Source organism: Nonomuraea sp. NPDC050202 (assembly GCF_040656115.1).
Taxonomy (GTDB): Bacteria; Actinomycetota; Actinomycetes; order Streptosporangiales; family Streptosporangiaceae; genus Nonomuraea.
This window is the reverse complement of sequence record NZ_JBFALF010000014.1, coordinates 167,522-270,684: the sequence shown is the minus strand read 5'-3', so window position 1 is coordinate 270,684 and position 103,163 is coordinate 167,522. Positions and strand designations below refer to the sequence as shown.

Below are 103,163 nucleotides of genomic sequence, written 5' to 3'. Positions count from 1 at the left end.
ACGGCGGTCTTGCCGACGCCGGGCTCGCCGATGAGAACGGGGTTGTTCTTGGTCCTGCGGGACAGGACCTGCATGACCCGCTCGATCTCCTTCTCACGGCCGATCACCGGATCCAGCTTGCCCTCGCGGGCTGCCTGGGTCAGGTTACGGCCGAACTGGTCGAGCACCAGGGAGGTCGACGGGGCCGACTCCTGCGGACCGCCCGCCGCGGCCGGCTCCTTGCCCTGGTAACCGTGGAGCAACTGGATGACCTGCTGCCGGACACGGTTGAGATCAGCTCCAAGCTTGACCAGCACCTGGGCCGCCACACCCTCACCCTCGCGGATGAGCCCGAGCAGGATGTGCTCGGTGCCGATGTAGTTGTGACCCAGCTGCAAAGCCTCACGGAGCGACAGCTCGAGGACCTTCTTGGCCCGCGGGGTGAACGGAATGTGCCCCGACGGAGCCGACTGGCCCTGGCCGATGATCTCCTCGACCTGCTGGCGCACACCCTCAAGGCTGATGCCGAGGCTCTCCAGAGCCTTGGCGGCCACGCCCTCACCTTCATGGATCAAACCAAGAAGAATGTGCTCAGTGCCGATGTAGTTGTGGTTGAGCATCCTGGCCTCTTCTTGGGCCAGGACGACAACACGCCTCGCTCGGTCGGTGAACCTCTCGAACATCTCGTCGCTCCTCACAGAGCGGTCAGTCAGGCCGGTAAATCCGGTCCCGTCCTCCCGCATGCTAGCCCTGGCTCGGCGAACCGTGCCCACTGCCGCTGACACGCTCTATAACAGAGACGTTCCCCGAGAGCAGGGCGTTCACCCTCCATCCAACTACTGTTCGGGGGTGACGTGTTCCCGATACGCCGCAAGCGAACGATGTTTAGGACGCTCACGAAAGCGGCGGTGAATGGCCGCCCGCGACGCATGCGGACCCACACGGATCGTCCATCGGACGCCTGGCGCGGAGCCGGCGCGGGGACGCCGTTTCCGCCCCTGCATCTGGAGATGCCGCGTCCGTATCTATTACGCAATCATCTTATGTCGCGGCTCGATACAAGACCAAGCGGGCCCGCTACGCCCTGAGCACAACGCGGCACACACCGCTCAAGGGCCGGGACCCGGCACTTTCCCCGGTCCGCGGCGGAGATCCGGCGCTTCCCCACGCTCGGGCGCCGGGACCCGGGACGTCGCTGCGCTCAGGCGCGAGGGGCCCGGTACTTCTCGAGGAGTGCGTCCACGGCCTGACGGACCCCGTCGGGGTCGGCGCCGAGCTTGACCAGCGCCTGGACCGCCGTGCCCGTACCCTCGCGGACGAGCCCGAGCAGCAGGTGCTCGGTGCCGATGTAGTCGAGACCCCGGTCCGCGGATTCCTGGCCGGCCAGTTGCAGGGCCCGGCCCGCCCGCGCCGTGAACGGCAGGTGCCCCTGCGCGGCCGACTCGCCGCGGCCGACGAGCTCCACGACCTGCCGGCGCGCACCCTCCAGGCCGATGCCGAAGCCCTCCAGGGCCTTGGCGGCCACGGCCTCGCCCTCGCGGATCATGCCGAGCAGCAGGTGCTCGGTGCCGATGTGGTGGTGGTCGAGCGCCCTGGCCTCTTCCTGGGACAGGACGAGGATCTTCCGCGCCCGGTCGGTGAACCTCTCGAACAACTCGCCGCTCCTCACATTGCAGTCGGACAGACCGGTCAATGCGCTCCATCCTTCCGCACGCCGGTGATCGGGCGACAATTCACGATCTTGACGGCGTAGGGCCCCTGTCGGCCTCGGGCACGCATCCCGCACAGACGGTAATCACTAATCCGCCATCCGGTCAGCCCGGTTACCGGACGGTATCCGCGCCATAGCCGCCCTTCCCCCGCATGACAGCCGAGCCGCGGGCATTCCCGCTACTCTCTCCCACACTCGCGGGTACGCGGAATCCGAATCCCGTACCCGCGCAGGATGGCGGCATTGCGGGGGTGGATGACGACCAGATGCGGCATTGTGTGAGGGATGCTCGCACTTGCCGCTTATGCCCGGCTCGCCGCAGCGGGCTTGCCGGTAATCCGGAGCACGCCACATCCGCGCAGGGACAAGGTTTTCGGCGGCGGCGGGCCTGCTGGAGCCCGGCTTAAGCGTTACAGCGAGTGAAGAGCGAGCGCCACGGCTTTTTCACGTGGCCCGTTCCATGAGGGCGGCATGCGAAGCGCTCGATGCGACGCGCTACAACCTCCGCGCGAACCTCAATGCCCGCCGCACAAGCCAATGTGGGCGGCCGCCGCCCAGTTCGTACGCGCCCGGCGTACGTCGAATGAGGCATGGCCGCCCCACACGGCATTCGCGCCCGCCGCCATCACTTATGCCGGCACCGCCGGTCAAACGGTGCCGCGGACGGGGCCGGAACGCGTGCGCCCAAAACGCCCACATATGGGCGCCTCAGGAGATCATCTTCCGGAACGTCCCGCATTCGGGAGCGCCACGGAAACGATCATGCGCTTATGGCGGCCGCCGGGGTCCGAGGCGAGCATCATAAGCGCATGGTCGGGAGCCGGCACCTCAGTGGGCGGCTTCGTACTTCTCCACGACGGTGGAGGCGATGCGGCCGCGCTCGCTGACCGGCAGGCCGTGAGCCTTGGCCCACTGCCGGATCTCGGAGCTCTTCTCGCGGCTCATCGCACGGTTGCCGCCCCGGCCACGCCGGCGCGTGGACACGGCGCCCGCCCTGCGCGCATGCTGCACGAAAGGCGTCAGAGCGTCCCTCAGCTTCTTCGCGTTAAGGTCGCTGAGGTCAATCTCATAGGTGGAGCCGTCAATAGCGAAGCTGACCGTCTCATTGGCCTCGCCCCCATCGAGGTCATCGATGAGAATCTCCTGGATCTGCTTGGCCATGTACGCAATCCTTTCGCGGAGCATTGTTTCATTCGCCTGCCCAAACATATACCCGGAAAGGCGTGGAGACAATTCAGCGCTACGGGGATTCGGCTGACTAGCCGATCAGTTCTGGCTCTCGGGCTGATCCTCGCGGTTTCGCCGGCCTCCCAGCGCCTCGGACCGGACCAGCTTCACTACGCCAAAGATGAAGGCGCCACCCACCACGACCGGGGGGATGAGCGCTGACAATACGTCTGTTAGGGCTTCCATTCGTCCTCGCCTCCACGGCTTGCGGGGTTTCGGGGGCGCATTAAGCGCTGGGAGCGTGACCACGGGGAGCCTGGCCCCCTCATGCACACCCAGGGCGGCAACCACCCGCAACCGACCATAGCGCCACACAGATACCCTGCGTGCCGCAGGGGCGCCAACATCCGGCAACCCGGACGCCCCATAGCCTAATGCCAGTCTCTCCAGGCTCCTTACCGGATCAACCGAAAATTTTGCGAAAAGGCATCGCCCCAGGTACGGGTAGCTCAGCGAAGATCTTTTACCACCCTCGTTCCCGCTGCCCGGTCATGCGGGCCCCGCTCCAGGGGCTTGTCCATCAGGATGAGCAGCCCCACCCCGAACAGCAGCATTCCGGCCACGAGATTGACGACCGGAATGCCCATGAGCATGATCGGGGCGGGATAGACCAGGGTCCGCCTGAGCAGAACCCGGGACGGCAGCCCCTCCGGGGACAGGCGAATCCTCATGATCGCCTTACCGAAGGTCCGCCCGCGCCGGGAATGCGCCCACCAGTCGTAGCCCGCATAAGCCAGGCCGGCCACCAGCCACGCGAAGACTCCCGGCAGCCGGCCGCCGAAGACCTCGGCCATCCCGACAGTCCGGAAGATGCCCCACAGCGCGATGAACAGAATGTAATAGAAGACCCCGAAGACGAGTGCTTCAATCAGCCGGGCGCCGAGGCGTTCCCACCATTCGGCGGGCAGCACGTCCGTCCGCGGCGCCGTCCCGGCCATAACTGCCACCTCGCGTCGTCGGGGGCTCGGGTCGCCAACTAATTCTGGTACAGGTCCACCCACAAAACATAGGGGCCGGCGAGGCCGGCCCCTATGTCGCGTCTCCGGAAGACTACTTGATCTTCACCACCACCGTCTTCGCGAACTTGTCCGCGAAGGTCTGCTGCAGCGGCTTGTCCCACAGTTGCGAGGCACCGTTCAGCCCGTACGCGACGGCGGAGAGCAGGGGGCCGACCAGGGGGACCCAGTAGACGATGTAGCCGCCCACCGTGACGAGCGCCCGCTTGAGCGAGACGTCGTTGGGCAGGCCCTCCGGCGGGACGGGGCCGCCGACCTGGGCGACCTTGATGCCCATGACCATCTTGCCGACCGTCTGGCCCTTCAGCTTGACCAGGAGGAAGTCGTAGGCCACGTAGATCAGGGTCACGACGATCGCGACGGCGAGGTAGTACAGCAACCCGAACGTCAGCCCGGACGTGAGCCCGGTGATCGAGCTGTAGGACGGGTACAGCGGGGTGAGGGCGAGCGACACCACCCACATCACGACGCCGAAGATCACACCGTCGATGATCCTCGCCACCAGGCGCTGCCACCACTCGGCCAGCGGCGCCGGCGCCCCGGGAGGCTGCACGCCGACCGGCTGGCCGTAGGGCTGCCCGTAGCCGGGCTGCTGGCCGTAGCCGCCCTGCCCGTACTGCTGCGGCTGCTGCCCGTAGCCCTGCTGGCCGTACTGCTGCTGGTCGCCGTACTGCTGCTGGCCGTAACCGGGCTGGGCGTAGCCGGGCTGGGCGTAGCCGGGCTGGGACTGCTGCTGCTGTCCATATCCCTGCTGGCCGTAGCCCTGCTGCTGACCGTACTGGCCCTGCTGGCCGTAGTCGGGCTGCGACTGCGGCTGCTGGCCGTAGGCGGCCTGCTGACCATAGTCCGGCTGGGACTGATGCTGCTGGCCATAAGCGGCCTGCTGCCCGTAGTCCGGCTGCGACTGGGCCTGCTGCCCGTACTGCGCCTGCTGGCCGTAGTCGGGCTGCGACTGCGGCTGCTGGCCGTAGGCGGCCTGCTGACCGTAGTCCGGCTGGGACTGATGCTGCTGGCCATAAGCGGCCTGCTGCCCGTAGCCGGGCTGCGACGGGGGCTGCTGGGCGTAGCCGGGCTGCTGGCCCGACTGCGGCTGCTGGCCGTAGCCGGGCTGCTGGCCGTAGCCCTGCTGGTCGCCGTACTGCTGCTGGCCGTAACCCGGCTGGGACTGCTGCTGCTGTCCGTAGCCCTGCTGCTGGCCGTATTGGGGCTGCTGACCCGACTGGGGTTGCTGGCCGTAGCCGTACTGCTGCTGCTGCTGGCCGTAGTCGGGCTGGGACTGCTGTTGCTGCCCGTAGCCCTGCTGCTGACCGTACTGCTGCTGGTCGTATTGCTGTCCGTAGCCCTGCTGGCCGTAGCCCTGCTGCTGGCCGTGCTGGGGTTGGCCGTAGCCCTGCTGCTGGCCGTAACCCTGCTGGCCGTAGCCCTGCTGCTGGCCGTACTGGGGTTGCTGGCCGTAGGCGTCGTCCGCCCGGTAGCCGACCACAGTCACGTCCGGGTCGGGCTCGCCAGGGTGGCGGCCCGTGTTCTGCTGCCCGTAAGGGGTGCCGGGCGCGGAATTCTCGCCGGATTCGTCCCGCGGATACGGCGGCTGTCCGGTGCTCACCGTGTCACCTCGCTTCGAGTGCGCATGTGGCACGTGTCAGGACACATGCCTGTGCTGCCCAACGTATCGACATAGGTATCAACAATCACCTTTCCATCTGGTCAAGGTCTGCGTCACCCGATGTCAGATGGAGCAGCATGCGGGTGTTGCCCAGGGTGTTCGGTTTGACGTGTTCCAGGTCGAGGAACTCCGCCACACCCTCGTCGTACGAGGCCAGCAGCTCGGCGTAGACCTCGGGAGAGACCGGCGTGCCCTGAATCGGGCGAAAGCCGTGCCTCGCGAAGAAGTCCACCTCAAAAGTCAGACAGAATACACGTCGCAGACCCAGATCCTTCGCGTGCTGTATCAGCGCCGAGACGATCCGATGGCCGACGCCCATGCCGCGGCACTCCGGATCCACCGCCACGGTGCGGACCTCCGCGAGATCCTCCCACAGCACGTGGAGCGCACCGCAGCCGACGACCTGCCCGCCCCGCTCGGCCACCCAGAACTCCTGTACGTCCTCGTACAGGGTGACCGTGGCCTTCTCCAGGAGCCGGGGACCTGCGCCCGCGTAGGTGTCGACCAGCCGCCTGACCGTCCGGACGTCGGGCGTGCGGGCACGCCGGACCACCACCGCGGTCTCGGGCCCGGTCTCGGACGTTGCCAGTTCGGCCACCTGCTCCATGGCCCTCCAGAGTACAGATGTCATTACGGCTCAGACTTAACTCCCATCTCTGGGCCCATCCTGTTACATGTGGTGGCCATATGAGCACGCTCCCCACATCCGGCTGAAGCGGCAACGAAGGGGACATAAAGTCCGATCAGCACAGTCAGGCACGAGATCACCTTGTGACCCTTCGGTTGTGAAACCTCTATGAACTCGGCAGTTCCGGTTGAGCACGAACTCGGAGTGCATTAGTGTCCAGCGACGATGTTCCCCGCGTGTCGCGCGCGAGGAACACGCCCAATCCCCGCGAGGGGAGCCGGGGACCCACCGGCGGCGACCCCCATCGCCCGCCGCCAGGGGTGAATCCGAGTCGTTCGGTAGGGCTGCTCCGGCCCGAACCCGTCAGCTAACCCGGTAGGCGTCGAGGAAGGGAGCTTGGTTGGTGAAGCGCACGCGCAACGGCGGGGAGAAGACGGCGGGCAAGCACGCGCGCCCTCAGGAACGGCTCCGGCGATCACGCCGCCTCGGCGGTGTGGTGAGTCTCACAGTCGCGGCGCTCTTGATCGCCATTCCCGTCGGCTCGGCGTCCGCGGACCCCAAGCCTTCACTCCAGGACCTGGCCAAGCAGGTCGAGAAGATGCACAACGAGATCGAGACGCTGACCGAGGAGTACAACGGCCAGCGCGAGAAGCTCAAGACCGCCAAGAAGGCCGCCGACGCCGCGCGGAAGACGCTGGCGACCAGTGAGGCCGAGCTCGAGGCCAAGCGTACGGAGGTCGCGCTGCTGGCCCAGAACGCGTACATGACCGGCGGGCTGAACCGGATGCTGGCGTTCGCCACCGCCGGCGACCCCGACTCCTTCCTCGACCGCGCCGCCACCATGGACGTGCTGGAGCAGCAGCAGGGCGCGGAGGTCAACCAGGTCACCCAGGCCAGGGAGGCCGCCGAGCGCGCCAGGGCCGGCGCCCAGGCACGCATCGACGAGGTCCAGGAGATCGTCTCCGAGCTCGACACCAAGCGCGACAAGATCACCAAGCTGGTCACCAAGGTCGAGAGCAACCTGTTCAGGCGGGCGCTGGGCGAGGCCGGCCGTCCCGGCACGCGGGCGCAGCGCGTCAACCTGCCGATCGTCGGCAGCGGCAAGGCCGCCCAGGCCGCGCGGTGGGCGCTCACGCAGCAGCTCAAGCCGTACGTCTGGGGCGCCGAGGGCCCCAGCTCCTACGACTGCTCGGGACTGGTCATGGCCGCCTACCAGAAGGTCGGCATCTCCCTGCCGCACTACACCGGCAGCCAGTGGACCGCCGGCAGGCACATCTCACGCGAGGAGATGCGCCCCGGCGACCTGGTGTTCTTCTACAGCGACCTGCACCACGTGGGCATCTACCTGGGCGGCGGCATGATGGTGCACGCGCCGCAGACCGGTGACGTCGTACGGATCGCCTCGATCGCCAACAGGCCGTTCGCCGGCGCGGTACGCATCGCCGACTGACCCCGGACCCCCTTCCCCTGGCCGCTCGCCGCTAGATCAGCTGGCGGCGGGCCGCCCATGCCACGGCCTCGATCGCCGTGGCGACACCGATGCGGTCGCAGATGCCACGTAGTCTCCTGCGCACTGTGCGCCCGCTGATGTCCAGCCGTCTGCCCACCCGGTCGACCGTGACCCCCTTGGCCAGCTCCGCGAGCAAAGCAAGATCCGCATGGCTCAGCTCAACACCTTCAGTGAGCACATCCATCGGGAGCCCTCCCCCCCAACAGCTGACTTGGGCCTCTTCACCGGGCCGAAGTCGCTCCTCGCAGACGGTAAACGCATCCTGGAAAGGTCGTCAAGCATTACAATCGCCGCGCTTGACTAGCACTATTGACATGATCCGAAATATGTGACCTACTCGCGATATGTCGGCACCGATCAGTCCAGGATGAGCGATCTCATGGAGCCTTCCGGTACTCCGGACCCGGCGGCTCTGAGCCCGGCTGACGTCCTGGGTTTTGATCCGTTCGATCGGGGATTTCTGCATGATCCTTACTCCCGCTATCGGGAGCTGAGCGCGCGTGGCGCCCTCTTCCGCACGCGCGGGGGTCTGCTCGTCGCCACCACGCACGAGCTGTGCACGACCCTGCTCCGCGACCCGCGCTTCGGCCGCGGCTCCGGCAGGCAGAACGGCGCCGACCCAGGTCAGCCCGTTGCATCGTTCCTCTGGCTGGATCCACCGGACCACACGAGGCTGCGTGCCCTGGTGAGCAGGGCGTTCACCCCGCGCATGATCGAACGGCTCCGCCCGCGCGTCGAGGAGATCGCCGCGTCGCTGATCCGCGCGCTGCCCGACGAGGCCGACCTCGTGTCGGGGCTCGCCTACCCGCTGCCGGTCATGGTGATCAGCGAGATGCTCGGGGTGCCTCCAGAGGACCACGAACGCTTTCGCGGCTGGAGCGAGAAGCTTGCCCGCGGCCTTGACCCGATGCTTACAGAAGGCCTCTTATCGGAAACCGGACGGGCCAGAAGGGAGTTCGGCGACTACTTCCGCGAGCTCGCCGCGATCAGGCGGGCGCGGCCCGGTGACGACCTCCTGAGCGCGCTGACAGGCGTGCGGGAGCTCACCGAGGCCGAGCTGCTGGCCACCTGCGTGCTCCTGCTCGTGGCCGGCCACGAGACGACCGTCAACCTCATCGCCAACGGCGTCCTGGCCCTGCTCCGGCACGGGCTGCTGGCGCAGGCGGCGCGGCGGCCCAGGGAGGTGGTGGAGGAGGTGCTCCGGTACGACCCGCCGGTGCAGCTCACCGTCAGGGTCGCGCTGGAGGACGTGTCGCTGGGCGGGACGCCGGTGCCGAAGGGCACGCCGGTGATGGCCGTGATAGGCGCGGCCAATCGCGACCCGGCGGTCTTTCCCGATCCCGGCCGCTTCGACGTGACCCGCTCGCCGGAGCGGCACCTCGCCTTCGGGCTGGGGATCCACTTCTGCCTCGGGGCCACGCTGGCGCGGATGGAGGGCGAGATCGCGCTGTCGGCCCTCGCCTCGGCGGCGCCCCGGCTGGAGCTGGCCGAGCCCGCGCCGCCGTACAAGGAGAACGTGGTGCTGCGCGGGCTCGCCTCGCTGCCGGTGCGGCTGCGGCGCTCCTGACCGGCCTACTGGGTGGGCTTGACGAGCGGGAACAGGATGGTCTCGCGGATGTTCCTGCCGGTGAAGGCCATGATCAGCCGGTCGATGCCCGCGCCCATGCCTCCCGTGGGCGGCATGGCGTACTCCAGCGCCTGGAGGAAGTCCTCGTCGAGCTGCATGGCCTCCGGGTCGCCCCCGGCGGCCAGCATGGACTGCTCCACCAGGCGGCGGCGCTGGTCGATCGGGTCGTTGAGCTCCGAGAAGGCGGTGCCCAGCTCGGTGCCGAAGCCGATCAGGTCCCACTTCTCGGTCAGCAGCGGGTTGTCGCGGTGCACGCGGGCCAGCGGGGAGGTCTCCAGCGGGTAGTCCATGACGAACGTGGGCTGGATCAGCGTGTGCTCCACCAGCTCCTCGAACAGCTCCTGGACGAGCTTGCCCGGGCCCCACTTCGGATCCCAGTGGATCTCGCGCCGGTCGGCGATCTTGCGCAGCTCCTCCAGGCTGGTGGAGGTGGTGATCTCCTCGCCCACCGCCTCGGAGACCAGGTGGTAGAGCGGGATGCGGGGCCACTGCGCGCCGCCGAGGTCGACCTCCGCGCCGTCGTGCACGACCACCGTGCCGTCCAGCGCGGCCAGGGCGGCACGCTGGATCATCCGCTGGGTCAGGTCGGCCATGTCGTGGTAATCGAGGTACGTCCCGTAGGCCTCGATCATCGTGAACTCGGGGTTGTGCGTGGAGTCGGCGCCCTCGTTGCGGAAGGTCCGGCTGATCTCGAAGACCTTCTCGATGCCGCCCACCACGAGCCGCTTGAGGTAGAGCTCGATCGCGATGCGAAGGTAGAGCTCCATGTCGTAGGCGTTGATGTGGGTCTTGAACGGCCGGGCCGCGGCGCCGCCGTGGATCGGCTGCAACATCGGCGTCTCGACCTCGAGGTAACCCTCCTCGTGCCAGAAGTCGCGCACCGCGCGCACCGTGGCGCTGCGCAGCCGGGCCATCTTCCTGGCCTCGTCGTTGACGATGAGGTCGACGTAACGCTGGCGGACCCGCGCCTCGGGGTCGGTGAGGCCGATGTGCTTCTCCGGCAGCGGGCGCAGGCACTTGGCGGTGATCTGCCAGCTGTCGGCGAGGATGGACAGCTCGCCGCGGCGGGAGGTGATCACCTCGCCGATCACGCCGACGTGGTCGCCCAGGTCGACGTCGCGCTTCCAGCTCGCCAGCGACTCCTCGCCCACCTTGTCGAGCGAGATCATCACCTGCAGATCGGCGCCGCCGTCGCGGATCGTGGCGAAGCAGAGCTTGCCGCCCACGCGGTTGAGCATGACGCGCCCGACCACGGCGACCTGGTCGCCGGTCGCGGTGTCGGGCTCCAGGCCCTGGTATTTCTCCCTGACCTCGGCGTTGGTCGCCGTGCGTGGGAAATTCACCGGGTAAGGATCGACGCCCTCGCTGCGAAGGCGGTCGAGCTTCTCCCTCCGGATGCGCATCTGCTCGGGAAGTTCGTCGCTCACAACAACAAAGAGTAGGGGATATGGCGAACTGCAAGGGCTCGTCGGCCCCCTGCAGGGTCGCTGAAGGAGCGCTGCAAGAGCCCCGGTTTACAACTTCCTTACGAGCTCGGGGGGGAGCCGGTAGGGAACCGGCCCATGGGGAGCTCGAGGAGACAAAGATGTTCAAGAAGATCGCGACCGGTCTCGCCGCTGTCGCCGCGACCACCGCTGTGGCTCTGTCGCTGCCGGCTTCGGCCCAGGCGAGCTCGTACGACTACTCCGAGGACTGGGGCCCCGCCTACGCCAAGCACGGCCTGGCCAAGGCGCAGGGCTGGGTCGGCGTCGACTGGGACCACCACGGCGACTCGAACGTGGTCAAGGTCAGGGGCAAGCTGTTCGACCTGGACGACCGCAGCTACGAAGAGGGCGGCAAGTGCGCGTACGTCCAGTTCCAGGCCAGCGACTTCGACCACGAATGGTCCCCGGTCTACGCCAAGAAGTACTGCGGCTACCCCGGCTACAAGAAGTTCGGCTTCCAGGAGCACGACGTCTACAGCCTGCGGGCGAAGGTCTGCCAGATCAGCCCGCACGGGGGTTACCCAAAGAAGTGCGGTCCCTGGGAGTACCTCTACACCGCCGAGAGCGAGTGACCTAGAAAAGGGAACGGCCCCCGCGTCGCGCGGGGGCCGTTTCCTTTCTCATGAGGCGTTGCGGTGGTAGATCAGCCGGAGCCCGATGAGGGTGAGCCACGGCTCGTGCACGTCGATCGAGCGCGACTCGCCCACCACCAGGGCGGCGTGCCCGCCGGTGGCCACGACGGTGACCTCGTCGGGATCGTCGGCCAGCTCCGCCGCCATGCGCTCGACGATGCCGTCCACCTGGCCGGCGAAACCGTAGATGATGCCCGCCTGCAGCGCCTCGACGGTGTTCTTGGCGATCACCGAACGCGGCCTGACCAGCTCGACCTTGTGGAGCTGCGCGCCGGCGGCGGCCAGCGCGTCCACGGAGATCTCGATGCCGGGGGCGGTGACGGCGCCGACGTACTCGCCCTTGGCCGAGACCGCGTCGAAGGAGGTCGCGGTGCCGAAGTCGACGATGACGCAGGGGCCGCCGTACTGGTCGATGGCGGCCAGCGCGTTCACGATGCGGTCGCTGCCGACCTCCTTGGGGTTGTCCATGCGTACGGGCACCCCGGTGCGGATGCCCGGCTCCACGATCACCGCGGTCACGTCGCCGTAGTAACGGCGGCACATCTCGCGCATCTCGTTCAGCACGCTCGGCACGGTGGAGCAGATGGCGATGCCGTCAACGTCGGCCCCCTTGAGCAGCGGCGACTGGGCCAGCAAACCCTGGAGCACGACAGCGATCTCGTCGGCGGTGCGGCGGGCGTCGGTGGCCAGCCTCCAGTGCTCGATGACGTCCTCGCCCTCGAACAGGCCCAGCACCGTGTGCGTGTTGCCGACGTCGATCGTGAGCAGCATCAATTACCCCCGCAGATCCAGTGCGATGTCAAGGGCCGGCGCTGAGTGCGTTAGCGCTCCCACCGCAAGGTAGTCGACGCCAGTTTCCGCCACATCACGGGCCGATTCCAAGGTCAATCCCCCACTCGCTTCAAGCGCAACCCTATTTTTCGCCCGATTTTTCACGAAATGTACGGCACGAGCTGTGTCCTCGACCGTGAAGTTGTCCAGCAGGATCAGCTCGGCGCCCTCGTCCAGAACCGGGTCGAGCTGGTCGAGCCGGTCGATCTCCACCTCGATCGGCAGATCCGGATACCGCTCCCTGACCGCCCGGAACGCCTCGGCCACGCCCCCGGCGGCCACCACGTGATTGTCCTTGATCAGCGCGGCGTCCGACAGGGACATCCGGTGGTTGACTCCGCCCCCGCAGCGGACCGCGTACTTCTCCAGGGCCCGCAACCCCGGCAGCGTCTTGCGGCTGTCGCGCACGCGGGCCGCGGTGCCGCTGATCGCCTCGACCCAGCGGCCGGTCAGCGTGGCCACCCCGGACAGGTGCGTGAGCAGGTTGAGCGCGGTGCGCTCGGCCGTCAGCAGGGCCCGCACCGGGCCCTCGACGGTCATCAGCACGTCGCCCGCCCTCACCTGCTCGCCGTCCTTGGCCACACGCTCGGCGCGGGCCGCGCCCAGCCGCACGAACACCGCCTCGGCCACCGCCAGCCCGGCCACCACGCCGTCCTTGCGGGCCACCACGTCGGCCACCGAGCGCTGGCCGGCCGGGATGGTGGCCAGGCTCGTGACGTCGCCCGCCTCCTGCAGGTCCTCGGCGAGCGCCCGGTCGATCAGCGCGTCCACCTCGGCCGGGTCCAGCCCGGCGGCGGTCAGCTCGTGCGCCAGGCGCGGCGGCATCGCATCGCCGTGCGGTGTGTACGTCATGCGCGGGCCCTCCTCCGTCAGGGTCACGTCCAGGTGACCCAGCCATTCGTTGTCGTCTCGGGTGTCGTGATCCTCGCGCCAGTGCGAACCGCGCGTCTCCAGCCGGGCCGCCGCCGCGCCGGTGAGGACGGTGGCGACGGTGAGCAGGTTCGTGGCCTCCCAGGACTCGGTGCACGCGGGCACCTGGACCGGGGTCCAGCGGGCGTCGCGCAGCGCCCTGGCCGTGGTGATCAGCGACTCGCGGCTGCGCAGCACGCTCGCCCCGGTGCTCATGTGGGCCTGGATCCTGGGCCTGACCCTCGGGTCCACCAGCCCCTCCGAGGCGCTGCCCGGCACCGGCTCCCCCGGTGCGGGCCGTACGGCGTGAATGTCCTCGGCGATGCGCTCGGCGAAGACCAGCCCTTCGAGCAGGGAGTTGGAGGCCAGCCGGTTCGCGCCGTGCACGCCCGTGCAGGCGACCTCGCCGCAGGCGTACAGGCCGTCGATGGAGGTGCGGCCGTGCAGGTCCGTACGGACGCCGCCGCTGGCGTAGTGGGCGGCCGGCGAGACCGGGATCGGCTGCGTGGCCGGGTCGATGCCGTGCTCGCGGCAGACCGCGTAGATCGTCGGGAAGCGGGACTCCCACTTGTCGCGGCCGAAGTGCCGGCCGTCCAGGTACACGTGGTCGCGCCCCGTCTCGCGCATCACCCGCAGGATGGCCTTGGCCACGACGTCGCGCGGCGCCAGGTCGGCCAGTTCGTGCACCTGCGCCATGAACCGGTTGCCCTCGTGGTCGGTCAGGAAGGCCCCCTCGCCCCTGACCGCCTCCGAGATCAGCGGCTGCTGGCCCTTCGAGCCCTCGCCGAGCCACAACACGGTGGGGTGGAACTGCACGAACTCGATGTCCCGCACCACGGCCCCGGCCCGCAGGGCCAGCGCCACGCCGTCGCCCGTGGAGACGGTGGGGTTGGTGGTGGCCGCGTAGACCTGGCCCATCCCGCCGGTGGCGAGCACCACCGCCCGGGCGCGCACCGCGCCCACGCCGTCACGCGCGCCCTCGCCCATGACGTGCAGCGTCACGCCCCTGGCCCGGCCTCTGGCGTCCTTGAGCAGGTCGAGCACCAGCGCGTGCTCGATCACCTCGATCCGGCTCGCCCTGACCGCCTCGACGAGCGCCCGCTGCACCTCGGCGCCCGTGGCGTCGCCGCCGGCGTGCACGATCCGGTGCCGCCGGTGCCCGCCTTCCCTGGTGAGCTGGAGCTCCCCCTCGGGCGTCCGGTCGAAGCGGGCGCCCCGCGCCATGAGCCGCCGCACCGCGCCGGGCCCCTCGGTCACGAGCGTGCGCACCGCCCGCGCGTCGCACAGGCCCACCCCGGCGATCAGGGTGTCGTTCAGGTGCTCGTCAGGGGTGTCGTGCGGGTCGAGCACGGCCGCGATGCCGCCCTGGGCCCAGCGGGTGGAGCCGGCCGACAGCACGTCCTTGGTGACGACCAGGACCTTGGCCGCCGGCTCCAGCTCCGCGTAGCGCAGGGCCACGGTCAGTCCCGCGACGCCGGAGCCCACGACGACCACGTCAGCCTCGACGGTCCAGCCGGGCTCCGGCGCGGTCAGACGCAGGGGAATCACCGGTGCGCTCATGGGGGTCTCCTCACTGAGGCAATCTCGTCAGCATGACGATAATCCCTGGAGTGGTGATTTCGTCAACATGACGATAACGCCTGGGGTGACGTGAACATGCCCCGGGGTGCTCAGTGACTCCCGCTCTTCCTGATGAACGCCTCGTACTCGGCGAACGGCTCCAGCCCCACGGCCCTGCGCCGCTCGTCCAGCAGCTCCAGATCCTCGATCGGCATGGGCTCCAGGCCGTCCGCGCCGTCGTGGAACTGGGTGCCGTAGAGCTGGGGACGGCCGGAGCGCACGCGTACGCGGTCCACCAGGTACGCGAAGTCGCGCGGCGAGGCCTCGTCCGACTCCACGGCGTCGGCCATCAGCTCGCGGAACAGCCGCTGCACGTCACGGGAGGTCGCGTGCTGCGCGAGCAGCCAGGCCGCCCGCGCCGCCCGCTCCCCCACCTGGGAGATCAGCGGCCAGCCGCGGGTGGCGACGACGGAGTAGAGCCAGGCCGTGTTGCCCTCGTCGAGCCGCTGCAGGCGCGCGAGCCTCTTGTCGCCGGGAGAGCCCTTGGCCGGGTCGCGCATGGCCTGGTCCATCTCCATGCGCCGGATCAGCTCGTCCCTCAGCTCCTCATCCGTCATGCTCCCGACGGTAATCCGCCTCAGGCGGGATTCAAGGTGATGGTGACGTTGTCGATCAGCCGCGTGGAGCCGACCGTGGCCGCCACCGCGAGCACGGCCATGCCCTCGAAGCTCTCGTCCACCTCGGTGAACGTGGCCGGATCGACCAGGGCCAGGTAGTCGACGTCGAGCTCGGGGCCGGCCTCGTCGAGCACCGCGCGCGCGGTCCGCCGGACCTCGGCCGGGGTGAGCTGGGCCGCGCCCGCCCGCAGGGCCCGCGACAGCGCCAGCGCCACCCGCCGGTCGTCGCCGGACAGGTAGCGGTTGCGGCTGGACAGGGCCAGGCCGTCGGACTCGCGCACGGTCGGCGAGCCCAGGATCTCGATCGGCAGGTCGAGGTCGGCGACCATGCGGCGGATCAGGGCGAGCTGCTGGGCGTCCTTCTGGCCGAACACCGCCAGGTCGGGCTGCACCAGGTTGAACAGCTTCAGCACGACCGTGAGCACGCCGTCGAAGTGCCCCGGCCTGAAGGCCCCCTCGACGATGCGGCCCATCTCGCCGGCGGAGACGCTCACCTGTCGGTCGGGCGGGTACATGTCCTCGGCCGCCGGGTGGAAGACGACGTCCACGTCCTCGGCCCGGCACACATCAAGATCGGCATCAAATGTACGTGGATATCGCGAAAAATCCTCATTAGGACCGAATTGGAGAGGATTGACGAAGATGCTGACCACGACCTGATCGGCCCGCACCCGAGCCTGCCTGATCAGCGACCGGTGGCCCTCGTGGAGCGCGCCCATGGTCGGCACCAGCGCCACCGTGCCTCCACGGCGCGCCTTGACCAGGTCTTCCCGGCCCCTGGCGACGATCAGCTCCATAACAGCCCTCCCAACGCGACGGTCAGGTCCATATATTGCCCCCCAGCGCGTCGAGCAGCCGCTCCGCCTCCTCCGGTTTGAGCAACCCCGCAGCCAGCGCCCGGTCCGCGGTGAGCCTGGCCAGCGCGACGTAGGCGTCGGCCGCCTCCGGAGCGGCCAGGATCAGCGCGTCGACGTGCTTGCGCACGGTGCCCGCGTCGCCGCGGACGACGGGGCCGGTCAGCCCGGCGATGCCCAGCCGCAGCACGTTGTCGAGGGCCGCGCCCAGCAGCGGGCCCAGCATGCGGCCCGGATGATCGACCCCGATGCCCCGCAGCAGGTCGGAGGACTCGGCGATGAGCGTGACCATGTGGTTGGCCGCGTTGGCCAGGGCCGCGTGGTAGAGCGGGCGGTCGGCGTCGGCGATCCACACCGGCTCCCCGCCCATCTCGATCACCAGGGCCTCGGCGACGGGCCGCAGCACCTCGGGGGCGGTGACGCCGTACGAGATGCCGGTCAGCTTGTTGAGGTCGTCGTCCCTGCCGGTGAACGTCATCACCGGGTGCAGCGCGAGCGGCAGCGCCCCGGCCTCGGCGGCCGGATCGAGCACGGACAGCCCGTACGCCCCGCTGGTGTGCACCAGCATCTTGCCCCGGAGGTCGGCACCGGTGCCGGCCAGCCCGCTGACGAGGTGCGGCAGCGCGTCGTCGGGCACGGTGAGCAGGACGAGCTGGGCCGCCGCCACCACCTCTTCGGGCCGGGACGGCGTGACGCCGAGGCGCTCGGCCGCCCATCGCTGCGAGTTGTCGGACACGCCGCTGGCGGCCACGACCCTGTGCCCGGCCTGCGCCAACGCGGCGCCGAGAGCGGAGCCGACCTTGCCCGCCCCGAGCACGCCGACGGTCAGCCGTGCCGGGCGATCCCCTGCGTCCATGACGTCTCACCCCTGTCGACCGTGATGGCACTGCCGACCAGCGTAACGGCCTCTCCGAGTGACGAGCGTGACCGGTGTTTTGCCGCGCGTTGAGTTATTCGCAAATGCGACAAGGGCATACAAAACGTGCACCCCCTGTCGGAAGAGATGAGGAGAGGGGTTCATCGCATGGCAGCGGGCGCCGAGTCCCGGATCGAGGCCCGACGCCCGCGCGATGCGACCTCTTGGAGGTGCGCCGGCCGGTCATCCGCCGACTGACCGGCCGGGGACGAGCCCGGGCCGACCTGCGTCGGCCCGGGCTCTTTCCCATCAGTAGTGGTGAGGCGCGTGCACGCCGGCGCCGCCCTTGCAACCGGCGACCGCGACGCCGATGACGGCCACGGCGTTGCCGCAGATGTTGATCGGGGCGGTGATCGGGGCGACCACCTGGTTGCCGGAGAGCACACCGCCGCCGCCGTCGGTGATGATGTCGGCGTGCGCCGGGACGGCCAGCGACATCATGGCGACGGCTCCGGTGACGACCAGGACCTTCTTCAGCATGAGGGCTCCTCTCGGTTTCGCGGCACGGAGCCGCGGGTGCATGTTCGGGAGCGATCGGGATTCGGCCAATTGGGGGTTGGCCGAACGCGACCACTCGGTGACAATGGGTAAACGCTACCGCAAGCTCACGACCTTGAGTAGTCAAACGATGACGGTGCGTGTCTGTCGCGAGTCATGAGATAGTCCAGGACATGTGGCTCACCTGGCGCGTCGCAACGGAGCGCGCGCTGTACGGCGAGGAGGGTTTCTACCTCCGCGAACGCCCGTCGGGCCATTTCCGCACCTCGGTCAGCGCCTCGGCGGCCTTCGCCGACGCCGTGCTGGGGCTGCTCGCGGAGGTGGACGCGGAGCTGGGCGAACCAGACGTGCTCGATCTGGTCGACATCGGCGCGGGCGAGGGCGTGCTGGTCACGCAGGTGCTGGAGGCGGCCGGGCCACGGCTGCGCGATCGGCTGCGCGTCACGGCCGTGGATCTCTCACCCAGACCGGCGGGGCTGCCCGAGCGGATCGAGTGGTCGCCGAGCCTGCCGACGGAGATCACCGGGCTGGCCATCGCCAACGAGTGGCTGGACAACGTGCCGCTCGACGTGGCCGAGCAGACCCCTGAGGGGCCGCGGCTGGTCATGGTCGACGTGCACACGGGCGAGGAGCGCATCGGCGGCCCCCTGCGGCCGGCTGACCGGAGCTGGCTGGAGCGGTGGTGGCCGCTCGATCGGGTGGGCTCGCGGGCGGAGATCGGGCGTCCCCGCGACGAGGCGTGGGCCTCGGTTCTCGTGCGCCTCACCAGGGGCCGGGCGATCGCCATCGATTATGCACACCCTGTGGACAACCGGCCGCTGCACGGCACGCTGACCGGGTACCGCGACGGGGCGGTCGTCACCCCCGTACCCGACGGGACCTGCGACATCACCGCGCACGTCGCGCTCGACGCGTGCGCGGAGGCCGGGCGGCGGGCCGGTGCGATATCCACAACCTTGTCCACACAGCGGGAGGCGCTGCGGAAGCTGGGGCTCACCGGTGAGCGGCCGCCGCTGGAGCTGGCCCGCACCGATCCGCGCGGCTACCTCCGGGCCCTCGCCAGGGCCTCGGAGGAGGGCGAGCTGATCGACGCGTCGGGGCTCGGCGGCTTCGGCTGGCTCAGCCAGTCGCGGTGAGCTCCAGCGCGTGCAAGCCGCGGATCACGTAGCCCGGCTTCCAGGTGGGCTCCTGCCGCAGCTCCAGCGTGGCCGCCCGGTCGAGCAGCGCGCCGAACGACTCCATCAGCTCGATCCTGGCCAGCGGCGCGCCCAGGCAGAAGTGGATCCCGGCGCCGAAGGAGATGTGCGGGTTGTCGGCGCGGCCCACGTCGAGCCGGTCCGGGTCCTCGAACACGGCCGGGTCCCTGTTCGCCGAGCCGAACAGCAGCGCCACCTCCGAGCCGCGCGGGATCTTCACCCCGTGCACCTCGATGTCCTCCAGCACCCAGCGCTCGAACATCTGCAGCGGCGTGTCCCAGCGCATCAGCTCCTCGACGGCCGTGGGCAGCAGGGAGCGGTCGGCGCGCAGCCTGGCCAGCTCGCCGGGGTTCCTGAACAGGGACCACCAGCCGTTGCCCGTCACGTTCACGGTGGCCTCGTGGCCGGCGTTGAGCAGCAGGACGCAGGTGCCGACCAGCTCGTCCTCGGTCAGCTCGTCGATCTGGGCGAGCGCGCTGACGAGGTCGTCGCCGGGGCTCCTGCGGCGCTGGGCGGCCAGGTCCTTGAGGTAGCCGGCGAACTCCGAGGCCGCGCGGACCGCGGTGTGCTGGGCCTCGGGCGACGGGTTGAGCTCGTACATGCCGCAGATGTCGGCGGACCAGGGGCGCAGCAGGTGGCGGTCCTGGTCGGGGATGCCGAGCATCTCCGCGATCACGGTGACCGGGAGCGGCTCGGCGACCTCGGCGATCAGGTCACCGCCACCCTTGTCCACGTACGCGTCCACCAGGCTCCCGGCCATGGCCCGGACGCGGGGGCGCAGCGACTCGACCATGCGGGGCGTGAACGCCCTGGAGACCAGCCGGCGCAACCTGGTGTGCACCGGCGGCTCCACGTCCAGCATGCCCGCCCTGATCACGCGCCAGAACGGCTCCTGGAACTCCGGCTCCGCCGGCCTGCCGAACTCCTCGTGGGTGGCCACGTGCAGGTAGGAGCGGCCCAGCCGGCGGTCTCTGAGCAGCGCGTTCACGTCGGCGTGCCGCGCGATGAGCCACTGGCCCGTCGGCTCGAAGTAGCTGACGGGCGCCTGGCGCCTCAGCTCGTCGTAGACCCGGTACGGGTATGCCACGAAATCCGGATTCCAAGGATCAAAGCCCACTATTTCATCTTAGGAGTGGCATCCTCCTGCTTGGTGTGCCTGCCACGCATCCGGATGTTGAGCAGCTCCACGATGACCGAGAACGCCATCGCGAAGTAGATGTAGCCCTTCGGGATGTGCTGGTCGAGGCCCTCGGCGACGAGCACCACGCCGATCAGCACCAGGAACGCCAGCGCCAGCATCTTGATCGTCGGGTGCTGGTCCACGAACCTGCTGATCGGCCCGGAGGCGAACAGCATCACCGCCACCGCCACCACGACGGCCGCGACCATCACGCCGAGCTCGTCCACCATGCCGACGGCCGTGATGACGGAGTCCAGCGAGAACACGATGTCCAGCACCATGATCTGCGCGATCACCGAGGCGAACGAGGCCGCGGCGGCCTGCTTGCCGTCCTTGCCGGAGGGGCCCTCCATGCTGTGGTGGATCTCCGTGACGCTCTTGCCCAGCAGGAACAGGCCGCCGAGCAGCAGGATCAGGTCCCGTCCCGATATCTCGTGGCCGAGGACGGAGAACAGCGGCTCGGTGAGCTGGACCACCCACGACAGGCCGAGCAGCAGGAGCAGCCGGCTGATGAGAGCCGCGGCCAGACCGAGCACCCGGGCCCGGTCCCGCTGTTCAGGGGGTAGCTTGCCTGCCAGGATGGAGATGAAGATGATGTTGTCGATCCCGAGCACGATCTCCAGGGCGACAAGGGTGAAGAAGCCGATCCAGATGTTCGGGTCGGTCACCCAATCCAACATCTGCTCACCTCCATGACTCAGGGGGACTTGACGGGGGTTTCCCGGTAGCAACGAGTCATGGGCGGCAATAGTTCGCGGTCTTGCGTTTCCTCCCCGGCTGTCGGTTATAGTTCCGGACGTAGGTCATGAGTGCCAGCGACAAGCCCCGGCTAGCTGGCCGGCAACCCTCGCGTCCGCGGCGGGGTGCCCCGGGTGAGGACCTGGTCCGCCACGAGGTGTGGCGGGCAAGCGCGGGCTCCGTGGCTGCTCCCAGGGGTCCGATGACCCTGCAGGAGGCATGCCGTGTCCACGCTGACGATCTTCAACTCCGCCCGTGACGCCGCCACGACCGCTCCGGACGCCTCGGCGGGCCGGCCGATCCCCGCCGTGCTCGGCGCCGATCTGGAGGTGCCTGTCAAGGGCGGCCGGCTCGTGGGGTACGCCAACCTGGACTACGCCGCCAGCGCACCCTGTCTGGAGCCGGTCAGCGCCGCCGTCGCCGCCGCGCTCCCGGCCTACTCCAGCGTCCACCGCGGCGCCGGCTACGCCTCGCAGCTCACCACCGCCAGGTACGAGCAGGCCCGCCACACGGTCAGGGCGTTCGTCGGCGCCCGCCCCGACGATGCCGTGATCTTCACCCGCAACACCACAGACGCCACGAACCTGCTGGCCGGCTGCCTGCCGGAAGGCACCACCACCGTGGTCTTCGACACCGAGCACCACGCCTCGCTGCTGCCCTGGCCCGAGGCCGTACGGCTGGCGCCGCCCGCCTTCCCCGGCGAGGCCGTGCGCGCCGCCGACGAGGCGCTGGCCGGGATCGACGGGCCGAAGCTGCTCGTGGTCACCGCCGCCTCCAACGTGACCGGCGAGCTGTGGCCGATCGCCGCCCTGGCCCACATCGCGCACCGGCACGGGGCCCGCATCCTGGTGGACGCGGCGCAGCTCGTACCGCACCGCAAGCTCAACCTGACCGCGCTCGACCTGGACTACGTGGCCTTCTCCGGGCACAAGCTGTACGCGCCGTTCGGCGCGGGGGTGCTGGTCGGGCGCCGGGACTGGCTGGCCGAGGGGGAGCCGTACCTCAAGGGCGGGGGCGCGGTGCGCGCGGTCGGGGACGACGTCGAGTGGCACGACGACCCCGAGCCGCGGCACGAGGCGGGCACCCCGAACGTGCTGGGCGCCATCGCCCTGGCCGCCGCCTGCGACGCGCTGACCGCCACCGGGTGGACGGAGCTGGTGCGCGAGGAGGAGCGGCTGATCGCCCGGCTGCGGGCCGGGCTCGCCTCGATCACGGGGGTGCGGGAGCTGTCGCTGTGGGGGGACGATCACCCGCGGGTCGGCATCGTGTCGTTCACCGTGGCCGGGTACTCGGCTCGCGAGGTCGCCGAGGCGCTGTCCGGCGAGTACGGCATCGGGGTGCGTGACGGCAAGTTCTGCGCGCACCCGTTCGTGCGGCATCTCCTGGGCACCGCCGACGGCGGGTGCGAGGACGGCACCGCGTCGGCGGTGCGGGCCTCGATCGGGATCGGCACCACGCAGGAGCACGTGGACCGGCTGGTCGAGGCCGTGCGCGACCTCGTCGCCCGCCTCTAGGTTTCTACCCGTTCGGCGGCTTGCGGTGCTGGGGCGGCTCGTCGGAGACGAGCGCGTCGATCTCCCGCATGTCCTCGTCGTTGAGCCTGCCCGAGCTGGGCGCGGCCGGCTGCCGGGGCACCTCGGGCGTCTCGCCGGGCGCGGGTGTGGGCGTCGTGGGGCCGCCGGCGGTCGTCGTGCCCGCCACCCCGCCTGCCATCGTGCCCGCGGTGGTCGCCCTGCCGCCCGGCCCGTACGCCGTCAGCTCCTCCTCAGCCGCGCGCCGGTCGGCACGCCTGCGGAACATCGCGCCGAAGATGGCGTCCAGGCCGATCCGGCCGCCGCCCAGCGCCAGGAACAGCAGGCTGAGCGCGGCGAGGGCACCCGCCAGCTCCCAGCCGCCCTCACCGACCATCACGCCCTTGGTGCCGTGCACGAACGCGATCGCACCGAGCATGTTGATCAGCAACAGCAGCGCCACCGGGCGTACCAGCAGGCCGAGGATCAGGAAGATGCCGCCTACGGTCTCGACGACGGTCGCGAACCCGGCGGCCAGCTCGGGCATCGGGATCCCCATCTCCCTGAAACCCTGTGTGGTGGCGCCGAGCCCGCTCTGCCACTTCTGCCAGCCGTGCGCCACGAAGATCACGCCGGTCGCGACGCGCGCGATCAGTGCCGCGACATCAAAGAGAACTCTCTTCATGGTGTTTTCTCCCCCCGTTCCCGGTATTCCTCCCCATGTCCGGCTTCACGATGCGTTTCCATACCATGTCTTGACTGTCCCCCCCGCTGGATCATCCCCAGGCCGAGTGGCAGCATGGCCCGTATGACGGAACGTGTGGTCGGAATCGGCGCGGGCGCGAAAGAGCTGGCCACGGAGGACATGATCCTCAACATCGGCCCCCAGCACCCGTCCACCCACGGCGTGCTCAGGCTCCGGCTGACGCTCGACGGCGAGCGCATCGCCACCGCCGAGCCGATCATCGGCTACATGCACCGGGGCGCGGAGAAGCTGTTCGAGGTGCGCGACTACCGTCAGATCATCATGCTGGCCAACCGGCACGACTGGCTGTCGGGCTTCGCCAACGAGCTGGGCGTGGTGATCGCCGCCGAGCGCATGCTGGGCATGGAGCCGCCGGTGCGGGCCGTGTGGGCGCGTACGCTGCTGGCCGAGCTCAACCGGGCGCTCAACCACCTGATGTTCCTCGGCTCCTACCCCCTCGAACTGGGCGCGATGACGCCGCTGTTCTACTCCTTCAACGAGCGCGAGCGCATCCAGGCCGTGATGGAGGAGATCTCCGGCGGGCGCATGCACTACATGTTCAACCGGGTCGGCGGGCTGAAGGAGGACCTGCCGTACGGCTGGCTCGACCGCGTCTCCGCCACCGTCGCGCAGACCCGCAGCCGGGTCCCCGACATCGAGAACCTCATCCTGCACAACGAGATCTTCATCGCCCGCACCAAGGGCGTGGGGGTGCTGACCCGCGAGCAGATCATGCAGTACGGCGTCAGCGGCCCCATCGCCCGCGCCTCCGGGATGGACCTCGACCTGCGGCGCGACGATCCGTACCTGGCCTATCCCGAGCTGCCCGTCAAGGTCGTCACCCGCGGCGCCGGCGACTGCCACGCCCGCTTCGAGGTGCTGCTCGAACAGCTCAAGGTCTCGCTCGACCTGGCCGACGCGTGCGTCGACCGGCTGCGCTCGCTGCCGCCCGGGCCGATCAACCAGCGGCTGCCGAAGGTGCTCAAGGTGCCCGAGGGCCACACGTACGCGTGGACGGAGAACCCGCTCGGCATCAACGGCTACTACCTGGTCTCCAAGGGCGACAAGACGCCGTGGCGGCTCAAGCTGCGCTCGGCCTCCTACAGCAACCTCCAGGTGCTGCGCGAGATGCTCCCCGGGCATCTCGTGGCCGACATGGTGGCGATCCTCGGCTCCATGTTCTTCGTGGTGGGTGACATCGATAAGTGAACGCCCAGGAACGCGACAAGTACGTCGATTGGCTGCGGGCGCTCAGCCTGATCGTCGTGGTGGTCTGGCACTGGGCCTTCACGATCCTCGACTGGAAGCCGCACGGGCCCGAGCCCACCAGCCCGCTGGGCTTCACCAGCGGGTTGTGGATCCTCACCTGGCTGCTGCAGGTGCTGCCGCTCTTCTTCTACGTCGGCGGCCACGTGCACCTGCTGTCCTGGCACCGGGCCAGGGCGCGCGGCACCGGCATCGGCGCGTTCGTCTGGCGGCGCATCCGCGCGCTGGCCTTACCCGCGCTGTTCCTGTCCGGGGTGTGGATCGTCATCGGGGCGGTGGTGACGTACACCTTCGAGGTGGACTGGATGTGGCGGGTAGTGCTGCTGGTGCTCAGCCCGCTGTGGTTCCTCGGCGTCTACCTCGTGCTCATCGCGCTGCTGCCCCTCGCGCTCTGGCTGCACCAGCGCTACGACGTGCTGACCCTCATCTGGCTCGGCGGCGCGGCACTGGTGGTGGACGTGCTGCGCTTCCGGTACGGGATCGAGTGGGCGGCCTGGCTCAACATGATCATCGTCTGGGGGCTGGCGCACCAGGCGGGCTTCTTCTACGACCGCGTCGTGGCGCTACCCAGGCGCTACGACATCGCGCTGCTGTGGACCGGGCTGTTCGCCCTGTTCGGGCTGGTCTACTCGGGCATCTACCCGGGCTCGATGGTCGGGGTCCCCGGCGACAAGTTCTCCAACATGGCGCCGCCCACGTTCGTGATCGTGGCGCTGCTGCTGTTCCAGATCGGGCTGGTCGAGGTGCTCCGGCCGGCCATGGAACGGGTGCTGGAACGGCCACGCTGGCGGCGGCTGAACGGCTTCATCAACCGGTACTCGCTGCCGCTGTTCCTGTTCCACACCACCGGGATGGCGATCTCCCTGGGGCTGTCGTGGTGGTTGTTCGGCACGCTGGAGGACCGGATCCCGCCGGACTCGGTGTGGTGGCTGGAGCGGCCGATCGCCATCATCGGGCCGCTCATCTGCACCGCCCCGGTCATCTACCTCTTCGGCCGGCAGCGGGCCCCCGTCAGGCGAACGCAGGACACGGATGTCAGCGGATCCATGAGCTCTGACCATGGCTGACATCGCCTTCCGGGCCAACGCCGAAGACGAGCGGATCATTCGGAGCGCGCTGCGGGAAGGTGAGCGGCCGAGCGACGTCCTGCGCCGCGCGCTGCGCCTGCTGCAGCGCGAGATGTGGCACGACCGCCTGCTCATCGGCAGTTTCCGCCCCGCCGAGGGCCTGCCGGACGAGCACTAGTCGCGAGGACGGTCCTCCGGCTCCTTGGGGATGCGGCAGGCGTGCTCCAGGTAGAGCGCGGCGCAGACCAGCACCACGCACGACACGAACGAGCCCGTCGCGACGAAGAACTCGCCGCGTGGCGTCTCCCGATCGAGGATCTGCACGGTGTGCAGGGCGAACCCGGCGAACACCCCGCCGAACACCGCCCCCGCGTACGCCGAGGCCTTCGCCAGCGCCGCCAGCCTGGCCACCGCCAGCGGCTCCACCGGCTTGGTGCCCGGCTTCCTGGCGATCCTGGACTTGGTCGCCCAGCCGCTGTAGGCCTCGCCGAGAGCAAGCAGCAGCACCGTGGGGATCGCCGTCCAGGGCATGAGCGGCAGGTCGGAGTAGATCGGCCTGATCACGACCCAGGTGAGCAGGGCCATGACGACGACGATGCCGACCAGGGGGCCGGGGTGGGTGGGCTTCAATCGGGCCTCTGCAGCTTCAGGTCCTCGCGCAGGCGTACGCCCTGCTCGTCGAGCTCCTGGAGGAGATCAGCCACCCGGCCGCGGCCGGGCACCTCGCCCTCCGGGTCGGCCTTCGACCAGGGCACCAGCACGAACGCGCGCTCGTGCGCCCGCGGGTGCGGCAACGTGAGGTCGGGGTCGTCGCAGACGGTCTCGCCCACCACGATCAGGTCGATGTCGAGCGTGCGCGGCCCCCAGCGCTCCACGCGCTCGCGGCCGAAGGCGTTCTCGACGCTCTGCGCCCGCTCCAGCAGCGTGCGCGGGGCGAGCGTGGTCTCGGCGACCACGATCGCGTTGAGGTACGGCCGCTGCCCGCCGGGCCCGCCGACCGGGTCGGTCTCGTAGACCGGGGACGCCGTGACGAACTCCAGCTCCGGCGCGTCGAACAGCGTGTCCACGGCACCCTGCAACGTCTGGAACCGGCGTCCCAGGTTGCTGCCGAGAGAGAGCACCACCTTCATGCGCGGCTCCGCTCGATCGTGACGACCACGTCGTCGAAGGGCAGCGGGATCGGCGCCGCCGGCTTGTGCACGCTCACCTCGGCCTTGCGCACCAGCTCGCTGGCCAGGCACACGTCGGCCAGCCGCTGCGCGAGCGTCTCGATCAGCTCGACCGGCTCGCCCTCCACCACCTCGACCAGCGCCTGCGCCAGCTCCCCGTAGTGGACGGTCTTGGTCAGGTCGTCGCCGGCCGCGGCCGGCGCGGTGTCGAGGAACAGGGTCGCGTCCACCACGAACTCCTGCCCGAGCTCCCGCTCGGCAGCGAGCACGCCGTGCCTGCCCCGGGCCCGCAGGCCCTTGAGAGCGATGCGATCAAGGCTCAAGCTCGCCTTCCTCCTCCTCGTCGTCGTCGCCCTGGAGGACCGGGGAGCCGTGGTGCATCCACAGCCGCCAGCCCTGCGAGGTACGGATGTAGACGTTGCTGGCCACCACCTTGCCCGCGGCGAAGCTGGCCTCGCCCTCCTCGCCCGCGGTCAGGATGTTCTCCACGCAGGTCAGGACGGCCACGTCACCCAGCACGGTCGTGTTGACGTCGGTCAGCACGAACTGGATGTAGGTGGTGTTCGCCATGATCAGGGCCCAGGAGCGCAGCACCTCCTGGCGGCCCGCCAGCAGGGTCCAGCCCGGGTGCACGCAGCTCACCTGGTCGTCAGTGGTGTCCTCGGCCCAGATCTCGGTCATCTTGTCCAGGTCCGCGCTCTCTATCGCGGCGTAGAACTCCTGGTTGACCGTCTCGATCGCGGCGGTGTCGACGCTCATGTGCCTGCTCCGGCTCTCTTCCATGCGGCCGCCACGCGCACGGCATCGGCGTTGGGACCTACCTCGTGCACGCGTACGCACCAGGCGCCGGCGTGCGCCGCCAGCGCGGTGACCGCCAGTGTGGCGTCGTCGCTGCGGCTGAACGGCCGTGGCGTGCCGTCGGGATCGGCCAGCAGCCGCCCCAGGAAACGTTTGCGCGATGCCCCGATGAGCAGCGGGAAGCCCAGCTCGGCCAGGCGCGGGATGCCCGCGAGCACGGCCCAGTTGTGCTCGGCGTTCTTGGCGAAGCCGAGGCCGGGGTCGAGCACGACCTGCTCCGGCGTGACCCCTTCGGCCAGCACCAGGTCCACCCGCTTGCTCAGCTCCTCGCGCACCTCCGTCACCACGTCGGCGTAGACGGCGCGCGAGTACATGTCGTGGCTGTGGCCGCGCCAGTGCATCACGACGTACGTGACCCCGGTCGCGGCGACCACGCGCGGCATCTCCGGGTCGGCCAGGCCGCCGCTCACGTCGTTGACGATCCGCGCGCCCGCCTCCACCGCGGCCTTGGCGACCTCGGCGCGCATCGTGTCGACGCTGACCACCACCCCCTCGGCGGACAGCGCCCTGATCACCGGGACGACCCGGGCCAGCTCCTCGTCCATGGACACCCTGGCCGCGCCCGGGCGGGTGGACTCGCCGCCCACGTCGACGATGTCGGCGCCCTCGCGCACCAGCTCAAAGCCGTGCTGGATGGCGGCCGCCTCGTCGAACCACATGCCGCCGTCGCTGAACGAATCGGGCGTCACGTTGACCACACCCATGACGAGGCACCGCTCCGCACCTCCCGGCACGCTGATGGGCACGCTAGTCATGGGCCAAGCCTAGGCGCTTGCCCACACCTGGTGACATCGTGGGTACCCCGTTCGGTCTCCAGCGGCTCTTCAGCGCCCCAGGATCAGCGCCATGGCCTCGGATCGGGTCTTGTCGCTGGTGCGGAAGTCGCCGCGGACGGCCGAGGTGACGGTCTTGGCGCCCGGCTTGCGTACGCCGCGCATCGTCATGCACAGGTGCTCGCACTCCACGACCACGATGACACCGCGCGGCTCCAGCACCCGCATGAGCGCGTCGGCGATCTGGGAGGTCATGCGCTCCTGCACCTGGGGGCGGCGGGCGAACACGTCCACCAGGCGCGCGAGCTTCGACAGGCCGGTGACCTGGCCCCGCTCGTTGGGGATGTAACCCACGTGGGCCAGGCCGTGGAACGGGACGAGGTGGTGCTCGCAGGTCGAGTAGACCTCGATGTCCCGGACGAGCACCATCTCGTCGTGGTCGACGTCGAAGACCTTGTTCAGCACGTCTTCGGGCGTCTGGCCGAGCCCCGAATACTGCTCGGCCATGGCTCTGGCGACCCGGGCAGGCGTCTCGATCAGGCCGTCACGGTCGGGATCCTCGCCGATGGCGTAGAGGATCTCGCGTACGGCCTTCTCGATCCGCCCGAGGTCGACGTCGTGCTGAGTCACGCACTGTCCCCGGAAGGCAGCGCGTCCTGGCGGCCCGTGGTGAGCGAGCCGTTGGCCGACTGCTCCTTCGGGGTCAGGATCGGCGGGCGGTCGGACGGGAGCCGCTTGCCGTAACCCGCGTACGACGGGCGGTGCTCCTTGACGACCACCGGGGCGAAGATCTGCAGCACCTGGTCGCGGGAGAGGGTCTCCTTCTCCATGAGCTCCAGCACCAGGTTGTCGAGCACGTCGCGGTACTCGACCAGGATGTCCCACGCCTGGTCGTGCGCCGACTCGATCATCCGGCGGACCTCCTCGTCGATCGTGGAGGCGATCTTTTCGGAGTAGTCGCGCTCGTGGCCCATCTCGCGGCCCAGGAAGACCTCCGCCTGGCCGGTGCCGAACTTACGGGCGCCGAGCTGCTCGCTCATGCCGTACTCGGTCACCATGCGGCGGGCGACGGCCGTGGCCTTCTCGATGTCGTTGGAGGCGCCGGTGGTGGGCTCGTGGAAGACGAGCTCCTCCGCCGCGCGGCCGCCGAGCAGCATCGCGAGCTGGTCCATCATCTCGGACCTGGTGGCCAGGAACTTGTCCTCCATCGGCAGCGTCATCGTGTAACCGAGGGCGCGGCCGCGGGACAGGATCGTGATCTTGTGGACCGGGTCGGAGTTCGGCAGCGCGTGCGCCACCAGCGCGTGACCGCCCTCGTGGTAGGCGATCATCTTCTTCTCCTTGTCGGACATGACCCGCGTCTTGCGCTCGGGCCCTGCCATGACACGGTCGATCGACTCCTCCAGGACGTCCATCGTGATCAGCTTCTGGTCGGCCCGCGCGGTGAGCAGGGCCGCCTCGTTGATCACGTTGGCCAGGTCGGCGCCGGTGAACCCGGGCGTGCGGCGCGCGATGACGTCGAGATCGACGTCGGGCGCGAACGGCTTGCCGCGGCCGTGCACCTTGAGGATGCCCTTGCGGCCCTCGAGGTCGGGACGGTCGACGGTGACCTGACGGTCGAAGCGGCCGGGACGCAGCAGCGCCGGGTCGAGGATGTCGGGCCGGTTCGTCGCGGCGATGAGGATCACGCCGCCCTTGACGTCGAAGCCGTCCATCTCGACGAGCAGCTGGTTCAGGGTCTGCTCGCGCTCGTCGTGACCGCCGCCCAGGCCGGCGCCGCGGTGGCGGCCGACGGCGTCGATCTCGTCGATGAAGATGATCGCCGGGGCGTTGGCCTTCGCCTGCTCGAACAGGTCGCGGACACGCGAGGCGCCGACACCGACGAACATCTCGACGAAGTCGGAACCGGAGATCGAGTAGAACGGCACGCCGGCCTCACCGGCGACCGCGCGGGCCAGCAGCGTCTTACCGGTGCCGGGCGGGCCGTACAGCAGCACACCCTTGGGGATCTTGGCGCCGATCGCCTGGAACTTGGCCGGGGCCTGAAGGAACTCCTTGATCTCCTGGAGCTCCTCGATGGCCTCGTCGGCACCGGCCACGTCGGCGAACGTGGTCTTGGGAGTGTCCTTGGTGATCAGCTTCGCCTTCGACTTGCCGAAGTTCATCACCCGGGAGCCGCCGCCCTGCATCTGGTTCATGATGAACAGGAAGATCAGCACGATGATGACGATCGGCAGGAAGCTCACCAGAAGGCTGAGCAGGATGTTCTCCTGAGGCACCTCGGTGGTGAAGCTCTTCGTCTTGCCCGCGTCCACCTGAGCCTGGAGCTCGTCGGTCAGCTTGCTGCCGTACCCGGTGACCCAGCTCGACTGGATCAGCTTCGTCGGCGCGTCACCCGGCTTGACCGAGATCGGGTTGACCAGCGTCGCCTCGATCCGGTTGTCCTTGTCGATAACCTTGGCGTTGCTGACGTTTCCGGACCGAATCTGCTGAAGAACCAAGGACGTGTCGGCCGTCTTGAAATTCCCGCCCCCGCTCCAGAGCTGGGTGACGAGGAGGAGCAGCACGACGATGCCCAGGATCCACAGCAGTGGCCCACGTGTAAATCGCTTGAGATCCATCCGATGCGGAACCCCTTGCGGGCCCGTCCCTTCCTGACCATGGCCTGGAACCCCGGGCACGCCCGGGGCCGCGGCATCCGGCACCGCGACTTCTGACTACCCGAAGGGGACGCGTGGTCACCCTCCCGGAGTCTGAAGGTACACCGGCAGCGCGCACGGAGGGACCGCCCGCTACACCGGTCTTGCCCTATCAACGTACGTCACGTTGGGCGATGTTCCCGGCCATGGCAGAGATTGCTACTTGTAAACGTGTGGGGCCAGAGTTCCGATGAACGGAAGGTTCCGGTATCGCTCGGCGTAGTCGAGGCCATAACCGATGACGAACTCGTTGGGAATGTCGAAGCCAACGTATTTGACGTCGATGGGCACCTTCACCGCGTCGGGTTTGCGCAGCGCGGCGCAGATCTCCAGCGACGCCGGATTGCGCGACTTCAGGTTTTCCAGCAACCAGTGCAGGGTCAGGCCGGAGTCGATGATGTCCTCGACGATCAGCACGTGACGGTTCAAGATGTCGGTGTCGAGGTCCTTCAGCACGCGGACGACGCCGGACGACTTGGTGCCCGCGCCGTACGACGACACCGCCATCCAGTCCATCTGCACCGGCACGTGCAAAGCTCTGGCCAGGTCGGCCATCACCATGACGGCGCCCTTCAACACGCCCACGAGCAGGACGTCCTTGCCCGCGTAATCCTCGTCGATCCGGCCGGCAAGCTCTTTGATCTTTGCCTGGAGCTCGTCCTCTGGAATGAGCACCTTTTCCAGGTCATTGCCCATGTCGGCAGCGTCCACCTGTGGTTCCTTACGCGATGGGACTGATGGCGAATATCAGGGTGCCATACCGCCGGACGGCCGACAGACCCCCCGGCAGGTCAACGGCTTTCTGCCCGCGCCAGTGCGTGATCAGCCGGTCCACGGCCAGTACATGGGTGGCCGACAGGCCGCCGGACGGGGATCCGGCTGCGATCGCCGCCCGCCGCAACACGCGGCGCCGCACGGCGGCGGGCAGTTTTTCCAACTCGGCCACGGACAGCTTTACCGACTCGCCGATATCGCTAAGAGCGCAATTCTGGAACGCCGACTCGGCCCACTCGTCGAGCGCGTCCGCGTCCTCCCGCGCCAGCGCCGCCGTGCGCGCCAGCGCCTCCGCCACCCCGGGGCCCAGCTCGTCCTCCAGGACCGGGAGCACGGTGCGGCGGACGCGGACCCGCGTGTACCTCGGGTCCTCGTTGTGGGGGTCGTCCCAGGGGGTGAGGTTCTGGGCGCGGCAGGCGGCCACGGTGGTCTGCCTGGGGAGGCCGAGCAGGGGCCTCCGGTAGCGGCCCGACCTGGCGGCCATGCCGGACAGGGAGCGGGGGCCGCTGCCCCGGGCCAGGCCCAGCAGGACCGTCTCCGCCTGGTCGTCCCTGGTGTGGCCGAGCAGGACGGCCGCCGCCTCCAGCCTGCCGGCCGCCTCGTCGAGCGCGGCGTACCTCGCCTCCCTGGCCGCCGCCTCCGGGCCGCCCTCCTTGCCCACGGTGACGGTGAGGACCTCCGCCGGGGTCAGGCCCATGCCCTCCGCCAGGTCCCTGACCGTCGCGGCACGGTCCTTCGAACCGGGCTGGAGCTGGTGGTCGACGGTGAGGAGGCCGGCGCGCAGGCGCATGCGGGGGGCCACGAAGGCCAGGGCGGCGGCCAGCGCCAGGGAGTCGGCTCCGCCGCTGCAGGCCGCCAGGACCAGGGCGTCCTGGTCCACGTCGGCCAGGGCCTCGCGGACTGCTCGGCGGACGTCGGCTACGGCTGGATGTGGGCCCACGGGTGACATCGTCGCACCTGACGCGTCATGCGCGATCCAACGCGGCTGCCGCGGCTCCGGTGCTTCGCCCACCCGCGTGGGCCCGGCACCGTGCCGGGCGCCGGACGCCGCCGCACCACGTCCCACCGCCGCGGCGCTGCGAGCGCGGCGCGTGTTGTGGGCGCGTGGTCAGCCTGCCGCCGCGGCGCTGCGGGCGCGGCGCGTGGCCGGGGTGTCAGGCCGGGAGGGCCGGGGTGCCGATGACGCGGCTGATCCAGGCGTTCGGGTCGGCGATCTCCTGGGTGGTGGGGAGGGTCTCCGGGGAGGTCCAGACCTTGTTGAAGCCGTCCATCCCCACCCGGTCCACCACCGTGCGCACGAAGGCCGAGCCCTCCGCGTACTGCTTCATCTTGACCTCGATCCCCAGCAGCCGCCGCACCGTGCGGTCGAGGCGGGAGCCGCCCTCGCGCCGCTGGGCGAACTTGGAGCGGATCTCGGCCACCGACGGCACCACCGACGGGCCCACCGCGTCCATGACGAAGTCGCCGTGGCCCTCCACGAGGGTCATGACGGCGGTGAGGCGGTCGAGGATCTCCTTCTGGCCGGGCGACTGGATGGCGTCGATGAGGTTGCCCTCGCCGCCGCGCACCACGTCGGCCACCGTGTCGGCGGCGTTGCGGAGGCGTTCGAGGAGGGTGGGCAGGTCGAGGTCGGAGGCGAGCAGGAACTCGGTCATCTGCGAGCGGACGTACTCGCGCAGCCACGTCACCCCGGTGAACTGCACGCGGTGCGTCTCCTCGTGGAGGCAGACCCACAGGCGGAAGTCATGCGGGTTGACGTTCATCTCGCGCTCGGCGTGGACGATGTTGGGCGCGACGAGCGTCAGCCGGCCGACGGGCTCCTGACCGGTGGGGTCCGGCGGGAGGAAGAGCTCGTACTGGCCGAGCACGCGGGAGGCGAGGAAGGCCAGGACGGCGCCGACCTCGACGCCCGTGATGCGGGAGCCGACGGCGGTGACGATGGCCGGCGCCTGGTTGGCCCCGGAGGTCATGCGCTGCGTGAGCGGCTCGAGGACCACGCGGAAGCCCTGGACGTTGGCCTTGATCCAGCCGGGCCGGTCGACGACGGTGGCCGGCTGTGGCGCGGCCTCTGTGTGAATCTTGGTGAATTGCCGGACGTGGCCCTCGGCCTCGCGCGACAGGGTGCGGAGCTCGGCGACGGCCTGCCTGGCCTCCTCCCGGCTCACCTGAGGGCCGGGGCGCACCAGGCGCGTGCCGGTCGTGACGGCCAGATCCCAGTCGATCACCTGCATACCGTCCACCGTACGTGCTTCTGGCCGAGCGTGGGCGAAGGAGTCCGTACGCGTTCGCGCGGGTCGGTTCAGGAGCGGGCGACGATGGCGGCCAGGCGGTCGAGTACGGGTTCGGCGTTGACCGGCACGCGGTCGGCCATGAACGCGTACGTGACCAGCCGCCCGTCCTTGGTCGTGGCCAGCCCGGCCAGCGTGTTGACGTGGTTGAGCGTGCCCGTCTTGGCGCGGACGAGGCCGACCTGGCCCTTGCTGTCGCTGCCGACGAAGCGGCGGCCGTTGCCGAGCGTGCCGGAGAAGCCGGCGATCGGCATGCCGGAGGCGACGGCGTGCAGGCCGGGGTGGGCGGGGGAACCGGACAGGGCGATGGCCTTGGCCAGGGCGTTGGGGCTGATGCGGTTGCGGATGGACAGGCCGCTGCCGTCGTCGAGGGAGACGCCCTGGGCGATCCCGAGGCGTTGCATGACCGCGGCGACCGCCTTGGCGCCGCCCGCGAAGGACGCCTCCTGGCCCTCCTTGATGGCGACGTGGCGCATCAGGGCCTCGGCCATGTCGTTGTCGCTGTGGGTGAGGGTGTGCTCCACGAGGGCGTAGAGGGGGGCGGAGTCCACCCGGCCCAGCTCCGCCGCGCCGGCGGGGGCCTTGGCCTGGCGTACGGACCCGGTGACCTTGATGCCGTGCTTGGTGAGCAGCCTGGCGAAGGCGTCGGCGGCGTACCGGGGCGGGTCGGGGACGCGGGGGCTGCGGAAGCGGGGGTCCTGGCGGCCCACGTCCATGGTCAGGGCGTGGACCGGGGCCACCTCGCCGTCGGGGATGTAGTTGGGCTTCCAGCCGGCCGCCTTGGCGGTGCCGGTGAACAGTGACGTGTCGTAGGACAGAGTGATCTTGCGTACACCCTGCGACTTGAGCGTCGCGGCGGTGCGGGAGGCGAGCGTGGCGAGGCTGGCCTGCTTCGGGTAGCCGCTCTGCTTGGCGGTGGGGCCGGCGAGGAGGGGGTCGCCGCCGCCGACGAGGACGACGGTGCCGGGCGCGGAGCCCTGGACGGCCCTGGTGGAGAAGCGGGTGTCGGGGCCCAGCGCGGCCAGGGCCGCGGAACAGGTGATGATCTTGGTGGTGGAGGCGGGGGTGACGGCGGCGTCGGGGTTGGCGGCGAAGAGCTGCTCCCCGGTGGCGGTGTCGATGACCGCGACGCCGACGCGGTCGCCGAGCGCATCGTCACCCAGCGCGCTGGCCAACTGCTTCGTCAAAGTACCCTTAGTCGGGAGAGGTCCGTCTCCGGGCTTCACCGGAAGCTGGGCCAGCACAGGCCCCGCGGTGACGACGGGGACGGAGGGAGTGCCTTCCGCCGGTGACGCCGTCGGCTTGGTCGGTGAAGACCCGCTCGTCAGCGCGCTCAGGCTGAACTCGGTGGTCATCGCGTAAACGCCGATGACGATCGTGAGGATCTGGAGCACGGCGAGGGTGGTCAGCATCACCAACCGGTCGCGCCGCGCCACGTCGCCTGCCCTCTCTCTGTGTTCGCCTACGAGACATTAACGCCCAGCCGGGGGTGCCCGGGGGCCTGAGCGGAGGAACCGCGGTGGAGTTCGACGTTGTCGTTGAGATTCCCAAGGGGCAACGGAACAAGTACGAAGTGGACCACGAGACCGGGAAGATCAGGCTTGACCGGCTCCTGTTCACCTCCACGCAGTATCCCGCCGACTACGGCTTCATCGAGAACACCCTCGGCGAGGACGGCGACCCGCTCGACGCGCTGGTGCTGCTCCAGGAGCCGACGTTCCCGGGCTGCTACATCACGTGCCGGGCGGTCGGGATGTTCCGGATGACGGACGAGAAGGGCGGTGACGACAAGGTGCTGTGCGTGCCGTCCACCGACCCCCGGATGCACCACATCCAGGACATCCATCACGTGTCGGAGTTCGACCGGCTGGAGATCCAGCACTTCTTCGAGGTCTACAAGGACCTCGAGCCCGGCAAGTCCGTCGAGGGCGCCAACTGGGTGGGCCGCATCGAGGCCGAGGCCGAGATCGAGCGCTCCTTCCGCCGCGCCAAGGAGGAGGGCCACCACTAGGCCTCCTCAGCGGGGCCTGGTGGCGCCCACCAGGTCCCCGCGCCAGATCGAGGCGACCCGCACCACGTCGCCGGTCTGCGGGGCGTGCACCATCTGGTCGCGCCCGACGTAGATCCCGACGTGGTGGATGGTCGACGGGTCGCCGTTGTGGGCGAAGAACAGCAGGTCGCCGCGGCGTAGCTGGTCGAGCGGCACGTGCGGGCCCGAGGTCCACTGGGTGCCGGTCCAGTGGTCGAGCCGGACGCCCGCCTTCTCCCAGGCCCGCATCGACAGCCCTGAGCAGTCGTAGGTCTCGGGCCCGTCGGCGGCCCACACGTACGGCTTGCCGAGCTGGGTGAGCGCCCAGTTGGCCGCCACGTCGCCCATCGCCGAGCCGCCGCCGACCAGCCCCGACAGCGCCACCTGGCGCCGCCTGGCCAGCAGCTCCGCGCGGCTGCGCGCCGCGTCCACCGCGCGCTGCAGGCTCTCCTTGCGGGCCGTGAGCTGCCTGGTCTCGCGCCGCTGGCCCAGCACCGCCTCCTCGGCGGCCAGTTTGGCCTGCCGGGCGCGTTCCGCCGCCTCCTGCCTGGCCGTGTGGGCGGCGGCGGCCTGGGCCCGCAGGATCGCCGCGACCTCCTGGGCATCGCGCATCCGGCCGAGGACGGCCGCCCGCTCGTCGTTGAGGTGACCGAGCACGCCCGCGCGGTGCAGGAACCCGTCCGTGCCGCCCCGGTCGGACAGCATGCCCACGATCGGGTGCACCATCCCGAGCCCGCCGTAGCTCTCCGACGCCAGCAGCGCCACGGCCTGCCTGGCCCGCTCCACCTCCGCGTCGGCCGCCGCCAGCCGGACCCCGGCCTGCTGGTGCGCCAGCTCGGCCTGCCGCAGCCGGACGACCTCCCCGTTGTACGCCTCCACCAGCCGCTCCACCTCGGCCGCCAGCGCGTCCAGGCGCGACTGGGCGGTCGCCAGCTCGGCGGTCGTCCGGCTCAGCTCCTTGGAGCGCTCACGTACGGTCTGCCGGGCCTTCTGGACATCGCGGGAGGAGGGCCCCCGATCGGCCTCCACCGGCGGGCACAGGCTCATCAGCAGGCAGCCTGCGAGGAGCCCCGCCCGATATGCGCGCATAGGTCCCCCTGAAACCAATGGTTACTCTATGCACACAGTTCCCGCCGGTTTCGCGCACGTAACGTAAAGGTCCGACAGCCTCAGGAGGTCGTCTGCGAGGGCGTGCCCGGGGACTCCTCCGTGGGCGTGGGGGTGGCCGGCTCCGTCGGCGTGGCGGTCGGGGTGGGGGTCTGGCTGGGGGTCGGCGTGGGAGTCGGGGTCGGGGTCGGGCAGGGGGTGCGGGTGCTCGGGTCGGACGGCTTCGGCTCCTCCGGGGGGCTGCCGGGCGGCGGCTCCGACGGCCGGCCGGGATCCGTGGGCTCGGGCTCCTCGTACTCGTCCGGAGGCTCCGTGGGCGGCGGCCCGCTGGTCGGCGACGACTGCACGTGCGACGGCACGGCGGGGGGCGGCGCCTGCGTCGAAGGCGACGGCGAGCCGGTCACCCCGAGGGGCTGCGTGGTGGCGTTGTCGACGATGGGGACCACGGTCAGCGGCTCATCCTGCGGGTTCGCCTGCCAGGGCAGCCGGATGCCCGGCGGCTCGCCTGTCGCCGGGAACGCGGCCGTCGCGATGCCTGTGACCCCACCGTTGTCCCTTCCGATCCGATCGAAGATCATCGCTATCGCCACCACGGCCGCGACCGCCGCCAGCGCGCCTGCCAGCGCCTGAGGCCACCGCCGAACCTGCCGTTCCGCTGAAACGGGAAACCCGGCGGCTCCCAGCACACCCGTACGCCTGGCGACGTAACGGCGGTAGGGCAGCAGCTCGGGGTCGGCGAAGCAGCTCATCACCCTGATGCGCAGCGACTCGGGCAGCACGGCGCCGGGCAGCAGCTCGTAGACCTTGGCGGGCGACACCTCCCGCGTACGGTGCGGGGCGCAGGTCTCGCAGCGCGGCAGGTGTTTGACCAGGTGTTCGCGCATCTCCTGGGTCAGCTCGCCCGCGAAGCCCGCCAGGATGCGGGCGCGGCGCGGGCAGTCGTACGGGCCCTTCCTGGCCAGGACCTCGGCCGTGATCGCGTCGCTCAGGAGCTCGCCGGCCTCCTCCAGGAGCAGTTCGAGCCGGCGCGGCGGGAGGCCGACGACGTGGGCCAGGTCGTCGGCGGGCAGCCCGTGCCGGTGGACCAGCTCCAGCACCTCGCGCTCGGCCACGGGCAGGCTCTGGACGGCGTTCCAGGCCATGACGCGCACGTCGGCGTCCGCAGGATCGTCCAGCGGCGGCGCCTCGGCCAGGCCTTCGGCGGCGCCCGGTGGCGCGGTGGCGCGGCGGCGCAGGCACTCGACCCTGGCCAGCGCGTACAGCCAGGGGCGCAGCCGCTCGGGGTCGGCGAGCGCGCCGGCGTGCGCCTCGGCGGCGATCAGCGTGTCACGCAGCGCCACCTGGGCGCTCTCGGCGCTCAGCAGCAGGGACCAGCAGTAGCGGTAGACGCTCTCCGCGTGGGCGTCATAGAGCGCGGACAGTGCTCCTGGATCACGGGCGCGGAGTGCTTCGACCAGGACGCGGTCATTCATGTGACTTAAGGTAATGGATCGGTAACTAGTAGTTCTACCTGTTCACGCCGATGGCATGGCTTGTCTGGCGGAGCGGCCGGATTTCGTACGCATAATGCGGGCGGTCACCGTCGATGGCCCGATTTTTGCGGAAATCACTGCTTATATTCAGAGACGATCTGCGTGCTGCGGTCCACGGCGAACGGCTCCGTCGTCGGCTTGACCGTGTGCACGGGCACGGCCCCGCTGAGCGCCAGCTCCTCGTAGGGGCGGCCGGTGGATCCCCAGGTCCTGGCGGTGATCTCGGTGGTGGCCACAGCGGCGCCCTTCGGCAGGCCGCTCACCGTGAGGATGAAGCGCGGCGGGCTGCCCGCCTCCACCTCGTCCACGAACGTGCTGCCGCCGCCGAGCAGTTTGCCCGCCTTGTCGCGCAGCAACGCGTTCACGACCAGCGTGCTCGCCGGTATTTTATAAGGGTTATCCACATATCCCGTAATAAGGTACGTGCCATCTTTCTGGCGCATTGTCTGGACACGCGAGGTCGGGAACCGCTGGAACGCCGAGGCGATCCGCGCCGCCTGCCGCCACTGCGCGGGCCGGTACTGGATCGTCACCTTCGCCGGTTTCTGGGTGGCGCTGGCCTGGCCGGTGAAGGCCAGCGACCCGCCCGGCGGCACGGCGTCGAGCGGCTGGTCCATCCTGACCACCTCGGCGCCCCGGGCGTCGTGCCCGACGATCGTGGCCACCACGTGCTCGCCGAAGTGCCACGGGTTGGCGTTGCTGAGCACGCCCGCCCAGGTGACGGCGTACCCGTCGGCGGACTTGACGATGTTGGAGGCCTGCTCCTTGAGAGCGAGCGGCTTGAGCTGCTGGACGGGCTTCTCCTCGCTCGCACACGCGGACAAGGAGATCGCCCCCAGTGCGACAAGAAGGCTGACGGTACGGCTGCGCGGGATCACTTTGCCGTGATAACCCGAGCATGGGCCCGGCCGGGGCGGGACACGCGCCAGCCGTACCGAACCTTTAACGCGGGCGCACCACCCGCGACTCGTCCCAGACCGGCTCCGGCGACTCGTAGACCGTGCCGTCGGAGCCGAAGACCAGGTAACGGTCGAAGTCGGCGGCGAACCACCGGTCGTGGGTGACCGCCAGCACCGTGCCGTCGAACGCCTCCAAGCCGGCCTGGAGAGCCTCCGCGCTGGCCAGGTCGAGGTTGTCGGTCGGCTCGTCGAGCAGCAGCAGCGTGGCCCCCGACAGCTCCAGCAGCAGGATCTGCAGGCGTGCCTGCTGCCCGCCGGACAGCGTGTCGAAGCGCTGCTCGGCGATCAGCCCGGCCAGCTCGTAGCGAGCCAGGATCTTCATGGCCTCGTTCTTGAGCCTGGCGTGCTCGGTCATGACGATCTCGACCGGCGTGCGGCCGAGCAGGTCGGGGCGGGCGTGGGTCTGGGCGAAGTGGCCGGGGACCACCCGGGCGCCCAGCCTGGCGCCGCCCTCGTGGGCGACCGGCTCGCCCGCCAGCAGGCGCAGGAAGTGCGACTTGCCGGAGCCGTTGGAGCCGAGGACCGCGACGCGCTCGCCGTACCAGACCTCCAGGTCGAACGGGCGCATCAGGCCGGTCAGCTCCAGCCCCTCGCAGATCACCGCCCGCTTGCCGGTGCGGCCGCCGCGCAGGCGCATCTTGATGTTCTGCTCGCTCGGCGCCACCTCGGGCGGCCCGGCCTCCTCGAACTTGCGCAGCCGCGTCTGGGCCGCGTGGTAGGCCGGGGCCATGCCGTCGTTGTAGCGGGCCTTGTTCTTCAACATGTTGACCAGGGCCTTGAGCTTGGCGTGCTCCTCGTCCCAACGCCTGCGCAGCTCGTCGAGGCGCTCGTTGCGGGCCTTGCGGGCCTCGGCGTACGTGGTGAAGCCGCCGCCATGGATCCAGATGTTGCCGGACTCGACGGTGATGATGCGGTCGGCGGAGTTCGCCAGGAGCTGGCGGTCGTGGCTGACCAGCAGCACGGTCTTGGGCGTCTCCTTGAGCTGCTGCTCCAGCCACTCCTTGCCGGGGACGTCGAGGTAGTTGTCGGGCTCGTCGAGCAGCAGGGTCTGGTCGGGGCCGCGCAGCAGCGCCTCCAGGACCAGGCGCTTCTGCTCGCCGCCTGACAACGTCGACACGTCCCGATATTTCACCCTTTCGAAGGGCACGCCGAGGGCGGCCACCGTACAGGTGTCCCAGAGCACCTCGATGTCGTAACCGCCGGCGTCGGTGTAGTCGCTGATGGCCTGCGCGTAACGCATCTGCGTCTTCTCGTCGTCGCGCTCCATCATCACCAGTTCGGCCGCGTCGAGCCGCTCGGCCGCCTGCCGCACGGCGGGCGGCGCCACGCCCAGCAGCAGGTCGCGCACGTTGCTGCCGTCGCGCACGCTGCCGATGAACTGCCGCATCACGCCCAGCCCGCCGGAGCTGGCCACGCTGCCCTCGACCGGCTGGAGGTCGCCGGCGATCAGGCGCATCAGCGTGGTCTTGCCCGCGCCGTTGGGCCCGACCAGCGCCGCCTTGACGCCTTCGCCGATCCTGAAGGACACGTCGTTGAGCAGGGGACGCCCGTCGGGCAGCACGTACGTCAGATGTCCTACTTCAACGTGGCCCATCCCGGCAGGTTAACGGGCGACCCGCCACGCGGGCATCCGGATTTTCGCGCGTTCGCGGGGACTCTGGACAGTAAGTGATCTAATGACTAGAACTGTAGGGAACCCCTCCCCCCTAGGACGTGTGATGACGCGATTCCGCACCGCCCTGGCACCCCTCGCCATCGCCCTGGCCGGCTTCACGGCCGTGCCGCAACCCGTCTGGGCCGCGCCGCCCAGGCCGGTGCCCACCGCCCAGGAGCAGCAGCAGGCCGCGACGGCCGCCTCCGCCTGCGCGCCCAGCGTGCGAGGCACCACCACCAACGCCCGGCTGACCAGCCTGTTCACCGCCCACGGCAACGACAACAGCCGCCTGGACGACTGGACGGGCGCCGACGGCACCTACTCGCTGAGACTCCCCAGCGGCAAGGAGCTCTGGGTGTTCTCCGACACCTTCCTCGGGCAGGTCAACCCCGACGGGTCCCGGCCGCCGGTGGTCGAGGAGGGCGGGACGACCGTGTTCCTGAACAACTCCTTCGCCGTCGAGCGCAACGGGCGGCTGTCCACGATCCACGACGGCACCGCCGAGAAGCCGACGGCCGTGATGCCGCCGCGCGACTCCAAGCACTGGTTCTGGGCCGGTGACGCGACGCTCGCCGGCGGGGTGGTCGAGGTCACCTACCAGGAGTACGAGCGGTTCGGCACGGGGGCGTGGGACTGGCGCTGGCACCGCAACGTGGTCGCCAGGTTCGCGCCGGGACGTCTGGAGCGGCCGATCAGCGTGCACGACCTGCCGAGCGGGCACGGCGTGGCCTGGGCCTCGGGCATCCTGAAGGACGGCGGCTACACCTACGTCTACGGGGTCGAGGACCTCGGCTCGCCCAAGTACATGCACGTCGCCAGGGTCCGCGGGCAGAGCCTGCTCGGGCGCTGGGAGTACCTCAAGGCCGACGGCACCTGGTCGCCGAACGAGGCCGACTCCGCGAGGGTGATAAGCGGGGTGGCGAACGAGTACAGCGTCAGCCGGGTCGGCGACGGCTACGTGCTGATCACGCACGACACGACCGAGGTGCTGAGCCCGAACATCGTGGCCTACTCCGCGTGCTCCCCCTTCGGCCCGTTCACCGGCAAGCAGCACGTCTACACCACGCCCGAGACGAGCGGGAACATCTTCACCTACAACGCCCACGCCCACCCCGAGATCGACGGCCCGGGGCTCGTGGTGTCGTACAACGTCAACAGCTTCGTCAACACCGACCACTACCGCGACGTCACCATCTACCGCCCCCGGTTCCTGGACGTGACGTTCCGTTGAGACGCAACTGGGCGGCCCGGCTGCGGCACGGCACGATCGACGGGCTGCGGGCGGTGACCCTGGAGAACGAGCGGCTGCGGGTGACCGTGCTGCCCGGCAAGGGCGGGGACGTGGTGGAGCTGCTGCACAAGCCCACCGACACCGACTTCGTCTGGCTGGCGCCGCAGGGCCTGCGCGACCCGCGCGACCACCTCCAGGGCGCCGCCGACGACGTCGCCCAGTTCATCGACCACTACGAGGGCGGCTGGCAGGAGATCTTCCCCAGCGGCGGCGCGCCGAGCGAGTACCGGGGCGCGCGGCTGGCGCAGCACGGCGAGGTGTCGGGGCTGCCGTGGGACTGCGAGGTCGTGGCCGACTCCCCCGAGGAGGTCGCGGTACGGCTGAGCGTGCGGACGCGGCGGTTGCCGTACCGGATGGAGAAGGTCTTCCGGCTGCGGTCGGGCACGGCGGCGCTGGAGATCGAGGGGCGGGCCACGAACGAGTCGGGCCTGCGGCTGCACGCCATGTGGGGCCAGCACATCGTGTACGGCCCGCCGTTCCTGCGCCCGGGAGCCCGGATCAGGCTGCCCGCGGGGGTCACCGTGATCCCGCACGAGAGCGCGATCAATCCTCCGGAGCGCAGGGTGCGGGCGGGAGGGCCATGGACGTGGCCCACAGTGCCCACCCACGAAAGCGGGGCCGGCGAGACGGATCTGAGCGTCGTGCCGGGGCCGGGGGCGCCGAGCGACATCGTCTACCTCACCGGCTTCGGCGACGAGGGTTGGTACGAAATTTCTGGGGATATCGGTATGCGGGTGGAATGGGATGCGACGGTGCTGCCCTACCTGTGGATGTGGCAGGAGCTCGGCGCGTCCACCGGCTACCCGTGGTGGGGACGGGCGTACACGGTCGGGCTGGAGCCGTTCGCCGGCATGCCGACCGACGGACTGGCCGCCGCCGTGGCCAACGGCACGGCCCTCGTCCTGGACCCGCACGAGACGAAGGTGCTGAGGGTACGCGCGGAGGTGCTGGCGTGAAGGAGTTCGACGGCAAGGTGGCGCTGGTCACGGGCGGCTCGACGGGCATCGGGCGCGCGGTGGTGGACCGGCTGGCCGCCGGCGGGGCGTCGCTGGTGTTCTGCGGCGTGGACAAGGAGGCCGAGCAGGACGGCGAGCGCGTCACGGGCAGGATCGCCGACGTGCGCAGGGCCGGCGAGCTGCGCGACCTGGTGGACCTGGCCGTCACGCGGTACGGCGGCCTCGACGTCGTGGTGACCTGCGCGGGCGTGCAGCGTTACGGCACCGTCGAGGACACCCCGGAGGAGGTCTGGGACGAGGTGATGGACATCAACCTCAAGGGCGTCTACCTCACCTGCAAGGCCGCCGTCCCCAGGCTGCGCGAGCGCGGCGGCGGCTCCATCGTGGTGGTCTCGTCGGTGCAGGCGTTCGCCTCGCAGGCGCGGGTGGCGGCCTACAGCACGAGCAAGGCGGCGCTGAACGGCCTGGTACGGGCCATGGCGCTGGACCACGCGGCCGACGGCGTCAGGGTGAACGCGGTCTGCCCCGGCTCGGTGGACACGCCGATGCTGCGCTGGGCGGCGGACCTGTGGCGGGGCGAGCTGTCGCAGGACGAGCAGGTCGCGCAGTGGGGCCGGTCCCATCCGCTGGGCCGGGTGGGCAGGCCGGAGGAGGTGGCGGAGCTGGTGGCGTTCCTGGCGGGGCCGCGCTCCTCGTTCATCACCGGAGCCGAGCACCGTGTGGACGGCGGGCTGCTGGCGCAGAATCCCGCGGCCCTTCCCGAATGACAACTTCGAAATAACTGCCCCTCGGCTGGGTCACGGGTTCCTCCGCTCGCCCACCCGAGGTGGCAACAGTTGCGTCAATGCGACGGACACCCAGGTCACCGCACGATACGAGTGGGTCTGGCGGGCCGGGCACGCGACCCTCACCCGGGCGCGAAGCCTTTACGGGATCAGCGAGTCACAACGACTCGTGTTCGATTCTGCACGCTAAGTTACGAGGTCGAAATGACTCACCGATCGAGGAGAGACCTGTGAGGCTATTCAAGAAGGCCGCCGGCTTCGTCGCCGCGGCCGCGATGTTCGCCGTGGTCGCCCCCGCTGCCACCGCGGCGGCAAGCCCCCGCTCGACCTGCTACGGAGGTCGCGTCTGCCTGTACGCCGGGTTCGACTACAACCGCGGCCAGGTCGACCACTGGCGGGACTTCACCAAGGACGACTCGAACTTCGCCGACAACAACTGGCTGAACTGGGACTTCAGCAATTCCTGGCACAGCATGAACAACGAGACCAGCTCGATCAGGAACCGGGTCGGCTGCAGCGCCACCCTCTGGCAGCACCCCGGTTACACCGGCGCCCACAGCACGTTCACGCACAACTCGAACGACGGTTTCCTGGCGAACAACGCCATCGGCAACAACCGCGCCAGCGCGATCGACATCTGGTGCCACTGAGCATTAAGGGGAGTGCCGGTTTCCGGGCTTGGCCGCCGGAAACCGGCTGCCGCGGACTTATCGCGAGCACGCTGCTGCTGATGACGACCACCGCGGCCTGCGGGGCCGAGCAGCCCGCGCCACCGGCGCCCGTACGGGGCGTCACCTCCGTCTCGGAGCTGACGCTGCCGTTCGACGCCTACAAGACCACTCCCCAGCAGCGGGCCGTCCTGGGCAACGCCCACAACCGTCTCGTCGTGCGGTGCATGCGCAAGCAGGGCATCGCCATCTCCCCGCCCGCCGAGGACCCGTCCATGCTGGCCGCGGTGGACCCCGGCAACTCCCGCCGCTACGGCGTCACCGACCCCGAGGCGGCCAGGCGCAGCGGCTACCACCTGGCCAGGCCGCCCTCGCCCGACACCACCGGGACCTGGGCGGGCAAGCTGCCCAAACGCACCCGCCACCGCCTGTACGGCACCGCCGCCGACCGCGGCTGCCTCGACCGCGCGACGCTCAACCTGGACAGGGGGGTGCGCAAGGCGGACTGGCCGTGGCTGGCCCTGCAGGACTCGCTCACGCTGGAGCAGGCCGCCAAGCATCCGTCGGTCACCGCCGCGGTCAAGCGCTGGTCGGCGTGCATGAGCAGGGCCGGGCACACGTACCCGGCGCCCGAGGCGGCCATCGCCGACAGCCGCTGGGACCTCGACGAGCCGGCCGTCACCGAGGAGGAGAAGCAGACCGCGACCGCCGACACCGCGTGCAAGTGGTCGTCCGGCCTGGTCGCCGCCTGGTACGCGGCCGACGCCGAACTGCAGCGGGCCGTCATCCGCGACAACCCCGAACGGTTCACCGCCCTGCGCGTCAACCTCAGGCAGCGCCTGGAGCGGGCCTCACGCCTGCTCGCCGAGCACGAAGGCCGCAAGGTCCGCTGACTGCTGGAGCCTGCTGGGCTCGTGCACGTACATCATGTGGCCGGCCTCGTAGTACTTGAACTCGACGTTGCCGGCCAGCTCGGCGGGCACGGCCAGGTGGGCGAAGGTGTGCTCGGCCGCGAAGTACGGCGTCGCGCCGTCGTGGTAGCCGCAGGCCACGTGGACCCGCAGGTGGGGGTTGATGCGCATGGCCGAGGAGAGGCGGGAGGCCACCTGCACGTGCGCGTTCTCGAACTCCTTGTACGACCAGGGGTGCACGCGCGAGGTGAGGATCTCGTACGGCAGGTCGTTGGCGTAGCCCAGCTCGGTGCGCAGGTAGTGGTTGAGCGCCGCGCTGTAGGGCCCCATGATGGCGTCCATGCTGGGGTCGGTGGTGAAGTGCTCGCGGCCGGCGTCGGGGTCCCAGCCGGTGAACCGGCCGTCGAGTCGGCCGACGATCTGGCGGCGCGGGCGCAGCACCTCGGTGAAGAAGCGGATGTGCTCGATGCGCAGGTTCACCCGGTCCACGTAGTCCTCGCTGAGCCCGGTCAGCGCCGCGACCTTCGCCACCGCGGCCGCGCGCTCCTGCCCCGAGAGGCGGTTGCCGCGGGCCAGCGCCCACAGGTAGTCGCGATCGGCGTACGCCTCGGCCTCGCGCAGCACGTCGGCCAGCGGCCGGTCGCCGTGCAGGCCGTGGTGGTGCGCGATGGCCGCGTACGTCGGCAGGTACAGGGCGTAGGCCAGGTCGTTGCCCTCGTTGAACTCGCCGGTGATGTAGTCGAGCACCGAGGAGATCAGCATCACCCCGTTGAGGTACATGCCGTAGCGCGACTGCAGGTGCTCGGCCAGCCCGGACGCCCTGACCGTCCCGTACGACTCGCCCGCCAGGAACTTCGGCGACATCCACCGCCCGTTCCTGGTGGTCCACAACCTGATCACCTCGCCGATGGACTCCAGGTCGCCGGAGAAGCCGTGGTAGGGCTCCGCCTTCTCCCCCTCCGCCACCCGCGAGTAGCCGGTGGAGATCGGGTCGATGAAGACCAGGTCGCTCACCCGCAGCAGGCTCTCCTCGTTGTCCGCCAGCCCGTACGGCGGCGGCAGCAGCGCCCCCGCGTCGCCCATCACGACCCGGCGCGGCCCGAGCACCCCCAGGTGCAGCCACACGCTGGACGAGCCGGGCCCGCCGTTGAACGCGAACGTGATGGGCCTGCTCAGCGGGTCGGCACCGTCCATCGTGTACGCGGTGACGAACACCTCGGCCTTCGGGCGCAACCCCTCGAACCTGCCGTCCGTGGTCACCTCTTCGCGTAGCACGACGGTGCCGGTCGTGGCGGTGTAGGACTGCCCGGACGGCAAGGTGTGGGAGGTGGTGACCAGGTTGTCGGCAGGGGTGGCCGGCTTCGACTCTTCAGACATGAAGACCAATTATGGTGTGACTTCGACAGACATGTCCGGATCGGCGAATCGCTCGTTGGGGACCGTGGCGTACCAGCCGGGCCGCCCGGGATCGCGATCGTACGGATAGCCCCCCGTCTCCCGGTAGAACTCGGCATAGCGGGCGACCCGCTCGGGGTCCAGCCGGACCCCCAGCCCTGGGCCTTCCGGCACGGCGATGGCGCCCTGCGCGTACGCCATCTTGCCGCCCTCGATCACGTCGTCCCTGAGCTGGTGGTAGTGCGCGTCGGCGGCGTAGGTCAGGTTCGGCAGCACCGCGCCCAGATGCAGCATGGTCGCGAGCTGGACGCCCAGCTCCCCCGACGAGTGCACGGCCACCCCGAGCTGGAACGTCTCGCACACCGCCGCCGCCTTCACGCACGGCCTGATCCCGCCCCAGAACGTCGTGTCCAGCAGCACCACGTCGGCGCCCCTGCGCAGCACGTTCGAGGCGAGCTGCTCGAAGTTGACCACGACCGTGTTGGTCGCCAGCGGCACCCTGACCTGCTCGCGCACGGCCCGCAGCCCTTCGAGCCCCCAGACCGGGTCCTCCAGGTAGTCGTTGTTCAGGTGCTCGATGGCGCGGCCGAAGCGCAGCCCCTCGGCCACCGACAGCACGGCGTTGGGGTCGTACCTGAGCCGGTCGCCGGGGAACGCCTCGGCCAGCGCCCGGTAGCACTCCAGCTCGTAGTCCGGCGGGAACACCCCGCCCTTGAGCTTGTGCACGGTGAACCCGTGCGCCTCCTTGAGAGTCCTGGTGTGCTCGACGAGCTGCTCCGGGGTGCGGATCTCGCCGTGGCCGCCGGCCGCGTACCGGAAGAACAGGTACGACGCGAACGGCACCGCGTCCCGCAGCCGCCCGCCGAGCAGGTCGCAGGCGGGCACCCCGAGGTGCTGCCCGATGAGGTCGAGGCAGGCGAACTCGATGGCGGCCAGGAGCTGCATGCGGTTGTTGTAGAGGGAGGCCGTCGGATTCGCGATCTTGAAGCGCAGCGCTTCGAGCTGGAACGGGTCGTGGCCCTCCAGGTACGGCTTGAGCGCCCGGAAGGCCGACTCCGCGCTCTCGCCCCCGCCTCCCATCTCCCCCAGCCCGACCAGCCCGTTGTCGGCCTCCACCTCGACGAGCGTGCGGACGAACCGGCCCCAGTGGGCGCCGTTGCTGTGCCGCAGCGGCGCCTCCAGCGGGACCGCGACCGTGGTGGCCCGGATGTCGGCGATCTTCACTGGCGCGTCCCCCTGACCACGGCCACCCCGCAGGCGGGCAGCGTCACCTCGGCTGTCTCGTGCCCCGGCCGCGACACCCTGACCTCGACCGGCTCGGCGGCCAGCGACTGAAGCCGCACGCCGTCCCAGCCCAGGGACGTGACCAGGACGTCAGGATGATCGACGCGGACGTACGTCTCCTCGCTCGCGGGGCTGTCGGTGATCAGCGCGCCGACGAACGGCTCGGTGAGCCCCGAGGCCGCCTCCGTCCCCAGCCGCCTGCCCACGGCGCCCGCCTGGGAGGTGACCGCGTACCGGAAGGTGGTCTCGCCCTGCTGCTGCGCGGGGAAGTTGGTGTCCCAGATGTTGTTGAGCGCCCACGAGTAGACGGTGCCGTCCTCCTGGTCGAGCGTCGGCGGGAACGGCGCGTACGGCATGTGGATGGTGCCGAGCTGCACCAGCGGCGCCTCCAGCGTGGCCCAGGCGACGGTCAGCTCGGGGTCCTCGAAGGCGACCCAGTGCCTGATCGGCAGCATGTACTCGGCCGAGCCCGGCACCCTGGGCACGTCGGGGCCGCCCACGCCGCCGGTCAGCTCCCAGGCCGTGGCCGGTCCCGCGGCGAACGGGAAGGCCAGGAAGACGGCCTCCTTGGCGGGCGTGCCCTGCTTGGCGAGCTGGTAGGTCAGGTCGAGGCGGGGCACGCCGTAGTGCAGCTCGATCGTGGTGCGGATCCAGTCGACGCCCTTGCCGCGCAGCTCCACGACCAGCTTCTCGCCGACGGCCGTGCGCCTGGCCTCCTTGATCGTGGCGTGGGTGCCGATGGCGCGGTCGCCGAGCAGGGTGCGGTCGTGCGCGCCCACGTGCCCCGACAGGTGGTTGAAGTGGGGGGCGGTGGCGTAGCGGTCGTAGACGTACTGGCCGAAGCCGGCCGCCGCGTCGCCGTTGACCAGCTCCCGGCCCGCCCGCTTGTCGAAGATCGAGGCGACGTACCCTTCGCGCACGTCGTACGCGACCCGGTAGAACTCGTTCTCGATCACCCCGCTCAGGTCGAGCTCGACCGGCTCCGGCGCCTGGCTCTCACCGGGAACGACGTCCACTCGTACATAGCCGTATCCGGAAATGTCAGGCACGACGGCGTGGATGTGCCGCCCGATCGGCCGGGTCGGCCAGTCGTCCGGGTCCACGAACTCCTCGTGGTGCGGCAGCGTCGCCCCCGTCCTGGCGTCCACCAGCGCGATCGGCACGTCCACGCCCACCACGTCCCTGGGCAGGAAGGCCCGCACGACGTCGGTGCGCGCCCGGGTGCCGGGGTTGAACACGGCGAACGAGGCCAGCGCGCCGCCCTCGACGCCCGACTCCGACAGCGCCGCGGCGAACCTGCGGATCCCGGCGTGCAGCAGGTCGGCGGCGTCGTCCTGGGCCGCGTACGCGCCGGACGACTTGCGTGTCCACTGCAGGCCGCCGGAGTCGCCCGCCTCCTCGGCGTCCTCCCACGGGTTGGCCGCGCCCCAGGTGTGCTCGTTGAACAGGGCGACCTTGTCGTAGGCGGCGTCCACCTGCTCGGTGGCGTCCACCCCGGCGAGCGTGTGCAGCGTCTCGGCCACGCGCAGCGCCGACTGCGCCCGGCGGACGTAGCCGAGGGGGCGCGCGCCGGAGCCGAGCCCGTCGGCCCACCAGTCGGTCCAGTCGCCCTCGTGCACGGCCAGCCGGTCGTGGTAACGCTCCTCGACGTGCTCGAAGAAGTCGCTGTTCACGGCCGAGCGCAGCCTCGGGTAGGCCCACTGCTCGTTCCACCGGCGGGCGATCGTCGCGGGCACGATCGACGGGCCCGCGTTGTCGGCGTGCGCGCCCTGCACGCGCAGGTGCAGCACGTCCAGTTCGTACGGCTCCTTCGGCGCGTCGGGCCCCTGCCAGCCGAACGTGCCGGGACCGTACGGGTAACCCCGCGTCGCCAGCGCGGACAGGTACCGCGGCAGCAGGTCGTCGGCCAGCTCGTAGGAGTCGGTGAGCCCGACCGTGTTGCCCTCCATGTACGCCATCCCGTGCGGCGTGTCGGTGAACCACACGAGGATCTCGTTCCCGCTCGGCGCCCGCCACCGGAACGGCCTGGTCAGCTTGTCGCCGCCGTGCAGGTAGGGCACCGACCGGCCGGCCCAGTTGTGCGCCGCCGCGAGATACCGCACGCCCGCCGCGCTGAGCGCGTCCACCAGCCCGACCACGGCCCCCGGCACGTCGGTGTGCATGGCCGACCTGGTGGCGAAGCCGTAGCGCTGTTCGAGCTGCGTGGTGAAGCGGAGCTGCCGGCGCAGCTCCTCGGTCGAGCACGCCTCGGTGTGGAGCTGGAACGGCAGCGCGGTCACCTCGATCGAGCCCGCCCTGGCCAGCGCCGCGAACGAGTCGACCATCTCCTTCGGCCGGTTGTCGAGCCACCTGAGCGCCGGCATCGACGACTCGACCGTCCACCGGAACTTCGCGTCGTCCGGCCAGGACGCGGTCTCCTCCGCCAGCCGCAGCGCCGCGTCGAGGTAGTCGAGATGGTGGCGCAGCACCGTGCCCTGCGGGTCGGTGTAACCGATGTCGAGATGCGAGTGGTGCACCACGAACACGTGCCACTTGCGCTGCGGTGTCACCGTGATCCGCGCGCTGCCGACCACCCCGGCGTCGTCGCGGCACTCCAGGGTCAGCACGCGCGGCTCGTCCACCTCTGGCACCAGCAGCGTCACGTCGCTGCCGGACGCGCTGTCCACGCCGACCAGCACGTGCGTCAGCGGCTCGGTGCTGGAGACCCTGACCGCCTGGCGGCCGTCGTGGGTGAACAGCGGCAGCACCGCGACCCGCACCTCCAGCCCGCGCACGCTGATCACGGGCGTCGAGGTGTCGTCGCGCAGCGCCTGCCTGATCCCGTCGTAGTCGGGGCTTCCCAGGCTGCGCTGGAGCAACCGGCTGGTCATTGAACACTCCCTAGAGAAAGGCCCCTGGCAAACAGGCGCTGGGTGGCGAGGAACAGCACGACCGTCGGCAGCGAGACCACCAGCCCCGCCGCCAGGCCGACGGGGACCGGGGTGCCGGCGTAGACGTCGGTCATGAGGCCCGCGATGGCCGTCATCACCGGCCGCACGTCCTCGGTCTGGGTGAGGGTGAGGCCGAAGACGAGGTCGTTCCAGATGAAGGTGAATTCCAGGATGAACACGGCCGTCAACGCAGAGAACGACATCGGCAGGTAGATGCGCCAGAAGACGCGGAAGGTCGAGGCGCCGTCCATGCGCGCGGCCTCGAAGATCGAGAAGGCGATGCCGGAGTAGAAGTTGCGCAGCACGAACGCGGCCAGCGGCACGTTGATCGCCGTGTAGACGAGGATCAGGCCGAGGCGGCTGTCGTACAGACCGGCGTCGCTGTAGCCGACGAAGAGCGGCACGAGCAGCATCTGCGAGGGGAAGACGGTGCCGCCGAAGATCAGCAGGAACCACCAGAACCCGTGCCGCAGCCGCAGCACCACGATCACGTACCCGGCCAGCGCCCCGATCAGCACGCCGAGCAGCGGCGAGACGACGCTGTAGAGCGCGGTGCTGGCCAGGCTGCCGCCGAGGTTCGCGCCGTCCACGGCCCGCGCGAAGTTCTCCAGCAGCGCGAAGTCGCCCGACGGCACCCACGCCGCGGCCGGGTCGTAGGCGTCCGCCGGCCGCGAGGCGTTGACCAGCAGCAGGTACGTCGGCCCGAGCCAGACCAGCCCGAGCAGGACGAGCACGGCACGCCTGATCATGCGGCCGTCACCTGCCTGCGCAGGTACAGGTACGACGCCAGCCCCGTCACGACGGTCAGCATCACCGCGACGGCCGAGCCGTAACCGTAGTCGCTGGCCACGAACGTCTCCTTGTACATGGTCACCGCCAGCGTCTCGGAGTTGCGCCCGGGGCCGCCCTGGGTCAGCACCCAGACGATGTCGAACGTCTTCAGGCTCGACACCAGCGCCAGCCCCACCACGACCGCCGTCAGCGGCCGCATGAGCGGCCAGATCACGTGCCGGAACAGCCGCCAGCCCGACGCCCCGTCCAGCCGCGCCGCCTCGATCGGCTCCCTCGGGATGGACTGCAGCCCCACCACGAACAGCAGCGTGTTCACGCCGAGCTGCTGCCACGTCCAGACCGCCAGCATCGCGAACGTGTTCGCCGGCGCCTCCTGCAGGAACGCGGTGTCCACGCCGATCAGCAGGTTCGCGATGCCGCCATGCGACAGGATCGGGCTCCACACCATGGCCAGCCCGGCACCGCTCAGCGCGTACGGCAGCATGAACGGCACCCGGTACCACGCGCCGCCCTTGATGTCGTACGACAGCACCGCCACCAGCAGCCCGAGCCCGACCGGCAGCACCATGGTGCCGATCACCCAGATCAGCGTGTTACGGGTCGAGGTGATCAGCGCCGCGTCGTCGAACAGCTCGGCGAAGTTGGCCAGGCCCACCCAGGCCGGCGACTCCAGGCCGTCGTAGCGGGTCAGGCTCAGGTACGCCGTCCACACGAACGGCGCGTACAGCAGCACCGCGACCAGCAGCGCCGCCGGCGCCACGTAGCCGTACCTGAACCTGCCGAGGATGGGAGCGGCGCGACTCACTGATGCGTGCTCCAGTACTCGTCCGCCGCCTTCTGGATCGTCTGCAGGACCTCCTGGTAGGTGCCGGGCTCGGTCACGAACTTGCTGAACCCGTCGAGCGCGGCGGTCAGGATCGGCGGCGGCGTCGCCTCGAAGTAGCGGTTGACCAGCCGGTACTTCCCGCTGCCCGCGTCCTTGGTGACCGCGCCGAGCACCTTGTCGTCGATCGTCACCTTCGGGTTGGCGCTGACGTCGCCCCGGCTCTTGGCCCACTTGTCCTGCGCCTCGGAGGTGGTCCACCACTTGAGGTACTTCATGCTGGCGTCGGGGTCGGCCGCCTTGGTGAGCGAGCACAGCGGCCCGCTCTCGAAGATCATGGACGTCTTGGGCAGCGCCGGGTTGACGTTCGGGATGACGAAGAAGTCGTAGTCGGCGCCGGCCTTCATGCTGCGCGTGGCCATGCTGGTGTTGAACCAGGTGCCGAACGAGACCATCGCCGCCTTGCCGGTCTTCAGCACGTCGCCGGGGTCGGTCTTGTCACCCGGGTTGATGAAGTAGCCGGCGTCGATGAGCTGCTTCCAGCGCTCCATCACCTGCACCACGCCGGGGTCGGTGTACTTGGCCTTGCCGGTGGACAGGCGGTCGTACAGGTCGGGGTCGGTGCCGGCCATGAGCTGCTCGAACCAGACGAACGAGAACAGCACGCTGGTGTGGTAGAAGGCCTTGACGCCGTTCTTCTTGAGCGTTTCGGCCGTCTTCACGAGGTCGTCCCAGGTCTGGGGCGGTTTCAGCTCGTACTGGTCGAAGATCTTCTTGTTGTAGAACATGCCCCAGTAGGCAACGTTCATCGGCACGCAGTACTGCTTGCCGCCGATCGTGTAGTACGGGGCGAGGTCCTGCGACAGGTCGCCCGCCTTGATCGCCTCCTGCCAGACGGCCGTGGTGTCGGCCACCTGCTTCTGCTTGACGATCTCCTCCAGCATCCCCCCGGTCTGCCAGGTGAACAGGTCGGGCTTGACGTTCGTGCGGAACGACGCCTTGATGAAGGCCTGGTACTGCGCCGAGTCCGTGTATCCCGTCGGCTTCATGCCCAGGCCGATGCTCTGCTTGGACAGGGCGCCCATCTCGTCGAAGTACTTGGTCCAGGCGCCCTTGTCGTTGTAGAGGGTCAGCTCGGTCTTCTTCTGGGGCGCTTCGGCGCCGTTGCCGCCGCAGGCGGCCAGGACGAGCGCCGCCACGCCGAGCGTGGCCACACGTGACCGGTACATGGGCCGGCCTCCTTGGTTCTCATCGGGGGGGTTGCATCCGGTGCTCGATCACCGTCTTCACATCCACCAGGTGGGCCCGCATGCGCTGCTCGGCCTGCGCCTCGTCACGCGCCTCGACGGCCTCCAGGATGGCCAGGTGCTCCTCGTGGTCGCGGCGGCGGTCGTCGAAGATCTGCAGGATCTCGCGCTGCTCCGGCCCGTGGACCGTGAGCAGCGAGTCGACGACCTCGTGCAGCACGCTGTTGCCCGCCATCCGGGCGGTGGCCCGGTGGAAGGTCATGTTCGCGTCGTGCAGCTCGGCGTCCTCGCCGCGCAGGTGCCTGCTCGCCTCGTCCAGCGCCTGCCTGAGCGCTGCGAGCTCGTCGCTGCCCGCGTGCCGGGCGGCCAGGGCGGCCAGCGGCGGCTCGATCAGGATCCGCGCGTCGAGCAGCTCCAGGAGCTGGGCGGCGTGGATCTCGCGCATGTTGGGGTTGGGCAGGACCAGCCGTTCGATGGCGGCGCCGACGTAGATGCCGGAGCCGTGCCGCAGCTCGATGGCCCCGGTGGCCTCCAGCCTGCGTAGCGCCTCGCGCAGGGTCGGGGTGGTGACGGCGAAGCGCTGGGAGAGCTCCCTGGTCGAGGGCAGCCTGTCGCCCGGCCGGTGCCCTCCCGTACGGATGAGCTCCAGCATGCGCTCGGTCAGAGCGTCGGAAAGCGTGGGCCGCGCTACCTCGGACATATCAAGTGATCTAATCACTTAATGGGCACGGCGTCTACGATTCTTCTCGCGCCGGCTCCTCCTTCTTGATGAGCTCCATCATCATGTCGATCTGGCCCTTGCGGGAGCTCTGCACCTGGGCCGCCCACTGCTGGACCGTCGGGTTCGCGCCGCCCGCCACCTCCGCGGCGGCCATCTGGACGGCGTCGTCCTGGTGGGCGATGAGCAGGTTGCACAGGTCGTACTCGAAGTTCCCGGACTTCCGCAGCGCCTGGATCTGCTTGGCGTCCGTCTCCGGCATGCCGCCGTGGTGGTCGTGGGCGCTGGTGGCGGGCGTGAGCGGCTGGTCCCAGGAGTGCAGCCAGCGCAGCATCATCTCGACCTCGCTCTGCTGGGTGCTCTCGATGGCCGCGGTCAGCGTCCTGAGCTCGGGGGTGGTGGCGCGGGACGTGCCCACCTTGGCGATCTCGATCCCCTGCCGGTGGTGCTGCACCATCATCTGGACGAACATCACGTCCTCGGCGTTGACCGGAGGCTCGTCGTTCGCCGCCTGGCCGCAGGCGGCGGCCACCAGGAGGCTCAGGCCCGCCAGGACACGTCTTCCGCGCACCGGCCCTCCTCAACTGTTAGGAAACCTTCCTAAGAGTTGACCACATCGACCGGCGACGCAAGGGCCGGCGGCCGGTTCTCACCCTACGATGGCGCCGTCCGGTATGGAGCTATTTGCGGAGAAAGGCGAACCGCCGTCCGGTGCCGCTCACAGCGGCCGCGTTCCATGGTGGTCGAGGTCATCCGGTGATGATCGTCCGTGACCCGCCTCGTTCGCCACGGGTTTCCGCCTTGACATCAACCTTGCTGGAGGTTGCACCATTGATCGCATGGAGAGCTTCGAGATCGGCGTCATCCTGCCCGGGGTCGCCGTACAGCGTCGGGACGGCCTCACCCTGGCCGAGGCCGCCAGGCACGCCGAGCGGGCCGGGCTCGACGGGGTCTGGCACGGCGATCACCTGGCGATCGGCGGGCCGGTGCTGGACGCGCCGATCGCCCTGGCCACCGCCGCCGCGGCCACCACCCGGATCAGGGTCGGCACCAGCGTGTTCATCCCCGCCATCCGGCCCCTGGCGTGGGCGGCCAAGCAGGTGGCGACCCTGCAGTACGTCTCGGGCGAGCGGCTCGTGCTGGGGGTCGGGTCCGGTGGCGGGCCCGCGCAGTGGGCGGCGGCCGGGGTGCCGTACGGGGAGCGGGGGCGGCGCACGGACACCGCCTTGGAGTTGCTGCCGCGGTTGCTGGCGGGCGAGCCTGTGCGGCTGCCCGAGGCCGTCGCCGCGGATACCGACCAGCCCGTTCAGCTCGCGCCCGCCGTCCCCATGCCGCCGGTGTGGGTCGGCAACGCCTCGGCGGCGGCGATCCGGCGGGCCGCCCGGCTCGGGGACGGCTGGTTCCCGTCCCTGATCTCGCCGCAGGAGGTCGCCCGCGGCCGGGTCAGGCTGGCCGAGCTGGCGGACGGGCACGGGCGGCCCGCACCCGTCATCGCCATCGGCGGGGCCGCCCACGTGGGTGGCGGGCCCGCCGCGCAGGCGGAGATCGCGTCCGGCATCAGCGGCGCCTACGGGCGGCCGCTGGAGGAGGTCGCCGGGATCCCGCTCACCGGGCAGCCGGAGGAGGTCGCCGAGAGGCTGGCCGAGTACCGCGCGGCCGGGGCGAGCCATGCGGTGATCGGCGTCTCGGGCGGTGACTGGCGGGCACAGGTGGACCTGCTGGCCGAGGCCAAAGACCTCTTGCGACGCTGATCTGCCCGGCCTCGGTCGCGGCGCCTGGCGGGCCCCGCCTCCGTCACGGATGCCGGGCGGGCCCCGCCCACGGTCGCGGCGCTGAGCGGCCCCGCCCAGCGCGGCCCCGCCCAACGCGACTGCGCCCCGCCCAACGCGACTGCGCCCCGCACGGTGCGGCTGCGCCCCGCACGGTGCGGCTGCGCCCCGCTCAGTGCAGCTGCGCCCCGCTCAGTGCGGCTGTGCCGCGCTCAGTGCAGCTGTGCCGCGCTCCAGCAGTCCACCGCGCCGGGCCTGCCGCACCCGGCCAGCCGGTCGAGCACCTCGGCCAGCTCGCCCGTCCTGGCGTTGTCCGGGTCGTTGGACTCCTGGTGCGGGTCGGTCACGGTGTCGTAGTACTCGGGCCGCGGATCACCCTCGTACTCGACGTACAACTCACCGGCCGTACGGACGGCGGCGTAGCTGGGCGGCCCCGGGTTCGCGGGCGCCTGCAGCTCGTCGGCGTCGGGATCCGGCTCACCGGCGGCGTCCGGATCCGGCCTGACGTGCTCGATCAGCGCCGCCTCGCGCCAGCCCTTCACCTTGTGCCCCTGGATGAGCGGCAGCAGGCTGCGCCCGTCACGCGGCTCGCCCCGGATCCCCGCCATGTCGAGGAAGGTGGCGAAGAGATCCACGTTCTGCGCGATGGCGTCGACGGCGAGATCGCCGTGCCGCCCCGCCGCCGGCCGCTTGACCAGCAGCGGCACCCGTACATCGTGGTCGTAGGCGGTGGACTTGCCACGCAGCAGCCTGTGCTGCCCGAGGTGGAACCCGTTATCGCTGGTGAACACCACATACGTGGTGCGCTGCTCCTCGGGGCTCAGCGCCGCGAGCACCCGCTCCACCATGTCGTCCACCGACTGCACCATGCGGATGCGATCCCGGAAATCCTTGCGCAGCTCCTTGATGGCGTTCGCCCCGATCGGCTCCCGCCGTACCCAGGAGGGCTTGTCAGCGGTGTCCTCGTTGAACGCCGGCAGCGTCGCGACGTCGATGCTCGTGCAGTCGGGCCTGCCGCAGTCGCCGTGCGGGAACTCCCCGGCGGGGAACTGGTTCTTCGGCCGGTCCCGCCGCGCCGGCGGGAAACGCGGCTCCTTGTCCCCGGCCTCGGCGCCGATCCTGGAATGCGGCGAGAACGGCGAGATCTGCAGGAAGAACGGCTCCCCTGGCGCGTACCGCCGTGACCTGTCGATGAAGTCCACGGCCCGCTGCCCGAGCTCGTCCGTCAGATACTTGCCACCGGAGGGATCGATCGGCTTCTCCTGTGCCGTCTCCTCCTTGATGTACCGGGTGAGCTGATACTTGAACTCGCTGTATCCGCCCCCGGCGGCCACGTGCCATTCATCCCACCCGACCGGCACGTGATAATCGGCCGGCACGGGATATTCGTTGATGTACTTGCCCAGGTAACCCGTGCGATAGCCGGCCTGGTCCAGGGCGGCGGCGTACGTCCGGCCCTCGTGTTTCCTGAACGCCTGATAACCGCCGCCGTCGCTGCCCTTGTTCGTGGCCACGCCCGTGTTGTGCGGGAACTGGCCGGTGAACATGGAGGCCCTGGACGGGCAGCAGAGCGAGTTGGAGACGTAGTAGTTGCCGAACGTCGTGCCGTCCTTGGCCAGGCCGCGCACAGCGTCCATGTACTGGAGCAACTCGGCCGACAGGTCGTCGACGAGGATGAAGACGATGTTCGGCCGCTTCGGCTTGCTCGCCGTCCCGGCCCCGGCCTGCGACGCCACGGAGGTCATGGCCAGGACGACGGCTAACGCCACCGCCACGGCCCTGCGCAGGTTCCCGATCACGTGACCAACCCCTTTGACCATGCTGGGAGATCGGAGTCGAGGAACGACGCTAATGCCCGCCCGAACACCTATCAAGGACTGTCTCTCAGGTTGCGCCGGGCTCACGGACGCGCCGCAACGTCAGGGACTGGAACCGGCTTTCATCGGCTCCCACGATGTGAAAGTCCACGATGTCGAAGGACGCGCGCGCGAATTCCTGAAGCTGCTCGTCACTGCGGAAGGAGAAGAACCGGGGAGGATCGTGGTCGTCCTCCTCGAAGAATCCCTCCTCCTGCAGAGGGCCCCCGCCGTACACCCCGACGAAGAACAGCCCGCCGGGCCGCATCAGCGTGTGGATCGTGTCCAGGACCGCCGGGAAATCGCTGTTGGGCACGTGCAGCAGGCAGTTGAGCGCGTACACCGCGTCGAAAGACCCGGGCGCGAAATCGAGCCCCAGAAAGTCCATGACATGGGCGTCGAGGCCCTTCTCCCGGCAGTGAGCCACCATGGCGGGCGACAGATCGACGGCGACGACCTCCAGCCCGTTCTCCTGGAAGTAGAGGCTGTCCTGGCCCGTGCCGGCGCCGACCTCCAGCAGCCGCCTGAACCCGTGCTCCTTGAGCCGGCCCAGGAACGCCTCGCGCTCCGCCAGCTTCCACGGGCTCTTGCCGCCGGCCTCACGCCGCTCCGCGCCACCGTCGTAGGCCGCTCGGAGTGCACCGATCACATCGTCGTAGCGCACGCTCATCGCGCCATGATGCCCCATTTCCACCGGCCTGGCGGCGGCGCTCGCGCATCGGTGATGCTGTGACACGTGGAGTACGTGTCCAGAGTGCCGCGGCCGCCGCTGGCCGGACTGATCGACGACCTCTACTACCTGGAGGGCGCGCCACCGTACCCCAGGCTGGCGTTGCCGCCGATGCCGTCGGCGCTCCTCGTCCTCAACCTCGGGGCGCCGTTCCACATCCGCGCCGGCGCCGGCGCCGAACCCACCGACTACGCCGACGGCTGCGTGGTCACCATGCCCACCCGCGCCCTCGAGTTCGGCTATCCCCCGACGACCCGGTCGGTCGGCGTGCACTTCAAGCCGTGGGGGCTGGCGCCGTTCCTGCCGATGCCGGCGGCCGAGCTGTGCGACCTGCCGGTGACGGTGGAGCAGGTCTGGGGCCGCGCCAGGGCCGCTGAGCTGCGAGAGCGGCTGGCCGCGGCGGCCGGGCCGGACGTCATGCTGACGCTGCTGGAGGACGAGCTGATGCGACGGCTCCGCGAGACCACCGGCCTGGGGCTGGTCCGCCACACGAGCAGCGTCATCGCGGCGACCACGGGAGCGGTGCCGATCGGCGACCTGAGCGTCTCGGCCGGCGTCAGCAGCACCCATCTGGCACAGCGGTTCAAGGAGCTCGTCGGCGTCACGCCGAAGCGGCTCGCCCGCACCTACCGCTTCGCCGCCACCGTGCTCGCGATCGACCCCGCCGGACCGGTCAACTGGGTCGACCTCGCCGCTCGTGCCGGCTACTTCGACCAGGCTCACTTCGGCCACGAGTTCCGCACGTTCACGGGGCTCACGCCGACCCGGTACGTCGACGTCCGGCGGCGGTTCCTGCGCGAGCACCCCGGCCACGCACTCGACGTCGGGCCGCTCCCGGCCGATTGATTTCTTACAAGAGCCGGCGGCTGCCCGCACGCCAGTATGGGGACTCCCCGAGCAGAGGAGAACGCCCATGGGCAAGGTCGTCATGTACAGCACGGTGTCGGTGGACGGCTTCATCGCGGACGAGAACGACCAGGTCGGACCGCTGTTCGACTGGATGTCCAGCGGCGACGTGCCGTTGGACGGGTCGGGGGACGTCAAGGTGTCACAGGCGTCCTACGACTACATCAGGCCGTACTGGGACGAGATCGGAGTGACGGTCGTCGGCCGCCACGTCTTCGACATGACGGACGGCTGGAACGGCAAGCCGCCGAGCGGGATCGCCCACATGGTCGTCGTGACGCACCGGCCGATGCCCGAGGGCTGGGACCCCGCAGCGCCGTTCCATTTCGTGGACGGCGTCGAGGCTGCCATGGCCAGGGCGCAGGAGCTCGCGGGCGACCGCACGGTCGAGGTCGCCGCCGGCGACGTCGGCGGCCAGGTGCTGGCCGCCGGGTTCGTCGACGAGGTCGCCATGGACGTGGCGCCCGTGGTGCTCGGGTCCGGCAAGCGCTACTTCGGGTCAGTCGACGCGCAGCACCTGCTGGAGGACGCCCACGTGGTGATCAAGGGCAACCGCGTGCTCCACCTGCGCTATCGGGTACGCCGATGACCGCCCCGAAGGGGGTGTGAGCCGAGGGACATCCGGTCTTGCCCCTGATCCGTTGACCGCGTGCTTCGCCGCGACGTGCGTTCCGATCACCAGACCGCTCACGGACGGCCGATCAGCCGCTGCTTCCTCCCCGTCTGCTCCGAGGCCCCGGTGACGCAGACGCCGACACTCACGCCGAAGCCTTCATCGACCACTCGGCCGGAGCGGTTCGTCGCGCAGAAAAAGAAGCGTGCACCTGTTCGCGGATGGACACGCAGAAGCCCTCCGATAAGTCTCGGAGGGCTTCTGAGCTGGAGCCGCCTTGGGGATTCGAACCCCAGACCCCTTCATTACGAGTGAAGTGCTCTGGCCGACTGAGCTAAGGCGGCGTGCGCTGTGCAGCTTGAAAGAGTCTACAGGAGCTCGGGCACTTCTCGCTCCATCGATCACCCGATGCCCGGACAGACCGCCCCATCCTCCGGTGCCACCCCCGCCACCAGATATTCCTCCACCACCTCGTCCACGCACCTCGACCCGCTGGAGTAGGCGGTGTGGCCATCGCCTCGGTACCTGAGCAGCACCCCCGACCCCAGCTCGCCGGCCAGCCTGCGGGCCCACGCGTACGGTGTGGCCGGGTCCCGTTCGGTGCCGATGACCAGGATCGGGGCGGCGCCCTTCGCCGTCAGGGGGCCGCGCGCCGGAGGGTGTGGCCAGTAGGCGCACGGCAGGGACGACCACACCAGGTACGGCCCGAATCGCGGCGCCCGCTCGCGCGCCGCCGCCGCGTTCCTTCCGTACGTCGCCGGCTGCCTCGGATGGGGGCCGTCCGCGCAGTTGACGGCCATGTTGGCCTCGGTCTCGTTGGAGTAGGTCCCGTCGTCGTGACGTCCGGTGAGCTGGTCGGCGTTGCGCAGCAGCAGCGCACCGTCACCCTGGAACGCGCGGCGCAGCGTCTCGGTCAGCTCCGGCCACAGGGCGCGGTCGTAGAGGGGGCCCAGCAGCCCGAGTACGGCCACCGCCTGCGTCACCCTCCGCCTCCCGTCGCCACGAAGCGGCCGCTCGTCCGCACGCCGGAGCAGGCCGCTCACCTCCTGCACCGCCCCGCCCACGGTGCGGCTCCTGAACGGGCAGCCTCCCGCCGCGAGGCAGTCCTCGGCGTACGCCCGCAGCGCCCGCTCGAACCCGGCCGCCTGCTCCACGCCGAGCCGCACCCGTGACCCGCCGGGGTCGAGCGCCCCGTCCAGCACCATGGCCCGCACGCGCGCAGGGAAGAGGCTCGCGTACACCGCCCCCAGTAACGTGCCGTACGACTTGCCGAGGTAGGTCAGCCTGCGCTCCCCCAGCGCCTGCCGCAGCAGGTCGAGGTCGCGCGCCACGTCCACGGTCCCGAGGTGCGGCAGCAGCCTGCCGGACCGCCTGCGGCACCCCTCCGCGAATCGCTTGGCCCCCTCCTCCAGCGCCAGCCGCTCCCCGGCCGTGTCGGGTGTGCCGTCGAGCGCGACGAACGCGTCCAGTTCCGCGTCGCTCAAACACTCGACGGGCGCCGACCTCCCGACTCCCCGCGGATCGAACCCCACGACGTCGAACCGCTTCCGTACCTCCGCCCCCAGTACGACCCGAGCAGCCCTCGCATACTCCACCCCGGAGGCCCCAGGCCCGCCCGGATTGACCACCAACGACCCGATCCGTTCCCCCGCACCACCACTGGCAGGCAACCGGATCACCGCGATCCCCACCTGCTCGCCGGGTCGCCGGTGTGCCAGCGGCACTCGCAAGGTCGCGCACTCGAAGCCGCCACCGCAGTCCGTCCAGGCCAGTGCGCCAACCGGCCGCCCGGCGCGCTCCGGCCCGCGCTCCAGGCCCGTCATCGCCATCGCCGTCGCCGTCGTCAGCACCCCGGCGACAGCAGCCGCCCGGCACCACCTGCCGCGCATCAACCGCGGCACGTCCTCGGCGAGCCCTTCCCGACCGCCTCAGTGGACGTCCACCTGCACCGGCTCGGCGCGGCCTGACGCTGCACCACCGCGCCCCCGAAGCCGGTACCGCAGTGGCACCTGCCCCACCTCCCGCTTGAACGCGGTGCTGAACTCCGATGCTGAGGGCGCGTTAGACCGCGTCTCCGCCCGTTTCGCCCCCATACGTCGAGTCGTACGCCTGCCGCGGCCCGCACACACTCGCCTTGGAGCACGAACACCTCCGCCCCCCGTCGTTGAGCCGCACCACCACGGAGTCGGACGGCACGTTGTGCCCCACGACCGTCCCACCCCCCTGCGGCGTCTCCACGCTCGCCCCGACCCGGGGAGCCGAGGCGCGGAACTCCTGGTAGAGCGGGTGCTCATACTTTAGGCAGCACATGAGCCGCCCGCACGCCCCCGCGATCCGCAGCGGGTTGACCGGCAGGTCCTGGTCCTTGGCCATGCGTACGGAGACCGGTTCGAAGTCCTTCAGGAACGTGGCGCAGCACAGGTCGCGCCCGCAGGGACCGATGCCGCCCTGGAGCCGCGCCTCGTCCCTCGGCCCGATCTGCCGCAGCTCGACCCTGGCCCGCAGGTTGCGGGCCAGGTCGCGCACCAGGGCGCGGAAGTCCACCCGGTGCGGCGCCGAGAAGTAGACGGTGTAGACGTTGTCCTGGTCGAGGTAGTCGATGCCGACGACCTTCATCGGCAGCGTGTGCCGCTTGATCAGCCGCTTGGACACGCTGCGCGCCTCGGCCCTGCGGCGTTTGTTCGACTCGTCCCGGGTCAGGTGCTCCTCGCCCGCCATCCCCGCGCACACCGGCAGCCCGTCGATGTCCTCGCTCGTGTACTGCGGCGCCCACACGCACTCCGCCACCTCCGAACCCGAGTCCGTCGGGACGAGCACCTTGTCGCCCACTTTGGGGCTGTGCTCGCCGGGATCGAGGTAGTAGAGCCTCCCGTAGCGGGTGAAGCTCACGGCCATGATCATTCCCATGGGCTCGAGCTCGCCTCCTGACGGCCTTGGGGGTACGTACGGCCTTCATTGCCAGATTACGTGGGTCCATGCGCCAGAAGTCAGGGGCGGGCGGGTGGATGTCACCCACCCGCGGGACAAACCACCCCATCCGGTAGCTGCAGTCCGAAATCGTTGTACAGGGCCGCCCGGTCGGCAACGCACTGGTTGCTCGTGACCTGGGCCACGCCTGGTTGCCGCTTCAGCACGTCAACCACCTCCGGCACCGCGGCGCACGTAGGTCAGGGCCTTGTCGGCATCGCGCAGCCTGGCCCGGCCGGCGTGCGTGCGCTCGAACGCCTCCTGCACGACGTCCTCCGCGGTGGCCTGGTCACCGACCATGAACAGGGCCAGCCGCACCAGGCCGACGTGGTGCTCGGCGAAGATCGACGCCACGTCGACCCGTTGCCGCGCGAGGTCTTCTTGCTGGGTGAGTAGTTCGACTTCCACATGACAGAGACGCCTCGCGGCCTCATCTGCTGCTCGGGTCACCCGATTATCTTCCGCTCGCTCGCACCCGGCCGGACACGGTTGTCCACAGTCTGTGGACAACCGTCAGGAGGCGCAGGCCCCCGGCGTCCGCGCACCGCCGAAGCGGTGGTCACGGGCCCTCAACCCGAGGGCAGGGCGACCCCGCCGTACATCCGCACCAGCGACCTCCACCAGACCGGGCGCCGCGGTCAGGATCGCAGCGACAGCATCATCGCCTCGACGGCCATCTGCGGATTGACGTTCGCCGCCAGCCGTTCCCGGCACTGCATGATCGCATCGATCCGCCGCAGCGTCTCCTCGGGTGTGGACGACTTGGCGAGCTGGTCCAGATCGAAGCGCAGATCGTCGTTGGCCAGCTCGACCCCGGCCGCCCCGAACTGCATGGCCAGCACATCGCGGTAGAACGACACGAGCTCCAGCAGCGCGGCGTCCAGCGAGTCGCGCTTGATCCGCGTGGCCCGCGACTTCTGCCGGTCCTCCAGCTCCTTCAGCGCCCCGGCCCCGCCGCGCACCAGCCCCCGGTTGAGCCCCTTGCCGCTGGACCCTTCGCCGTACAGCTTGCGCAGCTCCGAGGTCTCGCTGTCGTTGAGCACGGCGGTGGCGGCGGCGGCCTCCTCCTCGGCGGTCTTCACCAGCCGCTCGGCGGCGGACACGCATTCGCCGACGCCGGTCAGCGAGCGCGGGATGCTCAGCACCGCCTCCCGCCGCGCCCTGGTCCCCTCGTCCAGCGCCAGCGCGCGCGCCCGGCTGATGTGCCCCTGCGCGGCCCGCGCCGCGAACCTGGCGGTCTCCCACGGCACGCTGTCGCGGGTGGCCAGCACGTGGGCGACGGCCTCGGTGGCGGGGGTGGTGAGGGTGACCAGGCGGCAGCGCGACCTGATGGTGATCATCAGGTCGTCGGGCGCGGGCGCGCACAGCAGCCACACCGTACGCGGCGGAGGCTCCTCGATGGCCTTGAGCAGGGCGTTCGCGGCGGACTCCGTGGCCCGGTCGGCGTCTTCGAACAGGATGACCCGCCACCGCCCCTGCGTCGGCGCCCCGGCCGCGCGCAGGATCAGCTCGCGGGTCTGCTTGACGCTGTAGGACAGGCCCTCGGGGCGTACGGACTCCAGGTCGGGATGGGAGCCGATGAGCACCTGGTGGCACTGGTCGCAGTGGCCGCAGCCCCCGTCGGGGCACATCAGCGCGGCGGCGAAGGCCCGGGCGGCGGCCTCCCTGCCCGAGCCCGGCGGGCCGGTGAACAACCAGGCGTGCGTCATGCCGGCGCCGCGCCCGCCCGCGACGACCTCGCCGGCCGCCGCCGCGGCCCGCGACAGCACGGCTACCGCCTGGTCCTGCCCAACGAGGTCATCGAAAACCGTCACGGCACAAGGCTAGTCGCGGATGGCGGGCATCGTCCCCGTGATGTCCTCTGACTCCCGGGGCACCGGGTCGGGCAGGATCTCCCTGATCCGGTCCTGGATCTGCCGGGTGATCACGTCCTGCGGCTGCGTGCCGTCCACCACGAGGTACCGCTCGGGGGCGGACGCCGCCAGCGCGCGGAACTCCTTGCGCACCCGCTCGTGGAACTCCAGCGGCTCGGACTCGATCCGGTCGGCCGCCCCGCCCAGCCGGGTCAGCCCCACCTCGGGCGGCGTGTCGATGAGCACGGTCAGGTGCGGCACGAGCCCGCCCGTCGCCCAGGCGTTGATCTTGGACACGTCCTTGGGGTCGAGGGCCCGCCCGGCGCCCTGGTAGGCCAGCGACGAGTCGACGTACCGGTCGGTGATCACCAGCGAGCCCCGGTAGAGCGCCGGCCTGATCACCTTCTCCACGTGCTCGGCCCGGTCGGCGGCGTACAGCAGGGCCTCCGAACGCGCCGACAGCCCCCGCTCCGCCGCGTCGAGCAGGATCGCGCGCAACCGCATGCCAATCTTCGTCGAGCCGGGCTCGCGGGTCTGCACCACGTCGAAACCCTGGTCGCGCAGCCAGATGGCGATCAGCCGCGACTGGGTGGTCTTGCCCGACCCCTCGCCGCCCTCGAACGCCACGAACAGCCCGGGCACGTGCTCGGGCGCCTCGGCGGGGAACCGCTCGCCACGCACCGCAGCGATCAGGTCGGCCGCCAACGAGATGCCCTTCCTGTCGTCCATGTGCCGCAGCGCCAGCACGCCGACGCCCACCGCGAGCGCCCCGCCGATCACCAGCACCAGGTTGGTGCCGTCGAAACGGTAGCTGAACTCGCCCAGCGCCAGCACGTGCAGCCCGAAGATCGCGGCCAGCGGGTTGGCCAGGGAGACCACGAGCAGCAGCGTCACCCGCGCCGTCGACTGCAGGAACGAGAACGTCCGGCCCCGGATCGCATCCTCGACCTCCAGCCCGATCAGCGTGTACCCGATGATCCAGGCGATGCCCGCGCACGCCCCCAGCACCACGGTCAGCATGACCACGATCACCAGGTTGTGCACCAGCGCGATGGCGACCAGCACCAGCCCCGCCACGGTGATCGACAGCCCGAACAGCCGCCGCCGCGACAGCTCGCGCAGCAGCCTGAGCCCGAAGAACATGCCCAGCGCCATGCCGACGAAGACCGCGCCGAACACCACGCCGTAGGCCGCGTCGCCGCCGCCGAGCGCCGCCACGTAGACCTTGGCCACGCCGACCACGGCCCCGCCCGCGGCGAACGCCCCGAGCATGCCGATGACCAGGCCGCGCACCAGGCGGTCGCGGCCCACGAACCGCCAGCCCTCGACGACCTGCTTGAGCACGGAGGGGGTGGAGATCGCGCCGTCGCGCTTGGGGATGCCGCGCAGGGTGAAGATGAGGAAGGCCGACACGAGGTACGCGCAGGCGTTGACGACCAGCGCCAGCCCCGTCGCGTCGCGGCCCAGCGGGAACGGCACGATGCCGGCGATCAGGTCGCCCGCCACCGACAGCGCGGCGAAGAGCATGGCCGCGATGGGCGCGGTGCCGTACGTGACGAGCAGGTTGAGCTGGTTGGCCGACTCGAGCTGCGCCTTGGGCACCAGGTTGGGGACCGTGGCCTCCTTGGCCGGCACCCAGAACAGGTTCACGCACTCGACCAGGACGGTCGCGATGATGAGCCACTGGTAGCTGTCGACGAACGGGATCGACAGCACCACGGCGAACCTGGCCAGGTCGGCGCAGAACATCGTCAGCCGCCGGTCGAACCGGTCGGCGAACACGCCCGCCAGCGGCCCCAGCAGCACGGCCGGCAACATCTTGGCCACGAACACGCCGCCGACGGCCAGCGACTGCACCCGGTAGTCACCCTGCGTGAGGTTGCCCGCGAGCGCGGTCAGCGCCAGCAGGTTGAGCCAGTCGCCCAGGCTGCACACCGACATGGCCGTCCAGAGCCGGCGGAACGGCGCGTTGGCCAGCACATGGGCCGGGCGGCTTCGGCCAAGGGCAGTCATGATTTCAGCGTATCCAGGTGTTGACCGGAAGTGGGTGGACAAGAGACGAGCCGGATATTCCCGGCCGCTCGCGGCCGAGGGTATTACGTGTACGACCCCAAGCGCAGGTTACACACCTCGAATAGGCCCCCAAAAACATCATCAATTCATAACTCCGGACTCTTGCCGCGCCTCTTCCACCAATGGTTGCCACGCGCCCCTGATCTCGTCGGGAAGGACCAGCTCGTCCCACAGGTCGATGAGCAGCACGCCGTCGACGTGACCGAGCACCTCGCCGGGCCCGCCCCCGCACAGCAACGCGGTGTAGGCCGCCCGCCGCTCGTCGCGGTCGGACAGGTCGTAGACCCGCCCGCCGAGCCGCAGCGCGCCCAGCGCCGCCGCCACCGGCAGCCGCCGCAACCGGCTGGGCACGTGGAACGCCCGCCCGTCAGCGCACGTGTGGGCCGCGCACTCGACCTTGGCCTCCAGCACCAGCCTGAACCCGGCCGCGTCGAGGATGCGCCCCGCGGTCTCCAGCGTCGGCGACTTCCTGCCGTGCTCGTAGGCCGACAACGTCGTGCGCGACGTGCCGCTCACGCTGGCCAGCGCCTTCTGGTTGAGGCTCGCGGCATGCCTGGCCTGCCTGAACAGCAGCCCGCCGCGCCTGGCCCAGAGGGCGACCTCCTGGCCCAGCACCCGCTCCACAGGCGACGAGACCACGAACCACCTCCGCAAAGTATCCGGGCGGATACTCTACGCCATCATGGCATCGCGTGACCACCGGATTACCAGAAGTCAGGCACGCAATTCCAGCATGGTGATCTCGGGCGGCGCCCCGACGCGCACCGGAGGCCCCCAGAAGCCCGCGCCCCTGGTCACGTACACCTGCGTGCCGCCCACCGTGGCCAGCCCCGACACCACCGGCTGCTGCAACCCCACCACCAAGTTGAACGGCGCGATCTGCCCGCCGTGCGTGTGCCCGGAGAGCTGCAGGTCGACGCCGTGCTCGGCCGCCTGGTCCACCTGGATCGGCTGGTGCGCGAGCAGCACCGTGGAGCGGCTGGTGTCGCGCCCGCCGAGCGCCTTGCCGAAGTCCGGGCCGTCGCCGCCGGCGGCGCCGCCGACGTCGTTCACGCCCGCCAGGTCGAGCACGGCGCCCTGATGGCCGATCTCCACGCGCTCGTTCCGCAGGGAGCGTACGCCGAGCTCCTTCAGCTCCTCGATCCACTCGCCGGGGCCCTCGGCCGTGAAGTACTCGTGGTTACCGGTCACGAAATAGGCCCCGTAGCGGGACTCGAGGTTCCGCAGCGGCCGCGCCAGCGCCCCGAGCTGGGCCACCGTCCCGTCCACCAGGTCGCCCACGATCGCCACCACGTCGGCCTCGAGCCCGTTGATCATCCGGACGATCCGCTCGGTGTGCCCGATGCCCGTGAGCGGCCCCAGGTGAATGTCGCTCACCACGGCGAACCGCAGGCCGCTCAGCCGCGGGTCCAGCTTCGGCAGCGTGACCCTGACCGGCTCGATCACCGGGTCGCCCAGCGCGCTCGACATGCCGTACCCGACCGTGCCCAGCGCGCTCACCCCGGCGATGGCGGCGGTGGTCCGCCCGAGGAAGAGCCGCCTGCTCATGGCGGGGCTCTCCGCGGGCCGAAGCGGCGCCTCCGCCGGGGGCGCCGCCTCGGCGGGCGCCGCCGCACCCACCGGCACGGCGACCGGCTCCGGCTCGGGCTCCGGCTCGGCCGCCCGTTCCCGCCGCTCGGCCCGGCGCAGGAACGCCGCCGCCACCGCCCTCGGCACCTCCAGCACCACGAGGATGACGACCAGGTAGAACATCACCGCCAGCCAGATGTAACCCGGCCAGGCCACCCAGCTCTCCAGCCCCATCCTCGTGCCCACGAACGTCGTCACGAGCACCGCGAGCAGCGCGACCAGACTCCAGGTCAGCGTCTTGCGCAGCCGCCCCGGGCGGGTCGTGCGACGCACCAGCCGATGCCACAGGTACCAGTGCGCCAGCAACACCAGCGCCACGAAGATCAGGACGAACACACCTCGATGCTACTTCCGGAAAACCCGGAAACAGCGCATGCGTCCCAGTTCACGGCGTGATCACGGACACCCTGCGACACGGGCACCCCTACGAAGCGGGCACCCTGCGACACGGGCACCCCTACGAAGCGGGCACCCTGCGACACGGGCACCCCTACGAAGCGGGCACCCTGCGACACGGGCACCCTACGACTTCGTCGCGGGCTTCTTCGCCGGAGCCTTCTTCGCGGGCGCCTTCCTCGTGGTGCTCTTCGTGGTGCTCTTCGTGGTGGCCTTCTTGGGCGCGGGCGCCCGCTCACGCCGCTCGGCCAGCAGCTCCGCCGCCCGCTCGATCGTGATGTCCTCGACCGTGTCGCCCTTGCGCAGCGACGCGTTCGTCTCGCCGTCGGTCACGTACGGCCCGAACCGCCCCTCCTTGACCACGACGGGCTTCTTGGAGTTGGGGTCGTCGCCCAGCTCGCGCAGCGGCGCCGCGGCCGCGGCCCGGCCCCGCCCGCGCTGCTTGGGCTGCGCGAACAGATCCTTGGCCTGCTCGATCGTGACCGTCAGCAGATCGTCCTCCGTGGCCAGCGACCGGGAGTCGGTGCCCTTCTTCAGGTACGGCCCGAACTTCCCGTTGTGGGCGACGACCTCCTCGCCCTCCAGCTCGCCCACCACCCGCGGGATCGACAGCAGCCTGAGCGCGTCGTCCAGCGTGATCGTGTCCAGCGACATGGACTTGAACAGCGAGCTCGTCCGCGGCTTCGGCGCGTCGGCCTTCTTCGTACGCCGCTTCGGAGCCTCCTCGTCGGCCGCCGGCTCGGGCAGGACCTCCGTCACGTACGGCCCGTACCGCCCGTCCTTGGCCACGATCATGTGCCCGGTCACCGGGTCGTGCCCGAGCTGCCGGTCGCCGGTCGGCCGCGAGAACAGCTCCTCGGCCTTCTCCGCCGTCAGCTCGTCGGGCGTCATGTCCTCGGGCACGTTGACCCGCGCGCCGTCCCTGTCGAGGTACGGCCCGTACCGCCCGACCCGCAGCACGATGTCCGTGCCCTTGACCGGGAAAGAGCTGATCTCCTTGGCGTCGATGTCACCCAGGTCGGTGACCATCTCCTTCAGGCCCTCGTCGCCGTCGGCCCCGTAGTAGAAGCGCTGCAGCTCGGGCACCCGCTCCGCCCGGTCGTTGGCGATGTCGTCGAGCACCTTCTCCATCTCGGCCGTGAAGTCGTAGTCGACCAGGTTCCCGAAATGCTGCTCCAGCAGGTTGACCACGGCGAACGCCAGGAACGACGGCACCAGCGCCGTGCCCTTCTTGAACACGTAGCCGCGGTCGAGGATGGTGCCGATGATCGAGGCGTACGTCGAAGGCCGCCCGATCTCCCGATCCTCCAGCTCCTTGACCAGCGACGCCTCGGTGTAACGCGCGGGCGGCTTGGTCGAGTGACCGGCCACGTCGAGCCGCGTCACGCTGAGCGCGTCGCCCTCCGCCAGGTTCGGCAGCCGCTTCTCGGAGTCGTCGCGGTCGGTGGCGGGATCGTCGGCCCCCTCCACGTACGCCTTCAGGAACCCGTAGAAGGTGATCGTCCGCCCGGACGCGCTGAACTCGACGTCCTCGCCGGCCGCCGACCTGCCGCCCACCTTCACGGTGACCGACTCGCCGACCGCGTCCTTCATCTGCGAGGACACGGTGCGCTGCCAGATCAGCTCGTACAGCCGGAACATGTCGCCCGACAGCCCGGTCTCGCCCGGCGTGCGGAACTCCTCGCCCGACGGCCTGATCGCCTCGTGCGCCTCCTGCGCGCTCTTCACCTTGCTGGCGTAGACGCGGGGCTTGTCCGGCACGTACGAGGCGCCGTACAGCTTGATGGCCTGCGACCGCGCGGCCGCCACCGCCGTCTCCGACAGCGTGATGCTGTCGGTACGCATGTAGGTGATGAACCCGTTCTCGTAGAGCCGCTGCGCGACCTGCATCGTGTACTTGGCGGAGAACCCCAGCTTCCGGCTGGCCTCCTGCTGCAGCGTGGTCGTCCGGAACGGCGCGTACGGCTTGCGCGTGTACGGCTTGCGCTCCACGGACTTGACCGCGAACGAGACCCCCTGCAACCGCCCGGCCAGCTCGCCCGCGGCGGCCTCCGACAGGTGCAGCACGTCGGCGCCGCTCTTGAGCTGCCCCGTGCTGGCGAAGTCGCGCCCCTGCGCCACCCGCTTGCCGTCGACCACGGTCAGCGTGGCGGTGAAGTCGCGCGGGCGCTCCTCCGGCTTGTTCGTGTCGAACAGCGCCTGCAGGTCCCAGTAGTGGGCGGCCGTGAACGCGATGCGCTCCCGCTCGCGCTCCACCACCAGCCGCGTCGCCACCGACTGCACCCGGCCGGCCGACAGCTTCGGCTTGACCTTCTTCCACAGGACGGGGCTGACCTCGTAGCCGTAGAGCCGGTCGAGGATGCGCCGCGTCTCCTGGGCGTCGACCAGGCGGAGGTTGAGGTCACGCGGGTTGGCCACGGCGTCCCTGATCGCCTGCGGGGTGATCTCGTGGAACACCATGCGGTGCACGGGCACCTTGGGCTTGAGCACCTCGCGCAGGTGCCAGGCGATGGCCTCGCCCTCGCGGTCCTCGTCAGTGGCCAGATAGAGCTCGTCGGCGTCCTTGAGCAGCTGCCGCAGCTTGGCGACCTGCGCGCGCTTGTCGTGGTTGACGACGTACAGCGGCTCGAACCCACTCTCGACGTTCACCCCGAGGCGGGCCCATGGGGCTCCCTTGAACTTCTCGGGGATGTCGTCGGCCCTCTCCGGCAGGTCGCGGATGTGGCCGATGCTCGATTCGACGATGTAGCCGCGCCCGAGGTACCCGGCGATGGTCTTCGCCTTGGCCGGCGACTCGACGATCACCAGGCGTGTTCCGCCGGCGCTGCCGTTCTTGGCTGGCACGCTGCTTCCTACCTCGCTGTTCGCTTGCAAATCCCCCTGCCGGGAGTCGGCACAGACTGAAAGGTAACCCGACTCGCGGAAATTTCCTTCCCCCGGGCTACCCACTCGCTTCCGGGTCCACCCACAAGCACGCAGAATAAGGCCCATCGAGCGGCATGGCGCCCTGACTCACCCTGGAGACTAATCGTTGTGCTCGACTACTCCTACATGGATATCTTCATTCCACGCGATCTCACTCGCGAAGCAGCACGTCAACTGCTCACCGAACACGCAGAGTACGGGCAGTGGGAGCTCGCGCGCGTCCGCGTGCACCCCGACGGCAGCCGTCACGTACGCCTGCGCAGGAAGATCATGCGAGTACGCAGCACCCTTTGAACCCGGACATGGCTTTGCCCGCCCCGGGCCGCGCCCCCGGAACGGGCAAAGCGTCTATGGCGGACTACTCACGGGCTGTGAGCGGTAGCCGCATCGTGTTACGTATGCGCTGAATTGCTTACTTCCGGCCGAACCGGAACCGGCGAGCCGTGGCGAACATCGTCGCCGAGGCGGCGAGCATCGAGCCGACCAGCAGCGCGAGCAGCGAGCTCGCGTTCATGCCGGTCACGCCCGCGGGCTGCTCGGCGCTCATCAGGCCGACGTCCGGAACGGGCAGGCTGCGGGTGGCCGAGGCCACGGCGCCGCCGGCCGGGGTGGAGGCGACCAGCGCGGTGGCCGGGGCCAGCGGGGAGGACGAGCGCGAGGAGGTGGCGCGGCCCTTGCCGTCGACCGGGGCGGACACCGCAGTGCGCTTCGGCTTCTCGGGGCTCAGGGGCAGGCCGGGCAGCTCGGGCAGGGCCGGGAGGCCGAGCGTCCTGGAGGCGTCCTCGACGACGGGGAGCTGTCCGGTGACGTTCCCCACACCCTCGACCTGCTTGGTGACCTCGGCCACGTTGCCGTAGCCCTCCACCTGCTTGGTGACGGTGCTCACGCCCGGGACCTGCTTGGTCAGCTCGGTCGCGCTGCCGAGCCCCTGGACCTGGTGGGTGACCCCGGCCACCTTGCCGCCGACCTCCTGGGCGCCGCCCAGCACCGGCAGGGAGGGCGTGATGGGCAGCATGCCGCCCTTAGCCGCCGCGACCTTGCTGTTGGCGCGGGCGAAGCGCTCGAACCCGTCGGGACGCCCGTGCCCTGGCCTGCCGACGTTCGAGCCACCGAGGCAGCCGGCGGCGGCGTCACCCAGGACGGCCGCGGCGTTGCCGCAGACGTTGATCGGCGCCGCGATCGGCGCGACGGCCTGGTTGCCGCTCAGCACCCCGCCGGCGCCCGAGGTACGGTTACCGCCCCCGCCGACGCCGTGGTGCGCCCAGACGCCCGCCCCGCCCCTGCAGCGGGCCTCGGACAGGCCGAGCACCGCGGCCGCGTTGCCGCAGACGTTGATCGGCGCCGCGATCGGCGCGACCGCCTGGTTGCCGCTCAGCACGCCACCGGCGCCCGACGTGCGGTTGCCGCCCGCGTTCCTGCCGGACTTCTGCACGGTGGCGCCGCCCTTGCACCCGGCGAACGCGTGGCCGAGCACGGCCGCGGCGTTGCCGCACACGTCGATCGGGGCGCTGACCGGGGCCACCGCCTGGTTGCCGCTCAGCACGCCGCCCGCGCCCGAGGTGCGGTTGCCGCCGGAGCCCGAGTGCTCGACCTTCGAGCCGCCCTTGCACCCGGCGGAGGCGTTCCCCACGGCGTTGCCGCAGACGTCGACCGGCAGGCTGATCGGGGCGACCACCTGGTTGCCGCTGCCGGCCCCGAACCGCCCGTCGGTGTCGTTGCCCGTCGAGCCCGCGGCCATGTGCCGGGTCTGGTAGCGCTGGCCCGGGCCGCCGTTGTTGGTGACGGTCGAGCCGCCGCGGCAGCCGGAGAAGGCCCGCCCGACCACCGCGATCGAGTTGCCGCAGATGTTGATCGGCGCGGAGATAGGCGCGACGACCTGGTTCCCGCCGAGCACACTGCCGTTGCCCGACGTACGGTTGCCGCCCGCGCCCCGCCCGGTGTTGTTGACGGTGGCGCCGCCGGTGCAGCCGGCCGTCGCGTCACCGAAGATCGCCAGCGCGTTGCCGCAGGCGTTGATCGGGGCCGAGATGGGCGCGGTGATCTGGTTGCCGCCGAGCACGCTGCCGTTGCCCGAGGTCCGGTTGCCGCCCGCGCCGCCCCTGCCCTGGGTGCGGACCGTGGCCCCGCCCTTGCAGCCCGCGTCGGACTTGCCGATCAGGGAGACGGCGTTGCCACAGGCGTTGACGGGGACGCTGATCGGCGCGTTCACCTGGTTGCCGCCGCCGACGGAGCCGTTGCCCGAGGTGTCGTTGGGGATGCCGGGACGGCTCTGGTCGACGACCTCGGCGCCGCCCTGGGAGGTGGCCTCCGACTTGCCGATCGCGGCGGCGGAGTTGCCGCTGATGTCGATCGGCACGGAGATCGGCAGGTCGACCTGGTTGCCGCCGCCGACGGACCCGTTGCCCGAGGTGTCGGCCAGCGCGGTGCCGCCGGCTCCGAACGACATGACGGCCACGGCCAGCAGGGCCGCGGGGCTCGATGCCTTCGCCCACGTACGCATGATGAATGCTCCTAGTGGTTCTTGGGGGGATTACCTGAACGGGTTCGCGGGCAGCCCGAGGGCACGCGTCGAGCACATGCACAGCGGGTCTCGGGATGCGCGAACCGGTGGAACGGGAACTGACGTGTTTCACCCGCGGGCGGAGGGATTCATGCCACACTCCGCCGCTCTACCGTGAAATTTCGGACTGCCGGGAACCAGGACCGTCGGCGCCTTGACTCTGAACTCCGGGCTTACTGAGGCGTCGCCTTCAGCGAGCGCTCCGGACCGTCGTCGCCCCGGCCGGCCTGATTCGAGCCGGCGTCCAGGTGCGGGGATCAGTCAGGTGAGAAGGAGGGGTCGTCCGCCGCTGTGCGGACGACGGGGGGAAGCAGGCGCGCCACGGGGGCACGGCCGGCCTGGAGCCGTGGGTCGAAACCGGACCTCACGGCATCCCCGGTCGCAGGGCCGAAGGGACCACTGCCGCCGCCGTTGGGCACCAGACCATCGGTGTCCAAGATCTTCCCGGCGGAGGAAGGTGCGGGCAGGCCAGGGTCCCGCTGACTGTTGAGACCGTCGACCGTACGCCCGGCCATGGCCTCGGCGTTGTCCGACGCCGAGACACGAACGGGAGCGGTGAGCCCGTGCTGCGCGGCCACGCTGCCGGCCGCCGGGGTCGCGTCGGAGCTCTCGGCCGCCCCTGTCGCCGCGGTGGAGTCCGCGGCCGCCGGAGCGGCGGTGAGCATGCCGAACACGAGAGCAAGCAGCCACCCGGCGGCCACCAGGGCGCCAATCGCGACTGCCCGCACGACGACCCGCCGGGCACCGGCCGCGAACCGCGCCATCCGGTCACCCAGCTCGGTGGTCGGGCCCGGAGCCGGGACAGCCTGGACAGTCACGCGCGGGCGGCACGCAGCACGGGCCATCGCCCTCAGCCACTGCACCGCCACGCGCGTCACATGCCCTCCCGAGCTCCAGAACCGGCCTCACGTCGTGAGGCCGGTCCGTGGACTCACCCCTCAACGGTCCGTAACCGTAGCAGCACTCAAGGTTGTCGCAAGGGCTTTTCACCTGAGTCCCAGGAATTCACCAACTCCCCCGCCCGCGAACCAACCCCAACCCCCACATCCCGCCGCACCGGCCCCCACGAGACCCCCATCCAAAGCCCTGGACCGCCCCATCCGTAGGCGATGAGACATCTCTCTGCCGGGGTACGGATTCTTGGTATGACGCACTCCTCAGAGTTTGCTAACCTTACTGAGCCGACGCGGGATGACGGTCTCGCGTGCAGGCACCAAGTCCGGGTGGCGGAATAGGCAGACGCGCTAGCTTGAGGTGCTAGTGCCCAGTGATGGGCATGGGGGTTCAAGTCCCCCCTCGGACACGCACTGTGGTACATGCTGGGCCTCGCTTCGACTGTGACAACCCTCTCCGAGGGGTCATGGACGAGGTGGAGGCCCATCTGTTTGCAGGGGTTGTTCCTGCCGGTCGAAGCGCCCTTCTCAAGGATCTCCAGGAACTGCGTTACGCACGCCGCCCCGGCTCGATCCGCGCGCGGCGCCTGGCCGGCCATAGGGTTGATCGTGATCGAACAGCTCACGAAAGGCCGGCAGCCGATGCGGGTGATGGTCGCCGACGACTCTCTGCTGTTTCGCGAAGGGCTGGCGCGGCTCCTCACCGAACGCGGGTTTCAGGTCACGGGTCAGGCCGGTGACGCCGGGTGGCTGGCCAGCCTCGTGCGTCAGGACCCGCCCGACGTGGTCGTGGTCGACGTCCGCATGCCGCCCACGTACACGGCCGAGGGCCTCAGCGTGGCGCGGGAGCTGCGCGACGCCTATCCCGGCCTTGGCGTGCTCATCCTGTCGCAGTACGTCGAGACGCACTACGCCGGTCAGCTCTTCGAAGAGGCCGGGTCCGGCGGCGGAGGGGGCGCGGGGTATCTGCTCAAGGATCGGGTCAACCGGTTGGACGACCTGGAGCGTGGCGTTCGGCACGTCGGTGCGGGCGGCCTGGTCCTCGATCCGGCGGTGGTCGACCGGCTGCTGCGGCGCCGGCGTACGCGAAATCCGCTCGACGAGCTGACCGACCGTGAGCGCCAGGTGCTCGGCCTGATGGCCGAGGGCCGTACGAACGCGGCCATCGCCAAGGCCATGAGTGTCACCGTCAAGACGGTCGAGGCGCATGTGCGCAACATCTTCGACCGGCTCCACCTGGCGCTCACGGAGGACGACAACCGCAGGGTCCTCGCGGTCCTCGCGTACCTGCAGCGCTGATCCCTTCTTCGACCCGCGAGACGGTCAGGCCGGGCCGGGGATCGGTCAGGGGAGCTGCGTCCTGGCGGTGGGCAGGAGTACCTGTCCCGTGACGAACTCGGTCCACAGGCCGAAGCGGAGTTCGTCGCCCGTTCTCGCGGTGGTCTCGGCGAAGCCGATGGTGCGGCCGTGGTGCCGGCGGGTGGCACCGAAGGAGAGCTGGAAACGGGTGGTGCCCACACGCTCCTGCGGCGGGACGGACGTGGGCGGCACGATCTCGTCCAGCGCCCATCGGTAGCCCTTCCGGTACGGGGATGAGACCCGTTCCAGCGTCTGCTCAAGGATCACGCCTGAAGCGGGCATCACCACCAGCACTCCGGGTGACCGCCCGATCCGCGTGTTGAAGGCGTGCACCTCCTGCGGCTCCCCGCTGGGGAACTCGCCACGGCCGCCGCCGATCCGCGACCCGGCCGGGCACGCCTGCACCCCCTGCCGCTCGATCACGGCCCGGGCACAGGTGGGGAACGCCTCGGGGTTGAAGCTCACCGAGCGGTCGAACAGGAACACGAACCGCCGCGGCCCGGCCGGGACGTCGCCCGTCTCGGCCCGGCTCCGCCGGTCGAAGGCGATCGTCACGCTCCGGCCCGCCCCGCGGGTCGCCGTCACCGACAGCGAGTCGATGTTGTCCGTGGCCTCGACGTCGGGCTCGTACGCCCGCTGCGGCCCGCCAGGGGCGGGGTCCGGCGGGACGGCATCGGCGACCGCGGCCGGAGCGAGCACGCTCAGGGAGGCGAACGCGGCGACTGCGGTCAGAACGGTCTTCACCCTCATGGAACCTCCAGATGTGGAACGGCAACAGGCGGTCACGCATGGCACACCGGACCGGGGCCAGATGCTTGCCCACGACCGCCGGCGCGGTCCGGCGAGATCATGCTTGCGGGCGTGCGGGGCGTTAACCAGAGGGTTAACCCTGTGTCCCGGCGCTGGAGCCGTCCGCGGGCATGCTCCGGCTGTGCGGCGGAGCGGCGGGGTCGTGGCAGGCGCAGGGCCTCGCGCAGCGGTACGGGGCACCGGCGTCACGGCCGGTCAGTGACGGGCAGGCTCGCCACCACACGGGTGCCCGCACCGGCGGGGCTGTGCACGTGCACGTGACCGCCGATCGCCGCGGCCCGGTCGGCGAGCCCACGCAGGCCGCTGCCCGACGGGTCCGCGTTGCCGGCACCGTCGTCGCTCACGCTCAGGGACAGCCGGTCGCCCTCGTCACGGAGCCGGACGACGACCTGTGAGGCCCGGGCGTGTTTGGCGGCATTGGCGATGGCCTCGGAGACGAGGAAATAGGCCGTCTCCTCGACGCGGGGGTGCAGCCGGCGCGCGGGCAGCTCCGCCAGGACGACGGGCAGGGCTGCGCGTTCGGCCAGCGATCTCAGCGCGGGCCCGAGGCCGGCACCCGCCAGGATCGCCGGGTAGACGCCGCGGGCCAGCTCGCGCAGCTCGTCGAGGGCCGCGTCCAGCTCCAGCATCGCCCGGTTCAGCGCCGCCCCGGCTTCCGGCGGTCCGGCCAGGCGCGTGCGGGCGAGGCTGAGTGACATGCCGACGTTCACCAGGCGCTGTTGCGCGCCGTCGTGCAGGTCGCGCTCGAGGCTGCGGCGCCCGGCGTCCATGGCCTCGACCACCTTGCCCCTGGCGTCCTTGACCTCGCCGTGCAGGTGCTCGTTCTCCGCGAGCAGCCCGCGTACCCGCGTGTTGCCGGCGCATATCACCCGGGCCAGAACCTCGATCGGCCAGGCCACCAGCGCCGCCAGGAGCAGCCCGAGGCCGGGCAAGGGCAGGAAGATCTCCATCTCGGTCACCTCGCCGGCCAGCCGGCCGAGGAGGCTGATGAGCAGCCCCGCCACCGTGAAGGGGAAGCCGGGCCACGAGGCGAAGACCACGTAGGCGAAGATCACGAACAGGATCCCTGGTGCCAGCTCGCCGATCCCCGCCAGGACAGGGTGGTCGAGGTAGCGTAATCCGGGCGTGAACCAGGCGAACCCGATCGCGACCGTCCGCCGCCCCAGCGCGCTCACGGGCCGCTGCGACCAGACGATCAGTCCCATGACGATGTAGACCGATGCCGCCCACAAGGGTCCGGTCGCCCCGGCCAGGTCCCAGAGCGGCGCGGCATGCGGGTCGTCCAGCCAGCCGGTGCCGGCGACGTACCCGACGCCGGCGACCACGGCGAGCGCCACGATGCCGTACCTCGTCCTGAACCCCACGAACCCTCCTTCGAGACGGTCGCGCCGATCGGCACCCATGACATCAACCGTCACCGCAAAAGGAGGTAAAGGCCGCCGTCCGGTCGGGCGAGATGTAGGGATAACCCCATGGCCGGCGTCATGGCGGGCCGGGACGATGTCTTCCTCCAGGCGCGCACGAGGTGAAAGGCGATGAGGAGTTTCCCGATGACAAGGCACGTCGCAGCTCTGGCCGGGGTTCCGGCTCTCGTGATGGCCCTGACGGCCTGCGGTATGACAGGCGGGCCCAGCGGCGGCGGGGAGCGTCAGGACGGCGCTCGGGTGGCGAACCCCACGGGCGATTCCGCGGCCGAGCCGAGCCCGTCCCCGTCACCCGCAACGGCCACCACCACGCCGGCTGCATCGCCCTCGGCTCCTGCCCCGATCGCGTCCCAGCGATTCGACCTCGGTGGACGTGACATGACCGTGGCCATCACCCAGCTCCAGCGGGAGGGGAGGATGACCACGCTGAACTTCACCATCACCAACGAGGGCGGGCCCTCGTGGCGCGTCGGCAACGACCTGGGCGAAGGGGCGACCGACTACACGGTCGGCGGGCTGTCCCTGGTGGACGCCGGCAACGCCAAGCGGTACCGGCCCGGCCGTACCGGCCGCTTCACCTGCCTGTGCTCCACGACCAGCGGCAGCGTGGTCATCGAGGAGGGCGAGAGCCTGCCCTTCTACGCGACGTTCGCCGCGCCGCCCCCGGACGTCACCAAGGTTCACGTCGAGGTCCCCAACTTCGGGATCATGAGCGATGTCCCGATCACCTGAGCCGGTGGCGGCCGCTCCGGCGGCCCTAGTCGCCGAGGCCCGGGCGGTGACCTCAGCGGCGCGCCGGCGGCTGGCTCTGACCCTCGGGACAGCGTCGATGCTGCTGTTCGGCACGTATACCCCTGCCTCCGCCGCCGCTCGGGCCGATGACGTCTTTCCCGTGGAGGACATCCGGCACCCCGTCGAGAACGTCCGGCTCACCGTGGAGTCCCTGGACGCCTCCGAGAGCGAGACCCGCGACGACAGGACCGTCACCGTCACCTTGACCAGCGACGTGCTCTTCGCCTTCGACAAGTGGGAGGTGACCGGGGCAGCCAGGGCTCGCCTGGCGAGGATCGCGGAAGGCATCAGGGCCGATGCGCCCGACGGCGCCATCGAGATCGCCGGGCATACCGACGACCAGGGCTCGGAGGCCTACAATCGCCGCCTGTCCCAGCGTCGCGCCGAAGCCGTGCGCGGCGTCCTCGCCGAGTTGCTCTCCGGGCGGTCCGTGACGCTGGAGGCCGCCGGGTACGGCGAAACCAGGCCCCGGGTGCCCAACCTGGTCGACAACCGGCCCAGCGCCAAGAACCGGGCGCTCAACCGGCGCGTCGAGATCGTCTACGACGCGAGCCGATGACCGATGGCCCTTTGCGTCCTCGCCTGCCGGGCACACTGCTCCACCAGGTGCCCGGTCAGCCGGTGGTTTCCGGGGCGGCTGACAGCCGCCGCGCGTGCACGCGATTCACCTCGGCCAACCGGCCGAGCAAGCCGACGAAGTCACGCAGCTCAGCAGAGGGGACGTCGTCCAGCACGGCGACGGCGTCCGCGTGGACCCGCTCCCAGGTGGCTGCGCGGAGCTCCGCGTGGCCGTCCGAGAGGCGGATGACCTGGGACCGGCGATCGGTGGTGCTCTGTCGCCGCACGGCGTACCCCGCGCCCACCAGCCGGTCGACGACTTTGGTGATGGCGGCCGGGCTGAGGTTGCTCAGCATCGCCAGGCGCTGCGCGGGTTGCTCGCCCTCGCGATGCAGGATCTCCAGGCAACGCAGGTCGTTGTGGTTGAGGCCGTATCGGCCGGCTACCGACTCCAGCAGGGCGCCGTGTGTGGCGTGCAGCTCTCGGATCGCGTTCAACGTCTCTGCCACGTCCTCACGGAGGGTCGCGTCCGGCTCTGCGACATCGGCCATGTCTATCACTTTCCATCGTGTACTTTTTACGACGTGAAGTATCTTATCGCATACGGAAGATGGCCGGCCGTCGCCACGGCGCTGTACTCCCTGTGGGGGCTGCTGCACCTGGGGCTGGGAGCGGCCATGGTCACGGCGGGCATGTCGAGCGGGCCGCCCGCGGACGAGGCCGCCGCCGAGAGCCTGATGTTCTTCGTGTGTGCCGCCGTCTTCGGAGTCCAGGCCATCGTGATCGCTCTCACGATGAACCGTCTCAACAGCCGCCGCGGCCACTGGCTCAACCTGGTCACACTCGGCGTCGTCGACGCGGCGTTCCTGGCTCTGATGGTCGGGCCCGGTCACGTCGATCCGGCGGGTGGGCTGTCCGGGCCGGTGATCTGGTTGCTCGCCGCCATCGCCTCCACGGTCGCGCAGCGCCGCGAACCCGTGTCCACCTGACCTGCGGCCCCCTGCCGCTGCGGGGGGCACCTTCGGCGCCGTCGTCCCCTCACCCGGGATCTTGCTGGGAGAGTGTGGCCGGCTTGTCGGGGTTGCCGACCACGTACACGTCCCGTACCCGCTCGTCCGCGGCGTCGAGATCGAGCACCATCACCGCGAACGGCGCCGTCCCGCGCGAAGATCACCACCGAGGGGTCGCCTGCTGGGTGCGCCGGTCGATACGGGCGCGCGGGTGCCCGGCCCGGACGTGCTCGCGCGCCCGGTGCGCGAGCTGCCGGATCGCGGCCGGGCCGCGCTCCAGCATGGCGGCGATCTCCGGGTGCTGGTAGGCGAAGACCTCGTGCAGGACGAAGACCGCCCGCTCCAGCGGCGTGAGCGTCTCCAGCACGACCAGCACGGCGATCGAGACGGACTCCGCGCGCACGGCGGGCTCGCTCGCGGCCGGCCCGGTGATCAACCTCGGGCAGACAGGGGCCGCGGTATGCCTCCTTGCTCTGGCGGGCCAGCGCCTGGTTGACCGCGACGCGCACCAGGTGGGCGCGCAGGTTGCCGGCCGTGCCCAGGTCGCGGCCCGCCCACGACAGCCGGGTCTCCCGCAGCGCGTCCTCGGTGTCGCTGACGGTGCCGAGCATGTTGTAGACGATCGGGAACAACTCGCGGTGGTCGGCGAACGCCTTGGCGGAGTCGGCCGCGGGGAGGTCGTCCATCTCGCGTTCAGCGCCTCAGGTCCAGGACGCGGGCGGGACCGAGGGCCAGGGTGGCCTGACCAGCGCGGTGACCACGTGCGCGATGGGCGTCGGGCGGCTCACTCGGCCCCGAACGCGGCCAGGTGGTCGGCCACCCAGTCGGCGTAGGTCCGTGCCGGGCGGCCGAGGATCTTGTCCACCTCGCCGGTCACGGGAGGCTGGTCGTGCTCGAGGTAGTGCGCGTAACGAGCCATCAGGGCGCGTGCCCAGGGCTCGGGCAGGCCGTTCTCGACGAGGTGCGCGGCGACGGCCTGCGGCGGGAGTTCCTCGAAGCGCAGCGGCCGGCCGAGCGCGGCGGCGATCACGGCCACCATCTCCTCGTGCGACAGCGACTGCGGGCCCGTGAGCTGCAGCTTCCGGCCGGCCAGCTCGTCGGTGAGCAGCGCGCGGGCCGCCACCTCGGCCAGGTCCCGCTCGTCCAGCACGGGCTCGCGGAAGCGGGCGTGCACGTAGCGGACGACGTCGCCGGCGCGGATCTGGGCGCCCCACGCCAGCGCGGAGTTGCCGGCGAAGCTGCCCGCGCGCAGGCTGGTCCAGGTCAGGCCGCTGGCCATGGCCGCCTTCTCCGCCTCCTTGTTGCGGTCGCCGCGCCAGCGGGAGGGTTGCAGCTCGTACGGGTCGTCGATGTTGATCGCCGACAGCGCCACCACCTTGCGGACCCCCTGCTCGGCGGCGACCGACAGCAGCTCGCCGGCGGAGTCGCCGAAGGTGCGCGGATGCAGGAAGAGGGCTTCGGCGCCGTCGAAGCAGGCGGGCATCGTGCCGGGCAGGGACGGGTCGCCCGTGACGAGTTCCACCCCGTCCGGCAGGCCGGATGGTTGCGTCGAACGGCTCACGGCGCGGACGCGGGCGCCTTCGGCGAGCAGTCGTGCAATGAGGAGACGCCCGAGGGGGCCGGTCGCCCCGGTTACGACGATCATGGGTTGTTCGCTTTCGTGTGGTGGCCGCGCCGGTTGGGCGCAGCAGTTCGATGACGGGGCCATCGGGTCGAGGCCGCCGTTCAGGACGGTGGTGTGGGCGAAGCCTGGCCGCGCGCGGGGCGGCCGTGGTCCTTTCCGCGGGGCCCGGGGTCAGGCCGGCGTCGCGGGCCGGAGCCGGCCGGCGTGCTCGTCCGCCGGGCGGGCGGATGGGCTCGCGGGCCGGGGCCGGCCGGCATGCTCGTCCGCCGGGTGGGCGGACGGGCTCGTCGACCGGATGAACTGCTCGACGATGGCCGCGAGCGCCGGTCCCGCGTCCTCCTGGAGGAAGTGGCCCGCGCCGGTGATGGTGGGGTGGGCCAGGCGGCGGGCGCCAGGGATGCGCCCGCTGAGCGCGGTGTGGTCACCGCGGGTGACGTGGTCCTGGTCGCTGAACGCGCACAGGAACGGCAGCTCCAGCGTCTCCAGCACGTCCCAGGCCGCCCGCAGCGCCGGCGTGTACGCGTCCTGCGGCGAGATCGGGATGAGCAGCGGGAACTGCCGGACGCCCGTCACGTACGGCTCGTCCGGATAGGGCGCGTCGTAGGCGGCCAGCACCTCCGGCCCCAGCTCGGTGGCGGTCATCTCCTGCACGATCGCCGACGGCAGGAACGGGTGGGTGCGCTGGCTGGACTGCAGCCAGGCGGCCATCATCGGCCAGCCCGGCCCGAGATCCTCGTCGCCGGTGCTCAGCCCGGTGTTGGTGGCCACCACGCGGCGGAACCGTTCCGGATGGGCGGCCAGCAGGGGCAGGCCCAGCGCGCCTCCCCAGTCGTGGCAGACCATGGTCACCTCGCGCAGGTCCAGCCGGTCCAGCACGGCCTCTCGCAGCCACCCCAGATGCCGGTCATAGGTATAGAGGTGGCGGTCGGCGAGCTTGTCGGACCTGCCGAACCCGATCAGGTCGACGGCCACGCACCGGTGCCCGGCCTGGACGAGCGGCGGGATGACGTGCCGGTACAGGTAGCTCCACGACGGGTTGCCGTGCAGCAGCAGGACGGTCTCTCCCGAGGGGTGTTCCGGCCGCTCGTCCAGGTGGTGCATCCGCAGCCGGCCGCCGTCGACGGCCACGTAGTGCGGCTCGAACGGGTAGTCCGGCAGGTTCGCGAAGCGCGACTCCGGGGTGCGCAGCACCCGGATGTCCTGTTCTGTCGTGGTCATGCCTCATGAGAGGGGACCACGGCAGCGAAGTGTGACGTCCCGGCGGCCCTGGTGTGACACAGGTCTCAGAACCGCCGACGACGTCACACCGATCGGCTCGGCTTGTGAACGTGGGATCGGAGCCCACACCGTTCAGGAGAACAGCTTGACGGTCTCGGTCACCTCGTCCGCCTTGACGCACTGCCCGTGCGGATTGACGTCGCCGAATTCCTGGACGTCCTGGCAGTTCCAGGTGGATCCGCCAACCTTGACCACGGTCGGCACCTCGCCGTCGGAGGTCGCCGCCTGCCGGATGTACGCCGAACCGACGCCCATCGCGGTGTTGCAGGCGGTGTTCTGGTCGTCGGTGCTGGTCGCCGTCACGCCCAGCCCGATGTTGCCGCATTCGTACTCCCGCGCGGGCTCCGGGACCGGGGCTGCGGCTGCGGACGTGGCGGTGGTGGCGAAGGCGGCTGCCATCACCACGGCGATGACGGGCTGCATGGTGATCATGGGAGTTCCTCTCCGGCGTCTGTTTCCGGATCTCCCTTCCAGGTTCACCGGATCCGCAGTGGTGAAGGGCCATGACCGGGGCAAGGGCACGCATGGAACCGTTGGCAGAGGCGCGGGAGCCGGAGATCCAAACCTGTGCTCCCCCCTGGTTCCCGGGCACCTTGTCCCCGAGCTCTTCCCGGTCGGAAGAGCTCCCTGCGCCAAGGGGAGGGCGCGGGATCGGCATAGGGCAGGACGGCCCGGGCCCGCAAGGTGCCATGCGCACTCGGTCGGCCACGGAGAGTCAGCGCTGATGCTGCTGTACGTTCGTTGCCGGCGGCATGGCGGCGGCCCCGGTGACGTGCTTGGTCTCAGGCTCCGGGGCCGCTCCGCCCGGCCCGGCGAGGCGCAGGGCGAGCAGGGCGACGTCGTCGGTGAAGCGGTCGCCCCGGCGGCGGGACAGGAGCTGGTCGCACATCTCCTCCAGCGGGAGCCGGCGCAGGCCGGAGGCATGGCGGGCCAGGTCGTCCAGACCTTCGTCGAGGCTGTGCGCGGGGCTCTCGACGAGCCCGTCGGTATACATGAGCAGGGTCGATCCGGCGGGGATCAGCTGGGCGTGGTCGGGGCGGGGAAGAGCCGGGGTGACGCCCAGGGGGTGGCCGCTGTCGGCCGGCAGGTAGCGGGCGGGGCCGTCGGCGGGGACGAGAAGCGGGGGCGGGTGGCCGGCGCTGCTCCAGCACAACCGCCAGGCGGAGCCGGAGTGCTGCTCCAGGCGGGCCAGCAGCACCGTGGCCATCGGACCGCCGTGCAGGTCGTGCAGCACCTCGTCCAGCCGCCGAAGGATGTGCGAGGGCGGCTCGCACTGCTCGTAGGCGAGCACCCGCAGCATGTTGCTGATCCGGCTCATGATGGTGGCCGCCTTCAGGTCGTGTCCCATCACGTCGCCGACCATGAGGCAGGGGACGCCGTCGGGCAGGACGATCGCGTCGTACCAGTCGCCGCCGATCCGGGGCAGGGAGCTGGAGGGACGGTAGCGGGCGCAGGCTTGCAAGCCGCCCACATCGGGCAGGTCGGGCAGGTCGGGGAGCAGGCTGCGCTGGAAGTCCTCGGTGCTGCGGCGGAGGCGTTCGTACAGGCGGGCGTTCTCGATGGCGACGCTGGCCGCGCTCGCCAGGGCCGCGATGATCCGCTCGTCGTCGCCGGTGAACGGCCCTCCCGAGCGCTTGTCCGCGAAGTACATGTTGCCGTAGACGGTGCCGCGCACCAGGAGCGGCATGCCCAGCAGGGACCGCATCACCGGGTGGCCGGCGGGGTACTCGCGGAACTGCGGATGGGTCCGCACGTCGTCCACGCGCATCGGCCGGGGGTGGGCCACCAGCTCCCCCAGCAGGCCGTGGGTGGTCGGCATGCGGCCGATGGCGGCGTACACCTCCTCCGAGACCCCGCACGTGAACAGGTCGGCGAACTCGCCCTCCTCGTTCAGCACGCCGAGAGCGCCGTACCGGGCCTCCACCAGGTCGGCCGAGACCTCCACGATGGTGCGCAGCACCGCGTTCAGCTCCAGCTCGGAGCTGATCGCCAGGACGGCCTCCAGCAGGCGCTTCATCCGGTCGTGCAGGTCGCGGATCTGCGCGAGGCTCTCCTGCAGCCGCTGCAGGTCCTCGGCTCCCAGCCGCCCCAGATACCCCTCGAACGCGCCGTCCCCCGGCTCCCCTCCCATCTGACCCCCCGAGATCTCTCGCCTGCCTCATGCCCCACGGCCGTCCGCGTGACACCTGCCGCCCACGGCACTGGACATCGCGCCCGTGACGTGATCTGACGGAGAGAGAGCGCCGACGATCACGAACAGGAGCACCTGGACATGAGCGACACGCCGCGACTGCACAGAGCCGGCTCGACCCTGCTGGAGCGGGCCCGCGACCTGCGCACGTTGATCGAGAGCGAGGCGGACCAGGCCGAGGCCGCGGGGAGGCTGACCACCCCCGTCGTGGACGCGCTGCACGAGGCGGGCCTCTTCGGCATCTGGGTGCCGGTGCCGCTCGGGGGCGCCGAGCTGTCCCCCGGAGAGCTGCTCGACGTCTTCGAGGAGCTGACGTACGCCGACCCCTCGACGGGCTGGGTCGTCATGGCCACCACCCTGGAGAACGGCACGGCCGGCGCCTACCTGGGCGACGACGCGGTGGAACGGGTCTTCAAGGGGCCGCGGATGCCGCTGATCGCGGGCCAGGGCACCCGGCCGGGCGTCGCCGTCCCCGAGAACGGCGGGTTCCGCCTCACCGGGCAGTGGAGCTTCGCCTCGGGCATGTACCACGCGCAGTACGCCCACAGCGCCGCCGCCGTCGAGGGCACCGGCGAGGTCCGGATCTTCATCAGCCCGATGGAGGACGTCAAGATGCTCGGCAACTGGGACGTCCTGGGCCTGCGTGCCACGGGCAGCATCGACTACACCATCGACGGGGCCTTCGTGCCGCAGTCGCAGTCCCACGACTTCAGCACGACCGAGCCGCTGCGCGGCGGCGCGATCTTCCGGCTCGGGCTGCTCGATCAGGCGCTGATCTGCCACTCGGGGTGGGCGCTCGGCATCGGACGGCGGCTGCTGGACGAGCTGGCCCGGTACGCGGGCGCGCGGAGCGGGCGGCCCGGCCAGCTCGCCGGCAGCGACGCCTTCCACGCCGACTTCGCCCGCGCCGAGGCGAGGTTCCGCGCGGCCTCGGCGCTGATCCGGGAGACCTGGGACGACGTGGAGCGCACGCTGGACGGGGGCGGGCGGCTCGGCGTGCGGCAGGAGACGATGGTGCGGCTCGCGCTCAACCACATCACCTCGACGATCGCCGGGGTGGCCGGGTTCGTCTACGCGTCCGGTGGCACCACGTCGCTGCGCGACGGGCTGATCCAGCGGCTGTTCAGGGACGCCCAGGCGGGCACCGCGCACATTCTCTCCGGGCCGCAGGTGCTCCAGGAGTGCGGCAGGGAGCTGGCGGGGCTGGCTCAGGGCCAGTCGTGGGTGGTGCTCGGACTGGAGGGGTGAGTGCGGCACCTCGGCGTGCTCAAGGGGGCCGGGCTCGTCACCGAGCGCCGTGACGGCAACCGCATCCTCTACTCGCTGGTCGAAGAGCGGCCGGCGAGCTGTGTCGGGCGGTTCCTCAGCGCCGTGTGCCCGGAGCAGATCGTGCCGCGCCACACCAGGTGGCGCTTTCCCGGGCGGGAGCGCGGTGCTGGACTGTGCGCTCGTGATCCGCGAGGCCCCGGCGGTGTGGCGGCCGCTGCCCGCCATGGCGGCGTCCTGAGCGGGCCCGGCGGGGTGGCGGCCGCTGCCCGCCATGGCGGCGTCCTGAGCGATGAGTTCTCGCGGCGGGGGCGGTCCAACCTCTGACAGACGTAATCGGAGGAAGGAAGGCCGCCATGACGACGACCGCCACCCACATCCTGCGGCGCCCGGGCGTGCGGCTGCGTTACGAGGTACGCGGCTCGGGACCGCTGCTGGTGGTGACCGGCGCGCCGATGGCGGCGGCGGAGTTCGCGCCGCTGGCCGAGGCGCTGGCGGCCGATCACACGGTCGTCACGCACGATCCTCGCGGCATGTCCGGCAGCGTGCTGGACGACCCGGCGGAGGACTCCACGCCGGAGCTGCGGGCCGACGACCTCGCGGCCATCCTCGACGACCTCGGGGCCGAGTCGGCCGACGTCTTCGGCAGCAGCGGCGGCGCGGTGACGGGGCTGGCGCTGGTCGCGCGGCACCCCGGGCGGGTGCGTACGCTCGTGGCGCACGAGCCGCCCTGCGTCGAGCTGCTGCCGGACGCCGCCGAGCAGCGCGCCGCGGTGGACGACATGATCGAGACCTTCCACCGCGACGGCCTGTGGGCGGCCTTCGCCAAGTTCATGGGGAACGCGGGGTTCGAGGAGGGCGCGGACGCCGGGCCGCCCCCGTCGGAGCAGGTCGTCGCCGACGGCTCCCGGTTCTTCGCGCACGAGCTGCGCGGCACCACCCGTTACGTGCCCGACGTCGCCGCGTTGCGGAACGGGCGGGTCGTCGTGGGGGTCGGGGCGGAGTCGGGGCAGATCGTGACGTACCGGACCTCGGTGGCGCTGGCCGAGCGGATCGGCACGACGCCGGTGGAGTTCCCCGGGGACCACGGCGGGTTCATGGCGCACCCGGGAGAGTTCGCGGACGTGCTGCGCAAGGTTCTGTAGGGGCCGCCGGCGTCCGGTGGCGCTGCCCGAACCTGATCGGCCGATCGGCTGGGCCGCGGCCGAAGCGGCGGTCGCGGGCCTGCTTCAGGTCGTTGCTGTGGGTCCCAAGTGACTTCCAAGCGCCCGTCCCTAGGTTTCCTGGCATGAGGCTGAGCTACCGGGAGGAGGCGCTGCGCGAGCGGGCGCGGGGGCGTGCCCCCGTGCGGATGCCGCTGGTCGTCAGCGGGCCGTCGTTCCTCGTCCTGTGGATCGCGGTGGCGATCGTCGTGACGGCCGGGATCGGCGTGACCGCGCTGGCCCTGGGAGCCGTGGGGTGATGCGCCTGCTGATGCGCCTGCTGATGCGCCGTGTCCCCGTCGTGCTGCAGAACACCGAGACCGAGTGCGGCGCGGCGTGCCTGACCATGGTGCTGGGACACCACGGGCACCGCACCACTCTGCACCAGGTCTCCGACCGGCTCCAGATCGGCAGGGACGGGCTGAGCGCGAAGGCGATCGTGGACGGCGCCCGCGAGCACGGGCTCCAGGCGCGGGCCTTCTCGCTGGCGCCGGAGGACCTGGCGCGGGTGCCGCTGCCGGCCGTGGCGCACTGGGAGTTCAGCCACTTCGTGGTGGTCGAGCGCTGGTCGCCCGACCGGGTGGACGTCGTGGACCCCGGGCAGGGGCGGCGCAGGCTGACCCCCGAGGAGTTCGGGGCCGGGTTCACCGGCGTGCTGCTGGTCTTCCAGCCGGGCGAGGGGTTCCGGCGCGGCTCGTCGTCGATGGCGGGGGCGTGGCGGCGGGAGTTCGCGCGCACGCTGTTCAGGCGGCGCCGAGGGCTGCTGGCGCAGATCGTGGCCGCCTCGCTGCTGCTGCAACTGCTCGGGCTGGCGCTGCCGTTCTTCTCCGAACTGCTGGTCGACACGATCGTCCCGGCGCGGGCGGCGGAGGTGCTGTCGCTGCTCGGGCCGGCGATCGTGCTGGCGGGGGCGGCGCAGTTCGTGATCGGGTACCTGCGGGCGGCGCTGCTGGTCGCGGTGCGGGCCAGGGCCGACCAGGAGCTCACCGAGAGCGTGGTGGGGCATCTGGTGGCGCTGCCGTACGGGTACTTCACCCGGCGGGCCAAGGGCGATCTGGTGACGCGGGCGGCGGGCGTGTCCACGCTGGGCGACATCCTGACCGGGCAGGTCGTCGCGGCGCTGCTGGACGGGCCGCTGGCCGTGGGCTACCTGGTGCTGGTCTACTTCTGGGACCCGGTCTTCGGGCTGGCGCTGAGCGGCGTGGCCGTACTGCAGACGGTGCTGCTGCTGGCCACCACGAGCCGGATCGCCACGCTCACCCATCAGGAGCTGGCCGCGCTGTCGGCGTCGCAGAACAGCCTGATCCAGACGATCACCGGGATCGAGACGCTGAAGGCGTCGGGGGCCGAGCGGCGGGCCGTGGACCAGTGGGCGGGACACTTCGCCCGGCAGCTCGACGCCGACGTGCGGGCCGGGCTCACCAGGGGGCTGCTGGAGGCGGCGCTGTCGGCGATCCGCGTGACGGCGCCGCTGGGCCTGCTGTGGCTGGGCGCCTGGCGGGTGCTGGACGGGCAGCTCACGCTCGGCACGCTGATCGCGCTGAACGCGGTCGCGCTCGGCGCGCTCACCCCGCTCGGCTCGCTGTTGACGGGCCTGCAGAGCCTGCAGCAGGCCGGAGCGCACTTCGACCGCCTGTCGGACATTCTGGCCTCGGAGCCTGAGCCGAGCGACGGCATCGAGGTGCTGCGGCTGCGCGGCGCTGTCGAGCTGCGCGACGTGAGCTTCCGCCACGACCCCCGCGGCCCCTGGACGGTGCGGGACGTCTCCGTCGCCATCCGGCCCGGGCAGAAGGTGGCGCTGGTGGGCGCGTCAGGGTCCGGCAAGAGCACGCTGGCCAGGCTGCTGCTCGCGCTGCACAGCCCCGTCGAGGGCGAGATCCGGTACGACGGCGTCCCCGCCGCCGAGCTGAACCTGCGTACGCTGCGCCGCCAGTTCGGCGTGGTCATCCAGGACCCGTCGCTGTTCAGCGGCTCGATCAGGGAGAACATCGCGCTGAACGACCCCGGCGCCGCCATGGACCGGGTGGTCGCGGCGGCCCGGCTGGCGGCGCTGCACGACGAGATCGCCGCCATGCCCATGGGGTACGAGACCATGCTGACCGACGGCGGCGGCCTGTCGGGCGGGCAGCGGCAGCGGCTGGCCCTGGCCCGCGCCGTGCTGTCACGCCCGAAGATCCTGCTGCTCGACGAGGCCACCAGCAACCTGGACAGCGCCACCGAGGCCGTCATCGAGGCCAACCTCGGCACGCTCGCGCAGACCAGGATCGTGATCGCGCACCGGCTGAGCACGGTCAGGGACGCGGACCTGATCCTGGTGATCGACGGCGGCCGGGTCGTGCAGCGCGGCACCCACGACGAGCTGATCGCGTCGCGCGGCAAGTACGCCGAGCTGGTGGCCGCGCAGGCGGCGCTGACCTGACCCGCCACAGCATGCCGGGGCACCCGCGCCGCCCTGACGCCGCCGCTGCCAGCGGCGCCTCTGCCGGGCCGCACGGTGAGCGGCGTCTCAGCCGGGCCGCACGGTGACCGTCACCGAAGCGCCCTCCCGGCCGGCCAGCCGCCCGAACCTGAGCCCGCCCCCGATCAGGGAGGCGTCGCCGTCCAGCAGCTCCGCCACCGGCCTGGCCCACGTCAGGGTCAGCTCGTCCAGGTCGCACCGGGGGTCGGCGACGGTCACGGTCGCGGTGCCGCCGGGGTGCTCGCGCACCAGGACCGCGCACGGGGCGGAGGCGGTGAGGTCGCCCGCCGTCCCGGCGTTCCAGAAGCAGGCGGCCGTCAGCCCGAGCGCGGGCACGTGCACGGCCTGGAGGCGGGCCGTGTTGGCCAGCACGTGCACCGCCCCCGCGGCCCGGGATCCGCTCCCGCCCGGCAGGACCAGGGCGCGGGCCTGGGTGGCCTCCCTGCCGGCGCCCGGCAGCAGCAGGTAGGCGTAGGTGGCGGAGCGCGGATCGACGCCGTGGTCCAGCCAGAGCGTCACGTAGTCGCGGCCCGTCCCGCCGCCGTCCCGGCGCTCCCGCAGCGTACGCAGGGCCTGGCCGGGCAGCACGTAACCCCCGTGACCCTCCAGGTGCGCCCATCCCCGCCCCACCGCGAGCGGCGCTGAGGTCCTGCGGTTGTCCACGACGGTCTCGACGGCCACGCCGTCCGCGCCGGTGATCCCGGCCCCCAGGCAGACGATCGCGTCGTCGAGGAAGAACCACGACTTGAACGCCTCCATCGTGCTCTCCAGCCCGGAGAGGTGCTGCCCCACGGCCGCGTACGTGCCGTCGCTCGCCCCGCCGACCCACCGCCACGGCGTGCGCGTGTCACCCCACCCCGCGCCCGCCCCGTCGGGCAGCCGCCGGGTGGACACGGTGGTGCCCGGCAGCCGGTACGGGTCCACGGTCGGCCAGAAGGAGTCGGAGTACTGGTCGCCGTGCCCGTCGGCCCACCAGTAGAGCATCCCGGAGCCGGTGTGCCAGCCGCGCAGGTTCTCGCCGTTGCCGTGCTCGTAGTGACCGACGCGGTGGGAGGCCATGCTGAGCGCCGCGCACCAGCCGGGCCGCCGGTGCACGGCCCTGGCGCTCATCGGCAGCAGCCGGTGCCCGACCGGCTCGGCCGCCGCCGGCACCGCGCCGTCCTCCATGACCGTCGCCAGGCGGGCGTGGAAGGCGGGCTCGGCGGCGTGCTCCAGCATGGGCTGGTACGTGCCGCGCGCCGCCCAGCCCTTGACCATGGCCTGCCAGCGCGCCCGGGTCCCGGCCGGGGCGCTCTCCCCCAGCAGCAGGACCGCGGCGGCGATCTCGCGCCCGCGCTCGTGGTCGCCGAACGGCCGCCTGCCGACGCCGCGCCCGCGTACGAGGTCCATGCAGGCCCCGTCACGCACGAACGGCGCGTACGTGCGCTCGACCGTGTCGAAGATCCGCTGGTCGGCGAGCTCCCAGGGCGAGCCGCGCAGCACCGCGTGGAGCGTGGCCAGCCCCGACAGCAGCGTCACCCCGTACGCGCCCTGGTAGGGCACGAACGAGTGCTGGATGAACGACCCGTCCCGGTAGAAACCATCACCTTCCGAGACCGTCGCGAACACCGGCGACAGCGCCGAGACGGCCAGCCCCGCCTTGCCGTGGTCGTCGTCGAGCATGGCGCGCAGCAGCGTCACCAGGCACAGGTCCACCCGGTTGGCGGCGGTGCTGTTGCCGGAGTAGCGGTGCAGGCGGCGCTCGGGCACGTAGTGGTCGACGGCCTCGGCCAGTGCCGGGCTCCACGTCCCGGCCAGCACGGACGCGTCCAGCAGCGCCTTCGGCACGCCGATCTGCCAGTGCCACCAGTTGCCCGGCGCATCGCCGCCCGCCGCGTACACGTGCCGCCGGTAGTGCTCCACCCCGGCGGCGACGGCCTCGCCGAGGCCCGCGTCGCCGAGGCCCAGCGCGTACGCCTGCGCCATGACCCGCAGCCGCCTCGGCGTGGCCACGAACGACGGGAACGCCTGGTCGGGCCAGAGCGAGGAGGGCCCGGGGGCCATCGTGGCGCGGTAGCGCGCGGCCGCCCGGCCCAGCGCGGCCAGCCGCGCCCGGTAACGCTCCGAGTCGTGCCCCGGCCCCGCCGTCACCTCCCGCCAGCGGCGGCGCAGCAGGACGAACGTCTCGTCGGGCGTGTACGCCGCCCGCGCCGGCGCCAGCGCCCCCACCGTGCCGGCCGCGGCCACGCCGCCGAGCCGGAGGAATAATCGCCTGGTTGGCAGCGGCACGTCACGATTATCACGCGCGGCGCGGCATGGTGAGCCATCCCGCGCGGCGCAGCCCGGTCAACCCTCACGCACGGCGCAGCGCGGTGGAGCCTCACGCGTGACGCAGCGCGGTGGAGCCTCACGCGCGGCGCAGCGTGGTGAACCAGTCGAGCACCTCGGGCAGCGACCGGTAGGCGGTCGTCATGTGATCGACGTCGCCCACGTCCGTCAGCGACGCCTTGACCCGGGCGGCCCGCAGGTCGCGCAGGCAGTACCGGGAGTTGGCGTAGGCCACGTCCTTGTCGCCGCGCCCGGCGAACAGCCGCACCGGCACCCCGGCACGCCAGCCCGCGCAGGTGGTGTCGTTGACCTTCAGCGCCCGCAGGAGCGCCCCCGACGGCTTCGCGACCCGCTCCAGGTAGGCGGCGGTGACGAGGTCGCGCGGCGAGCCGGGCAGCCCGGCCGCGATCTGGTCGAAGCTGTGGTCCCCGTCGAACAGCTTCTCCACCGCCGGGTCGCGGAACACCTCCGACGGCGAGTCGTAGAAGTGGTGCAGCCGGTTCATCGAGACCGTCCAGTACGCCAGGTAGAAGGTCGCGCTGTGCGGATCGAGCCGGTCCTCGAGCAGCGCCGGCAGCTCGGCCTCGCGCACGTGGTACGGCCCGGAGATCGGCGCGACCCCCCGCAGCCGGTACGCGGCGTCCCCGCGCAACGACTTGCCCAGCGCCATCGCCGCGTGCCCGCCCTGGGAGAACCCGGTGACCAGCACGTCCCCGCTCAGCGAGCGTCCCTGCCGCCTGGCCAGCTCCCCCGCGGCCCGCAGCAGGTCGGCGGAGGCGGAGGCCTCGGTCGCCGCGTCCATGTACGGGTGGAAGCCGGGCCCCGTCCCCAGCCCCAGGTAGTCGGGCGCCACCCCGGCGAAGCCCGCGGCGGCGAACATCAGCGGCGCCGCCCGCCCGTCGCCGTCGGCGACCGATCCGGCGTCGGCCCTGGTCGCCAGGGTGCCGTGGGCGTAGCTGACCGTCCACAGCCCCTTCCTCGACCTGGCCGGCAGCGCGACGACGCCGCTCGCGGTGGTGGGCGTCCCGGCCGCGCTGATCGTACGGTAGACGACGGCGTACAGGTCGGCGCCCTGCGGCCGGGCCGGCACGGGGAACCTGGCGCCGGTGAGGTAGGCCGCGACCTGCTCGGCCGACATGCGCGCCAGCAGCTCGGCGGAGACGATCGAGCCCCTGTCGTCGATCGTCACGGCCTGGCTGACGGGCGCGGGTGCGGTGGCGGTGGCGGTGGCGGCCAGCGCCGCGGGGGCGGTCGCGGTGGCCAGGACGAGCCCGGCGCAGGCCAGGGCGAGCAGCCGGTTCCTCATGGGCGTTCTCATGTCACAGAACGCTACGAACACCGGCGATCTGCTCCCAGCCTGCGCTCCGCCGAACAGGCGGTAGTGCCTGCCCCACCGTCAGTGGGGTAGTACGGCCCCCGCCCGCTTGACGGTCCTGATGATGGGCGCGGTCTCGATGTGCCGGATCGCGGGCAGCGCGCCCAGGCTGTCGGTCAGGTAGCGGTAGAGCGCCTCGTCGTCGCGGCAGACGATGCTGGCCGTCAGGTTGGCGGGCCCGGTCGTGGCGCCCGCGAACGCCACCTCGTGGTGTCCGGCCAGCGCCCTGCCGGTCGCGTCGAGCTCGGCGGGCGGCACCGACATCCACAGCTGCGCCTCGACCCGGTAACCCATCAGCGCGGGCAGCACGTCGAGGTCGAAGAAGAGCGCGCCGGCCGAGCAGAGCTGCTCCATCCGCCGCCTGACGGTCGACTCCGACCAGCCGGTGGCCGCCGCCAGCTCGGCGTAGCCGGTGCGGCCATCGCGGGACAGCTCACCCAGCAGGGCCTGGTCGCCGGGGCCGAGCGTGATCTGCTCGCCCTCGCCCCGCCTGCGGTGGACGCGGCTCTCCGCCAGCAGGGCGACCTGCTCGGGCGAGAGCGCGGCCAGCCCCTGCCAGCCGACGCGGCCGCCCACGAACGTGTGGAGGGTCCTGTGCGCCGTCACCGAGAGCACCCGGTTGGTCCGGGCGAGCTTGCTGAGCAGCAGCGACTCGCGTTCGCTCGCCGTGCGCTGCAGCGTGCCGGCGGAGATCTCGGTGCCGCCGGACAGCAGGTGCACCCAGAACGTGTCGGAGCGCCGCCCGAGCGCCTCGGCGATCGGCACCGCCGCGTCCGGCGTGCAGCGCAGCCTGATCGCCCACGACTCGTAGCCGAGGCGGCGCCCGTCCACGACGCCGACCACGCGCAGCATGCCGGTGGAGCGCAGCCGCCGGTAACGGCGCGCCACCCGCTGGTCCGACACCCCGAGCACCTCGCCGACGCGGCTGAACGAGACCCTCCCGTCCACCTGCAGCGCGTGCAGCAGCCCGCGGTCAAGCTCGTCCAGCTCGATGGATTCCACCAGCACAAGCTAGCCGACACGGAAAACCGCCAGAAGTACGGCTCCAGGTAGCGGATACCCCCGGCACGGCCGCACCGTGGTCGCCATGACCAGAACATCAGCACCGGAGACGGCGACCGTCTCCTGGTCCCCCTTGGTGGCCGCCTGCCTGGGCGCCTTCATGCTCCTCGTGGACGTGACCATCGTCATGGTCGCGCTGCCCGGCATCACGGCCGACCTGAGCATGTCCTTCACCGGCGCGCAGTGGCTGCTCGACGGCTACGCGCTGTCCCTCGCCGCGCTGCTGCTGGCCGCCGGCTCGTACGCCGACCACACGGGGCGGCGCAAGGTCTACCTGGGAGCGCTGGCGGTGTTCGCGCTGGCCTCGCTCGCCTGCGGGCTGGCGCCGAGCGCCGGGCTGCTGCTGGCCGCCCGCCTGGTGCAGGGCGCCGCCGCCGCGGCCATGATGGCCACGACCCTCGCCCTCGTCAGCGCCACCTACCACGGCAGGCAGCGCGGCATCGCGTTCGGCGTGTGGGGCGGGGTGAACGGGGCCGCCGCGGCCATCGCGCCCGTGCTCGGCGGCCTGCTCACCGAGCACCTGCACTGGCGGGCCATCTTCCTGGTGAACCTGCCGATCAGCCTGGTCGCCGCCTGGCTGACCCTGCGGGGCGTCGAGGAGTCGCGTCTGCCCGGCGGGACCCGGCTCGACTGGGCGGGCATGGTCACGTTCACGCTAGCGGCGGGGGCGCTGACGTACGGGCTGATCGAGGCGGGTGAGCACGGCTGGGCGGCGGCACGCACGCTGGCGCCGCTGGCCGTGGCGGCGGCGGCGTTCCTCGCCTTCCTGGTGACCGAGTCGCGTGGCGCGAACCCCATGCTGGACCTGCGGCTGTTCGCCGAGCGGTCGTTCAGCGGGATCATGGCGGGGGCCGGTCTGATCATGCCGGCCGCGTTCGCCTGCCTGGCCTTCACCTCGCTCTGGCTCCAGCAGGACCTGCGGCTCGGCCCGGTGATGGCGGGGCTGGCGCTGTCGCCGATGGCCGCCACGTCCCTGGTGGCCTCCGTGGCGGTCTCCCGGCTGTTCCCCGGGCTGTCGCCGCGGGTCGCGATCGGCGGCGGGCTGCTGCTGATCGGCGCCGGCGCGCTGCTGCAGGGCACGCTCGGCGAGCACTCGGGCTGGACCGCGCCGGCGCCCGGCCTGGTCCTCACCGGCCTGGGCGTGGGCCTGGCCGTCCCCGCGTTCAGCTCCGCCGCCATGACGTACGCGCCGCCGCAGCGCGCCGGCATGGCCGCGGGCACGGTCAACACGGTCAGGCAGCTCGGGTACGCGCTCGGCGTCGCCCTGCTCGGCCTCCTCTACCGTGACGGCGGCGGGTACGCCGCGCTCAACGACGTCTACCTGGCCAGCGCGATCACCGGCGTCGTGGCGGGCCTGCTGGTGCTGGTGACCGTCGCGGGACCGCGCCCGCGTTGAGGTGCGCCAGGCGAGGCGTCAGAGGAGCCGCCGGATCTCCCCGTAGGCGCGGTAGAACCCGCCGCGTCCGGCCGAGCGCACCCCGTCCACCAGGTAGCGGGCGCCCGCTTCGCGGATCTCCTTCGGGAACTGCACGTTCCAGGACTCGTAGCCGGGGCTGACCACGCGCACCCGCAGCCGCTCGCCCTCCCGCACGCACTCCACCACCACGCCGTCGCCCGCCTCGCTCGCCGTCTCCAGCACGGTCTCCAGCACGACCGAGGGCTCGACGGCCTCCAGCGACGCGGCCGCCTTGACGTCCACGGGCTGGGGCACGCTGCCGGTGCGGGCCGCGGCGATGGCGGCCTCGCTCGCGTCGATGCAGGCCAGGGTGCCGTCCGTGGTGACGATGTAGAGCCGGTCGTCCAGGTACTGCATGGAGAAGGCGGAGCCGCAGCCGGTGGCGAGCTTCCACAGCCGCTCGCCGGAGGCGTCGAAGCAGTAGACGGAGGAGTGGTTGTCACCGGCGAAGACGTGGCGGCCGCTGCTGGGGAGAGTAGAGGACAGCGGCGACAAAGTCAGACGCCTGCCCGGATCGGCACCACGTTGCCGGCGGCGCCGGAGCGCGGGATCGCGAACCAGGTGGCCTTGCCGACCAGGCCGGGCTGCGTGACGTAACGCTGGGGATGGCAGCCGTAGAAGCCGTCGGAGAGCCTGGCCACGATGCGCAGCCCGCGCCCGTGCTCGGCCGCCAGGTCGTGGGGCGCCGGGGCGGGCAGGACGGGGCTGCCGTCCACGACCACGACCACGACCATGATGTCCTTGTCGTCCACATGGAGAACGAGTTCGTAGGGGCCGTCGCCGTACATGAAGGCATTGGTGATCAATTCGCTCGCCATGAGAACGGCGTCGTCAACGAGATCGGAGGAAAGGGAGAGTTGCGACAATTCCATGCGAACAACGGCACGAGCCTGACCGACGGTCCGCGCGTCCTCGTGCAGCGGCCACGCGAACTGCTTCCGGCTCCTGCGGGTCGATCGCAGCCTGGTCATGTCGTCTCCCTCCTGTGGTGAGGGGCAGCGAATGCGCCTTTCGCTCAGCAAGAGGACCTGCCTATGGGTTGACGTACAACGCTGTCGAAACGTGTACGTACGAGAGCCCCGTTCGGGTCGAATTTTCGGTGAAATATCGCACATTCTTTTAGGGCGGTGTCCGTAACCCGGGTAGTGGGGCAGCATGAAACTGCACGACACGCGCCCGGTCCGCGAGGCCCTCAACTCCCTCGACTTCCCGGCCGACAAGGAGAGCATCGTGGCGCACGCCCACGCGCACGGCGCCGGCGAGGACACCGAGCGCGCCCTGCGGTCGCTGCCGCTCGGCGAGTACGCCAGCATGGCCGAGGTGCTGCGGTCGGTGCCCGTCGATCCCGCGCCCGACCGGACCGAGGACGAGCGCATGCAGCAGCACCGCAGGCGGGGCAGGAAGGCGGGGCTGGCCGAGAGCATGCGCCCGTCCAGCCCCAAGCCGATCGACCAGGAGTGACCTTCGGGCCGGTCAGGGGCGGCCGATGCCGGCGCCGATCTCCTCGATCAGCTCGTCCACCCGCCTGGCCAGCTCCACGTCCAGCGACGTCACGGCGCCCACCGAGACCGTCCGCACCAGCAGGACGAGCCCCTCGGCGGTGTCGTGGAGCTGCGGCTGGCGGCCGTACGTGATCTTGAGCCGGTCGAGAGCCCTGCGCACCGCGTGCAGGTTCTCCTGCGGCAGCGAGATGGTCCGGCGCAGCCCCGACCGGTCACCGCTCCACCGCGGCAGCGTGCGCAGCGCCGCGCCGATCTCGGCGTCCGTCAGCGGGGCGCTGTGGCCCTTGGGGCCGGTGATGCCGCCGCCGCCCGGCGCCTCGAACAGGCCGCGCACCTGCTCGGGGATGTGCAGCCGGGCCACCAGTGCCGGATCCTGCTCGGCCACCGCCGCCAGCACGGCCTGCGCCCTGATCCTGGCCTGCTCGGGAGGCCGGCGGCCGAGCAGGGCCGCCTGGCGGACGAAGCCCTCCTCGGTGCCGTCGTTGCCCGGGTGGTCCATCGGGAAGTCGTCGGTCAGCTCGGGCGGCAGGGCGTCGATCAGCTCGCGCCGGCCCGCCTCGTCGAGCGTGCGCGCCAGCGTGGTGAGCGTGGCCTCCGCCGCCGCCCTGGCCGGCCCCGCGGCCAGGCCCGTCATGCGGCCGATGGCGCGGAGCAGCTCCCGATATTCCACCATGGTGTCCCCCGATCCCCCGTTCAGCCTCCTCGTTCCCAGGCCGCAGGGCGCGACACCTGCAGCAGGGACCACACGGCGGCCGGGGTGAGAGGCACGTCTGTGATCCGGTCCGCGATCTCCGGCAGGGCGGCGGCGACCGCGTTGGCGATCGCCGCGGGCGGGCCGATCGTGCCCGACTCGCCGACGCCCTTCATGCCGCCCGGCGTGACCGGCGAGGGCGTCTCCAGCATCACGACCTCGATGTCCGGCACCTCCCGCGTGGTCGGCGGCAGGTAGTCGGTGATCGGCTGCCCGTCGTCGGTGTAGACGATCTCCTCGGTCAGCGCCTGGCCGATCCCCTGCGCCACGCCGCCCATGAGCTGGCCCTCGACCACGGCCGGGTTGACCAGCACGCCGGAGTCGTTGACCAGCCAGTAGCCCTCCAGCTCGACCGCCCCGGTCTCCGGGTCCACGGCCACGGCCGCCGCGTGCGCCCCGTACGCGAAGGTGTAGCCGGCCGGGTCGTAGCTGTCGCGCTCCTCCAGGCCGGGCGTGACCCCCTCGGGCAGGTCCCAGCCGCGCCATGCCGACGTGGCCAGCTCGCGCAGCGGCACCGACGCGTGCGGGTCGCCCTTCACCCGCACCGCGCCGTCGGCCAGCTCCAGGTCCCCTGGCGCCGCCTCCAGCCGGTGCGCGGCGATGGCCAGCAGCTTGTCACGCAGCTTGCCGGCGGCCCGCGTGAGCGCCCCGCCACCGATCGTCAGCGATCGGCTCGCGATCGACCCGATCGACGAGTACGGGGTCGTCGCCGTGTCCCCCAGCACCACCCGGACCCGCTCGATCGGCACCCCGATCCGGTCGGCCGCGAGCTGGGCCAGCGCCGTCTCGATGCCCTGCCCGATCGAGACCACCCCCGCCGACACCACCACGGACCCGTCCTGCTCCATCCGCAGCACCACCGTCTCGTAGCCGCCCGCCTCCGCCCCCATGGCCTTGAGGTCCATCGACGGGCCCAGCCCGGTGGTCTCGACGTGGCAGGAGTAGCCCACACCGCGCCTGCGGCCGTCGTCCGCGCGGCCGACCGGCCGCACGAGATCCCGCACCGTGCGCAGGGCGCGCGGGTAGTCACCCGAGTCGTAGGTCTGGCCCACCGCCGTCGTGAACGGCAGCTCCTCCGGCCGCAGCATGTTGCGCAGCCGCAGCTCGATCCGGTCGACGCCGAGCCGGCGCGCCGCCTCGTCGATCAGCCGCTCCCTGGTCAGGGTGGCCTCGGGCTGGCCGAAGCCCCGGTAGGAGCCGAACGGCGTCGTCGTGGTCACCACGCCGCGCACCCGCACCGCGAACCGGTCGAACCGGTACGGCCCCGGCAGCAGCGTGGCCGTGACCGCGAACGTCGAGCCCCCGGTGTTCCCCGGATGGGCGCCGAGGTCGCCGACGACGTCCACGTACATGGCCACGAACCGCCCGTCGCCGTCCAGCGCCAGCCGCGCCCGGTGCACGGCCTGCCGCGCCGACAGCGTGGCCGACAGCCGGTCGCCCGGCGCCTCCGTCCAGCTCACCGGGCGGCCCGTGCGCATCGCGGCCAGGCAGACGAGCGTCTCGTCGGGGTAGACGTGCTCCTTGGCGCCGAACCCGCCGCCCGTGTCGCGGCTGATCACGCGCACCCGGTCGTGGGACAGCCCGAACGAGTCCGCCAGGTGCTCGCGCACGTGGTGCGGCGCCTGCGAGGAGATGTGCACGGTCAGCTCGTCGTCGGCGTACGAGGCCACCACGCCGCGCGGCTCCAGCGGGTACGGCGAGACCCTGCCCATCCTGAACACCATCTCGACCACGTGCTCGGCCCCCTCGACGGCGGCCAGGCAGTCCTCGTCACCCATCCCGAAGTCCGTGATCACGTTGGTGCCCAGCTCCGGGTAGAGCGGCCGGGCGTCCATGGCCCGCTCGGCGCCGACCGTGGCAGGCAGCTCGTCGAGGTCCAGGTCGAGGAGGTCGGCGGCGTCCCTGGCGGCCTCCGGCGTACGGGCGACGATGAGGGCGAGTGGCTGGCCCGCGTACCTGATGGCCTCGTCCAGCACCCGGTAGGAGGTGATGCGCTGGCCCGGCAGCACGTTCACGCAGGATAGGCGGAGGCCGGCCGCTTCGGCCGGGGTGATGACGTCGACGACTCCCTCGACGGCCCAGACCGCCTTGGTGTCGCAGCCGAGCAGCCGGCCGTGGGCGATGGGGCTGCGTACGACGTGGGCGTGCAGCGTGCCGGGCAGGCGCACGTTCCCCACATACCTGCTCTTGCCGGTCAGCAGCCTGGTGTCTTCCCTGCGCGGCGTCCGTGCGCCGACATACGGGTCTCCCATGCCCTGATTGTGAGCGTCGGGTGGCGGGCGGTCTATACGATCCGGCGAGAAGGAGCACGTCAGCGGGGGTAAAGATGCAAACGTTCCTGCCATATCCCGACTTCACGGCGACGGCGGCGGTCCTCGACCCGCTGCGGCTGGGCAAGCAGCGCGTCGAGACCCTCCAGGTGCTGCGCGCCCTCACCGTCCCCGGGTACGGCTGGCGCCACCACCCCGCGGTCAAGATGTGGGCGGGGTACGAGGAGGCGC

Annotated in this window: 96 protein-coding genes, 2 tRNA genes, 1 pseudogene and 2 riboswitches (1 of these 101 cut by a window edge); of the genes and pseudogenes, 31 read left to right on the top strand and 68 right to left on the bottom strand. The window is 71.0% G+C overall.

Annotated features, from left to right (window positions below; all coding sequences use genetic code 11):
• The 6 genes and pseudogenes from AB0I79_RS32680 to AB0I79_RS32655 form a co-directional block, all read right to left on the bottom strand.
• Positions 1-662: Clp protease N-terminal domain-containing protein (locus tag AB0I79_RS32680; protein WP_357881174.1), on the bottom strand; the 662-nt coding region annotated here is incomplete at its 3' end.
• 533 nt (positions 663-1,195) lie between these two features.
• Positions 1,196-1,633: pseudogene (locus AB0I79_RS32675) on the bottom strand (Clp protease N-terminal domain-containing protein); the annotation flags it as partial.
• A gap of 885 nt (positions 1,634-2,518) precedes the next feature.
• Positions 2,519-2,851 (bottom strand): Lsr2 family protein, encoded by a 333-nt coding sequence (locus tag AB0I79_RS32670; protein WP_106243615.1) that lies wholly within the window; start codon positions 2,849-2,851, stop codon positions 2,519-2,521.
• 515 nt (positions 2,852-3,366) lie between these two features.
• Positions 3,367-3,855, bottom strand: a complete 489-nt coding sequence (locus AB0I79_RS32665; protein ID WP_357881145.1) for an RDD family protein — start codon at positions 3,853-3,855, stop codon at positions 3,367-3,369.
• Positions 3,856-3,967: 112 nt separating this feature from the next.
• On the bottom strand, positions 3,968-5,536 hold the full coding sequence (locus AB0I79_RS32660; protein WP_357881142.1) for an RDD family protein: 1,569 nt from the start codon (positions 5,534-5,536) through the stop codon (positions 3,968-3,970).
• Positions 5,537-5,621: 85 nt separating this feature from the next.
• Entirely contained in the window at positions 5,622-6,203 is a 582-nt protein-coding gene (locus tag AB0I79_RS32655; RefSeq protein ID WP_185111568.1) for an amino-acid N-acetyltransferase, read from the bottom strand.
• A 266-nt stretch (positions 6,204-6,469) separates the two neighbouring features.
• Positions 6,470-6,621, top strand: a riboswitch (cyclic di-AMP (ydaO/yuaA leader).
• Between the two features lie 6 nt (positions 6,622-6,627).
• Between AB0I79_RS32655 and AB0I79_RS32650 the strand changes: the two genes are divergently transcribed.
• Positions 6,628-7,674: a C40 family peptidase gene (locus AB0I79_RS32650; RefSeq protein ID WP_357881172.1), complete on the top strand. Its 1,047-nt coding sequence runs from the start codon at positions 6,628-6,630 to the stop codon at positions 7,672-7,674.
• 31 nt (positions 7,675-7,705) lie between these two features.
• Here AB0I79_RS32650 and AB0I79_RS32645 read toward each other — a convergent pair whose 3' ends face one another.
• Complete coding sequence (locus AB0I79_RS32645) at positions 7,706-7,918, bottom strand: LuxR C-terminal-related transcriptional regulator (RefSeq protein ID WP_043615366.1); 213 nt, start codon at positions 7,916-7,918, stop codon at positions 7,706-7,708.
• 195 nt (positions 7,919-8,113) lie between these two features.
• On the opposite strand from AB0I79_RS32645, the gene AB0I79_RS32640 reads away from it, so the two are divergent.
• Positions 8,114-9,301, top strand: coding sequence for a cytochrome P450 (locus tag AB0I79_RS32640; RefSeq protein ID WP_357881139.1), 1,188 nt, complete (start codon positions 8,114-8,116; stop codon positions 9,299-9,301).
• A gap of 5 nt (positions 9,302-9,306) precedes the next feature.
• Here the strand turns inward: AB0I79_RS32640 and lysX are convergent, their stop codons facing one another.
• Positions 9,307-10,788 carry a bifunctional lysylphosphatidylglycerol synthetase/lysine--tRNA ligase LysX gene (lysX, locus tag AB0I79_RS32635; RefSeq protein ID WP_357881136.1) on the bottom strand — a complete coding sequence of 494 codons (1,482 nt, stop codon included), beginning with the start codon at positions 10,786-10,788 and terminating at the stop codon, positions 9,307-9,309.
• A 158-nt stretch (positions 10,789-10,946) separates the two neighbouring features.
• Here lysX and AB0I79_RS32630 point away from each other — a divergent pair, with 158 nt between their 5' ends.
• Positions 10,947-11,417, top strand: a complete 471-nt coding sequence (locus tag AB0I79_RS32630) for a hypothetical protein (RefSeq protein WP_357881133.1) — start codon at positions 10,947-10,949, stop codon at positions 11,415-11,417.
• 48 nt (positions 11,418-11,465) lie between these two features.
• Here the strand turns inward: AB0I79_RS32630 and AB0I79_RS32625 are convergent, their stop codons facing one another.
• From AB0I79_RS32625 to AB0I79_RS32600, 6 genes are all read right to left on the bottom strand, one after another.
• On the bottom strand, positions 11,466-12,248 hold the full coding sequence (locus tag AB0I79_RS32625) for a type III pantothenate kinase (RefSeq protein WP_357881129.1): 783 nt from the start codon (positions 12,246-12,248) through the stop codon (positions 11,466-11,468).
• 3 nt (positions 12,249-12,251) lie between these two features.
• Positions 12,252-14,777 (bottom strand): L-aspartate oxidase, encoded by a 2,526-nt coding sequence (locus AB0I79_RS32620; protein WP_357881126.1) that lies wholly within the window; start codon positions 14,775-14,777, stop codon positions 12,252-12,254.
• 110 nt (positions 14,778-14,887) lie between these two features.
• Complete coding sequence (locus AB0I79_RS32615) at positions 14,888-15,394, bottom strand: DUF6624 domain-containing protein (protein ID WP_357881123.1); 507 nt, start codon at positions 15,392-15,394, stop codon at positions 14,888-14,890.
• A gap of 20 nt (positions 15,395-15,414) precedes the next feature.
• On the bottom strand, positions 15,415-16,251 hold the full coding sequence (panC, locus tag AB0I79_RS32610; RefSeq protein ID WP_357881120.1) for a pantoate--beta-alanine ligase: 837 nt from the start codon (positions 16,249-16,251) through the stop codon (positions 15,415-15,417).
• 22 nt (positions 16,252-16,273) lie between these two features.
• A complete protein-coding gene (locus tag AB0I79_RS32605) occupies positions 16,274-17,164 on the bottom strand; it encodes a DUF2520 domain-containing protein (protein WP_357881117.1) in 891 nt (296 codons plus the stop codon).
• A 309-nt stretch (positions 17,165-17,473) separates the two neighbouring features.
• The gene (locus tag AB0I79_RS32600; protein ID WP_357881114.1) at positions 17,474-17,704 is read right to left on the bottom strand and encodes a chaplin family protein; all 231 of its coding nucleotides are present in this window, start codon (positions 17,702-17,704) and stop codon (positions 17,474-17,476) included.
• Positions 17,705-17,895: 191 nt separating this feature from the next.
• Between AB0I79_RS32600 and AB0I79_RS32595 the strand changes: the two genes are divergently transcribed.
• Entirely contained in the window at positions 17,896-18,858 is a 963-nt protein-coding gene (locus tag AB0I79_RS32595; RefSeq protein WP_357881111.1) for an SAM-dependent methyltransferase, read from the top strand.
• Here AB0I79_RS32595 and AB0I79_RS32590 read toward each other — a convergent pair.
• Entirely contained in the window at positions 18,842-20,005 is a 1,164-nt protein-coding gene (locus tag AB0I79_RS32590) for a cytochrome P450 (protein ID WP_357881107.1), read from the bottom strand. The genes AB0I79_RS32595 and AB0I79_RS32590 overlap by 17 nt on opposite strands.
• A 29-nt stretch (positions 20,006-20,034) precedes the next feature.
• Positions 20,035-20,778, bottom strand: a complete 744-nt coding sequence (locus tag AB0I79_RS32585; protein ID WP_357881104.1) for a TerC family protein — start codon at positions 20,776-20,778, stop codon at positions 20,035-20,037.
• Between the two features lie 121 nt (positions 20,779-20,899).
• A riboswitch (SAM riboswitch) is annotated at positions 20,900-21,015 on the top strand.
• Positions 21,016-21,060: 45 nt separating this feature from the next.
• Here AB0I79_RS32585 and AB0I79_RS32580 point away from each other — a divergent pair.
• Complete coding sequence (locus AB0I79_RS32580; RefSeq protein ID WP_357881101.1) at positions 21,061-22,350, top strand: aminotransferase class V-fold PLP-dependent enzyme; 1,290 nt, start codon at positions 21,061-21,063, stop codon at positions 22,348-22,350.
• Between the two features lie 4 nt (positions 22,351-22,354).
• On the opposite strand, the gene AB0I79_RS32575 is transcribed toward AB0I79_RS32580, so the two are convergent.
• Positions 22,355-23,032 (bottom strand): DoxX family protein, encoded by a 678-nt coding sequence (locus tag AB0I79_RS32575; protein WP_357881098.1) that lies wholly within the window; start codon positions 23,030-23,032, stop codon positions 22,355-22,357.
• Positions 23,033-23,155: 123 nt separating this feature from the next.
• Between AB0I79_RS32575 and AB0I79_RS32570 the strand changes: the two genes are divergently transcribed.
• From AB0I79_RS32570 to AB0I79_RS32560, 3 genes are read left to right on the top strand one after another with little or no spacing between them, the layout of a single operon-like run.
• The gene (locus tag AB0I79_RS32570) at positions 23,156-24,301 is read left to right on the top strand and encodes an NADH-quinone oxidoreductase subunit D (protein ID WP_357881095.1); all 1,146 of its coding nucleotides are present in this window, start codon (positions 23,156-23,158) and stop codon (positions 24,299-24,301) included.
• The gene (locus AB0I79_RS32565) at positions 24,298-25,425 is read left to right on the top strand and encodes an acyltransferase (protein ID WP_357881092.1); all 1,128 of its coding nucleotides are present in this window, start codon (positions 24,298-24,300) and stop codon (positions 25,423-25,425) included. Before AB0I79_RS32570 ends, AB0I79_RS32565 begins: the two co-directional genes overlap by 4 nt.
• Positions 25,418-25,603 carry a hypothetical protein gene (locus tag AB0I79_RS32560; RefSeq protein WP_357881089.1) on the top strand — a complete coding sequence of 62 codons (186 nt, stop codon included), beginning with the start codon at positions 25,418-25,420 and terminating at the stop codon, positions 25,601-25,603. The genes AB0I79_RS32565 and AB0I79_RS32560 overlap by 8 nt, the downstream gene beginning before the upstream one ends.
• On the opposite strand, the gene AB0I79_RS32555 is transcribed toward AB0I79_RS32560, so the two are convergent.
• From AB0I79_RS32555 to dacB, 11 genes are all read right to left on the bottom strand, one after another.
• The gene (locus tag AB0I79_RS32555) at positions 25,600-26,055 is read right to left on the bottom strand and encodes a DUF3180 domain-containing protein (RefSeq protein ID WP_357881086.1); all 456 of its coding nucleotides are present in this window, start codon (positions 26,053-26,055) and stop codon (positions 25,600-25,602) included. The two genes, AB0I79_RS32560 and AB0I79_RS32555, sit on opposite strands and share 4 nt — an antisense overlap.
• On the bottom strand, positions 26,052-26,555 hold the full coding sequence (folK, locus tag AB0I79_RS32550; RefSeq protein ID WP_357881082.1) for a 2-amino-4-hydroxy-6-hydroxymethyldihydropteridine diphosphokinase: 504 nt from the start codon (positions 26,553-26,555) through the stop codon (positions 26,052-26,054). Before folK ends, AB0I79_RS32555 begins: the two co-directional genes overlap by 4 nt.
• Positions 26,552-26,917 carry a dihydroneopterin aldolase gene (gene folB / locus AB0I79_RS32545; RefSeq protein WP_357881079.1) on the bottom strand — a complete coding sequence of 122 codons (366 nt, stop codon included), beginning with the start codon at positions 26,915-26,917 and terminating at the stop codon, positions 26,552-26,554. The genes folK and folB overlap by 4 nt, the downstream gene beginning before the upstream one ends.
• Positions 26,907-27,353, bottom strand: a complete 447-nt coding sequence (locus tag AB0I79_RS32540; protein WP_357881076.1) for a nuclear transport factor 2 family protein — start codon at positions 27,351-27,353, stop codon at positions 26,907-26,909. The genes folB and AB0I79_RS32540 overlap by 11 nt, the downstream gene beginning before the upstream one ends.
• Positions 27,350-28,156 (bottom strand): dihydropteroate synthase, encoded by an 807-nt coding sequence (folP, locus tag AB0I79_RS32535; protein ID WP_357881169.1) that lies wholly within the window; start codon positions 28,154-28,156, stop codon positions 27,350-27,352. Before folP ends, AB0I79_RS32540 begins: the two co-directional genes overlap by 4 nt.
• 120 nt (positions 28,157-28,276) lie before the next feature.
• On the bottom strand, positions 28,277-28,855 hold the full coding sequence (gene folE / locus AB0I79_RS32530) for a GTP cyclohydrolase I FolE (protein ID WP_357881073.1): 579 nt from the start codon (positions 28,853-28,855) through the stop codon (positions 28,277-28,279).
• Positions 28,852-30,846 (bottom strand): ATP-dependent zinc metalloprotease FtsH, encoded by a 1,995-nt coding sequence (gene ftsH / locus AB0I79_RS32525; RefSeq protein ID WP_357881070.1) that lies wholly within the window; start codon positions 30,844-30,846, stop codon positions 28,852-28,854. The genes folE and ftsH overlap by 4 nt, the downstream gene beginning before the upstream one ends.
• Positions 30,847-31,083: 237 nt before the next feature.
• Complete coding sequence (gene hpt, locus AB0I79_RS32520) at positions 31,084-31,635, bottom strand: hypoxanthine phosphoribosyltransferase (RefSeq protein WP_253755145.1); 552 nt, start codon at positions 31,633-31,635, stop codon at positions 31,084-31,086.
• 10 nt (positions 31,636-31,645) lie between these two features.
• Positions 31,646-32,647, bottom strand: coding sequence for a tRNA lysidine(34) synthetase TilS (gene tilS / locus AB0I79_RS32515; RefSeq protein ID WP_357881067.1), 1,002 nt, complete (start codon positions 32,645-32,647; stop codon positions 31,646-31,648).
• A 205-nt stretch (positions 32,648-32,852) separates the two neighbouring features.
• Positions 32,853-33,929 carry a zinc-dependent metalloprotease gene (locus tag AB0I79_RS32510; protein ID WP_357881064.1) on the bottom strand — a complete coding sequence of 359 codons (1,077 nt, stop codon included), beginning with the start codon at positions 33,927-33,929 and terminating at the stop codon, positions 32,853-32,855.
• 68 nt (positions 33,930-33,997) lie between these two features.
• Complete coding sequence (gene dacB / locus AB0I79_RS32505) at positions 33,998-35,422, bottom strand: D-alanyl-D-alanine carboxypeptidase/D-alanyl-D-alanine-endopeptidase (RefSeq protein WP_357881061.1); 1,425 nt, start codon at positions 35,420-35,422, stop codon at positions 33,998-34,000.
• Positions 35,423-35,505: 83 nt separating this feature from the next.
• On the opposite strand from dacB, the gene AB0I79_RS32500 reads away from it, so the two are divergent.
• Entirely contained in the window at positions 35,506-35,997 is a 492-nt protein-coding gene (locus tag AB0I79_RS32500) for an inorganic diphosphatase (RefSeq protein ID WP_043615308.1), read from the top strand.
• Between the two features lie 6 nt (positions 35,998-36,003).
• On the opposite strand, the gene AB0I79_RS32495 is transcribed toward AB0I79_RS32500, so the two are convergent.
• The 4 genes from AB0I79_RS32495 to AB0I79_RS32480 form a co-directional block, all read right to left on the bottom strand.
• Positions 36,004-37,104: an NlpC/P60 family protein gene (locus AB0I79_RS32495; protein WP_357881058.1), complete on the bottom strand. Its 1,101-nt coding sequence runs from the start codon at positions 37,102-37,104 to the stop codon at positions 36,004-36,006.
• Between the two features lie 80 nt (positions 37,105-37,184).
• Positions 37,185-38,594, bottom strand: a complete 1,410-nt coding sequence (locus AB0I79_RS32490; protein WP_357881055.1) for a sigma-70 family RNA polymerase sigma factor — start codon at positions 38,592-38,594, stop codon at positions 37,185-37,187.
• Between the two features lie 134 nt (positions 38,595-38,728).
• Positions 38,729-39,532, bottom strand: a complete 804-nt coding sequence (locus tag AB0I79_RS32485) for a hypothetical protein (RefSeq protein WP_357881052.1) — start codon at positions 39,530-39,532, stop codon at positions 38,729-38,731.
• A gap of 64 nt (positions 39,533-39,596) precedes the next feature.
• Positions 39,597-41,207: an ABC-F family ATP-binding cassette domain-containing protein gene (locus AB0I79_RS32480; protein ID WP_357881049.1), complete on the bottom strand. Its 1,611-nt coding sequence runs from the start codon at positions 41,205-41,207 to the stop codon at positions 39,597-39,599.
• Positions 41,208-41,331: 124 nt separating this feature from the next.
• On the opposite strand from AB0I79_RS32480, the gene AB0I79_RS32475 reads away from it, so the two are divergent.
• From AB0I79_RS32475 to AB0I79_RS32455, 5 genes are all read left to right on the top strand, one after another.
• Complete coding sequence (locus AB0I79_RS32475) at positions 41,332-42,498, top strand: DUF4185 domain-containing protein (protein ID WP_357881046.1); 1,167 nt, start codon at positions 41,332-41,334, stop codon at positions 42,496-42,498.
• A complete protein-coding gene (locus AB0I79_RS32470) occupies positions 42,495-43,514 on the top strand; it encodes a DUF4432 family protein (RefSeq protein ID WP_357881043.1) in 1,020 nt (339 codons plus the stop codon). The genes AB0I79_RS32475 and AB0I79_RS32470 overlap by 4 nt, the downstream gene beginning before the upstream one ends.
• On the top strand, positions 43,511-44,281 hold the full coding sequence (locus AB0I79_RS32465) for an SDR family oxidoreductase (protein WP_357881040.1): 771 nt from the start codon (positions 43,511-43,513) through the stop codon (positions 44,279-44,281). Before AB0I79_RS32470 ends, AB0I79_RS32465 begins: the two co-directional genes overlap by 4 nt.
• Positions 44,282-44,529: 248 nt before the next feature.
• Entirely contained in the window at positions 44,530-44,949 is a 420-nt protein-coding gene (locus tag AB0I79_RS32460) for a peptidase inhibitor family I36 protein (protein ID WP_357881037.1), read from the top strand.
• A gap of 80 nt (positions 44,950-45,029) precedes the next feature.
• Complete coding sequence (locus AB0I79_RS32455) at positions 45,030-45,860, top strand: hypothetical protein (RefSeq protein WP_357881034.1); 831 nt, start codon at positions 45,030-45,032, stop codon at positions 45,858-45,860.
• On the opposite strand, the gene AB0I79_RS32450 is transcribed toward AB0I79_RS32455, so the two are convergent.
• From AB0I79_RS32450 to AB0I79_RS32415, 8 genes are read right to left on the bottom strand one after another with little or no spacing between them, the layout of a single operon-like run.
• Positions 45,819-47,255, bottom strand: a complete 1,437-nt coding sequence (locus tag AB0I79_RS32450; protein ID WP_357881031.1) for a peptidase S10 — start codon at positions 47,253-47,255, stop codon at positions 45,819-45,821. The genes AB0I79_RS32455 and AB0I79_RS32450 overlap by 42 nt on opposite strands.
• A gap of 9 nt (positions 47,256-47,264) precedes the next feature.
• The gene (locus AB0I79_RS32445; RefSeq protein WP_357881028.1) at positions 47,265-48,497 is read right to left on the bottom strand and encodes an enolase C-terminal domain-like protein; all 1,233 of its coding nucleotides are present in this window, start codon (positions 48,495-48,497) and stop codon (positions 47,265-47,267) included.
• Positions 48,494-51,427, bottom strand: a complete 2,934-nt coding sequence (locus AB0I79_RS32440; protein WP_357881026.1) for a hypothetical protein — start codon at positions 51,425-51,427, stop codon at positions 48,494-48,496. Before AB0I79_RS32440 ends, AB0I79_RS32445 begins: the two co-directional genes overlap by 4 nt.
• Positions 51,424-52,236, bottom strand: a complete 813-nt coding sequence (locus AB0I79_RS32435) for a carbohydrate ABC transporter permease (protein WP_357881024.1) — start codon at positions 52,234-52,236, stop codon at positions 51,424-51,426. The genes AB0I79_RS32440 and AB0I79_RS32435 overlap by 4 nt, the downstream gene beginning before the upstream one ends.
• Positions 52,233-53,084 (bottom strand): sugar ABC transporter permease, encoded by an 852-nt coding sequence (locus AB0I79_RS32430; RefSeq protein WP_357881021.1) that lies wholly within the window; start codon positions 53,082-53,084, stop codon positions 52,233-52,235. Before AB0I79_RS32430 ends, AB0I79_RS32435 begins: the two co-directional genes overlap by 4 nt.
• Positions 53,081-54,331 carry an ABC transporter substrate-binding protein gene (locus AB0I79_RS32425; RefSeq protein ID WP_357881018.1) on the bottom strand — a complete coding sequence of 417 codons (1,251 nt, stop codon included), beginning with the start codon at positions 54,329-54,331 and terminating at the stop codon, positions 53,081-53,083. Before AB0I79_RS32425 ends, AB0I79_RS32430 begins: the two co-directional genes overlap by 4 nt.
• A 19-nt stretch (positions 54,332-54,350) precedes the next feature.
• The gene (locus AB0I79_RS32420) at positions 54,351-55,049 is read right to left on the bottom strand and encodes a FadR/GntR family transcriptional regulator (protein ID WP_357881014.1); all 699 of its coding nucleotides are present in this window, start codon (positions 55,047-55,049) and stop codon (positions 54,351-54,353) included.
• A gap of 34 nt (positions 55,050-55,083) precedes the next feature.
• Positions 55,084-55,638: a DUF305 domain-containing protein gene (locus tag AB0I79_RS32415; RefSeq protein ID WP_357881011.1), complete on the bottom strand. Its 555-nt coding sequence runs from the start codon at positions 55,636-55,638 to the stop codon at positions 55,084-55,086.
• A 268-nt stretch (positions 55,639-55,906) separates the two neighbouring features.
• Here AB0I79_RS32415 and AB0I79_RS32410 point away from each other — a divergent pair, with 268 nt between their 5' ends.
• Positions 55,907-56,818 (top strand): LLM class flavin-dependent oxidoreductase, encoded by a 912-nt coding sequence (locus tag AB0I79_RS32410; RefSeq protein WP_357881008.1) that lies wholly within the window; start codon positions 55,907-55,909, stop codon positions 56,816-56,818.
• A gap of 230 nt (positions 56,819-57,048) precedes the next feature.
• Here the strand turns inward: AB0I79_RS32410 and AB0I79_RS32405 are convergent, their stop codons facing one another.
• Together AB0I79_RS32405 and AB0I79_RS32400 are read right to left on the bottom strand one after the other, a co-directional pair.
• The gene (locus AB0I79_RS32405) at positions 57,049-58,635 is read right to left on the bottom strand and encodes a sulfatase (protein ID WP_357881006.1); all 1,587 of its coding nucleotides are present in this window, start codon (positions 58,633-58,635) and stop codon (positions 57,049-57,051) included.
• An 85-nt stretch (positions 58,636-58,720) separates the two neighbouring features.
• The gene (locus tag AB0I79_RS32400; RefSeq protein WP_357881003.1) at positions 58,721-59,362 is read right to left on the bottom strand and encodes a class I SAM-dependent methyltransferase; all 642 of its coding nucleotides are present in this window, start codon (positions 59,360-59,362) and stop codon (positions 58,721-58,723) included.
• Between the two features lie 66 nt (positions 59,363-59,428).
• Between AB0I79_RS32400 and AB0I79_RS32395 the strand changes: the two genes are divergently transcribed.
• A complete protein-coding gene (locus tag AB0I79_RS32395; protein WP_357881000.1) occupies positions 59,429-60,268 on the top strand; it encodes a helix-turn-helix domain-containing protein in 840 nt (279 codons plus the stop codon).
• A gap of 67 nt (positions 60,269-60,335) precedes the next feature.
• Entirely contained in the window at positions 60,336-60,917 is a 582-nt protein-coding gene (locus AB0I79_RS32390; RefSeq protein ID WP_357880997.1) for a dihydrofolate reductase family protein, read from the top strand.
• Positions 60,918-61,208: 291 nt separating this feature from the next.
• Here the strand turns inward: AB0I79_RS32390 and AB0I79_RS32385 are convergent.
• The 9 genes from AB0I79_RS32385 to topA form a co-directional block, all read right to left on the bottom strand.
• A tRNA-Thr gene (locus AB0I79_RS32385) sits at positions 61,209-61,285 on the bottom strand.
• A gap of 57 nt (positions 61,286-61,342) precedes the next feature.
• Positions 61,343-62,764: an alpha/beta hydrolase gene (locus AB0I79_RS32380; protein ID WP_357881166.1), complete on the bottom strand. Its 1,422-nt coding sequence runs from the start codon at positions 62,762-62,764 to the stop codon at positions 61,343-61,345.
• 238 nt (positions 62,765-63,002) lie between these two features.
• A complete protein-coding gene (gene ricT, locus AB0I79_RS32375; protein WP_357881163.1) occupies positions 63,003-63,842 on the bottom strand; it encodes a regulatory iron-sulfur-containing complex subunit RicT in 840 nt (279 codons plus the stop codon).
• Between the two features lie 234 nt (positions 63,843-64,076).
• The gene (locus tag AB0I79_RS32370) at positions 64,077-64,316 is read right to left on the bottom strand and encodes a sigma factor (RefSeq protein WP_357880994.1); all 240 of its coding nucleotides are present in this window, start codon (positions 64,314-64,316) and stop codon (positions 64,077-64,079) included.
• Positions 64,317-64,546: 230 nt separating this feature from the next.
• Complete coding sequence (locus AB0I79_RS32365; RefSeq protein ID WP_357880991.1) at positions 64,547-65,722, bottom strand: DNA polymerase III subunit delta'; 1,176 nt, start codon at positions 65,720-65,722, stop codon at positions 64,547-64,549.
• Between the two features lie 9 nt (positions 65,723-65,731).
• Positions 65,732-67,774 carry a dTMP kinase gene (gene tmk, locus AB0I79_RS32360; RefSeq protein WP_357880987.1) on the bottom strand — a complete coding sequence of 681 codons (2,043 nt, stop codon included), beginning with the start codon at positions 67,772-67,774 and terminating at the stop codon, positions 65,732-65,734.
• A 141-nt stretch (positions 67,775-67,915) separates the two neighbouring features.
• Positions 67,916-68,473: a helix-turn-helix transcriptional regulator gene (locus tag AB0I79_RS32355; RefSeq protein WP_357880984.1), complete on the bottom strand. Its 558-nt coding sequence runs from the start codon at positions 68,471-68,473 to the stop codon at positions 67,916-67,918.
• Positions 68,474-68,548: 75 nt separating this feature from the next.
• Positions 68,549-69,799 carry a metallophosphoesterase gene (locus AB0I79_RS32350; protein WP_357880981.1) on the bottom strand — a complete coding sequence of 417 codons (1,251 nt, stop codon included), beginning with the start codon at positions 69,797-69,799 and terminating at the stop codon, positions 68,549-68,551.
• 186 nt (positions 69,800-69,985) lie between these two features.
• The gene (topA, locus tag AB0I79_RS32345) at positions 69,986-72,703 is read right to left on the bottom strand and encodes a type I DNA topoisomerase (protein WP_357880979.1); all 2,718 of its coding nucleotides are present in this window, start codon (positions 72,701-72,703) and stop codon (positions 69,986-69,988) included.
• Between the two features lie 189 nt (positions 72,704-72,892).
• Between topA and AB0I79_RS32340 the strand changes: the two genes are divergently transcribed.
• Positions 72,893-73,078, top strand: coding sequence for a DUF5703 family protein (locus AB0I79_RS32340; RefSeq protein WP_080044299.1), 186 nt, complete (start codon positions 72,893-72,895; stop codon positions 73,076-73,078).
• 118 nt (positions 73,079-73,196) lie between these two features.
• Here the strand turns inward: AB0I79_RS32340 and AB0I79_RS32335 are convergent, their stop codons facing one another.
• Together AB0I79_RS32335 and AB0I79_RS32330 are read right to left on the bottom strand one after the other, a co-directional pair.
• On the bottom strand, positions 73,197-75,284 hold the full coding sequence (locus tag AB0I79_RS32335) for a chaplin family protein (RefSeq protein WP_357880976.1): 2,088 nt from the start codon (positions 75,282-75,284) through the stop codon (positions 73,197-73,199).
• 317 nt (positions 75,285-75,601) lie between these two features.
• On the bottom strand, positions 75,602-76,162 hold the full coding sequence (locus AB0I79_RS32330; protein WP_357880973.1) for a hypothetical protein: 561 nt from the start codon (positions 76,160-76,162) through the stop codon (positions 75,602-75,604).
• A 399-nt stretch (positions 76,163-76,561) separates the two neighbouring features.
• On the opposite strand from AB0I79_RS32330, the gene AB0I79_RS32325 reads away from it, so the two are divergent.
• A tRNA-Leu gene (locus AB0I79_RS32325) sits at positions 76,562-76,647 on the top strand.
• 199 nt (positions 76,648-76,846) lie between these two features.
• On the top strand, positions 76,847-77,536 hold the full coding sequence (locus AB0I79_RS32320; RefSeq protein ID WP_357880969.1) for a response regulator transcription factor: 690 nt from the start codon (positions 76,847-76,849) through the stop codon (positions 77,534-77,536).
• Between the two features lie 45 nt (positions 77,537-77,581).
• On the opposite strand, the gene AB0I79_RS32315 is transcribed toward AB0I79_RS32320, so the two are convergent.
• Together AB0I79_RS32315 and AB0I79_RS32310 are read right to left on the bottom strand one after the other, a co-directional pair.
• Positions 77,582-78,346 carry a hypothetical protein gene (locus AB0I79_RS32315; RefSeq protein ID WP_357880966.1) on the bottom strand — a complete coding sequence of 255 codons (765 nt, stop codon included), beginning with the start codon at positions 78,344-78,346 and terminating at the stop codon, positions 77,582-77,584.
• Positions 78,347-78,591: 245 nt separating this feature from the next.
• Positions 78,592-79,770: a histidine kinase gene (locus AB0I79_RS32310; protein ID WP_357880964.1), complete on the bottom strand. Its 1,179-nt coding sequence runs from the start codon at positions 79,768-79,770 to the stop codon at positions 78,592-78,594.
• 438 nt (positions 79,771-80,208) lie between these two features.
• On the opposite strand from AB0I79_RS32310, the gene AB0I79_RS32305 reads away from it, so the two are divergent.
• Both AB0I79_RS32305 and AB0I79_RS32300 read left to right on the top strand, forming a co-directional pair.
• A complete protein-coding gene (locus AB0I79_RS32305) occupies positions 80,209-80,562 on the top strand; it encodes a hypothetical protein (RefSeq protein WP_357880961.1) in 354 nt (117 codons plus the stop codon).
• On the top strand, positions 80,546-81,181 hold the full coding sequence (locus tag AB0I79_RS32300) for an OmpA family protein (RefSeq protein ID WP_357880958.1): 636 nt from the start codon (positions 80,546-80,548) through the stop codon (positions 81,179-81,181). The genes AB0I79_RS32305 and AB0I79_RS32300 overlap by 17 nt, the downstream gene beginning before the upstream one ends.
• A gap of 55 nt (positions 81,182-81,236) precedes the next feature.
• Here the strand turns inward: AB0I79_RS32300 and AB0I79_RS32295 are convergent, their stop codons facing one another.
• On the bottom strand, positions 81,237-81,731 hold the full coding sequence (locus tag AB0I79_RS32295) for a MarR family transcriptional regulator (protein WP_357880955.1): 495 nt from the start codon (positions 81,729-81,731) through the stop codon (positions 81,237-81,239).
• Positions 81,732-81,764: 33 nt separating this feature from the next.
• Between AB0I79_RS32295 and AB0I79_RS32290 the strand changes: the two genes are divergently transcribed.
• Positions 81,765-82,169: a hypothetical protein gene (locus AB0I79_RS32290; protein ID WP_357880952.1), complete on the top strand. Its 405-nt coding sequence runs from the start codon at positions 81,765-81,767 to the stop codon at positions 82,167-82,169.
• A gap of 181 nt (positions 82,170-82,350) precedes the next feature.
• Here AB0I79_RS32290 and AB0I79_RS32285 read toward each other — a convergent pair whose 3' ends face one another.
• The 5 genes from AB0I79_RS32285 to AB0I79_RS32265 form a co-directional block, all read right to left on the bottom strand.
• Positions 82,351-82,593 (bottom strand): sigma factor-like helix-turn-helix DNA-binding protein, encoded by a 243-nt coding sequence (locus tag AB0I79_RS32285; RefSeq protein ID WP_357880949.1) that lies wholly within the window; start codon positions 82,591-82,593, stop codon positions 82,351-82,353.
• 381 nt (positions 82,594-82,974) lie between these two features.
• The gene (locus tag AB0I79_RS32280; protein WP_357880946.1) at positions 82,975-83,835 is read right to left on the bottom strand and encodes an NAD(P)H-binding protein; all 861 of its coding nucleotides are present in this window, start codon (positions 83,833-83,835) and stop codon (positions 82,975-82,977) included.
• Between the two features lie 150 nt (positions 83,836-83,985).
• Positions 83,986-85,032: a haloalkane dehalogenase gene (locus AB0I79_RS32275; RefSeq protein WP_357880944.1), complete on the bottom strand. Its 1,047-nt coding sequence runs from the start codon at positions 85,030-85,032 to the stop codon at positions 83,986-83,988.
• 132 nt (positions 85,033-85,164) lie between these two features.
• Positions 85,165-85,524, bottom strand: a complete 360-nt coding sequence (locus tag AB0I79_RS32270; protein ID WP_357880941.1) for a hypothetical protein — start codon at positions 85,522-85,524, stop codon at positions 85,165-85,167.
• Positions 85,525-85,807: 283 nt separating this feature from the next.
• On the bottom strand, positions 85,808-87,223 hold the full coding sequence (locus tag AB0I79_RS32265) for a GAF domain-containing SpoIIE family protein phosphatase (RefSeq protein ID WP_357880937.1): 1,416 nt from the start codon (positions 87,221-87,223) through the stop codon (positions 85,808-85,810).
• A gap of 141 nt (positions 87,224-87,364) precedes the next feature.
• On the opposite strand from AB0I79_RS32265, the gene AB0I79_RS32260 reads away from it, so the two are divergent.
• From AB0I79_RS32260 to AB0I79_RS32240, 5 genes are all read left to right on the top strand, one after another.
• A complete protein-coding gene (locus AB0I79_RS32260) occupies positions 87,365-88,531 on the top strand; it encodes an acyl-CoA dehydrogenase family protein (protein WP_357880934.1) in 1,167 nt (388 codons plus the stop codon).
• Positions 88,532-88,876, top strand: a complete 345-nt coding sequence (locus AB0I79_RS32255; protein WP_357880931.1) for a hypothetical protein — start codon at positions 88,532-88,534, stop codon at positions 88,874-88,876.
• A gap of 29 nt (positions 88,877-88,905) precedes the next feature.
• Positions 88,906-89,694, top strand: coding sequence for an alpha/beta hydrolase (locus AB0I79_RS32250; RefSeq protein ID WP_357880928.1), 789 nt, complete (start codon positions 88,906-88,908; stop codon positions 89,692-89,694).
• 143 nt (positions 89,695-89,837) lie between these two features.
• The gene (locus AB0I79_RS32245) at positions 89,838-90,011 is read left to right on the top strand and encodes a hypothetical protein (RefSeq protein ID WP_357880925.1); all 174 of its coding nucleotides are present in this window, start codon (positions 89,838-89,840) and stop codon (positions 90,009-90,011) included.
• The gene (locus AB0I79_RS32240; protein WP_357881160.1) at positions 90,011-92,170 is read left to right on the top strand and encodes a peptidase domain-containing ABC transporter; all 2,160 of its coding nucleotides are present in this window, start codon (positions 90,011-90,013) and stop codon (positions 92,168-92,170) included. The genes AB0I79_RS32245 and AB0I79_RS32240 overlap by 1 nt, the downstream gene beginning before the upstream one ends.
• 87 nt (positions 92,171-92,257) lie before the next feature.
• Here the strand turns inward: AB0I79_RS32240 and AB0I79_RS32235 are convergent, their stop codons facing one another.
• The 3 genes from AB0I79_RS32235 to AB0I79_RS32225 all read right to left on the bottom strand — a co-directional run bounded on the left by AB0I79_RS32235 (position 92,258) and on the right by AB0I79_RS32225 (position 96,893).
• Complete coding sequence (locus AB0I79_RS32235; protein WP_357880922.1) at positions 92,258-94,477, bottom strand: polysaccharide lyase 8 family protein; 2,220 nt, start codon at positions 94,475-94,477, stop codon at positions 92,258-92,260.
• 118 nt (positions 94,478-94,595) lie between these two features.
• Positions 94,596-95,834: a hypothetical protein gene (locus AB0I79_RS32230; protein ID WP_357880920.1), complete on the bottom strand. Its 1,239-nt coding sequence runs from the start codon at positions 95,832-95,834 to the stop codon at positions 94,596-94,598.
• 78 nt (positions 95,835-95,912) lie between these two features.
• Positions 95,913-96,893: an Lrp/AsnC family transcriptional regulator gene (locus AB0I79_RS32225; protein WP_357880917.1), complete on the bottom strand. Its 981-nt coding sequence runs from the start codon at positions 96,891-96,893 to the stop codon at positions 95,913-95,915.
• 85 nt (positions 96,894-96,978) lie between these two features.
• Between AB0I79_RS32225 and AB0I79_RS32220 the strand changes: the two genes are divergently transcribed.
• On the top strand, positions 96,979-98,349 hold the full coding sequence (locus AB0I79_RS32220) for an MFS transporter (protein WP_357880913.1): 1,371 nt from the start codon (positions 96,979-96,981) through the stop codon (positions 98,347-98,349).
• 18 nt (positions 98,350-98,367) lie between these two features.
• Here AB0I79_RS32220 and AB0I79_RS32215 read toward each other — a convergent pair whose 3' ends face one another.
• A complete protein-coding gene (locus AB0I79_RS32215; RefSeq protein WP_357880910.1) occupies positions 98,368-98,904 on the bottom strand; it encodes a PQQ-binding-like beta-propeller repeat protein in 537 nt (178 codons plus the stop codon).
• 2 nt (positions 98,905-98,906) lie between these two features.
• The gene (locus tag AB0I79_RS32210; protein WP_357880907.1) at positions 98,907-99,380 is read right to left on the bottom strand and encodes an ATP-binding protein; all 474 of its coding nucleotides are present in this window, start codon (positions 99,378-99,380) and stop codon (positions 98,907-98,909) included.
• A 184-nt stretch (positions 99,381-99,564) separates the two neighbouring features.
• Here AB0I79_RS32210 and AB0I79_RS32205 point away from each other — a divergent pair, with 184 nt between their 5' ends.
• Complete coding sequence (locus AB0I79_RS32205; protein WP_357880905.1) at positions 99,565-99,870, top strand: DUF2795 domain-containing protein; 306 nt, start codon at positions 99,565-99,567, stop codon at positions 99,868-99,870.
• 12 nt (positions 99,871-99,882) lie between these two features.
• Here the strand turns inward: AB0I79_RS32205 and AB0I79_RS32200 are convergent, their stop codons facing one another.
• Together AB0I79_RS32200 and AB0I79_RS32195 are read right to left on the bottom strand one after the other, a co-directional pair.
• Entirely contained in the window at positions 99,883-100,584 is a 702-nt protein-coding gene (locus AB0I79_RS32200; protein WP_357880902.1) for a DUF2267 domain-containing protein, read from the bottom strand.
• A gap of 20 nt (positions 100,585-100,604) precedes the next feature.
• Positions 100,605-102,914, bottom strand: coding sequence for a xanthine dehydrogenase family protein molybdopterin-binding subunit (locus AB0I79_RS32195; RefSeq protein WP_357880898.1), 2,310 nt, complete (start codon positions 102,912-102,914; stop codon positions 100,605-100,607).
• A gap of 74 nt (positions 102,915-102,988) precedes the next feature.
• Here AB0I79_RS32195 and AB0I79_RS32190 point away from each other — a divergent pair, with 74 nt between their 5' ends.
• Positions 102,989-103,163 carry the 5' end (the start) of an MSMEG_6728 family protein gene (locus tag AB0I79_RS32190; protein WP_357880895.1) on the top strand. Its footprint extends 296 nt past the window's final position, so the window shows 175 of its 471 coding nt (coding positions 1-175); the start codon lies at positions 102,989-102,991; its stop codon lies off the right edge, out of view.

Coding starts and splice junctions, on each gene's coding strand:
- AB0I79_RS32510 (WP_357881064.1), bottom strand. CDS start 33,929: ATGCAGGTGATCGACTGGGATCTGGCCGTCACGACCGGCACGCGCCTG.
- AB0I79_RS32420 (WP_357881014.1), bottom strand. CDS start 55,049: ATGTCCGAGGTAGCGCGGCCCACGCTTTCCGACGCTCTGACCGAGCGC.
- AB0I79_RS32305 (WP_357880961.1), top strand. CDS start 80,209: ATGACCGTGGCCATCACCCAGCTCCAGCGGGAGGGGAGGATGACCACG.
- AB0I79_RS32620 (WP_357881126.1), bottom strand. CDS start 14,777: ATGAGCGCACCGGTGATTCCCCTGCGTCTGACCGCGCCGGAGCCCGGC.
- tmk (WP_357880987.1), bottom strand. CDS start 67,774: ATGACTGCCCTTGGCCGAAGCCGCCCGGCCCATGTGCTGGCCAACGCG.
- ricT (WP_357881163.1), bottom strand. CDS start 63,842: ATGATCATGGCCGTGAGCTTCACCCGCTACGGGAGGCTCTACTACCTC.
- AB0I79_RS32600 (WP_357881114.1), bottom strand. CDS start 17,704: ATGCTGAAGAAGGTCCTGGTCGTCACCGGAGCCGTCGCCATGATGTCG.
- AB0I79_RS32220 (WP_357880913.1), top strand. CDS start 96,979: ATGACCAGAACATCAGCACCGGAGACGGCGACCGTCTCCTGGTCCCCC.
- AB0I79_RS32645 (WP_043615366.1), bottom strand. CDS start 7,918: ATGGATGTGCTCACTGAAGGTGTTGAGCTGAGCCATGCGGATCTTGCT.
- AB0I79_RS32495 (WP_357881058.1), bottom strand. CDS start 37,104: ATGCGCGCATATCGGGCGGGGCTCCTCGCAGGCTGCCTGCTGATGAGC.
- AB0I79_RS32625 (WP_357881129.1), bottom strand. CDS start 12,248: ATGCTGCTCACGATCGACGTCGGCAACACGCACACGGTGCTGGGCCTG.
- AB0I79_RS32615 (WP_357881123.1), bottom strand. CDS start 15,394: ATGACGGATGAGGAGCTGAGGGACGAGCTGATCCGGCGCATGGAGATG.
- AB0I79_RS32210 (WP_357880907.1), bottom strand. CDS start 99,380: ATGACCAGGCTGCGATCGACCCGCAGGAGCCGGAAGCAGTTCGCGTGG.
- AB0I79_RS32260 (WP_357880934.1), top strand. CDS start 87,365: ATGAGCGACACGCCGCGACTGCACAGAGCCGGCTCGACCCTGCTGGAG.
- AB0I79_RS32475 (WP_357881046.1), top strand. CDS start 41,332: ATGACGCGATTCCGCACCGCCCTGGCACCCCTCGCCATCGCCCTGGCC.
- AB0I79_RS32585 (WP_357881104.1), bottom strand. CDS start 20,778: ATGTTGGATTGGGTGACCGACCCGAACATCTGGATCGGCTTCTTCACC.
- AB0I79_RS32315 (WP_357880966.1), bottom strand. CDS start 78,346: ATGAGGGTGAAGACCGTTCTGACCGCAGTCGCCGCGTTCGCCTCCCTG.
- AB0I79_RS32450 (WP_357881031.1), bottom strand. CDS start 47,255: ATGTCTGAAGAGTCGAAGCCGGCCACCCCTGCCGACAACCTGGTCACC.
- AB0I79_RS32435 (WP_357881024.1), bottom strand. CDS start 52,236: ATGATCAGGCGTGCCGTGCTCGTCCTGCTCGGGCTGGTCTGGCTCGGG.
- AB0I79_RS32570 (WP_357881095.1), top strand. CDS start 23,156: ATGACGGAACGTGTGGTCGGAATCGGCGCGGGCGCGAAAGAGCTGGCC.
- AB0I79_RS32245 (WP_357880925.1), top strand. CDS start 89,838: ATGAGGCTGAGCTACCGGGAGGAGGCGCTGCGCGAGCGGGCGCGGGGG.
- AB0I79_RS32265 (WP_357880937.1), bottom strand. CDS start 87,223: ATGGGAGGGGAGCCGGGGGACGGCGCGTTCGAGGGGTATCTGGGGCGG.
- AB0I79_RS32425 (WP_357881018.1), bottom strand. CDS start 54,331: ATGTACCGGTCACGTGTGGCCACGCTCGGCGTGGCGGCGCTCGTCCTG.
- AB0I79_RS32390 (WP_357880997.1), top strand. CDS start 60,336: ATGGGCAAGGTCGTCATGTACAGCACGGTGTCGGTGGACGGCTTCATC.
- AB0I79_RS32630 (WP_357881133.1), top strand. CDS start 10,947: ATGTTCAAGAAGATCGCGACCGGTCTCGCCGCTGTCGCCGCGACCACC.
- AB0I79_RS32400 (WP_357881003.1), bottom strand. CDS start 59,362: ATGAGCGTGCGCTACGACGATGTGATCGGTGCACTCCGAGCGGCCTAC.
- AB0I79_RS32250 (WP_357880928.1), top strand. CDS start 88,906: ATGACGACGACCGCCACCCACATCCTGCGGCGCCCGGGCGTGCGGCTG.
- AB0I79_RS32490 (WP_357881055.1), bottom strand. CDS start 38,594: ATGAATGACCGCGTCCTGGTCGAAGCACTCCGCGCCCGTGATCCAGGA.
- folP (WP_357881169.1), bottom strand. CDS start 28,156: ATGGGTGTGGTCAACGTGACGCCCGATTCGTTCAGCGACGGCGGCATG.
- AB0I79_RS32300 (WP_357880958.1), top strand. CDS start 80,546: ATGTCCCGATCACCTGAGCCGGTGGCGGCCGCTCCGGCGGCCCTAGTC.
- AB0I79_RS32280 (WP_357880946.1), bottom strand. CDS start 83,835: ATGATCGTCGTAACCGGGGCGACCGGCCCCCTCGGGCGTCTCCTCATT.
- AB0I79_RS32605 (WP_357881117.1), bottom strand. CDS start 17,164: ATGGACGCAGGGGATCGCCCGGCACGGCTGACCGTCGGCGTGCTCGGG.
- panC (WP_357881120.1), bottom strand. CDS start 16,251: ATGGAGCTGATCGTCGCCAGGGGCCGGGAAGACCTGGTCAAGGCGCGC.
- AB0I79_RS32640 (WP_357881139.1), top strand. CDS start 8,114: ATGGAGCCTTCCGGTACTCCGGACCCGGCGGCTCTGAGCCCGGCTGAC.
- tilS (WP_357881067.1), bottom strand. CDS start 32,647: ATGTCACCCGTGGGCCCACATCCAGCCGTAGCCGACGTCCGCCGAGCA.
- AB0I79_RS32295 (WP_357880955.1), bottom strand. CDS start 81,731: ATGGCCGATGTCGCAGAGCCGGACGCGACCCTCCGTGAGGACGTGGCA.
- AB0I79_RS32595 (WP_357881111.1), top strand. CDS start 17,896: ATGTGGCTCACCTGGCGCGTCGCAACGGAGCGCGCGCTGTACGGCGAG.
- AB0I79_RS32195 (WP_357880898.1), bottom strand. CDS start 102,914: ATGGGAGACCCGTATGTCGGCGCACGGACGCCGCGCAGGGAAGACACC.
- AB0I79_RS32480 (WP_357881049.1), bottom strand. CDS start 41,207: ATGGGCCACGTTGAAGTAGGACATCTGACGTACGTGCTGCCCGACGGG.
- AB0I79_RS32440 (WP_357881026.1), bottom strand. CDS start 51,427: ATGACCAGCCGGTTGCTCCAGCGCAGCCTGGGAAGCCCCGACTACGAC.
- AB0I79_RS32270 (WP_357880941.1), bottom strand. CDS start 85,524: ATGATCACCATGCAGCCCGTCATCGCCGTGGTGATGGCAGCCGCCTTC.
- AB0I79_RS32575 (WP_357881098.1), bottom strand. CDS start 23,032: ATGAAGAGAGTTCTCTTTGATGTCGCGGCACTGATCGCGCGCGTCGCG.
- AB0I79_RS32540 (WP_357881076.1), bottom strand. CDS start 27,353: ATGAGCGTCGACACCGCCGCGATCGAGACGGTCAACCAGGAGTTCTAC.
- AB0I79_RS32200 (WP_357880902.1), bottom strand. CDS start 100,584: ATGGTGGAATATCGGGAGCTGCTCCGCGCCATCGGCCGCATGACGGGC.
- AB0I79_RS32240 (WP_357881160.1), top strand. CDS start 90,011: ATGCGCCTGCTGATGCGCCTGCTGATGCGCCGTGTCCCCGTCGTGCTG.
- AB0I79_RS32380 (WP_357881166.1), bottom strand. CDS start 62,764: ATGACGGGCCTGGAGCGCGGGCCGGAGCGCGCCGGGCGGCCGGTTGGC.
- AB0I79_RS32655 (WP_185111568.1), bottom strand. CDS start 6,203: ATGGAGCAGGTGGCCGAACTGGCAACGTCCGAGACCGGGCCCGAGACC.
- AB0I79_RS32205 (WP_357880905.1), top strand. CDS start 99,565: ATGAAACTGCACGACACGCGCCCGGTCCGCGAGGCCCTCAACTCCCTC.
- AB0I79_RS32560 (WP_357881089.1), top strand. CDS start 25,418: ATGGCTGACATCGCCTTCCGGGCCAACGCCGAAGACGAGCGGATCATT.
- AB0I79_RS32335 (WP_357880976.1), bottom strand. CDS start 75,284: ATGCGTACGTGGGCGAAGGCATCGAGCCCCGCGGCCCTGCTGGCCGTG.
- AB0I79_RS32455 (WP_357881034.1), top strand. CDS start 45,030: ATGACGACCACCGCGGCCTGCGGGGCCGAGCAGCCCGCGCCACCGGCG.
- ftsH (WP_357881070.1), bottom strand. CDS start 30,846: ATGGATCTCAAGCGATTTACACGTGGGCCACTGCTGTGGATCCTGGGC.
- AB0I79_RS32410 (WP_357881008.1), top strand. CDS start 55,907: ATGGAGAGCTTCGAGATCGGCGTCATCCTGCCCGGGGTCGCCGTACAG.
- AB0I79_RS32670 (WP_106243615.1), bottom strand. CDS start 2,851: ATGGCCAAGCAGATCCAGGAGATTCTCATCGATGACCTCGATGGGGGC.
- AB0I79_RS32275 (WP_357880944.1), bottom strand. CDS start 85,032: ATGACCACGACAGAACAGGACATCCGGGTGCTGCGCACCCCGGAGTCG.
- AB0I79_RS32230 (WP_357880920.1), bottom strand. CDS start 95,834: ATGAGAACGCCCATGAGGAACCGGCTGCTCGCCCTGGCCTGCGCCGGG.
- AB0I79_RS32665 (WP_357881145.1), bottom strand. CDS start 3,855: ATGGCCGGGACGGCGCCGCGGACGGACGTGCTGCCCGCCGAATGGTGG.
- folK (WP_357881082.1), bottom strand. CDS start 26,555: ATGAAGGTGGTGCTCTCTCTCGGCAGCAACCTGGGACGCCGGTTCCAG.